The sequence below is a fragment of the [Clostridium] cellulosi genome (assembly GCF_036762875.1).
Classification (GTDB): Bacteria; Bacillota; Clostridia; order Oscillospirales; family Ethanoligenentaceae; genus Ruminiclostridium_D; species Ruminiclostridium_D cellulosi.
In genome coordinates this window covers 1-114227 of the sequence record NZ_JBAIZF010000027.1, presented here as the reverse complement: position 1 = coordinate 114227, position 114227 = coordinate 1, and the positions used below count along the sequence as shown (strand labels likewise).

The following is a 114227-nucleotide window of genomic DNA, read 5'->3' as shown; positions in this document are numbered from 1 at the left end:
GCCCTGATAGATATTCATTTATAATCCTTAACTTCCATTCGGCACTATGCGGTGATTTACCCATAAAAAATCCTCCTAAAGTAGTTTTGGATATTTCCATGGTCTACTTTAGGAGGATCATATCATTGCTTCATGGGCTGTTTTTTTGTTTCTTTGAAAATACTCCAACCGTTATCTACACAACCGCTCTTTGCATATAAGGCTGCCGTTCAGAAAAGTCCATGCTTTTCCGAACGGCAGTTGTCGATTCCGGTCAACCTAACACAATTTAATTATCCAGCTTTTCAACCGCTTCGGTATCATCATTTTCGGATATAATTTTTTCACAGTCGAGCAGAAGCTTAACTGCATTGCCGACCTTTCCGATACCTTTGATGTACTTATTTTGAAAACCTGTCTTATAGCTTGGAGGCGGCACTATATTATCATCGCTTATATTTAACACTTCTGAGACACAGTCAACGATCAACCCAATCTGAGTATCGTTGATATCGATAACTATTATGCATGTGCGGTCATCATAATCTACCGGAGGCTTTCCGAATTTAAGTCTCACGTCGATAACCGGAATTACCTTGCCTCTTAAATTAATAATACCCTTAACATATTTCGGAACTTCCGGCACATATGTAATCTGTTGGATTCCAATAATTTCGGTAACATATCTTATCTCTATACCATATACTTCATTGCCCAACTGAAATGTTAAAAACTTGCCGTGCTGAGTGTCTTCTTCCTGAACAACAAGCTGTTTTGATACTGCCTCAGCCATTTAAGTCCACTCCTTTGGTTTAAATTATGCGGTTGATTATGTTTTTCGCACTCAAAATCAAGCTGATACTGCCGTCACCAAGAATTGTGCAACCCTCAATGCCCAATTCTTTTATGGAATAACGTGCAAGATATTTCGGCAGCGGCTTAACAACAACCTGCTGCTCACCGATTAGTTTATCCGCAAAGATACATGCGGTCTTATTGTCGCCCTCAATCATTATCAAAATGCCATCTTCGAGCTTTTTGATATCAGTATCGACTTTAAAGAGGTCATAGAGCCTGATAATCGGGTATACATTCCCTCTTACCATAATCATCTCGTGGCCGTCGTTATCGTAGATTATATCCTCTTCCTTAGCTCTGAAGGATTCTTTTATCGCGACTGTTGGCAGCGTATAGATATTGTTGCCGACAGAAAGCTCCATTGCGTCCGCTATGGCAAGGGTCAGCGGTATGATAATGGTCATTGTTGTACCTTCGCCCTCAACACTCTTAATGGAGATTGAACCGCCGACTTCCTCTATATTCTGCTTTACAACGTCCATGCCGACGCCGCGGCCGGAATACTCGGTAACCTTGTCTTTTGTTGAGAAGCCAGGGAGAAGGAGCAAATTGAATATTTCCTTCTCAGTATATTCATTTTCTGGCTTAGTCAAAAGCCCTTGTTCTCTGGCTTTCTTCAAAATTTTCTCCTTATTTATTCCCTGACCGTCATCCGATACCGAAATCATTATATCTCCGCCTGTATTATGAGCGGTAAGCGTAATGCGGGCTTTTGGCGCCTTGCCCTTTTTGATTCTTTCCTCTTCTGACTCCACGCCGTGGTCCATAGCATTGCGGATAAGGTGCATGAGCGGATCGGACAGATGGTCGATGATATTTTTATCAACTTCTGTGTCTTCACCGACAGTGACAAACTCGACATCTTTATTGAGCTTTCGACTCATATCGCGGACGATGCGCTGCATCTTCTGGAAAGTACCAGCTATCGGTATCATACGGATTGACATGACGATATCCTGAAGTTCATCCGTTAGTTTCCGCAGCTGCCTTGCCGCCTTATTGAAGTTGTCAAGCTGCAAGCCCTTAAGATCTGGATTTCTCGTTACCATTGACTCAGAAATGACAATTTCACCGACAAGGTTCATAAGGCTGTCCAATTTATTGACATTAACGCTGATAAGGCTCATCTTGTTGTTCTTAGGTGCAGAGCTATCTTTTCCGCCAGCGTTATTTTTCGCAGAATTGTTTTCCGGCACCTTTGCAGGCGTAGTCGTCGTCGTTTTAGCCTTTTGCGAATCGGTATCTTTGATTTTTGTTGAGTCAGCCGATGTCAAATTATATTTTTGCAGCTCGGATTCATAGCTTTCGACCCTTGATATTTCATATGACTTTAAGAAAAGCGCTTCTTCAAAAATCGGGCGAAGCTGTTTTTCTTCAAGATTGGTGGCAAAGAAGATCATGAATCCGTTTTCAAGCACGATTTCAGGCGGAGTGTTCAGCAAATCCTTAGGATATGTATACATTTCGTGAGTGAATTCCATGAGGTTCCGGGAAATTGTATACGCACGTACGTTTTCCATCTGTCCGCCCTCATCAAAATAGATCTTAGCTATATATCTAAAATCATCAGGTGGAACCTCGGAATTTTTTGCCTCTTCTTCTGGCTGAGGCTCAGGCTTTTTCTCCTCGGCCTTTGCAGCGGCTGCTGGGGCGGCATCCCTCTTCACTTCTTCAGAGCCGGAAATCTTAGCGAGGTACTGCTTAATTCTCGCTTCAATCTCCTTTTCATCTCCGTCTGACTCCTTGCCTTCGTCTACCTTTGATACTTCCTGTTTAATAAAATCGGAGGCTGCGAGCACTAAGTCACATATTTCTGAGATATCAATATTATCGGGATGGTTCTCTCTGATATAATAGAAAAGATCTTCAACAGAGTGGGCAAGCTTTGATATGTTGTTATAGGTCATCATCGCTGATGAACCTTTGATTGTATGCATGATCCTGAAAATTTCATTGATGTTTTCGGAGTTCAATTCGCCTTCTTTTTCAGTATCAAGCATAATCTCTTCAAGCTGCTCAATAAGTTGATTTGACTCGAAAATGAACATATCCAGCATTTGATCTCTGCCGTTATTGTCACTCATTTTTATGCCTCCTTGAAACCATCAAATCGCAACAATGAAATAATGTATATTAATGTTATATTAAAGTGCTTTTATCATTTGTTCAATCTCGGTCGTAAGTTCTGCGTCAGTGCAATATTTAAGCGCTTTTTTATACATAGAGGTGGCCCGCTTTTTATTGCCCAGCTTCTCAAATATACATCCTGCGTTATAGAGCAGGTCAACATTTTTATCATCTTTCAAAAGCCCGCACTGGACGGCAACAGCCGCCCTCTTATATTCACATATATAATACATAGCTGATGCCTCAGCGGCATAGATGTCAGCATCCGGTTCGGCAAGCTCTTTGTATTCTTCAATATCCATTACAGCTTTCTCTATGTTACCGGATTCAATCTCCTGAGTGATAAGGGTTTTAAGTGCACTTAAATCATTTGGCTTATCCACAGGAGCACTTTCCTTAATAGCTTTGATGCGGTTATAAATATCATTAATATAGGAAGGCTCCAAATGCAGATGACGTGCCAAAAGCAGCAGGTCAATGGCCTCGTTGTACCTATGCAGATTATATAAGCAATAGCCTTGCATGAATATTGCTTTAGCTGAAAGATCGGCATACCTTGCTGCATAGAGCGCTGCTTCAAAGAAAAATGTATCGGCAAGGAAACGGGACAGCCTCAATAGCTCTTTACCGCTGAGCTGCTCTGCCATTGCTTCAAGCCTTTGCATAGCGAAATCGGCCTGTCCCATATTTCTGCACTCCGCCAGCAATGTTGCAATGTCATACAAATCTTTATTTTTAAGCTGCGGTTTCTTATCTGCCAAGCCGAACATAAAAAGACGTGGTTTGCTGCAATCCTTACGGATCTCTTCAATTGCTTCGCTGTCATTTGACAGCACCGCGCAAATCAAACATCTTGCAAGCGTATTTTTACTCTTTGACACCTTGTAGCTTAGCAAAAACATCTCTGCAGCAGATTTAAAATTGCCTTTGCCCGCCATAACAAAGGCAGTTACCTCTCCATTGATGGGATCGTCCTTTTTATCCATCCGGTACGCTGCGTAACATTCAATAATCTGAGGCACCATATAATGGGTCATCAAAGCAGCGAGCACCGCTAAATGCTTTTTTTGTGAGACTCCGGCATAAAGCGATCTAATGAAGGAATCGACTTCCTCGGCCGGCATATTGCGTACAAGCCTTATTAGGTTGAAAAGTGCCGACTGATAATCATTGCCCTCGTTATATGCCTTATAGTAATAGTCCATCGCTTTGACAGGATTGTGCAGTGCCTCGCAGCACATCCCGCACTCATTGTAAACCGAAGCCTTCTTTGCGTCAACGGTATCAACATATACCCCGCTGTAGTTTTTAGCCATCTCAACTGCCTTATTTAATTCGTCAAGGGCAGCATTGAACATAAACATGCGCCTATAGCTACGCCCGGCTTCAAAATGAGCTTCGGGAGAATCCGGAAATGTTTCAAGGAATTCCGTCGCGTATGGGACAATCTTTTCGGGATCTTCTTTCAATGTCTCCATTCCCTGGATTATATTCATATACGGCCTTAATTCACAGCCCAGTATCCTAATATTCTTCTCTTTAGATCCCTCAAGATACATCTTTGCATATTTTATTGCTTCATTTAATTTGTTTATCCCAAAGTAGGAATCGCTGATATATGAATAATATATAATCCTGCGACGCTCATCTGAAAGTTCATCTAATTCTTTCAGCATTATGTCGAGGTTCCGTTTGCATTTTTTCGCTATGATTTTGCTTGAATATCCGCTGTGTTTTAAGTAAAAATATGATTTACCTACCGTTAGAACATTAACGCCTTTGGGATTGTAAATCTCCTCATGGACAGGGTATCTATAGCGCGTCCCTTTTTCAAAAATCCTGACGCTGAATCCCTCAACAAGATTGACGCCGGTGTCCTGATCGTAGTTTTCCATCCGGCACCCTACGGCGTTTTTATTTTTCCTTATTGCTTCGGCAATTACCGCTCTTACCTTCTTGCATGTGTCATCGGCAAAATACTCATCCGCGTCGAGAAAAATTATCCAATCTCCGGTGGCCGCATCTAACCCTGCATTTTTAGCCGCCGCAAAATCATTACACCATTTGAAATTAATTATCTTTGCTCCAAGCGATTTCGCTATCTTAACCGTATTATCAGTAGAACCAGTATCTACAATGATAATTTCGTCAACATATTTCTTATAGCTATTTATACTTCTCGCTATTGTCTTCTCTTCGTTTTTCGTTATTGTACAGGCGGTTATTTTTATGTTATAAGGATTTTTTATATGTGCCTTCATTTATCTCTCCACAATCCCAATCAGTCAAAATATAAAATGATTCGACTTGGAATATTTTATGCTATTATTATACAACAATACTTTAGCAATATCTACATTAAAGCATGTATAAATCGCACAAAAATAAAAAAATTTTAACAAAAGAAAGGCGGAGCAATTTTGCCCCGCCCAAAGTAGTAATGCGCAATGGATTACTTGAGGAGTGACAGCACACCCTGCGGCAGCTGATTCGCCTGAGCAAGCATTGCCTCCGCAGACTGAATGAGGATGTTGTTCTTGGTGTAGGTTGTCATCTCTTCAGCCATATCGACGTCTGTGATCAGAGCAGAAGCTGATGTCAGGTTCTCGCTCTCTGTGTTCAGGTTGTTGATTGTGTGAGTCAGACGGTTCTGATAAGCACCGAGCTTAGAACGCATAGAAGAAATAGCGTCGATAGCATTCTGGATCTTTTCAAGAGAATCGGCTCCGGTAAGAGCAATAGCTTTTGCAGCTTCGCCAGAACCTGAACCTACGCCGAGGCCAACTGCTGTGACGTTGGAAATACCAGAAGCAGCACCGCTGAGCGAAATGCTCATTGTCTGACCGTCGTCAGCACCGATCTGCAGTGTGATACCGCTTGCTGAGAAGAGGCTTATACCGTTAGTTGTACCGCTGAGGATAGTCTTTGTGTTGAAGTTTGTGTTGTTTGAAATACGATCGAGGTCGCGAGCAAGAGCGTCAGCCTCATCCTGAAGCTTAGCAGCATCTGTCTCGCTGTTTGTGCCGTTCTTCGCCTGGACAGCGAGCTCACGCATACGCTGGAGGATAGCCTGTGATTCGCTGAGCGATCCTTCAGCTGTCTGGATCAGGGAGATACCGTTCTGAGCGTTGTCAGAAGCAGTGTCAAGACCGCTGATCTGTGATTTCATTTTTTCAGAAATAGCAAGACCTGCAGCGTCGTCGGCAGCCTTGTTGATACGAAGACCACTTGACAGTTTCTCAAGTGAGCTTGTAGTCGCCGTAGTATTGGCAGCCAACTTGTTCAAAGTATTAAGGGCGCTGATGTTGTGATTAATACGCATTGCTTTTTTCCTCCTTGATATTTGACGGAGAATCCTTTCCCCGCCCGCCTGAATTTTAGGCAATTTTTTATTTTTTTCAGTATGATTATCGGCTCAATGCCGATATACTTTAGCGTTTTTATATAAAAATAAAAAGAATTTTACGATTTTTCGGGATTTTTTTCTTTCAATACACCTTTTAGAAGCTTCAACTCGACATTCGGGGATGCTGCTTCCTCGTTTGCGGACTGGGCAGCCTCAAGCAGTTCCTTTCTCACTACGGGAATCTCTTTCGGCGCGTTTATACCTAATTTAACCTTGTCACCCTGCACTTCAATGACCGTTATCTTTATGTTGTCTCCTATTATCAATGATTCTCCGCTGTGCCTTGTTAGAACAAGCACTGATTACCCCTCCCTCTTTACCAAATAGTATCTGAAAGGGTAATCATCAATATCCAGTATAACCTGCGCGGCTATATTTTTCCTTGAGTTTATAACTATAGGGCATTTCAGATTAACATAAACTTCTTTAGCCCCAGAGGTTACGGTCGTTATTGCAAGAAAGCGCAAGTCTCTTTCGTCATCAATGGGAATAAGAGGCCGCGCAGCCTCGGGCGGAACATAATAATTTTTGAAAATTTTCATAGGGTCTATTACTACAAATCGCGGTTCTATGTTTCTTACGCTTTGCAGCCACATAAACGGATTATCTTCTTTGTTATCGGAGAGAACAACAAACTCCTTGCTGTCTTCAAAACCATACAATCCGTGCGGGAACTTTACAATATCTTCCTCACATATTTCAACATTGCCGAAATCCTTTGTTTTTATAATCACAAAGGTACACCTGCCTTATAAAAACAATCAGATACAAATTCAGCGGCATCTTAAAAATGCCGCCGATATCTTAAACCAGTTTGTCAAGAATATGATATCCTTCCGGGCTGCCCAAATATTCTATATGAAGCTCCGGCTTCTGAACCTCTGTAATAGTAACGCTTCCGAGCCTTTCCATGTATACTTCAGGCCAAGGTGAAATAGTCCAATTACAGATATATTTTGCCGGCTGCCAGTAGGTTTGAACACTGTTTTCAATCCAACTTATTTTTGGCCTTTGTGATGGAATAAATTTAATTCCAACATTGGGGATTTCACCCGAAACATATTTCTTCGCAAGCTCTTTAAGTACGTCTTCGCCTTTCCCGGCCTGGTTATACATGTACGCTTCAACGGAAAATTCATGCGCGTAGTCTCTTAAAGCCTGCATTCCTTCCTCTGCATTTTCCTTGATGAGCATAGATATCGTTTTATGCCCTTCCTCTGCAAAGCACTCGGTGCTGTCAATCTGAACCTGAATATTTTTTTGATGAATTTCAAGCTTAGAAGGTATTTTTTCTATATCAAGCTTCGAGGGGACAGAATGTGCACCAATTCTCGCTGAAACGGAAGATATATCAATTTTTGCAGGTATGGAATGTATCCTAATCAAATTGACGAGCATGAAATTTTCACCTCGTTAATCGAGGAAATCAATAAGAGACTGCTGCAAAATTGAAGACGCCACAGACATTGATTCCTTGTAAATTACCTGGCTGATATTTAAATTGAGTATCGCCTCAACAGCATCAACTTCCATTGAATTTGCAAGACTGTTAATAATATTTGATTCATTGTCGGTAAGCCTTGATTCTACTGCTTTAAGCATATTTGTCTTTTCGCCAAGCTCAACCTTTACCTTTAAAACAGCATCCTGAGCATTTTGTATATTAGAAAGAGCATTATTTAACTGGTCTGGATTATTGCTGTTGAGAGCATTAATGATTGCCGTCAGGTTGTCGACAATATTTCCGGCGGTTTCGCCTGCTCCTGAATAATCAGATATTATAACGCTAAGGCCTGAGGTAGCCCTCTCAAAATAAGAATTCTTATCGAGGGTGCTACCGGTTTTGGTCAAGCCGATTCCAATGTTAATCGGCGAAGTTACCTTCATATTTTCCACATCAGTCTTGGTCAGCGTATTGATATTGACATAACCCGGCGTTGGTGCATTGTAGTCATAATACATAAGGTTTCCGTCATCGTCGAGTTTAAACGGAGCAGGACCTTTTGTGCTGCCACCGAATATATACTGTCCTCCAAATGAGGTATTAAGCGTTGAAACTATCTCATCACGATAGCTCATCATTGCAACCGCATAGTTTCTATAGTCGTCGGCGCTGTTTGTGCCGTTCAGCATTTCAGTTGCCTTTTCCTTTGCCGCCTTTAAGATATCATTAATCTCAGTAACGGTAGTCTCGGTAGCCTGAATCCATGATTTGGCCTGAGAAACATTGTTTTGATACTGCTGATTCTCGGTATATTCATGGCAGGACTTTATTGTCTGCATAGCGGCAACTGGGTTCTCAGATGCGGTACTGAAGGCTCTGGTGGTGGAAATCTGATTAGCATATTTATTTATATCGCCATACTTATTATTGAGGACTTCCGCATATTTTTTCATCATCATTGAAGTAGATATACGCATTTATACCCCACCCGTTTACAAATTAAATTTGGTGCCAAAATCAACGACCTATTACGCCGGTACTGTTAATCAGCTTATCAAGCATTTCGTCGATTACCGTTATTACACGCGCATTCGCGCTGTATGCCTGCTGGTATTTAATAATGTTTACGCCTTCGTCATTTATCGACACACTTGTGATTGACAATCTTTGATCATTAAGATTATCAGCGTTTACCTTTGCCGACTCAGCTTTAAGATTGTATGAATTGACTGACCCAGCAATTTCGCTGGTAAACGAATCGGCAAAGTCACGGAACGAATTAGAATATGTCTTTGTGGGATCTGTGCTATCCGGTATGGGCACAGTGTTTGTAGTTTTCTTTAATGCAATCTCATAATTTGAATAATATGTTGCGGGAGAGGCACCGGTGTAGTTTTTAAGGAACAGCTCCCCGTCCATTCTCCATTCATCCGAAATGCCAATTGTGGAGGCAACATCGTCATTCAGCATATCTGCAGTTGTCTTGCCTGCCGAATAACCTGAATAAGTCAGGAACTGATACCCCGCTACATCTGTGGAATTAACCACGTTATCCGCGTTATTCATAATATTGAGGAAAGCAACTGCAAATTCATTGAGCTTTTTCATTAAATATGGTATTCCTATATTTCCGCATTTTCCTGTAGCCAGATCGTCGATTCCCGTGCCGTCACCATTAATTACATTTAGATATGCCTTGACTATTCCGCTACTAATTACAGCAGTTACCTCTGGAGACGAAGCTATAACATTGCCATCGCCGTCTACAGTATCGCCCCACTGCAAAACCAGTTGATTAGATGTTGCATCAGTCGCTATATTAAAAGTTGTCGCGTTATTGTCTGCATCAATAATACTATAACCTGAGCTATCGTTCTGAAGCTTGATAGTCACCATACCGTTTTCAAGCTCCACAGTATCTATATTTATATAAGACGACAGCTTATCAAGCAATAAATTGCGCTTGTCGCGCAGGTCGTTCGCCTTCTGGCCGGTGACCTCATAGCTTACTATTTCGTGATTCAGTGTCTGAATATCAAGGATAATCCCGTTTACACCGCCGGAAGTAATATCACCTTTTGATGTGTCACCTATTCCGCCATAGACATAAATCGACAATTCTCTCATTGCACTTTCCAGTGCGTTTTTCAGCGAATTGGCATCATCGCGAATGGTACTTGCAAGGAGATCTACCTGAGTCATTATGTCTTGGCTGATATTAGGATCGGTTGGCGAAGTCTGCCCTTTTTGCAGCGATGTAATGATATTATCAATCATACCGGAAAGTCCGATAAGCTTGTTTGTCGTCGTAGTGGAATCACCAATTTCGTTGAATTTCTGTTCAATCGGCGACATAAGGGATTTCATTGTTTCATACAGGTTGTATACTGAGTTTTCATAACGGTAGCGGACATCAAGAAAATTGTTGCGGATCTGATATACGCTGTCAACAGAGACACCCTGTCCGACTCTGTTGGGGTTAGCATATCTGTAAGAACCGGTATCAGGCGATTTTGCCGATATATTAAGCACCTGCCGGGTATATCCTTCTGTGTCAGCATTCGCTATATTCTGGCTTGTCACATTCAACCCAAGCTGTGCTGTGTTTAATCCTGAACGTGCAGATTCAAGTACTCCAAAAGTTGATGCCATCGTAAATCCTCCAAATACTAATACTTATCCAATTTCAAAAGTTATAATATTTGAGTCAAAGATTTATAGGATAAGCATCAGCTGCATTTTATACAGATCTATCAATTATCCCGGAACCTTCCGGTGAATTTTTCTCTATTTCTTTGGTGTAGCCGTATGCGGACTGTGAATACAAGCTACGCAGTTTCCCATAAAACTCAAGTCTTGATTTTGTTAGTTCATTATTTAAATCATTTGATTTCTTAAGCTGTTCGACAGCCTTTGTAAGCGTTTCAAGCTGTGACTCCAGCACGTCTTTGTATTCGCCGTCGGCCTCGCTGCAGATTTGTCTCAGGGTTTTGCCAGCCGCCCTATTTTCTCTCAACAGTGCAAGCCTTTTTTTCTCGGCAGTCTGCATTAAAAGAGACAATGTCTGTTCTCTGTCTACAATCTTGCTGATTCCTTCAACATCGCCCTTCGCCAACATGCTGGTCTTTTCTCTTGAGCACTCATAAATCTCGTCAAGCAGCGAAATTTCCTTTTCAATTATCTGTGCCAACTGGCCTTCCCATGCTGCCAAAAGCGAGACCTCCTTTATGCTCTGTTATCGAATATCTTTCCGCTTACTATGCTTTTTGCCACGTCCTCAGCCGAAACATTATACTGTCCTGAGTCAATAAGGCTTTTCAGCTCTTCAATTCTTTCTTCTCTGCCTTCTTCATTTACATCGAGAATTCCAGACTCATCAGCAAGCCTGCGTGCTTCGTAAAGGTCAGAGCTCTGCTGAGATATAGTAAGGCTATCGGTATCCGAAATAACTGCCTTTTTTATTTCAGCGCCGCTTTTGTAAATATTGTTCACATATGTTTTATATACTTCCTGCGGCTGCAGTCCGTTTATTTTCATTTTGCCACCGCTTTCATCGCATAAAATTTCAATAATTATATCGTCAGCTATGGAGATTTATTTAGTGCTGAACTAAAAATTGTTCTTTGATTATAAAAAAATGAAAGGCAACGACGCCATCAAATTTAAAGATAAGCACATATTGCCTTTCACTGAAACATTCCTATCAATTCCGGCCGCCGGCAAACAAGCCTGCGGCCTTATAAACTATTATGCGTTAAGGTCATTTATCATCTGTTCAATTTGATCGGCTGTTGTAACAACGTTGGCATTTAACTGGTATCCCCTTTGGGATACTATCAAATTCACCATCTCATTCGCCAAGTTGACATTTGAACGCTCCACAATGCCCTGCCTTGGCAATTCATCAGTTGCCACAGCCGGACCCGATACGTTGTTCGCTATAAACAGGTTTTGCCCTGCGGAAAGAAGTCCCGGAGCATTTGTAAATGCATAGACACCCGGCATCGCTTGAGGCCCTTCTTCAGTGACAGGGATGGTATTCCCGTATCTGTCAAGAACCGCAAGACCATCCTGTGTTCCAAGAATCATTCCGTTGCCGGTATTGACGGCTTGAAAACCGCCGTCCTTAGTATAATAAGTATTGCCGGCATTATCGCGGACAGCGAAAAATCCATCGCCCTCTATGTAAAAATCAGTATTGCCCTCGGTTATATCAATATTGCCATGGGACATATCTGTTTTTACACTGTTTAAACTCGCGCCTGCGCCCGCAATCAGATTATCAGAATTACGCGTTTCTGGCCTTACCTCAGACGCATATAAAAGGCTGCCGAAATCCTGCTTTTTTGTTTTATATCCATTTGTATTTACATTCGCCACATTGTTGGAGATTACATCAAGAGAATTCTGGTGCGCCGAAAGCCCGGCAGTTCCGCTATAAAATGCCTGAATCATCACAGTCACTCCTATTTAAGGTGTTCAATCATTTCAATGAACCTACCTGCGTTACAAGCTTATCAAGAGTCTGGGCATCAATTTGATATGCCTTCTGGCACCCCTGAAACGCCCTTGTTGCAGCCATCATTTCCACAATATTGTTGATTGTATCTGTGTTGGACTTCTCAAGCCAGCCCTGTCTTATCATGCCGTTCGCAACTACTGCGCCGTCAATATTGAAAAATCCGTCTCTTCTCTTGTTTATATTCTGCGCATTGTCTGATGTATATAAAGTAATCCTGCCGACCGGGCCGTTCGGGAGCCTGACTGTGCCGTCGGTATCAACTGTGAAGTTGCTGCCGCCGACATAGATAGCTTGTCCGTTTTGACCCAACAGCCTGTCGCCGGTTGGCAGTGCCAAAAATCCCTGCGCATCAACGCTAAAATTACCGCTGCGTGTGTATTTCACATCTCCGCCGCCCGGTGCCTGAATAGCAAAAAATCCGTCACCGTCTACGGCCAAATCCGTAGGAATTCCTGTATTTTCAAGTGCACCCTGTGCGAGATTCGTTGTTTCCCTGTCAAGGGTCACGCAGAGCGACAATTCACCGACATTCACATTATCAGTTGTACGCCTTGCAAGCTCCTGGCCGAATTCGGAAAGGGTGACATTGCTTTCTTTATAACCGGCAGTATTGACATTTGCCGTATTGTTGCCCAGTATATCAATTTTTTTATACTGCGTAATCATTCCTGCAGCAGCATTATATATTCCCCTGAGCATTGCGCACCTCCAACAATTCCATACTGTTTATATTATATCATCTTATCGACAAAATGTAACCGAATTTTGCTAAAATATCACCGCAAAACCAACTTGTTTAATATTTCGACAGCGCGGCTTTTAACTTTTTGACCGCCCGAGTGTGAAGCTGTGACACCCGCGATTCGCTGACCCCCATAATGGAGCTTATCTCTTTAAGCGTCAGTTCCTCGTAATAATAAAGGGTTATGACAAGCCGTTCCCTTTCTGGCAATTCTTCTATCGCTTCTGCCAAAACCTCGATAAGTTCACTTTTTGCAAGGGACATTTCCGGAGTATCCTCCGAAATAAAATTCCTTTCTTTTATTGAAGCGTCCTGCAATACTTCTTCGAATGAAATAAGATTTATTCTCTCACATTCACTCATAGCTTGGGCTATGTCGCTTTTTTTGACTCCAAGCTTTATTGAAAGCTCTTCTTCTGTTGGCTCACGACCTGTTTCACTTTTGAATTCCTCGGCTGCTTTTTCAATAGCTTGAGCTCTTTTGCGTACCCCGCGGGGAACCCAGTCGTTTCTCCGCATATAGTCGATTATTTCGCCTCTGACACGATATGTGGCATAAGTTTCAAAGGTGACGCCCTTTTCAGGATCAAATTTTTCTACCGCTTTTATAAGGCCTATCATTCCAAAGCTCACAAGGTCGTCGATGTCTACATAGTTTCCGCTGACAGACGCGGCACGCCTTGCTATGGATTTGACGAGCCCAGAGTAGAGAATGACTATTTTGTTCCTTAGCTCAATATCCTGGCTTTCCTTATAGCTTTTCCACAGGTTTACGACCGTCGCTTCGTCAAGTAGGGTCTGCATAGAAACCCCTCCCCACAAGGAAATTTAGCTTTGCTGTTATGCCGCAACAGCTCCCAATGCCATTACTTTGACGTCATTTTCTATCTCATTGTAGGAAACAACGCATAGATCAGGGAGAGCCTGTTCGGTCAGCCGCTTAAAATACATCCTCACAGCCGGTGAAACCAGAACAACCGGTGTTAAACCAGCCTGATTGAATTTGTTCACCTGTTCGCTTAAGTTGTCGATAATTTTTTGCGCTGTATCTGGGTCAATGGCAAGATAGGTGCCATGTTCCGTTGAACGCACACTGGATGTAATTTTATTTTCAAGATTAGGATCTATTGTAAGCACTTTCAGTTCCCCGTCAGGCGCAATCTTGTGTGTAATAGTGCGCTTGAGCCTTTGACGCACAAATTCTGTAAGCACATCTGTATCCTTTATCTTCGGGGCATAATCCGCTATTGTCTCAAGGATAGTCACGATATCCCTAATAGGAATATCCTCATGCAGCAGGTTCTGCAGAATCTTTTGAAGCTCGCCGACTGAAATCTTTGCCGGTATAACCTCGTCAACAAGAGCCTGATTATGCTTCTTGGCAACATCGAGCATATTGTTAATCTCACGCCTGCCGATAAGCTCTTCCGCATGGCGGCGAATCACTTCAGCCAGATGCGTCATCATAACAGACGCCGGTTCAACAACCGTATAACCGTCCATTTCGGCCTCTTCGCGCTTTTCCTTAGGTATCCACCTTGCCTTAAGGCCGAATGCCGGTTCGATAGTATCAATGCCGTCGATGAGGAAATCATCGCCAAGAGGGTTCATAATGAGCAGACTGCCGACAAGGACGGTGCCTTCGGCGACCTTTTCACCCTTGATTTTTATAACATATCTGTTGTTGGGAAGCTGGATATTATCCCTCATACGGACACTTGGGATAACAACACCCGTTTCAAGGGCAAACTGACGTCTGAAAAGAACGACTTTGTCGACAAATGTACCGCCCTGCGATTCCTCAACAAGCGGTATCAGGCTGTAACCGAACTCCATTTCGATTGTTTCGACTTCAAGCATGGAATAAACATTTTCAGGATTTTTAAGCCGTTCCAATTCGCTGTTGGCAGCGTTGAGCTTTTGAACCGCCTGCTGAGAGGGCCTTGTCTTTTTCTTTTGCTTTCTGTCGACGAGAAAACTCAAAACTATAAATAGGACACCCAAAACGATAAGAACCAGTTTTGGAAAACCTTTTATCAGTGTCATTAAAATCAGCACAATGCCTGCTGTACGCAGGACAAGCGGCTGTGAAAACAACTGCTTGGAAACCTCAACGCTCATGTTGTCTTCCGACGCGGCACGGGTAACGATAATACCGGTGGCGGTTGAGATAAGCAGCGCAGGTATCTGAGCCATAAGGCCCTCACCGACAGTTGCTATCGTATATGTGCTCATGATTGTGGACATATCTCCGCCGTTCATAACGCCGGAAATAATACCACCGGCTATATTTATAATCATGATGACAATCGCAAGGATGGCGTCGCCCTTTACAAATTTTGACGCGCCGTCCATGGAACCGTAAAAATCAGCCGCGCGCTGAACATCATTTCTGCGCTTTTTCGCTTCTTCTTCCGTTATAAGACCGCTGTTGAGGTCCGCATCTATGGCCATCTGTTTACCGGGCATAGCGTCGAGCGTAAACCTTGCTGCAACCTCAGCCACGCGTTCTGCGCCCTTAGTGATTACGATAAACTGGGCCACAACGATAATAAGGAATATGATAAGACCGATAACAATGTTACCGTTCGGGATAACGAAAGAACCAAAGGTTTTGATGACTTCGCCTGCGTTTCCGCCGTTGCTTAAAATAAGTCTCGTCGCCTGAATTTCAAGGGAAAGGCGGAACAATGTCGTTATGAGCAAAAGCGCCGGAAATATTGAAAATTGCAGTGCTGTTGTGATGTTTGTAGTAATGAGCAGTATAACCAGTGACAGCGACAGGTTGAGCATAAGCAGGAAATCAAGAAGTGGTGGCTGGAGAGGAGTGATTATAATAAGTATGATAAGAACAATGGCAATTGAAATTATACTGCTCTTTAAGGCGTTAAGCGCCTTCACTGCAATTCACCATCCTTTTTATGTAATTAACCTCTGCCCGCTCTCTTGAGCCTATAGATGTATGCCAGAATCTCAGCTACAGCTTTATAGAATTCTTCTGGTATCTCATCTCCTACCTCGACAGCTTTATATAATGCCTGGGCAAGAGGGCGGTTTTCCAAGACATGAACTCGGCTGGCAACTGCTATTTCAACAATCTTCAGCGCTACGTTGTTCTGCCCTTTTGCCACAACCACCGGTGCTCTCATTTTTTCTCTGTCATATTTCAATGCTACGGCGTAATGGGTCGGGTTTCTTATAACAACGTCCGCTGACGGAACCGCTTGCATTTGCCGCATTTGCGCCATTCTGCGCTGTTCTGCCTTGATTCTTGCCTTTGTCTCAGGATTTCCTTCCAAGTTCTTAAATTCTTCCTTTACCTCTTCCTTACTCATCATTATACGGCGTTCAAAGTCCCACCACTGGAAAAAATAATCGAATACGCCGATAATGAGAAAGGCAATGGAAGCCTTAAAGCAAACTGTAAGGACAAGGTTTGAAGTCCATGAAAGGGATGAAGACACTTTAAGGCCGTAAATGTTCAACATCTGCGGCACGTAAGACTTTATTTCATTAAACATCAAAACGCCTATTACGGCGATCTTAATTATCGACTTCAGGGTTTCCGCTAATGATTTCGGAGAAAACAGATTTTTAAAGCCATTGATTGGATTTATCTTTGAAAAGCTTATTCTGGCGGCCCTTGGGGCAACCAGCAGCTTTGTTTGTGCCATAGTTATTACTACGCCCGCGATAACACTGGCTGCAAAAATCGGAATGAGCACTTCGGCTGCAATTATGCCTGCTATTGCAAATCTTTGTTCAATATCATGATTGCCGCTTAAATTCTGCCCCATTGTTCTGAAAAAGTAGTTTAATCCGCTTTCAATTGAACCAGCGAACTTAGCACCCATGACTTTTAAAATGCCGAATATGCACATAAGTGTTCCTGCTCCGACAATGTCCTGGGACAGAACCACATTGCCTTCTTTTCGCTGTTCACGGCGCCGTTTCGGGGTGGCTTTTTCGGTTTTTTGCCCTGCCAACTAAAGTCCCCCCTAAGTTCCTGCGGCTATAAGTTTTATCACTTCTGCTGCTTTTTCAATTAAGAAAGTGATGAGCTGACCGCATGCCGTAACAATAGCGGTCATTGTAACAAATAATATCAAAAGGCCCACAAGGGCTGTGAGATGCATTCCTATTGTAAAAATGTTGACCGACGGCACTGCTTTCATAATCATGCCTATGGCAAGCTGGGATATTACCTCAACTGCGACTACCGGAATCGCAAGCCTCAGGCCGAATTCAAAGTAGTCCTTGCCCATGGCGAAAATAAACCGCATGGATTGCTGGGTCGGTACTACTGCTCCCGGAGCTACAAGGCGGAAAGAATCGCTGATGAACGAAATAAGCGACAGATGCGCGCCGCCTATAAAAAATCCGCAAATCATTATTATGTTGAAGAATATACCGAAAAGCGGCATATTGGCGCCAGTCCTCGGATCATATATCTGAGCCAGCGTCAATCCCATCTGGGCGTCGATGAGTTCTCCGGCAACCTGAACGGTATAGACGATAAGCGCCACAACTACTCCAATTGCAAGGCCAATAAATATCTCGCCCAAACTCATAACGATAAGCTGGACATAGTTGTTGATCTCGACTTTTATGTCAGTGAGCGTCGGTGTCACGACCAGAGCACATAGGAACCCAAGCCCCAACCGAATCGGCACCGGCACATTTTCACGGCCCATAATCGGATTAAAAAGGAACAGACCGTTCATCCGCATAAAAACCATCAGGAACAAATTTAATTGCAATCCAAACAATACTGGAAATGTTAGTGTCATATCCGCCTACCCGTTCATTAAACCCATATCTATCTTAGGTTTGATATATAACTGAATATCTGCTTTGCAAAATCGGAAAGTACAGTAACCATCCAGTTTCCCGCAACTACTATAAATATCAGAACTATAACAATTTTAGGTACAAACGAAAGTGACTGCTCATGAATTTGTGTGGCCGCCTGAAAGATTGAAATTACAATGCCCACAACAAGGCAGATAATCAATATAGGCGCTGTTATCATTGTAGCTGTATATAAAGCCTGACGCAGTAAGTCAATTACCTGACCTGAATTCATAATTAAGCTCCATTTCTTACGGCACTTCCGAAAGTTAAAGGCACTGATTTCGATTAAATCCTAAACCGGCCGCGCAATACAGAAGGATATTATTCTGACATGCAAAGTTTTCAAACAGAGGGCCAGAGCAAATCGTATACTAAGGTTGCTACTTAAAACTACGTATGAGCGACTCAACTGTCAGACTCCAGCCGTCAACCATTACAAAAAGCGCAAGCTTCAACGGAAGTGACAACATTGTCGGCGGCAACATCATCATACCCATCGACATAAGCGTCGACGATACAATGATATCTATAACCAAAAATGGCAGGTAGATGATAAAGCCCATCATGAATGCTTTCTTGAGTTCGCTCATTATAAATGCAGGGATTAGTACATATGTTGGGATGTCGTCATTTGTTTCGACTTTTTCGATTTTTGCCATCTTTAAGAATGCTTTCATGCTTGTGTTTTCTGTATTTTTAAGCATAAAAGTGCGAAGCGGCTTTATCGCATTTGTTTTCGCCTGCTCAAACGTGATTTCGTTATTTATATAGGGCTGGTAGGCCTCTTTATTGATCTGTTGACCTACAGGCATCATTATGAACAATGTCAGGAAAAGCGCTATACCGACAAGCACCTGGTTCGGCGGTGACTGCTGAAGCCCCAAAGCATTTCGCAGCAACGACAATACGATAATAATTCGGGTGAATGACGTCATCATTATCAGTATCGACGGTGCCAGCGAAAGTATTGTCAGCAGGAAAATAATCTGAAGAGTATTCGCTGTTCCTGAGGGTGTTTCCACGCCATTCAATGTCAGCGAAATACTGGAGTCTGCCGCCATAACTGATAAACCTATGGTAAATATGGTAACAAAAACGGTTATAGAAACAAACAATTTAATAAGGCGGCCATGTTTAAACAGCTTTTTCCTTTTCTTTTGAATACTTTTTTTCTCGGCGGAGGCAGTTTTTTTATTCATTGCCGCCACCGTCCTTCTTTTTTAATGAAAAGCTGTTTATTCTTTCTTTCAGCTTACCGTTAGGAATGGTCGACTCAATGGCAGTCTTAAAAATATCAGAAAAGTTTTGCTTTTCAAGTTTAAAATCCTCGAGATTTACGCTGTCGGCATCATATTCCTTAAGCAATGTCATGCCAGAGGCGGTCGCCCCAACCAAAAGCAACTTGTCGAAGCTTTTTATCAGCATTATGTAACTATCTCTAGTAATCGGAAGTTTCTCGAGCACAGTAAAATACTTTCCGCGCCCGCTAAAACTCCCGCTCATAGCCACCGCCCTCGTCACAAACCATGCGAGGAAAAACACCACGGCTATTGCAAAAAGAATTCCGATCATTTTTAAAAGATCGCCAAATATGCTTGAGTCCATTAATTCTACCTTCCTACGCTTCACCATGCTGCCGCCAAGCCGTGCTTATTCTCTATGATAATTGCCATCGGCCGGATACCGATGGCAGAAATTGCGGCGAAAATCCGACTGAATCTGACCGATATTGTTCAACACAAATTCACGCGTTCAGAACTTGTAGCAAGTTCCGAGCACAACTATCCAACATGGCTGATTTTTTTTCAGTCATTATGTATTTTTATCAGTTAGGCAATACCCTTGCTATTGCTGCAAGCAGCCTGTCACCCTGGAAAGGTTTTACGATAAAGTCCATTGCGCCTGTTTTTATCGCTTCGACAACCATGGCCTCCTGACCCATAGCAGAGCACATGATAACTTTAGCGCCAGCGTTGATTTCTTTAATCCTTCTAAGAGCCTCTATACCATCCATGTTAGGCATCGTTATATCCAGTATGGTCAAGTCAGGATTGGTTTCAATAAATTTTTCAACGGCTTGAACACCATCCTGTGCCTCACTGCATACTTCATAACCGCCTTTTGTAAGAATATTCTTAAGCATCATTCTCATGAATGCGGCATCATCTACTACTAACACTCTTTTAGACACGGCAATAACCCCCTGTTACCTTCCATTGTTTTTAGGATCGATTATTTCTGTAATGCGCACGCCAAAGCTTTCATCTATAACAACAACTTCACCGTGTGCAATTAGCTGACCGTTAACTATAACATCTACAGGATCACCGGCTTGTTTATCAAGCTCAATAATGGAACCTACAGTTAAATCAATTACATCCTTAACAAGCTTATGAGCCTTTCCTACTTCAACCGACAGTTCAAGCGGTACATCTTGGATCAACTCAAAGTTTGATTTGTCTGCCGGTTCAGCTGGAGGCGCTGAATCAAAGCTTGCAAATCGGACAGTTTTCACTTGTGACATCGGCGCTGCTGCGGTCATTGGCATTGCTGCGGATGCCGCTGCCTGCGCTGATACAGGATTATAATATTGAGGTGGATATTGTGAAGCCGCCGGCTGACTTTGTGGTATGTATTGCGGGGCAGCCGCTGGCTGGCCTTGCGGTACATATTGTGCAGCCGCTGGCTGAACTTGCGGCGCATATTGCGCAGCCGCTGGCTGGCTTTGCGGCGTATTCTGTTGCTCAGCCGTCTGGCTTTGCGGCGCGTTTTGCTGAACAGGCGGCTTAACATCGACAGCCGACTGCTGAGGTTCTGAAGTTTCCTGCGCCGGAGCGTTGTTTTCTGCACCGGCATCATTCAATCCGAGATTCTTAATCATAGCATCGACAAGCTCCTCGGCAAATTCTCGTGTCATTAACACATAAAGGTCGCTTTCAAGTATTTCTTCAACCTTAAACAGAAAGCGGACCATTATGACATTGTTGGCATTTTCATAGATAAAGCTGAGCTTTTCCATACGGTTTTCCTCAGTCAGCATAAAGGCTGTCGGAGGAGATATGTTAACCGTTCTGCCAAGAAAGTTTGAAAGTGCAGTGGCAGCTGATCCCATCATCTGGTTCATGACCTCTGCAATGGCGCTGGTCTCGATTTCACCAAATTCATCGCTGACCATTTCTTCGCCCATCAAGGCCTTGATGATTTCAAGAGCGTCGCTTTTCTTGATAATCAATATATCTTTACCTACGACACCCTCGGTATAGGATATTGTTACACCCAGCGACGGAACACGTTCAATTTTATTTATAGATTCTTCTGTTCCGATTTCGACAGTCGGCGAGGTTATTACAACTTTTTTGCCCATAATGTTTGAAAGAGCAGTTGCTGCAGAACCCATGCTGATGTTGCTGACCTCACCGATTATATCCTTGTCCTGTTGGGACAATTCAATTAGGTTCTCATTTTGATTCTCGTCCATTTAAAGCCCCACCCTCCAGCAGTACTTGGTCTATTCTGATTGCTACATGATTTCTGAGAGTTCCCAATGTTCCCCGAAACCATTCATTTTTGTTTGACATTACAACCGCTTTTTCTGTAACAAGTTGCTCCAAAACGATGACGTCCCCTATCCGCAGATCCATAATATCTTTAAGCGTGACATGACTCTTGCCAAGGACTACTTTAAGCTCAAGAGGAATGGAGTTCACTTTCTGAATTAATGTCTTTTTGTTCGAAATCCGTTCTTCCTCAGATGATCTGCGCGCCGTGAACCAATATCTTGTATTTAAGTGTTCAAGTACCGGCTCCAGAATCTCATAAGGCATGCAGAAGCTTATATCGCCTTCTACATCTTTGATATTTACCTTGAGAACAATGATTACTACCGTCTCGTTTGGTGAAACTAACTGGCTTTGCCGTGAATTACTTTCCAGTCGCATAAAATTAGGTGTTATTTCAAAAACATTGGACCACGCGTCTTTTAGCAGGAATGTCATATCGCGAATAACCCGCTGAAGCAGTGTGACCTCAATATCTGTATAATCACGGTCAACTTCATAAGTTTCTCCCTGCCCGCCAAGCAGCCGGTCCACGATTGCAAACGCTATCGACTGGCTCATCGTGATCATTGATGAACCCTGCAGCGGCTGCATCTCGATAACACCCATGAGGATGTTTTCAGGCAGTGCGTTGGAATATTCAAAAAACCTTTGTTCTTCTATGGTCGCAACTTCAACTTGACAATAGCTGCGCAGTGTTCCCGAAAGAAACGATGATAAGACGCGCCCATAGTTTTCATAGATAATGCTCAGAGTTTTCAGCTGTTCCTTGTTGAACTTTTTAGGAATCTTGAAGTCATATGGCCGCACTTTTCTTTCATTGCTGCCAGACTCAAGTTCACTGTAAGCGATATCTCCGCTCCGCAGTGAATTCAGCAGATCATCAATCTGATTTTGTGTTAGAACTTCTGACATTATTATCCTCCGTCCCGCCGAAAGCGGCATAAATCATGCGGGAAAACAATAAGAATCAATTGCCCATTTCCTGGGCCGCATCGCTGCCGCTGTCTTTTACGGCACCGCCGACAAATCTTGACAATCTTTGTTCAACAATACTCGGCGGCTCGCCGGATTGAATTGCTAAAACACCTTGTATCGCAAGCTCTCTATGCTGTTTGCGCCTTTCTGAACCAGATTTAATACGAGAAGCAAGGGGCATCAGCAGGAGATATGCGATAATTCCGGAATAAACAACCGGAATAAGAGCTTTTGCAATCCCCGGGGCCAGGGTTTGAGGTCCTTTATAAGTATAAAGCATTTGGACTATTTCAACAAGAGTACCTATCATTCCTATTCCCGGCGACATCATGGAAATCCGCTCAATAAATTCTTGAACGGACTTCTCTCTTTCGGCGTAATATAAGGCGTCACTTTCAAGAATACTTTCTATCGTTTCCCTGTCAGCCGAACCGGTTATCAGCACAAGCCCTTTTTTCAGTATTGGATCCTTTACCTCGTCTTCACAGCTTTCCAGTGCAAGAACACCTTCACGTCGGGCGGTCTGAACGAGCCATACGATCTGTTCGATAAGCTTGTCCGGACTCTCGCCCTTTTTGAGCGTTTGTTTTAGGCATTCAAGATGTTTGATAAAGGATTTCATGGGGCTCGTGATGGTAATAAGTCCCGTAATACCGATGAGAACGAATGCCAGGGCCTTATAGTCAACCAGTTTTAGCGGATCACCGCCGCCAATAACTATTATCAGAACCGCGGCGGCGCATAATGCGAGCCCCATGATAAAAGACATTAAGTTGGCCTCCTATGCCAAATTGGATTAGTCCTTAAAAACGTCTTCGTCATTCTCATGTTCATGTCTGCGGTCTTTTCTTCTTGAAACCTTAGGCATAGAATTGGTAAGTCTGTAGAACTCTACGATTCTATCGATTACCGTTTCTGCCTTTTCGGCAACAAGAACTTTTTTTCCGCTTTTTAGCGAGATTACTGTGTCGGGGGTTTCTTCAATAAATTCCATTTCAAATGGATTTACATAAAACAGCTCGCCGTTTAATTTGGTGACTTTGATCATAAATTCACCCCCTTAACAGATTATGATCTCTTGAGGTTGATAAGCTCGTCAAGCATGGTATCTGATACTGTGATGATACGTGAATTTGCCTGGAAGCCACGCTGTGTTGTGATCATATCTGTAAACTCTTTAGCCATATCGACATTTGACATCTCAAGCGCATTGCTGCGTAATTTTGTATTGTTGCCCGCAAGCGCAGTGGTGTATGTCGGATTGCCGGAGCTTTCAGTCTCAGCGAAATCGTTGTTTCCTACCTGAGAAAGGCCTTTTTCATTTACGAATGTGGCAAGCACCACCTGAAGATTGTTACCGCCTATCTGTATTGTGCCCGGATGGCTATTATAGCTTGCGGAAATGCTGCCGTCACTGTTGAATGTAATATCCCTTAAATCTCTGTAAACATCCGCGTCAATCGTTACACCATTTATAGTGGCACCAATGAGGCAGAGAGGAGTTACAGTCGCACCGCCGTCAGCGGTACCCATGACAAAGTTTCCGTTGGGATCGACAAGATATCCATTTGTGTCAAAAGTAAAGTTACCGACTCGTGTGTAATATGCGGGAACAGCATCTGCAGCATTGCTTGTTGATACTGCAAAATAGCCGCTGCCGTCAATGTAAAGGTCCCACGGGTTGTCGGTTGTGGTGGAACCGGCGCTTGTCATGTTCTTTGATATGCCTGAAACCTGAGCGCCATAACCGACCTGAGACGGGTTGGTCTCAGCAGTACCGCCGTTCAGAGTCTGATAATACAGATCCTCAAACTGAGTTGAGCTTGATCTGAATCCGGCAGTATTGACGTTCGCCATGTTGTTAGCAATAACATCCATTGCAGTCTGCTGAGCGCGAAGGCCTGTAACAGCAGACATAAGTGATCTCATCATAACGCATTTTCCTCCTTAAATCGACGGACGTGTGCGGACTTCTCAGCCAGTCAAAGCCCGATAACCTCCTCTTTAAGGACCGGTTATACAATCACAGTTCCGTCAATATTTGTAAATATATTTGAAGAAGTATCGCCAAGTGGCATCGCTGTAACAACTGTACGGTCTTTTATGCTTACGATGAATGCAAGACCGTTCATCAGTATAAGTGAATCCTGAACTCCTTTTGACTGCGCCTGGTTTATAGCGTCTGTTAGCTTCCTAAGATCGCCGTCATTTAGCTCAATGTTGCGTGACTCAAGCCGAGTAAGTGCATGTTTTGAAAAGGTTACATCCGAGGTTTCCGATATTGCTTGGTTAAGATAATCGGAAAAGGATGTTTTCGGTGTTTTCGCCTGAACCTTCTCATTTTGCCGTACAGACGATTGAACCGGAGGTGTCAGGATAGAATTAAATCTTATATCTGACACTTTAACACTCCCTTTATCAGGTGTCCGAGCCTGAATTCAAATCGACATCGGGTGAATAAACCATCCGTATGGCTGAATAATCAATCCAGCTTGAAGTTACCTTTCCGTCATCTCCGGTTGTCGATACGTAGAACTTCGGTGTTTCACCTGAAAAATCAACGGCATCGACGGTACCGGCCTTAGTAGTTACAGAATAGGAGCCAGTCGCAGTTGATTGTGTTGATACATAAGAGACTTTCTTCCCTACAATACTGGTCGCCATTGTATAATTTTCGACCTTGAGCAGGGTTTGAATCGCTTGAAGGGTTGAGAATTGAGCCATTTCCGCCATATACTGGTCGTTTGAGGTTGCGCTTAATGGATCCTGATACTGCAACTGAGCTGCAAGCAACTTAAAGAAATCGTTCATATCAAGGCTGCTGCCGCTCGTTGACTTTGAACTGCTGCTTGGATAAGTCGCATTTGACGGCGGTGTAATGCTTGAGATATCCATATTTCCCCTCCTTCATGTGCTTATACGAGAATACTAAGCCCCGAAGTCTTTGTCACATACAAATCTGTCTGTTCCGATACTGCAGGCTGTATTATATCGCTGGAATTCTGCATTGCCGGAACCCATTTAGGAAGATGATAGTTCTGTGAACCAAAGTTCTGATTCTGTTGCTGTGATGCAGTCGAATCAAATCCGCCGAAACCAGTATAAGCAACCTCAGCTTTGTTCATAGTAATGCCGAGATTCTGCAGTGACTGTGTAAGCTCATGCATTCCTGACGCCAAAAGCTGCCCTGTATGCTGATTGTCGGCCGTTATCCGAAGCGTGAGCACCCCGCCCTGAGAAATAATCCTTATATTGATACCACCGAGGTCTTCCGGGCTAAGGTGAAGTCTTAACTCACTTCTTCCGTTATCGTAAGCCTGTTTAACAGCATCTGCAACTTGTTGTGCCGTATCGGCCTTTAATGTTTGATCGACATTGTCAGAACTATCAATTTTGTTGTGTTGTGCCAAAGCTATGCCAAAAGTATCGTTTATTTTCGTATTGTGATTGAGGGTGTCGTCGCCTTTTCTGCTGCTGTCGGTTTCAGCAAGATCCTTTGCTGACAGTGCTGCCTGTCGGGACTTATCCTGGCCAGACTGTGTTGCCTTTACCTCAAGGACCTTCTGTATATCCTGAACTTTGGAATTTGTCTTAATCTCATCGTTTCCATTCCCGAACGCTTTAGCGTCAGCAGTTTTCAGCCCGTCTTGGATATTTGCTGCTTGATCGGAAGAAGCCGCTGCATAAAGCTGGGAATCGAATGAGCCCTGAGGCGTACCCGCTGCCTGCACCGAAGGGGAAGCCGCTTGCGTGTTTCCGGCTTGAGTTACGGCCACAGTTGCGTCATTTTTTGCAGCCGCTGTACCGGAAGCCGTACCAGAGGCCATGGCGGAAACTGTACGGGAAAATTCGCTGGAAACTGCATTGGAAGCCGTATCAGCCGCTGTCACACTGGTCGCTGTTCCTGCAGCCGCTGCCTGTGCAACCGCTGACTCAGCACCGGTTTTGGTACTTAGCGTTAGCGAAATCGGCGATTTCGGCACTGCGGTGTCGCCCTTTTGCAGGCCATCGGAAATAACCTGACTTAAGTCTGACGGCTGCTGAATACCGTATGCCGAAAGGTCCGAATTCTGCAAACCGTCTTGCTGAAGCAGCTCCATTCCCGCCGAAGTATCCTGCATCATATTTGCAAATACGCCATCTGCCCCGCTGGCATTGTTAGGATTTTCGGTAATAAAGATTCCGTTTTGGGACATCTGTGAAAGCTCTTCAATAAGCAACACATTATTGATTTGAGCTGTACCGGTTCCATTCTGCTGGGTATTCTGCTGATTCTGCACCATTGTCTGCTGAGATATCGGCATACCCAGCCCCATGCCTGCGAGAAGCTGTACCGCTCCGCCTTTTTTCTCAAAATCTTGAAGAATATCGACGAAGCCTGAAGCCGGACTCTTTTTGCTGCTTGCACTGCCTTTTCCTGCTGTCTTTGGGATCTCAACCGTACTTACCTTCATACCTTCACCTCCTTTCAATGCTTTTTATTTATGGCTCATCGCCTTGATGTTATCAAATCTTCTATTTCCTTTTCCTCTTTTTTGCTCTCTTCATATAAGAATTGCTGCCGCTGTTTTCCATAAAGGGATTCTATAGTCTTGCGGTCTTTCATCTTCTCTATCAGAAGCAGCCTTTCCCTTTCAACATTCGCCGTTTGGCGTTCAATATTTTTCAACGCAGTTTTAATATTTGATTCAATATCGCTCAAATATGTTCCTATTATCACTGCATCACTTGGCCTCATTCCCTTGCCTGCCAATGCAAGATATTTTTGGGACCAAAGATCAAATTGACGCTCGAGGGATTTCTTTTCTTCAGTCATCCTCTGAAGTATCTGCATTTCGCGGTTGAGCGCGTCCTTTTGTTCGTCTTCAAGATGTTTCCTCAGGTCAAAGACCGACTGAAGTCTAAATTTAAACTTCATTAAGCCTTGTCCTCCTTATTCAGGCAATCGCTTCTTTCATAAGCTCATAGGTTTCCTCTGCGTCGAATTTATCGTCAACCCATTGTTTTAGGAAATTCTCTATTCTGTCATGATACTTTATCGCCATATCGACCTCAGGATTGCTGCCATTCTTATAAGCACCTATACTGATGAGGTCAGCATAGTTTTCATATGTCGCCATGAGGTTGCGCATCTTTCCTGCAAGCTCTAAATGCTCACGCGGCACGACCTCTGACATAAGACGGCTTACACTCCGCAGAACGTCAATCGCGGGATAATGGTTTTTCATAGCAAGCCCACGGGTTAGAACAATATGACCATCAAGGATACCTCTTACCGTATCGGCTACAGGTTCGTTCATATCGTCGCCCTCGACAAGCACTGTATAGATTGCAGTAATCGAACCCTTGTCAAAGTTGCCGGAACGCTCCAGAAGCTGAGGCATCAAAGCAAATATCGACGGTGTGTATCCGCGTGAAACAGGTGCCTCGCCTGTTGCCAACCCAACCTCACGCTGGGCCATTGCGAATCGAGTCAGTGAATCCATCATCAGCATTACTGACATGCCCTTGTCACGGAAAAATTCAGCTATCGTCGTGGCAACCAGTGCGCATTTGATTCTCGCCATAGCCGGCCTGTCTGAAGTAGCGACGACAATCACTGATTTCTTCATGCCTTCTTCTTTGAGGTCACGTTCAATGAAGTCGCGCACTTCACGTCCGCGTTCCCCGACGAGACCGATTACATTTATATCAGCAGAAGCGTTTCGGGCAATCATACCAAGCAATGTTGATTTTCCTACGCCGCTTCCGGCGAATATGCCTATTCTCTGTCCCCTGCCGCAGGTCAACAGCCCGTCTATTGCCTTAACTCCAAGATTTATTCTTTCTTTGATACGCGGCCTTGTCAGCGGATTGGAAGATCTACCGTCTATGTTATAATAATCTTCCGCCTCAATGGGGCCTTTGCCGTCAATCGGTGTGCCAAGTCCGTCGAGAATACGTCCGCGGAGCCCCATTCCTACCGGTATTGAGAAGGGCATACCAGTTGATTCAACCCGGCTCCCCGGCCCGATTCCTGAAAGGGTGTCAAATGGCATTAGCAGCATATGCTTATCGCGGAAACCCACAACCTCCGCTTTAACAGGCTTCTTGCCCTTTGCCGGGTATATCTTGCAAACTTCGCCTATATTAACAGGAGGACCAACAGACTCAACCGCAAGCCCAGTTACTCTGTCGACACTGCCGCTGCATACGGCGAGGTCGGCCTTATCAAGCACTTTGAGCATACTGCTGATCGCCATGTTGATCCTCCTTTCTGAGATTCTCAATTATTAAAATTCTGGATTGATGATACTTTTTGCGCGTTCAAATTGAACTGAAGCTGTTGTTTCAATTGTTCCGAGGGATGTCTCGAGCACGCAATAATCATCGTCGCAATCAAGCTCAACCGTATTAATCTCATTTAATCCATCAATAGCATTTTTGTATTTATCTATATTTTTCTCAATCTCCCTACAATTTCTGCTGGACGCCTTGATTGTCGCCTTGTCAACATTGCTAAAATGCTGCGCGGCTTTATAATAAAGTCCAAAAAACGCCTCGCTATTGGTTTTGAGTTCTATTGATATTATCTTTTTTGTAAGCTCAAAAGCCTTGTCCAGCAACTCATTTTTCGGCATTTCAACATTATAACAGTCTGGAAGCCTTTCCTTTAGCTTTTTGAGCTCGTCCGCTAATGGGCGCTTATTCTCAACTGGAATAGTCTTGCCTTCGCTGAGACCTTTTGAATAGCCCTCGCTATAACCTTTATCAAAGCCGTTTTTTGTTGCATCATTGATTAACGACTTTGCCTCTTCTTCGACCTTGGAGATTATCTCCTGGCTCCGTTTTAGCGAGTTTTTCATTATTTTCTCAGCTTCAAGCATTTTGTTATGAAGGTGCTGAGCTTTGCCTGTTTTAACCCAATAGTAATCCCCGCTTTTATCCTGGCGCAGTATTCTGTGATTTTCGGAAACCTCAGACATTAAGCCCTGCTCCTTTTTTGACTCATTTCATAAGCTATTTCAGCAATCCTCTTACGCGCAGCGTCAATTTCAGGCTGTGGGATCGGTCCTAAATATTTTATAGCATCAAGAACCTTTTCCCTGTTTTTGTTTGACATGGCGTTCATCAAGGAACTGATTATATCTTCATCTGCTCCGTTGAGGGCAGCGGAAAGATCCTTTATATTTACTTTTTTGACAACCGCTTTTAATATCTCTTGACTTAAATACTTAATCTCGCTGAATGCGAATTTCTCATTGTCTGAGTCATTTTTGGGAATTTTGACACTCTTTAATGATGGACGGATGAAAACATATTTTTCACTTTGAACCATTTCTTCAGGATGGTAATAATCTGCTGGTTCATCCTGTTCTTCGTCAACATCTTCATCCGTTATATAGCTATCCTCTGGCATTTCTGGCTCAGATTCTTCAAACCGGATTTCATTTTCATGAGATCCAACGTGTGGTTCTCCATCAGCTTCTTTGTAAGCGTTTTCAGTATCGTTTACCTGTTCAGTAACATCAACACTGGCTTCCGGTCCGCTTTCATCTGGCCCATCTGCCAAGAGGTTATTTTCTGTTAGATTGTCGGCAGATATAGGCGTCTGAGAATTATTTTCTTCCTTATTATATATATCATCAGAATTTGTTTCTGAGATGTTTTTAGTTAACGAAATATGAGCCATATCCCTTGACGACTCGAGAATGTCATCGGACCGGAGAGTTTCAAACGAATAATCCTTTCCGTCGGCGCTCAATGTCATTAGAGTCGTCTGAATATTCATAAAGTCCGACAAAAGCTCTTTATATTCACTTTTGTTGCGGTCAATGTCAACGTTCAGGATTTTTGAAGCAAGGTTAAATGCAAAATCGATACAGTCTTCTCTGTCTGCACTTAACTTCTCATACAACTTTTCATCCAGAGACGTTACAGTATCGAGAAAATCATGCGCCGCTGAAACAACCATTTGTTCAGCAGTTTTTTCACCTTCTTCTCGGCCTTCCTTTAAGCCTGCCTCATATCCGCTGCTGCGGCCTGATTTCAATGCATCATTGTAGGCCAAATTGGCATCTATATTTGCCCTATCTGTTATTTCCTTTGCCTTTCTCAAAGCATTCCGCAAAGCGATTTCTGCGCTTTCTTTAGCGTTCTTTTCCAATATTGCTTCAACATCTTCTATTGGATTTGATTCATCTTCTATTGGATTTGATTCCGGCTTTGGGACTGCTTTAGTCTTCGGCTCAATATCAATCTTTAGAACTTTCGGCTCCTTGTCAAGCAAAACACGGCTGCTCTTGATAACCTCAGACAAGGATCTCATCCTTTCCGCCGCGATTGATGACAATTTCATTGGCTTCTTCAAGCCGCCTTATGGTCTGCACAATCTTCTGCTGTGCCTCTTCGACCTCGCTCAAACGCACAGGTCCGAGGAATTCTATTTCTTCCTTAATGGTATCCTGCATACGTTTTGTCATATTGCTCATGATAAGATCTGTGACTTCCTTGTTTGCACCTTTGAGTGCAACAACAAGATCTTTGATATTGATATCCCGCAGGAAACGCTGAATTGAACGAGAGTCAAGGTAAACAATATCTTCAAATACGAACAATCTGCGCTTGATCTCTTCTTCAAGGTCAGGATTGGTCTTGCTGAGTTCATCAAGGATATATTTTTCTGTTGACCGGTCGACGCGGTTGAGTATTTCTGCAATAGACTTGACACCGCCGATTTCCGTCAGATTGCTTGTAACAACCGACGAAAGTTTCTTTTCGAGTATGTTCTCGACTTCTTTGACTATCTCAGGAGACGTCCTATCCATCGTCGCAATGCGCTGCGCAACATCAATCTGCTTGTCGCGCGGAAGCTCGGAAAGGATAGCAGCCGCCTGCTCTGGTGTCGTATAAAGCAATATCAGAGCTATGGTCTGGGGATGCTCATACTGAATGAAAGAAAGCAAGTGCTTCGGATCGGCCTTTTTCAAAAATTCAAAGGAATGGGCATGCAGTGTATCCGTAATTCGGCTTATGAGCATCATTGCTTTCTTTGTACCGAAAGCGTTTTCAAGAACCTGACGTGCATAATCAATGCCGCCCTCTGAAATATAGTTCTGGGCCATGCACAGCTCATAAAATTCGTTGAGGGCTTCATCTATTTTCTGCGAATCCACCCTTTGTATTGAAGCAACTTCAACGGTAAGCTGCTCAACTTCTTCATCTTTTAAGTAGTGGTACAGCTTTGCCGCCTTTTCTGGGCCAAGTGATATGATGACAAGGGCTGCCTTAGTCTTATTTGATAATTTTTGTTCAGATTTCGGCAAGCTTGTTCACCTCTAAATTAAATGATCTATTAATCTTTCAGCCAATTCTTGAGTATTTGCGCAACAAGTTCAGGCTTTTTATCGGTGAAGTTCTCGATTTCACGCTTGACACTGTTGTTTTGAGACTCTTCAATGGTCTCTTCTATACTCTTAATAGGCTGGGTCTTTTCATCTTGCAAAGCCTCCATAGCTTCAGCCTGTGCCTGCTCCAAGGCTTCTTGCTCTTCTTCCTCACGGCGCTTTCTACGTCTTGAAAGCAGAATGAACAACAAAGTTGTACCGATTAATATGATTAAAACACCAAAAATGATGATATAGAGCAGCAAGTTATTCGCGTTAAGCGGCAAAGGCCAACCGCGCGCCGCGTTTTCCGGTACTGAAGCACTTGAAAAACTCATTTGACCAACACTTACATTTTCTATAGTAGTACCAGCTGCATTGGCAATCTGCTGGCGTAATTCCTCAGTGTCAACACTGGCTGCCGCAGGGTTGCGGCTATTGAGAATAACGGCAACTGTTAATTTTGACAATTGTCCGCCTTTTTTCTGTATCTGTTCTTGCACACTGCCAACAAGCATACTTGAGGTTTCGTTAGCTTTGTTGCTAAACTGAGAAACACCTGACACGCCCGCATTCGGGTATGCCGGCTGAGCACCAGATACTCCGGCAGTTCCTGTCGCGAGACTGCTGCCACTGTATGTAGTTTCACTGCTTCTTGTCGTATATGCGACTACACCGCTCGTATAACTTGTCGTCACTGTGCTCTTTGTGCTGAAGTCAATGTCGGCGTTTACTGTAACATTAAAATTGTCGTCGCCGAAAACCTTTTCGAGCATCTGCGAAAGTTTGTCCTTAACTGCCGATTCATAGCGGCTCTTTAAAAGCATCTGCTCAGAAGTATCATCCAATCCATTGTTGTCTGTATTGAGTTGTGTTCCATCACTGTCAGCAACAGTTATATTTTCCGCTGTAAGCCCGGCGACACTATTCTTTACAAGCTGAACAATGCCGTTTATTTGCTTTTTCGTAAGTGTGGTTCCCTCTTCAAGAGTCAGCTTGACACTGGCAGTCGTCGGCACTTTATCCGTTTCGAGGACATATGTACCTTCGTTGCTTTTTGCAATATTTACTATTGCCTGTTTTACTCCGGGGATTGTTTCAATCGTGTCCTGAAGTCTATTCTGAATCTGCTGCAACTGCTTTATCTCTTTGTCTTTATCTGTTTCAGCAAAATTGGTACCGCTTGAATATATGTCATAAGTAAGGTCGCCTTCAGGCAATCCCTGCTCGGCGAGCATCATACGCATCTTGTCCGCAGTACCCTTTTGTACATATATATTTGTACCTTCTATTTTAACAGGGATTTTCTGTGCTGATATAGCATTATAGACCTGACTTGCTTCTTTTTCAGTGAGGCCACTGGTAAGCAGCTCATACTTAGTTGTATTCAGAGCCGTTACAACCACAATCAAAATGATTACCACAGCAGAGGCAGCGCTGATTATTATTATCTTTTTCTTTTTATCGAGTGCTTTCCAAAAATCGCTTATCTTCTGGGCAATCTGCTTAATTTTTTCATCCATCGATTGTTTGACTCCTTTATGGAACAACACAGCTGAGTATTGTCTGGCTTTTATGCATCATAACGGAATGTTTTTCTACAATTTCCGCCAAATTTCGCCACAAAAAATCAGATTTCAATTACACTGACATTTTCATGATGTCGTTATACGCCTCGAGTGCAGTGTTTCTCACACTCAATAAAAGTTGGAGCGATATATTTGCCTTTGCGCTGTCAATCAGCAGTTGATGAGGGTTATCGAGTTCGCCCTCGGCAGCTTTTACTATATCGCCTTCAAAAGCTGCATTTGTCTTATTAACATTATCTACCAGTTGATCATAAATGGAACTGAACATTGAAACTGCGTCGTTACCTTTATTTGAACTTGTCTGCTGCACTAACTGAGGCGTTACAGAATTAATCCCCGATAATGCCTGAATATCCATACATACGGACTCCTTTTATTTATTTGCCTATTTCAAGTGCCGTTACAGCCATACCCTTTACGGCGTTAAAGGCCATAATATTTGCAGAATATGATTTTGAAGCCTCCATCAAATCGGTCATTTCCGTGACGGTGTCGACATTAGGAAGATGAACATATCCCTGCTCGTCAGCGTCGGGATTTCCGGGGTCATACTTTAATTTGAAATCCGTGGGGTCTTCACCGATTTCGCTTACCTCAACACCGCCTGGCTGTCCCTCAAGCTTGTCCAAATATCCGCTAAAGGTTGTCTGAGTACGCTCGGTGAGCGTAACTGTTTTTCTCCTATAGGGTTCACCGTTGGGACCATTTGTGGTATCCACATTCGCAAGATTCTGTGAAATAACATCCATGCGAAGCCGCTGTGCCGTAAGGCCGGAACCGGATATGTTGAGACTGTTCAAAAACATAATTACTTACCTCCGCGGGCTGCAGATAACAGCATTGATAAGCTTTCATGAACGCTTCTCTCCATATAGCTGTATTGCAGCTGATTTCGTGTGAGCTCAATTAATTGGGTTTCCATGTCGACGCCGTTCATATTCGCGCCGTATGTTCCGTCATATTCCTTAATTACAGGCTTTATTTCATCCAGCTGGGATTCGCTCAGTGTATTGTTACTCAACGCATTGCTCAGCTGGCTTTCAAAATCGACATATTTCTGTTTATAACCGGGTGTATCGTTGTTCGCTATGTTATTGCTGATGACACTTGCCCTTTTCCATAAAGCATCAAGCGATTTGCCGCCAATATCAGTCACTATATTACCAATTATCCCTGACATATTAACAGCATCCTTTCCCATAATTTTGTCAAATTAGATGTTAAGCACCTACAAAAGTGAATTTCGCCCAGTAAAGATTCCATATGCGACAAAATTCTTTTAATTTAGACAACAATAACTAAACATTTCTAACAACACCAATTATATCTTATTGTGGTCCTCTTATCAACCAAAAAAATGAGAAATTATTCATATACTATAAAATTTTGCCCACATTATAATTTTTTCGTTGTAAAGTTCTGCTTATTTTGCCTAAAAAACTACAGAAAAAAAGCAGACGTCTTGACGCTCTGCTTAGAAAATAAATTGCAGCTGGCAACCATAGATATATAATAATATATATCCTTAGGCCCTAAAGCTTTGCGTCCTTGCCTTTTGACAAGTTTGCCAAAATATTAAATTTTAATAATATATTAAGACCATTCTTTGGATTTGTCAATCAAAAAATCTAAATTTGGTGACTTTTTCTATCATTCTTTTTTATTATTTTGACCAATTTAAACAAATTTTTTTAGCAAAATAATATGCAAAATATTTTTCACTTCTTGTGTTGACAAAACAGCCAGCCTTGTTGTATAATAATCGGGCAATCACGAGGCGTAGCTCAGTTTGGTAGAGTGCTTGGTTTGGGACCAAGATGCCGCAGGTTCGAGTCCTGTCGCCTCGACCATTATTCTGATGAGTTTAAATTTATATTGACAAGCCTTTATTTTTATGATATAATAAAAAAGGTGCGCTGGTGTAGCTCAGTTGGTAGAGCAGCTGACTTGTAATCAGCAGGTCGGGGGTTCAAGTCCGTCCACCAGCTCCAATATGGGGGGATTCCCGAGTGGCCAAAGGGGGCAGACTGTAAATCTGTTGTCGTCCGACTTCGATGGTTCGAATCCATCTCCCCCCACCAGAAAAAAGCCATCGGCTTATGCCGATGGCTTTTTTATTTCTTTTTTATACATCTTAAGAAATATATATCTCTGCCGCTACGGAAAAAATTACGTCCGTCAGCGGTGTTTTTGTTTATCACAATATATATGCCTATTTAATAAATTACTGCAGATTAATGGCGGCTACAATGTACTTTTCCCTTAAAACCTATTCCCTACTTATTATTGAAGATTATAATAACCGACATTTTAGGGCAAGCTTATAAGTATAAGATAGTATGATTAATGGGATTTACTTAAACCAAAAAAGGAGGATTGTGAAGTGAAGAAAAGCAGGCGCGCAAACTATGCTGACGCCAAAAAACAACATAGAGCTTTAGCGTTCTTTTTCACGTTTGTTTTCAGCCTTATTATTTTCGGTTCGATTGCCGCTGCTTTTCTTCATTTTACCTTTCCATCCATCTCAGAGCCCGGCAAGGGCGCACTTAATGTTCAGGCGGACGAAAAATCTTATCCTATCTCAAACCGCTTCACGATGATTATTTCGGTACGCCCCGATTTTGACAGTGAACCAGATGAACTTCTACTTTATCGTCTTGATGCAAAAAGCAAACGTACTGTCATTATGCCTATTCCGCTGAATCTTGAAATACCTGTAAACGGTGAGAAAACGTCACTTAGTACCATAGTCAAAAACAACAGCGTGAGTGAAGCTGCGAAGTCTTTGTCTTCTGCCATTTCCGTTAAAATTGATTTTACCTGTGATATAGATGAACAGAATTTCCTTAAAATCTTTGATAAATTAGGCGGTCTCTATTATTCAATTCCCCAGAACATATCACTTAAACTAACTGATAACAGCGAAATAAAGTTATATAAGTCGCCGCGCCAATATCTGAACGGCGCCAAAATATATGCACTGCTGGCCTATCCTTCGTATAATGGCGGCGATTATGAAAGATACCAAATGCAATCAGAGCTTACAAAAGAATTCATCGCTGAAAAGCTTACAGAATTTAACCTTAGATACAACATTTCTGGCTTTGCAGGGATCTTCAATTATGTGACCACCGATTTTTCCATTAACGAGCTTATAAAGCGGACCGACGCACTCATTGACCTTTCCACTGAAAAAAAGATAGAGACATTGGTTCCCGATTTTAAAATCAGCCCTTATAACAGCAGCCTTGTGCAGTTCAGTGATTTGAAAACGATACAAAAGAGCTTCGGGTAGGCGGAAGGAGTTAATACTGGTAATTCACATCTCCTTTTGCCTTCCTTTGATATATTGCCAGTGACAATAAGACAGTAAATTTATAAAAGGCGATTTTATAATATATAACTGTCCTTAGGAATATAATATAACATTGCTTGTATGCGCTGAAATTCTGCAAATTGTTAATGTATTGCCTAAAATCAACAATAAGTATATAATAATATAAAAGCCCCAATATCTTTTATGTGGTGATGAAATGGCTGCATTTTGCGATTTATTCCTTAGCTTCACTATCTATAGTTTTCTTGGCTGGGTATGTGAAACGATTTACTGTTCCATCATATTCAAAAAGTTTGTGAACCGCGGTTTTCTGAACGGCCCGTTCTGCCCCGTCTATGGGTTCGGTGCAATTTTATTGCTATACATATTAAAACCGTTACCTAAAAACGCCCTGCTCATCTTTTTCGCTGGAGTTGTGATTACAACAGCACTCGAATACATCACCGCATGTATTCTGGAAAAGCTGTTCCATGCAAAGTGGTGGGACTATTCCAAAAACAAGTTCAACTATAAGGGGCGGATATGCCTGCTGAATTCAACTCTTTTTGGGTTGCTTTCAGTAGCCCTTATATTCTTTATTGAACCTGTTACCGTGTGGCTGATAAACCTGATGTCCCAACGTGTTAAATACGTGCTATTTGCTCTGCTTGCCATGTATTTTATCGTGGACACCACTATAACGGTCACTTCAATATACAAACTGAATCTACGGCTTGAAGCACTCAGCCGTGCGTTTTCCGCCATAAAGGAAAAACTCGACAATACCGATTTTTACAATGCGCTCAATATAAAGGAACGCTTGGAAAAGCTTCATGAATTGCTTAATACAGACAGGGGGCGTGCAATATACAATTCAATCGAGTCCATACGCTCGTATATAAGGAAGCTTGAAACTGAAAACCATGCCTTTCAGAAACGTATTATCAAGGCATTTCCAAGTATGCGCTCAACAAAATATCCAGAAGTGCTGAACATCATTAAAGAGAAAGTCTTAAGAGGCAAAAACACTGCCTCCGACAAATCTTCAAAGGAGCAAGGAACCAGGAGCAAATAAGAAAATGATAAAACTTTGTGTATTTGATCTTGACGGAACACTTATCAATTCTTTGAACGATTTAGCCGACGCTACGAATTATGCGCTTAAAAAAAGCGGTTTTTCCCCTTATCCCGTCGAAAAGTACCGTTACTTTGTAGGCGACGGGGTGCCGATGCTTATAAAACGCGCTCTCGGCGATAGCTATTCTCCCGAAATGGAATCCGCTTTGCTGAGCGATTTCAACAGGTACTATAACGAACATTACGCGGACCACACCGCACCATATGAGGGTATCAAGGAACTTTTATCCGAGCTTTCAAAGCGCGGCATTTTATCTGCAGTTTTGTCAAACAAGCCTGATAATTTTGTGAAGATTATAATTAGTGAAATCTTTTCTGATTTTAAGTTTTCGTGGATACAGGGCAAGATGGACGGGTTCCCTAAAAAGCCTGACCCCACTGCTTTGAATTTCATCATGAAGAGCCTTAACGTTAATACAGACGAAACACTTTATATCGGCGACTCAAATATTGATATATTTACGGGGAAAAACGCCAACGTAAAAACCTGCGGTGTACTATGGGGCTTCCGCACAAAAGAAGAGCTTGAAGAAGCAGGTGCGGATTACATCGTTGATTCCCCTCTCGCTGTTCTCGATTTGATAGATTGAAAAATACAATAAGCTAAAAGAGACTGCCGCAAATGCGGCAGTTTCTTTTTTTCTTTGTATTTATTAATCTTATTGAGTTAGGATTTAAAAAGCATTAAAAATTTAATAATTTCAGATATATTTGTTTGGAAAAAGATTTTTATATTATTTTGTTCAATGCACTGAACAAATTTTAATTTTTGGCCATATTTTTATATTCGCTTAAATCATATTTGTATTAAATTTTTTGGCAAATCCATTCAAAGCCGGCATAATCGTTGTATCCGCTAGTTTTTTTCTGCTTTATGAATAGGTGTTCTGGGTGCGGCAAATGGTCATCTGTGAATGTTGATTGGATTGGCAATTCAAAAATATTGAGGTTTCAAATTGATTTTGGCTATATTTGAACTCTGCCATACCATTATATTTTCTGACAACCGAACGGATAGTAGATATCCCTATTCCCTCTTCGTGCTCACGTTTTCTGGAGAAAAAGGTATTATCTTTTTTTATAATTTTACCGTCAAAGCTGTTATCCAAAGTTATCGCAAGGAAATTGCCCTTATATAAGGCTGACAGGTGTATATATCTCTGTCCGCTTTTCATCCGTCTGCATGCCTCAACTGCATTTTCAAGGCAGTTTCCGAAAATAACACATAAATCTTCATCACAGATATTCATAACTTCCGGCAATTGCAGGTTCAAAGACACTTCAATACTTTCCTCTTGCGCAATCTTTACATAATGTGAAATAACAGCATTTGCAGTCCGGTTTTTACATAAAGCTGGTCCAATATTTTTAGAAAGCGGGTATTGGATTTTATCCAAATACTCTAATAAATGCTCTTTGTCGTCAGTGTCTATGTATTCCTTGATGAGCAACAGTTGGTGCCTTAAATTGTGTTTGGTTTCTTTGATTTCTTTGATACTATTTTCAAAATCTTTGAATAACTCCTCTTGTTCTGAAATTTTTACATTAAGCATCCTAAGTTGCTGTTTTAGCAGCTCTGTTTCATTATCTTTTATCAAGAGTCTGTCAATTAAATAGCAGACTACCGCCTGAATTAGGGCGATTATTATAATTAAGAGTGCACATTTTATCCTGTCTGCCTGATTTACGAAACCGGTACCTGATACAGACGAAAAAAATAAAAAAAATAATAAAAATAAGGCCATCGAGATATTACATATTTCTGATTTCCAAAACTCTATTTGGAACTTTAATTTTTTTATAATCAAAATATAAATCGCTAAAGATAAAAACAAGCCTATAATTGAAATGACAATTTGATTGCCGATTTGGCCTTCCGGGACCGAGTTAAATACTATTTTTTTCACTGCGTTTATTAGTGCTTTATAATTCAACGTAATTAAAAAAACATATAGCAGCTTTGACCAGACGGTTTCTATCATAAGTAAACCGGCAACAAAATAGATAATGATAAATCCGCAGGCAATTAGGTTTTCAACATAGTATGGCAAATCGCTGAAAAACAGGTTGACAGCAAATTCTGCAGACACAGCAAATACATAAATTAATATGACCTTTTTAAACGAAATTCTAAATTTTTTTATAAACAGTAAACTCGACAGAATAAGGCACAGCACAATATTAATACCATTTTTATCTGGATATATAAATGAACTATTCAAATTTTTTTGTCCTAAGATATTTAAAAATATACTCGTCAAATTTTTCAATCACTCCTTTTCGACCATTTTTTCGAATAGGAATCTTTTCACCGTTTTCAAGTTCAAAATCAGTTTTGAGAATATTCTTTATATAGTTCATATTTACAATATAGCTTTTGTGACATTTCAGAAAGGGCTCACCACCGATCGACTTTTCTATATTTCCCAAAGTCGTATTCGCCTTAAGAATTTTATGGACTGTATGAATAAGCACTACATCATCCAGCGACTCAAAGTATAGAACATCATTAAGACGTATGTATCTGTTACGGCGGTTTATCATTATCTTAAAATACTTCTCATCATGCTCAAATAACCATTTGCAACGGTTTAATGCTTTTTGCACGCCTTCATAGTTAATAGGCTTTATAAGGTAGTGAGCTGCACCAATATCAAAACCTTCAGCCATATAATCAGGGCTTACAGTCGTAAATATGATAATGCAATCTTGACTCAGTTCTCGTATCTTATAGCCGATCTCCACCCCTGAGGAGTTGCCCAGAAAAATATCCAAAAAAACGATTACATAAGCGGACTTTTTAAAGGCAGAAAGCAAATCCTCACCGTTTTCAAATGTATCAATTTTGAAATTTACCATTGCCTCCTTTCCATAAAAGTTAGCCAATTCCGCTATACGTGATCTGTCTAACGCATCATCATCACATACTGCAATATTCATAATGATGCACCACCAATATTTATCGAATTTTAGCATATTATTATATGTTCTTATGTACTATTTCGACAATTTTTCTACAAAATTTATATTTTATTATCATTTTTCGGAGTTTCATCCAAATTTTTTTTGATAAAATTTATACATTTTTTCATCATTATCCCGTTTCTCCGGTTTTTTTCCTTTTTACCGGATGTCTATTTACTACAAAATTCGATTCATTAAAATAGGCAATAGACACTTTTTGTGAAGCGGTGAAATTCAATTGGAAAAGTTAGCACTAATTTTGGTGACGACTGTGGCAGGTGCTGGCATAGGATTTCTTATCCCGTTTATTGTCGATAAGATAATCATATACAAATGCGGAAAAACGGGAAAGCCCTTGCCCAAATATGGTTATTCATATCTGGGAAGGGCGATCATCATCGTTATTTCCGCCGCGCTTGCTGCGTTATGTGCTGACTGTGTCCCGCCAATTCAAATAATCTTTTATGTTTTATTTGCTACAGCCGCCATTATCGGTACTATTATCGATAATAAGTTACAGATTATTCCTAACGAGTTAGTGCTCGCACTTTTAGCTGTAGGATTGATCTACAGATTACTTGTGTCCGACTTCAAGGGATTGCTTGACTCATTAATCGCTTTGCTTATCGTATTTGCAATCTTTGCTGTAGCTGCTGCTGCTACGAAATTTATCAGCAAGAACATTGGTGTTGGAGCCGGAGACATGAAATTAGCCGCTGTTGCTGCTTTTATTGTCAGCCTTTCAGGAATGTTTTATTTCCTGATAGGTCTGGCGGTTTCAATAGGAATTTACTGCATAGGCGGATTGATTCTTAAAACACTGACACCTAAAAGCACATTCCCGATGTGCGGATATATTATGGCTGGTTTTTTAATTGCTTTATATACTCCATATTTTGTCAAATAATTCTTTTAGTTTTGCGATGGAAACACCTTGATGGTTAATATAATTTATCAAATGGAGGGATTATCCAATGGAAAAATTAGCAAATTGGTTTCTCAGTGAAGAAAGTGGACAGGGCATGGTTGAATATGCCCTGATTCTGGCGTTGATCGCCGTTGTTCTAATTGGTATATTAGGTACAGTGTCGGGTACTCTGCAACAAACATTCCAGAACATAGTCGATAAACTCGGCGCAGCAAACGCAGCAGGCTCAAACCCGTAATGATTTGAAAGATAACAATGATAAGAACAGTAAGCTGGATTGCCAGTGAAGAAAGTGGGCAAGGCATGGTTGAATACGGGCTGATTTTAGGTATTATTGCCTTAGTACTAACCATCGTAATTAGTCAGATGACAACGTCAATTACTAATACATACCGCATTATAATAAATACGCTGAGATCAGCAAGCCCTGCTGCGCCTTAATCAGTAATACTTTGCAAATGGGCACTCATGTTACTAAATATCTTTTACAGATTAAAGGCTTAATCAGCAAGGTGTTTCTTTATGAGGCAAAAGGTGATGGCCTTTTGCCTCATAATCACATTAAGGAGTGTTGCATTTGAGCTGTAACAAGCTGAAACGCTTTCATGCTGAAGAAAGCGGTCAATCTTTGGTTGAATTTGTACTTGTGTTCAGCGTGCTTCTGATCCTCGTAAGTATGGCCGTTGATATTTCAAGGATAATAGATGCGAAAATACTGCTGCAGAGTGCGGCCTGCGAAAGTGTAAGACGCATTACCAGTAGGGATTCCATGACTTCGGAAGTGAACAATACGATAAAAAATGAATATGACCGCCTTGACCCTTCAAAATTACATGTAAGCATAACAGCCGGAAACACCAAACAGCGTAATTATATCTACCATGCCAGATCCTATTTCGGTTTTGTAGAAAAAAACTGCTGGTTTAAATATTTCGACGCGACTGTAACCTTAAACTATGATGTACCTATTATAACTCCTGTTGGGCAGCTTATCCTTGGAAAATCAGTGCCGCTTACCTCCAAAAATACGAGGATGATTGTGGTCGAGGGTTATAAATAATACTTGAGAAGTTTGAAGGATGAAATGACATGCTGAGATTTAGAAAAGAATCCGGTCAGTCTATGGTTGAATTTGCGCTCGTACTGCCAATCTTCCTTATGATACTTTTTGCAATTATAGACTTCTCTTGGATTGGCTATCAATACATATGCTTTGATTACAGCTACAGAGAGGCAAGCTGGGAACTTTCAATAGATAATGATCAAGTCGATAAAGAACGTTATATAAATGGGAACGATGCAGCTAAATTAATTATAAAGAATGTAAAAAATTCTGCTTTGGGCATAATTACAGATAATCTTACCGTCTCCAACGCGAAAATTCATCTTTGGAGCAATAAAAAAACAGATCATTATCCGGGGGCGGGTTCTAGATATGAAGATAAAACGAACTATTGGAGGTATATGGAACTAACTGCAAACCTTAAATATAAGATATACCCAATAACCCCTTTGGGTAAGATTTTTATAAAAGACGCTCTTGTATATACAAAAAAGGTTAATAAAACAAGGTTGCTGCAGACGAAGAGCGTATAAAACAGGTTAGTCATAAAAGGGGTGTCAACGAATTGAAAAGGTATTTTAGCGAAGAACGCGGGAATATCGCAGTACTCTTTGCTTTCGTATTCATCGTTTTGGTTGGTATGGCAGCAATGGCAACAGACATAGGACTCCTCGCGATAAAACGGGCCCGCCTAATGGAAATAGGTCAAATCATGCGTGACGCGAGATTTGAACAGTCTCAGTTGATATGGGAAGCAGACGATCCCGCCCAAAAATTCGACGAAATCGTAAGAGAATACGGTATTAAGAATGGCCTTAGAGATGATCAAATTCAAACAGAATATACTACGGTTGAAAATTCAAGGACACGCCGTGAATGTAAGGTTGTTATGAAATTTACGGATACATATAAATGCACAACCTTAAGGTTATTCGGCCTTAATGAGGTGCCGATAAAAGTCACCATCAACGGTTCAGCTTATGAACAAAACAGTAACGGTGTTTGGAGTCCAGGCCGATAAACAAAATCTATTTCTGGGGTTGATTTAATGAAAAAAATTCAGATAATAGCCATTATTGCGGCTGCCCTAACCTTCATTTGTGTGCTCTCTATCATGATTCCTAAGAAATCCACACAGAAAGCCGTTGAAAACAAACAAACTAAAGTCGTAGTTGCTGTACAGAAGATAAATCCTATGACTGTAATCACCAAAGAAATGCTGAAAACAAAAAACATAAACGCCAAAGACATCAAAAGCGATGCATTTTCAGATGTTTCAAAGGTTGTCGGGAAGATTGCAACCGAAGAAATCCGATCTGGCGATCAGATAACAGAAAGCAACACTGATAATGCTGAGGATTCGAAATACGGTCTGGCGGTAAAAATTCCAAAAGGCATGCGTGCAGTAACTTTAAGCTTTGAAAACGACGCACAAGGGGCGCTCGACAATCTTTTGAAAGTCGGAAATACAGTTGATGTGATCGCTATCTATAAACTCTCTTCAGCTGAAAATACAAGTATATCAGTAATGCGAGCGCAGATGATCATGCAGAAAAAACAGGTTGTCGCCGTCAATAACACTTTTAACAATCAGGAGAACAACAAAACCAGCAGTAGCTCGAGCAGTCAAAGCGAAAATGAGAGTAGTGACACCGGAGGCAAAAATATCACGCTGCTTGTAACGCCGCAGGAATCAATTGACCTTCTGTTATACCAGCAAGTCGGCAAGATAAAACTAACCCTCAGATCCCAGACGGACGACGAGACAGTAACAGTCGAGGCAAGAACTGTGGCTGTCAAAGGTTAATTGAATTCCGCGATGAAAGGGTAAGGACCAATGAAACTAAGAGTTTTAATTTTCTCAAGCGATGATACAAGCGGATATATACATTCATTGCTCAGCAGTGATCAGATTGAACTTGTAGGCAATGTTAAGGATGAAAATATAGTTCTCGACGAAATCAGCAGAAAGCATCCGGATATTATCCTGGTGGTCGTCACTGATTATATCAATAAAGCGCTGCGCACCTGCCAACAGATTTACCTTTTAAGGCCGAGGACCATTCCGGTTGTTTTAAGCGACGAAAACGACCCAATTAATCTGCGCAAGATCATGCAGACTGGAGTACATTACATACTTCCACTTTCAATAGACAGTGAAAGCCTGATAGAGCAGCTTCACGGTATTTATTCCAATGAAATGACCCGTATTATTGCTATGGAAAATACCGCCGCTACTACATGGAAGTCGAAGCTAATCGTCGTATTTGGGGCGCAAGGCGGTATAGGCAAAACCGCTTTAGCCGCCAATCTTGCGGTTAAGCTTGCCCAAAGAAAAAGGAAAGTAATGCTCCTCGACTATGACCTTCAGTTTGGGGATCTGAATGTGTTTATGGGCATTGATTCAAAAGATACCATTTCGGATTTGCTTCAGGAACAGAGCAATCCGAATGCAGATACCATCAGGAGATTCTGCTCTCTCCATGCTTCTGGCGTCAACCTCTTATCCAACCCCAGAAGCCCTGAGTTTGCTGAAGGCATTTCAGTAATGCAGACAGAAAGGATTGCAGCCTCATTAAGGTCCTATTATGACTATGTAATTGTTGATACTGCCACCTCTTTCAGCGACATTAACCTGTCGTGTTTCGACGCGGCTTCTGAAATCCTGTTTGTCACAGATATGGATATAGCCGCTCTCAGAAACTCAAAAAAAGCTCTGACGGTACTGAAATCTCTGGTCGATGATAAAAAGATAAAGCTGATTATCGGCAAGCAATACCCCGGAAACATAAGCATTGCGAATGTCGCAAACGCATTGGAAATGCCAATATGGGCCAGTATACCTTATGACCAGAAAACCATGGTCGACGCCCTTAATCAAGGTATACCGGTGGTTTTAGATGCTCCGAACAGCAAAATAAGCAAAGCCTATACAATGATTGCAAATCAGCTTGACCAAAGTACCGAACCTGAGAAAAACAACAGCAACACAAAAAAAGGCTTGTTCAGAAAGTAAGGAAAGGCGGTAATAGTCTTGTCTCTCAAAGAACGGATGGACAGAACTAAATTTGGTCAAAACCCTATTTTTGATTCTCCGTTTGATAATCCACAGACTGCGCTGATTGATAAATACGCGGATTTAAAAGAGGCTGTTCACCGTGAAGTAATAGATATCTATAATTCACGTTTCCTTGAGTCGGCAAACCCAGATGATCAGCCTCTGGATATGATGGATGTCATAAAGGAAAGCATTGCAAAACAAAATGTCACTCTGACCCGGGCTGAGGAAAACAGGATTGCTCAGGAGATATATGACGATGTCGTCGGATTAGGCCCTATTGAGAAGCTGGTGCGCGATCCGGACATCTCTGAAATTATGGTCAACGGACCTAAAAGTGTCTATATAGAGAGAAAAGGCAAATTGGAAGCAGCAGGCGTCTTTTTCAAAGATGATGAACATGTTCTTAATATCATTAACCGCATCATCTCCGCTGTCGGACGCCGGTGTGACGAGGCAAATCCAATGGTTGACGCCCGCCTTTCAGACGGTTCCCGTGTCAACGCGGTCATACCGCCGATATCTGTAAAAGGGCCGTGCATAACTATCCGAAAATTCAAAAAAACACCTATGCAAATCACTGACTTGATTAATTATAATACGTTATCAACCGGTATGTCCTTGTTTTTGGAGGCATGTGTAAAGGGCAGATGCAACATCGTAGTCTCCGGTGGTACTGGCAGCGGTAAAACAACGCTCCTTAATGTTCTCTCAGGTTATATACCGGAGAGCGAGCGCATTATAACGATTGAGGACGCCGCTGAACTTCAGCTCATGCAGCGGCATGTAGTCACACTGGAAAGCCGTCCCGCCAACATTGAGGGCAAAGGAAGAATCACCATAAGGGATCTTGTTAGGAACTCACTCCGTATGAGACCGGACAGGATAATCGTTGGCGAGGTCAGGTCGGGTGAGGCTTTGGACATGCTCCAGGCCATGAATACCGGCCACGACGGTTCATTAACCACAGTACACGCCAATTCTCCGCGGGATGTCATTTCCCGTATCGAAACAATGGTATTGATGGCAGGAATGGATCTTCCGGTTAAGGCAATCCGCGAACAGATAGCCTCCGCGATAGATCTGATTGTTCATCAAGCGCGTATGCGTGACGGGAGCCGCAAGATCGTCAGCATATCTGAAGTAGTCGGTATGGAAGGCGATACGGTCACCCTTCAGGATATATTTGTTTTCCGTCCTGAGGGATACGATTCAAGCGGAAGAATTCACGGTAAATTTGAGGCAACGGGTATCCATCCTCATATACTTGACAAATTAAAGAATAACGGGGTAGTTATCCGTGATGATTGGTTTACCAGGTGAGGAGAATCAAAATGAATATATTATTGGCGATATCCGCTTCTGTTCTGGCTTACTGCTTGGCAGTGATGATTCTCGGCCGTGTATTTAGAAGGAGTATAAATCTAAATTCAAGACTCAATGCCTTGAAAACAGTGGGAACTGAAGAAGAGACGCGTATTCGCCGGAGAAAGGTAAAGAAATCAAAGTTTTCCTTTCTGCACGTTCCGCAAAAGATTAGGGCTGACCTGATCACGGCAGGAATTAAACTGCAGCCGGAAGAGTACCTGATGATGTGGATATGCGCGTCAATACTGCCGGCTCTGCTCGCTTTCGCTATAAGCGGCAACATCTTTGCGTGCCTTATATTCGTAGTGATAGGTGCGGCGTTGCCTCCGATTATCGTTTCTATCGCCCATAAAAAGAGGATTGAAAAGTTTAACGCACAGCTCGGAGACGCTTTGATGATTATTTCCAACAGCCTGCGGGCGGGCTTCTCCTTCGAGCAGGCAATCGCCAATATCGCACGAGACCTGCCTGAGCCGCTGGGCTATGAGTTTATGCAGGCTTCGAGGGAACTTGAACTGGGAGTCAATTTGGAAGAAGTCCTCAACAAGATTGCCGAGCACATGCAAAGCAAGGATATGGAGCTTTTGAATACAGCAGTCATCATCCAAAGACAGGTCGGCGGCAATCTCGCCGAGATTATTGATAATATATCTGCGACAATCCGCAACCGAATTCAAATAAAGAGAAATGTGAAAACCCTTACAGCCCAAGGCAGAACTTCAGGAAAAATTATCGGTTTGCTTCCGTTAATTCTCCTTACCGCAATTTCTATGATTAATCCTTCATATATGCAGCCGCTTTTTACAACTACATATGGCTACATAATGCTCGGGATAAGCGTGCTGCTTGAAATAGTAGGATTCCTTATAATACGCAAAATGGTAGACATTAAGTACTAAGGGTGATGATATGAAATTTATTCTGCCGTTCAGCAGCGCTGTCCTTGTATTTTGCATCGTAGTTATGCTTTTAAGTCATACAGGCAAGCGGACAATCAGGCTAAATAAACGTCTCGAAAGCGTTAAAGAATTAGGACAAAAACCAAAAGACGAATTGGATGCAATGAATCTTCCCTTCAATGAACGCTTTCTTAAGCCTATGCTTAACCGCCTGCTGGGATATATCGGCAGCGTTCTGCCTATGAGCAAAAAGTCGCTGAAAAGGCTGACGGACCAGCTCTCCCAAGCGGGTATACGCATGTCGGCAAGGAACTACGCTGCAATGAACGTGCTTATCATACTCGGGTTAACTATCATTTGCGGATATATTGGAATTTTACTGAAAAAGCCGCCTCTCATTGTAGCTCTGTTTGCACTGGGAGGTTTTTACGCAGGTTATGCATTACGCAGATTCTCGCTGACAAGCTTGATTACAAAACGCAAAAACGCTCTTCAGTCACAGATGCCCGAAGTATTAGACCTTCTAAGCGTCAGTGTTTCTGCGGGTCTTGGATTTGATCAGGCCCTTGCCTATGTTGTTAGTAAAAGCGAAGGCCCTCTTATAGATGAACTATATGTCGCTCAGCAGGAAATTGCGCTCGGACGCCCGAGAAAAGATGCACTGAAGCGTTTCGCCGAACGATGCAATATCGAAGAAATTCGGCTGTTTGTAAGCGCAGTGGTTCAAGCGGACGAGTTAGGAATATCAATGCAGAATGTCCTTACCGCTCAGGCACAAATGATCCGTACAGCGCATAAACAGCGGGTTGAAGAAGCCGCTATGAAAATACCAATAAAGTTGCTCATACCACTCGTATTGTTCATTTTCCCGGTTATCTTCATTATCCTGTTAGGCCCTGCAATACCAACAATCTTACAAACGCTTGGGGGACTTTAATCATGATTATCTACCAAAACGGCGAGTTTCTGTTTTCCGAGGTCAAAGTGGCAAACACGTTTTGGAAACGATTTAAGGGACTGATGTTTAAAAAGAATATGTCGCCGAATGAAGCGCTGTTATTAAAAAACTGCAGTTGTATTCATACATGTTTTATGCGCTTCCCTATCGACGTTGTTTATTTGGACAATGATTTCAAGGTCTTAAAGACTGAATCCGTTAAGCCATGGAGAATCGGAAGTTTTGTAAAAGGCGCAAAACATATAATCGAAATAAAAAAGGGCGAAGCCGAAAAATTTCAACTTGGGTACCCGATACATTTAGGTACCGCGGAGAGGAAGGGTTAGTATGAACGATTTCCCTGATTTCAAATCGAATGAAATACCTTTTGCGAAAATGCCTACTGTCGCAGAGCGAAGCATTGAAGATGAGCTCAAGGAGAAACTAAAGCCGGCTACATTCGGCGGATACTCCAAAAGCAGCGTCGTCCAATATGCAAAAGAGCTCAAAGATTTCTTGGAGCAGATGCGGACAAATCTAGAACAACAGATCAGAGAGTTAGTATCGGAAAAAGGAAACCTTTCGCAGGAGTGTGCCCTTTTGCGTTCTCAATTGTCCGATGCGGAAAAACGCCTTGCAAATCTTCAGAGAGAGTCCCAGGAAAAAGAACAGCATTACACGAAAATCATAGACGAAATGAATCTCAAGATAAAGAATATGGAAAGCGATAATGAGGCTTTGCGCGCAGAAAATGCCCAGATCAGAGAGGCTGAGGCAGAACTACAAAAGCTGCGTCAAATGCTGCAGCAGAAGGAGGACGAAATAGAAAGCTTGTCAGCACAGTTGGAAAACAGTAAGAAAATCAATGATGAACTTAAGAACAAAATAAGAGAACTTGAAAACGTCCAGCAGAAGCAGGATGAATACAACAGAGAATTGGAACAGCTTAAAAAAGAAAACATGGCTTTGCTAAATCAGCTCAAAGAAGCTGAACACAAAAATCAGCTTCTCAAGGAAAGCACTACCAATGAAAAGAATGCTGTCTCAGAAAAGCTGGGAGCAGTATTGCAGCGCAATAGGCAGCTTGAAGAATCGCTCAAGAAAATTAAGAGCGAACAGTCCAATTATCTTATCCAGTCAGAAAAAAGCTATATTAATAAGCTCGAAATGGTCTATAAGGCCTTGAAAAAAGAAGAGGACGACAAAGCCGCTCTTCTCAAGCGGCTCGAGGAGCAGGACAAGGTCAATGCAAGACTGATAGATAAGGTAAAAACTTTAACCGTCCTTGTTCAGAACAGCGAAAACAATCCTTTAGTAAATGAACTGAAGTCGAAATGCTCCCGCAACGAACAGGAAAACCGGCAACTCAAGCTGCAAATTGAACAGCTTTGTGAAAAGGTCAATGTAATGGAAAACGAGATTAGAAACAACCTCTCTCAACTGGAGCAGCAAAAAGCGATGTTCCAATCCCTTATATCGCGGTTTATGGAAACACAGGATAAGCTGCGCAGTGTTATCAAAGAAAAAAATGACCTGGAAGTTCGCAATTTAAATCTTGTACGCGATGTAACAAGGCTCGAAGCCAAGTTATCGGCCGCGGGAAATGCAAATGGTTTCGATAACCATGACAATATGGCATTTACAGTTCTGAAGGCACAAGCAAATAACGGTGATACTACAACGCGCGATTCTATCGATATTCAAACAGACAGTGCAGAGATACCTTCAAGCAGTTTATCCAGTCAGGATTCGGATGAGAATATGGCAAAAAACCTGTCTGACCCAATTGATATCAAAGAGGCAAGAACCTTGAACCTATCCCAGTGGCTCGAGCAGGAACTAAAGAAACAAGGCAACAGATAATGCACAATGGAAGGTGACGAATTGCAGTATTCAGTAATAGGATTAGTGCCGTGCTTAATTGTCACTTTGATTGTTTTTTTGCGGCCTATAGTAAAAAAATATCTGAATATAATACTTATGTTTTCTGCTATTGTCCTTAGTGTATTTATCTTTTGCCTCTATATTTTTTCCAAATAGCCGATACATAAGATGTGTAGTATTAATTGTCATATAACTTTAGCCAGCTTTACTTTCTGCTGCCCCAATCAGCAGATGTTCCCAATATAAAGCTGAACCTTACCCAAATGAACTGGTTTAAAGCCTTCGCTTTTCAGGCAAAATGCGTCTTGCCTGAATCTGCGGAGGCTTTAAACTTTGCACTATTTTTTGCTGAACTGTTGATTTGGCTTTAATAGTATATTTTACTATCTAAACTATTAAAGCCCAATCATAATTTGTTTCTGCTGAGGTACGTATTTGCTGCGAATTGCCCAACTGTGTATAATTATATAGAAGTAAAAACATATACAAAAATTATGCAATTTTCATCAGAAAATCTGATAGTTGCTACAGGGTTTTGGAGTGTTTACAGTGAAATATCATGTAAGCGAAGTAGCGAGAATTCTTGGGATAACGCCGGGCGCACTTCATTTTCTTGAGGGAAAAGAGATTATTGAGGCAAAAAGAGAAAAAAATGGATACCGCTATTATGATGAAAATGATATTTTCAGATTGCTCTCTTATTTTAAATATCACTCAATGGGAATTTCCCTCAAGGATATAGGCAAACACTTCAGCGGCAAGGAAAAAGACCGCAATAAAGTAATCGAACGTGTAAGACAAAGCCGATTGCGGTGCCTACAGATGATTTCTTATTATCAACATCTTTGCGAATTAATCGGTGATTACCTTGAAGAGTGCGAAAGAATTCCCGAATTAATTGAAGATTATGAATTTACACAGAACCCTGAACTGATTTTTGTCAGCTACGGCCAGCAAGGATGGATTTCACATGACAAGTCTCAGCAAAAGGAAATTTATAAATGGGTAGATGCCATGCCTGCAACACGCCTTTCAGTCCTTTGTACCGGATGGGAAAATCAAACCGATCAGTCCTCCGCCGTATTAGGCTATTCCATAACACCTAAAGAAGCAAAAAAGTTAAACCTTCCCTATGACAATAAAAATGTTGTTTTTCTGCCTTCACTGCCCTGTTACCATACAATTGTCATCGCCGATTCTGATTTTGCCTTCTCTCCCGGCAAAGTATTTGTAAAAACTATGGAGCATATCCGCAAACGCAATCTGGATATTTCAGCGGCACCTTTCGGTAACATACTGCTGGTAGATGTCGACGGGGACATCACACATCCTATTGTAGATCTGTGGTTTCCTGTCCGATAACGCCAGCCAATACTGCCTTCTGTCCCGCCCATGTCCCACAGATGACGGGATAATAATTCGTTGTAGCCCTTGACTCAATAGTTACTATTGGCAGTATATTGTTAATTAAATAGCAATGCTAAACATTACAAATATACAGCCAATTAAATCTAACAGCGGGGTGAGCGAATTGGAAAAAAAGTATGAGATTTTATTTGAACCGGTTAAAATCGGCAAGGTCGAACTGAAAAACAGATTCTGCCTTGCTCCGATGGGACCGCTTGGTCTTTCTGATTCAGAGGGTGGTTTCAATCAGCGTGGTATCGACTATTATACCCGGAGAGCAAAAGGCGGAACAGGCCTGATTATTACCGGCGTCACATTTTCCGACTTCAAAGTCGAAAAGCAAAGTATGCCGAACTGTCCTAATTCCACCTACAATCCTGTTCATTTTGTAAGAACCGGAAGAGAAATGACAGAACGTATTCACGCCTACGGTAGCAAGGTTTTTCTGCAGATGTCGGCCGGTTTCGGACGCGTAACAATTCCAACAAACTTGGGAGAATTTCCGCCCGTCGCACCCTCCCCGATTCAGCATCGTTGGCTGAATAAAACATGCCGTCCGTTGGAAGTGGAAGAAATCAAAAGCATAATCAAGTCGTTCGGCGACGGAGCTTTAAACGCCAAGCGCGCCGGATTTGACGGCGTTCAGGTCCATGCAGTACATGAAGGATATCTCCTTGACCAGTTCGCCATAGCGATGTTCAACCAGAGAACGGATGAATACGGCGGCTCACTTGAAAACAGACTGCGTTTTGCAAAGGAAATTGTTGAAGAAATCAAATCGCGCTGCGGAGATGATTACCATGTCTCCCTGCGCTTCAGTCTTAAAAGCATGATTAAAGACTGGCGTGAGGGCGCATTGCCCGGAGAAGAATTCGAAGAAAAAGGCCGTGACATTGAAGAAGGCATTGAAGCTGCTAAGCTCCTGGCCAAATATGGATACGACTCGCTGGACGTCGACGTAGGAACATATGACGCATGGTGGTGGAACCATCCGCCGATGTATCAAGAAAAAGGCCTCTATATACCGTATGCAAAGATGGTCAAAGAGGCCGTCGATGTGCCAGTCTTCTGCGCAGGCAGAATGGATGACCCGGATATTGCGGCCAAAGCAGTTCGTGAAGGCGCATGTGACATCGTTAGCCTCGGCAGGCCGCTGCTGGCCGACCCAGATTATGTTAACAAACTCCGGGCAGGGAAAATAAACGAAATCCGGCCGTGCATTAGCTGTCAGGAAGGCTGCATGGGACGGATTCAGGAGTATTCTATGCTCAACTGTGCCGTAAACCCGCAGGCGGCAAGAGAACGGGCAACCCAATACAATCCTGTTTGCAGGCCAAAAAAGGTTATGATAGTCGGCGGCGGAGTTGCAGGATGTGAAGCCGCTCGTGTTCTTGCTATACGCGGTCACAAACCTGAACTGTTCGAACAATCTTCGCGTCTGGGCGGAAATCTGATTCCCGGCGGAGCGCCTGACTTTAAACATGATGATCTGAGGCTGGCAAGCTGGTATGAAAATCAGCTTAATCTGCTGAAGGTTCCCGTAACGCTGAACACAAAGGTTACAAAAGAATTTGTCAAAGCACATGATTACGACGTTGTAATTGTCGCGACTGGTTCCAATCCCAAGACCATATCACTGGGCGATGACGAACATGTTTATACCGCGGCAGATGTGCTCAACAAGGTCAAAGATCCAGGTGAACGCGTTGTAATAGTCGGCGGAGGCCTGGTTGGATGCGAGACGGCTCTTTGGCTGGCACGGAACGGCAAAAAGGTTACCATTGTCGAGGCCCTTGATAAATTGCTTAAAGTAAATCCGCCGCTCTGCTCGGCAAACAAAGAGATGCTTGAGCGTCTTATCCCGTACAACAAGATTGACGTTTTAACGTCGGCGAAAGTAACCGGATTTAAAAATGGAGTCCTTACTGCAGATGTAAACGGTGAGACGAAAGAGATAAGCTGCGACAGCGTTGTCCTCTGTATCGGATATGAGCCGGAAAATTCGCTCTACAAGCAACTTGAACAGGAGGTTCCGGAGATTTACCTGCTTGGCGACGCCCGCCGCGTGTCCAACATCATGTATGCAATTTGGGACGCTTTTGAAGTCGCAAACCACATATAAACATTCCATATAAAGGGAGACGGTTGATTCCGCCTCCCTTCTTTTTGCTTTTCAAAACTGATTTTCTAATTAAACTTGCAAGCACATTCTACTGTAATATAAAATTGCCTTAGTAAGATCACAGAGTAGTATGGTGTGAGAAACTGTAATATTATGCCTCACTCCAGCCGTTTTTTCATGCTATTTTTTACATTAATTTAACATTGTGCTATTATAGAGTATGTGAAAACACAAATTCTCATTGTTTTAAAATGCAATTTGCCTACAGCACGCACATTGAATTTATTCATTTGGAGGGGGTCAATTTGCCAACTCAAAGTGCAGTAACTATCAGTGACCTGACCGTTAAATTCGGGAACGTTACTATTATTCCCCACCTAAACCTGGAACTGCAGCCGGGCCAGCTCATCGGATTGCTTGGCCCTTCAGGGTCGGGCAAAACGACATTGGTAAAGGCCATCATGGGAATGAATAAGTTTTCCGGCAATATCAAGATTTTTAATCAGGATGTTCCCTCACTCAAACTTTGCAAACAAATCGGCTACATGGCCCAAAACGATGCTTTGTATGAAGACCTTTCTGCAATGGACAATCTGCTCTTCTTTTCGTCTATGTTTGGATTAAAAGGAAGAAGCTTCGCGGCGTGCAAACGAAATGCTCGATTTAGTAGACCTGCAGAAGGATAAGAAAAAGCTGGTCAAGAATTTTTCAGGCGGAATAAGTATTAACAGTTTGGGTTTATGCATTAGGCATATTGCCAATGAAAGCCTGCGTTTCAGTTACGGACAGTTAAAAGCGATGTCGTCCAAAAGTAACGTCTTACTGGCGGCTGGCTCTTTGGCACTTGGAACCTTACTATCTGCATTCGCAAGAAACGAATTTCAACTTTTCCAGTTTATCCCTATTGTCATCGTCCCTCAGGTTCTCTTCTGCGGGCTATTCGATCTGCGCGGTGCCCCAACCTGGGTCATCGTCCTCTCAAAAATATTCCCGTTGACCTACGCTGCGGACGCTTTAACCGATGTTGTCTTGAGGGGATTTGATATTTCATATATTTATTTTGATTTAATTAGCCTTGTGTGTTATACTGTAGCCTTCCTTGCTTTAAACTCTCTGGCTCTCAAAAAATACCGCAGGCTATAGTAATATTGAAAGCAGATTTACCGTAAAAAAGCTTCCTTCCATATAGTTTATGGAAGGAAGCTTTTTTAGCCTTTAAAAGTCCAGCAAATGGCAAGATACGCCCTTTTGATTTTTGATATTTTTGTACATTTATTGACAATTTATAATTAATATTATACAATTTTGTTGATAATATTTTCAAATGTTATACAGTGTTGACTGTATAAGGAATTGCACGGTGTTTGGTTATAAGACATTTTAATGAGTGAGTTGGTGAATAAAAGGTGAAAAGGAATATTATCAAATTTTCAAACAGAGTTTTAAGGAGATTGATTGCTTTATTTCTCACAATTGTGATAGTGTTCTCTGCTTATGGTCAAAAAGCAGCGGCTGCAACATCAAACACTACCAGCAGTGAACATATCAGTGAATATGTTGGGGATGGTTACAAAGTAACTTTTCAAGTAACCAGCAGTTGGTCCGGAGCGTACAACGCGTCTATTACAATTACAAACACAGGGAAAACAACTATAGAAGACTGGTGTATTGAGTTTCCACTTCAACAAAAAATTCAAAACATATGGAATGCAATCATATTAAAGCACGAAAATAATTTGTATACGATTAAAAATGATGGCAACACTCGGGATATACCGGTTGGCAAATCGATTAGCTTTGGGTTTCAATGCAAAGGAGAGTTCACAACATTTCCTGACAAATACACCATGTTGGGTGAAACGGCCATAGTTTCTACCCAAAATTATGACGTATCATTTAAAGTAATGTCTGACTGGGGAACTGGATTTATCGGTCAAATCACGATTACAAACAAAACGGATAAAGCGATTGAAGGCTGGACACTCAGCTTTGATGCTAATTATAATATTGATAACATCTGGAATGCATATATACTTTCGCATGAAGGAACACATTACGTACTACATAATGCGGGGTACAACGCAATAATAGAACCTCACCAAAGTGTCACAATTGGCTTTCAGGTAAATCGAGGCTCCTCATCCGATCAAATTCAGAATTCGTCTCTAACTCAGATCGTTTTCGATAAAAAAGATGTTAGCATAACAATTGACAACAGTAATTTTGAATATTCAGAGAAAAATCATTTTTATGTCGTTTCAAATCAATTAATCAAGATTTCAGGTACCCTGCAGAACGCAGATACAGTAGATACTTTAGAGTATAAAATCACGTCAATCACTGGCCGCGTTATATCACATGGGCAAATTAGTGTGGCTGAAGCGTGGTCTTTTGCCGGCTTTAATCTTATGTACGGCACAAATACCGTAACAATAACTGCAACAGACCGTCAAGGCAATAAAACCGTTAAGTCTGAACAGTTGTATAATACTAACATCAAAAACATGGGCAATTTAATTGATGACACAAATACCACAACGGATCTGCTGGCACAAGACAGTGACAATGACAATCTCTGCGATTTTGTAGAAGGAGTAATCGGAACAGATCCTTTTAAAGAAGATAGCGACGGAAATGGGAAAAATGACGATGTAGATGACGCAGACGGTGATGGCGTTTCTAATAAAGCAGAAATAGAATATTATACCAATCCTATCACTAAAGATACTGACGAAGATGGGCTCCTTGACGGAGAAGAATTATATAAATATCAAACAGACCCATGTAAAAGTGATACCGATGGAGACGGAGCATCTGATAAGTGGGAGATTGAGCATAATTATGACCCACTTGTAAAAAACAATTCTTTTTCTGCATCAACGTCAATAACGGTAAATGATAAGATTGAAAATGTATCCGTACGCATCGAGGGAAGCGATGGAAGTGCAGCGGAATCTCTGAAGATTTCAACTGTTAATAATATACTCTTCAACCAATCTGTGCCTGGATATATCGGAGACTGTACGGAGTTTTATGCAAACGGCACTTTTGAAAGTGCAACAGTATCTTATACGCTTGATGAAAGCTTATTTAATGACAGCAGTTTTGTTCCGACATTATATTACTTTAATGAGTCAACTCAGCTTCTGGAAGAGGTACCGGATCAAGAATTAACCGGAAACGTTGTCAGTGCTACACTCCCCCATTTTTCCAAGTACATTTTGCTTAACAAAACTGAGTTCGATAATTCCTGGAATTATGATCTCCTCTATGATGAGGATGGCGAAGATAATTTTAAGGGAATAGATGTAGTATTTGCCATTGATTCCTCTGGCAGCATGTCCTACAATGACAGTAATAATGTTCGTAAAACTGTTACAAAGAATTTCTTTGACCATTTTACAAATGATGATCGAGCTGCTATCGTGGATTTCGACAATTGGGCATATGTGGTAACTCCGTTTACATCTGATAAGAGTACGCTTGAAAAAGCGGTCGACAAGATTGATAGTTATGGCGGAACTAATCTGTCCAGTGCAATATCTGCTGGGATCGACCTATTTACATCGTCAAGTTATAAAAATGACGGACATGCAAAGTATATCATTTTTCTGACTGATGGTGAAGGCGATTACAGTAATATATACACAGAAGAGGCTCAAAGAGAAGGAATTACTATTTTTACCGTCGGATTAGGCGATGAAGTATCTGTTGATTTACTGAAAGACATCGCGACCGGTACTGGCGGACAATATTATCATGCAGATGAAGCTGATAAATTATATGGCATATTCGATACCATAGCTGATAAGACTGACTTATACAAGGATTCAGATAATGACGGCCTTCGTGATTATTATGAAAAAGAGATGAACAATGGAAACCTCCGCTTGGGTACCGGAGTTAAACTGACAGGCTTGAACTATTTGAATGCTGATTCTGATGATGATAATCTCCTAGACGGGGAAGAGATTCAAGTGCTCAAGGTAGGAGAAAGGGTCTATGTATATATGAAGTCAAATCCTGCATCTGCCGATACAGATGGGGACGGTTTGCTCGACGGTTCTGCAAAAATAATTAATAATAAAAAAGTGGCTCCAAAGGATCCAGATCCGTTGTATCCTAATGGCCCTATAGGCATATGGCAGGCGCAATTCGAGCGCGAAGAAAGCGGTAATATACCAACCAAATACGGAGATTATGCTCCTATAAAGTTAGACTTGTCCATTTTTACTACACTTGGTGCAAGGATACTGTGGTTTAAATATGATGATCACAAGGAGGCATTGCATTCCCAGGTCTCTACATGGCAGTCAATTGGTGGATATAATGATTTCTATGACCGAGCATTTCAAATCGGGACATTGGGTGATATGGATAAAGTCAAATTCCCATACACAGATAGTGCAAGCGGGAAACAATATATAATATGGGCATGGAAAGGCAATTATCTTAATTTGGGAAGTGGAGCGGAAATAGGATTATATCAGAATCCTCACAAGTTGCCAATTGTCAACATAATACAATGGGATGTATCGTCTATTAGATTGCCGATGACATTAAATCTATATAATTACTACGGCAGTGACGATATAGAAAACATCTTCTCTTGGGCGCCAGAAGAGGCTCAGTGGTGGATCACAGGCTTTAATCCCGATTATATGTTTCCAGATCATAGGATTATGGTATCATTGGGATCCATCGACTTCGCTGGTTATCCGGAACTTTATAATGGACTTAAAAAATCATTGGAGGAGCCAAATAGCGAAAACAAAGATTTTATGATTTTTGATGAGGACGGGCATACGGTATGGTTTATATGGTGGAATAATTATATTTATAATTCAGGTTACAAGGAACACATGGATTAATGAAAAAGCATACTTATATATTTTTAGGATTATTAATCATCGCTGCGGCGATATCTTTGAGCGGTTGTGCTCGTTTCGTCAATGGAATAGAACTAACTCTGGCTGAAAAGTCATTTTCTGAAAAAGCTGATCAACACAATAGGGATGTTCTGTTCTAAATTGCCTTCGCAAACACGATGCAAATTCATTAAAAATATGTTCTCTAAAAAAACGCGGTCAACAGAGGATCTTGACGCGCAAATAAACGCCGCATTTGACTTTATTGACGGCAATATTGAAGTAACCGATAAAACTAAATTTAACAGCTATGGCATGCAAAGCAGCACTGAACATGGAAAATTCGTATTATATGTAATTTCCCCAACCGTTACTGGCATACAAACAGACAAAGGGAGAACCTATGATATCGTGACTTGTGAAAACCTTGTCAATAAATATCATCCAAACTATGTAGGGATAATGGAAATTGATATATTAGCTGATGATGGCAGCAAATGTGCAATTGGAAAATTCTTAAAGTGATTAAGCATTTAATATCTTACATCTATATTATTCAAGCTGAGGCAAATGATAACGGTCTAAGTCAAATTCAAGAGTCAGGAGATATGTTGAATGAAGAGGCATACTTATATATTTTTAGGATTATTAATCATCGCTGCGGCGATATCTTTTAGCGGTTGTGCTGGTTTCGTCAATGGAATAAAACTCACTCTGGCTGAAAAATCATTTTCTGAAAAAGCTGAGCAACACAATAGGGATGTGCTAAATTACCTGAGCAAACACGATGCAAAATCATTGAAAAATATGTTCTGTCAAGAAATTCGGTCGACAGAGGATCTTGACGCGCAGATAAAAGCCGCATTTGACTTTATTGACGGCAATATTAAAGTAACCGAGAAAACTGAATTTAACAGCTTTGGCATGAACAGTAGCATCGAAAACGGGAAATTCTTATATTATGCCTCTATGCCAAGCATCATCGGAATACAAACAGACAAAGGGAAAACCTACAATATTGGATTTTGTGAGTATTTTGCCAATAAAGAGCATCCAAGTTATGTAGGGATAGTGGTACTTAACATTACCACAGACGATGGCCGCAAATGTGTAGTTGGAAGATCCTTGAAATGATGCTTTGATATTTTAAACATCTATATTATCCCTCGCTGCAGCAAATAATGACGGCCTTTGTGACTATCATGTTATATAAAGTCAAATTTAAGCGTCAGGAGATATGCGATTAATGAAAAAGCGTATTTATATACTGTTAGGTTTAATCATCATCGCTGTGGCGGTATCTTTGAATGGTTGTGCTCGTCTCGTCAATGGAATAGAACTCACTCTGGCTGAAAAATCATTTTCTGAAAAAGCAGACCAACATAATAGAGATGTGCTAAATTGCCTTCGCAAACACGATGCAAATTCATTAAAAAAATGTTCTCTAAAAAAACGCGGTCAACAGAGGATCTTGACGCGCAAATAAAGGCTGCATTCGACTTTTTCGACGGCAATATTGAAGTAACCGATAAAACTAAATTTAACAGCTATGGCATGCAAAGCAGCACTGAACATGGAAAATTCGTATTATATGTAATTTCCCCAACCATTACTGGCATACAGACAGACAAAGGGCGAACCTATGATATCGTGACTTGTGAATACCTTGTCAATAAATATCATCCAAACTATGTAGGGATAATGGAAATTGATATATTTGCTGATGATGGCAGCAAATGTGCAATTGGAAAATTCTTAAAGTGATTAAGCATTTAATATCTTACATCTATATTATTCAAGCTGAGGCAAATGATGACGATCTAAGTCAAATTCAAGCGTCAGGAGATATGCGATTAATGAAAAAGCGTATTTATATACTGTTAGGTTTAATTATCATCGCTGTGGCGGTATCTTTGAATGGTTGTGCTCGTCTCGTCAATGGAATAGAACTCACTCTGGCTGAAAAATCATTTTCTGAAAAAGCAGACCAACATAATAAAGATGTGCTAAATTGCCTTCGCAAACACGATACAAAATCATTAAAAAAAATGTTCTGTCGAGAAATACGGTTGACAGAGGATCTTGACGCGCAGATAAAGGCCGCATTCGACTTTATTGACGGCAATATTGAAGTAACCGATAAAACCGAATTTAACAGCTATGGCATGCAAAGCAGCACTGAACATGGAAAATTCGTATTATATGAAATTTCCCCAACCATTACTGGCATACAGACAGACAAAGGAAAAACCTACACTATTGGATATTGTGAGTACTTTATCTATAAAGATCACCCAAGTTATTTAGGGATAATGGAAATTGACATAACAGCAGGCGACGGCCGCAAGTGTGTAATTGGAAAATCCTTGAGATGATACCTCATAATTGTTACATGTTTAAAATAGGCATGCCACCCAAAATCTAAAGGAAATCTTTACATTATGCGCACTGCGGTTACATTCTTTTCATAACTGCGGCAAAGGCCCCTTTCGGCTCGGTCTGCGGATCCTGTTTAGAAACGATTTGACCTTGTTTTCTCAACGTTTTAAATAACAGCAAAAATGCCGGAAACCTATGACAAGGTTTCCGGCATCTATTATTTTACCCAAGTATTTATATCTCCAGTTTCACCTTATATTCTTTCAACCAAATATTTATTTGTATCAAGTACGCCATCATCTGCGGGCCGGTCATTAGCTGCCCGAACCACGGGGCTTTATATGCTTCCCCGCGGGTGTCGACTATTTCCCTTACTTTGTCTTTGTCTATAAGGTTGAGCAGCGGGGCATTTTTGTCTTTTAATATCGAGTCCATTTCGGCACAGACAAGGTCGGTATATTCCGGATGATGTGTCTTTGGGTATGGGCTTTTTTTGCGCCATATAATTTCATCGGGCAGTATGCCTATCAAAGCTTTGCGCAGGAGCCCTTTTTCCCGCCCGCCCGCTAATTTTATCTTTGCTGGAATATTAAACGAGTACTGTACCAGCCGCTTGTCGGCAAACGGCACGCGCACCTCAAGGCTGTTTGACATGGACATGCGGTCTTTGCGGTTTAAAAGGTTCACCATAAACCATTTTATGTTCAGATAGAACAGTTCCCTCATGCGGTAATCAAGCGGGTCTTCCTGCTCCGGGTGCGGAACTCGTGACAATGTGTCACGATAATAGGAGCGTGCGACTTCCTCGAGTTTTAAATCGCCCAGATTTTTTGACAGAATCTCCTGCCGTTTTCCGACATACAAAGACCACGGGAATGTGTCCGCATACATCATTGACGGATTGGTATACCATGGATACCCGCCAAAGACCTCGTCGGCGCACTCTCCGGAAAGTGCGACGACAAAACCTTTCCTGATCTGCTCGCAAAACAGAAGCAAGGATGAGTCGATGTCGGCCATGCCCGGAAGGTCTCTTGCTATCGTCGCACCGTACAGAGCGTCAACCTGCTGCTTTTGAGACAGAATAACCGTCTTGTGGTTGCTGCCTATAAACTCCGCCATTTTCAGTGCCCAGGACTGGTCCGACGTCGGCTGGAACAGGGATACCTTAAAGTATTTGTCGTTGTCCTCGAAGTCAATCGAGTATGTGGTGAGTGTTTCTCCCCTCTTTTTAAACTCCGCCGCTGCAACAGCGGAAATTGCCGATGAATCAAGCCCGCCGGACAGAAAACAGCAAAGCGGGACATCGCCGACAAGCTGCCGTCTGACTGCGTCGACAAATAGTTCTCGGAGGTGTTCCACCGCCTCTTCTTCAGTTTCTTTGAACTCCTCGACATAAGGTTTCCAGTATTCGCGCATCTTAAAAGTATCCCGCGTAACCGTCGCACAATAAGCAGGAGGCAATTCTTTAATCTGTTTGAAAATCCCGCTGCCCGGAGGGGTGGCCGGCCCTATTGCAAAAATCTCCGCTATGCCATCCCTGTCGACAACTGGCTCTATATATGGGTGCGCAAGGAGCGTTTTTATCTCTGAGCCAAAAATCAGCGAACTGCCGCGCCGCGAAAAGAACAGCGGCTTTACACCGAGCGGGTCCCGCGCCAGAAATACACTTTCTCTTGACTTATCATATACGGCAAAGGCGAAAATGCCATTGAGGCGCTCGACACAGCTTTCTCCCCAGCAGATATAGGAGGTCAGAAGAACCTCGGTGTCTGAATAGGAGTCAAATTCGTACCCCTCTTTAAGAAGTTCCTGCCGCAGGTCTTCTGTATTATAAAGTTCGCCGTTATAAACGATTATGTATTCATTGCCGCCGATTTCCTTTTTCATCGGCTGTTTTCCGCCCTCCGGATCAACAACAATCAGACGGCGGTGACCTAACAGAACATGCCTCGACATGTATTTTCCTTCACTGTCGGGGCCTCTTAATTTGAGCGTTTCAATCATTGCATCGATGATGTTATCTTTTTCAGATAAATCTTTTTCAAAATCAATCCAGCCAGCAATTCCGCACATAAGCACACCTTCTTCACCGTCAGCTTATGCTTTTGCAGACTAGTATGTTAAAAAGCGGACAAAACCCAAAACTTGCTGTCATAACCACAAAACAATAATAGGAGCGCAGCTAATTTAAGCTGCGCTCCTATTAATCAATATTTTCAAATGGGCCGCTCGGCATTTATTTGACATACGGAAAGGGTACTATTATCAACAACTTGAGGGGATAAAAACAAGCCTATGGAAGATTATGAACAGTAATTTAAAGCGGCCCTTAAAACATATATCAGATTTTAACCCACTGCTGTTTCTGGTTGCTTTCAAAGATCCTGTCGCAGAGAATCATCTCGTGCAGGCCGTCCTCGAAAGTAGCATAATCCTTCTTAGCATTCGGGTTTTCTATGCTGTTATAAACCTGAGTGAAGCACTGCTTAAATGCATCTGCAAAGCCTTCCAGATGTCCGAAGGGATAACCGACTATCGGAATGGTATCCGGATGAACTGTTGCGAATCCCTTTTCGAATACCTGATTGTAGCTGTCGCGGTTTCCGACTAACAGGCAGTTGCACTTCTCGCTGTTCCATTCAGCGGACTTCTTATAGCCGCCGACGACAAGGTCGATGGCAACAGATTTACCGGCAATTACCTGTGAGAAGAAGGCGCTGCCCTTCGCACCGTTGGAGAAGCGGAACATTACGCTTGCGTTATCCTCGGTGTTAATCGGGATATCCTCGTAATCGTCGGGATTGAATTTCTCAGTTGAGAACGCGAGAACATTCTTCTTCGGTTTTTTCCTTGTCTTGTGTATTGTAGAGAAGTCTGCGCAGACCTCAGTAATCTTCAGGCCGGTCACGTATTCAGCCAGGTCCATCCAGTGGGAACCGATATCTGCGATTACGCGGGTTGCACCCGACTCTGATGTGTTCAGTCTCCAGCTGTAATCTGTCTCAAACAGCAGCCAGTCCTGCATGTAGGAACCGCTGATTGAGAAGATGTCTCCGAGTTCTCCGTCAGCAATGATGTTCTTCAGGTGGTGTGTCATGGGATAGAAACGGTTGTGGAAGTTAATTGCGGCAACAAGACCTGTCTCTTTCGCTTTCTTTACCAATGCTTCTGCCTGCTCGATTGTAGTTGTCATCGGCTTCTCGCAGATAACATTTACGCCATGCTCCAGAGCATACATTGCAATTTCAAAGTGTGTATTGTTCGGCGTACAGATATGAACGACATCCAGATTCATGGTATCGATCATTTCTTTGTAGTCGGTAAAGTATTTTGGGATGTTAAGTTTCTTGGCGCTTTCTTCTGCGCTGAATTTGTCTGTAAGGGCTACGACTTCAACATTGCCCAGCCTGCGAACGGTTTCTACGTGTATCTGTCCAACAAAGCCTGTCCCGACAATTCCTGTTCTGAAAACTTTCATACTACACACCTTCCAAGAATAGTTTTATTACTGTTGACCCTTAAATTTACTGAAAAATCAGGCAATGCTCTGCCTGTATTTCGTGACCGCATTGCAAAAACTTATTTCCTTTGTGAAAACACCGGATGAGCCGGATACAAAGATATTTGCGCCTGCAGCTTTCATTTTCTCGGCATTTTCAAAGCTGACGTTTCCGTCAACTTCAATCTCAACCTCGGGGTAGCCCTTTTCATTCAGATAATTCCTGCAGTCCCTTATCTTTTCAATGGCCTGGGGAATCAGCTTTTGACCGGCAAAACCGGGATTGACGGTCATTATCAAAACCATGTCGATATCGGGCAGCACATATTCAAGTGTCTGCACCGGCGTCGCTGGATTGAGCGCAACCGCCGCCTTGGCGCCGTATTTCTTAATCTGACTGAGCACCCGCTGCAGGTGGACTGTCGATTCAGCATGGACCGAGATATACTCTCCCGGGCGCGGATGAAACATATCTATATAGTTTTCTGGTTTATTGACCATAAAGTGAATATCAAGCGGTATCTTTGTCTCTTTTCGCAATGCTTTGCAAAAATCAGGACCAAATGTCAGATTGGGAACAAAACTGCCGTCCATTATGTCCACATGTATCAAATCTATCGACGCGTTCTCCATATCCTTGACTACGCGGGAAAAATGAAGGAGATCGCCGCACATAATGGATGCAGATATCTTATTCTTCATAGATTTCATCCCCTTCAGCAGCAGACAATGAAATTGGCTCTGTGCCGTTCATCAAGAACGGGCACGGCTTGCTTCTCCCGCCATCATCCGCAGCCGTTCTATACAAAGAGGAGGGCAGGTAAATGATCCGAGCGGATACGGTGTCTTTGAGTACAGGCCGTGGAAATCAGTGCCTCCTGTCAGGACAAGCCCATAACGGTCGGCAATCCGCATAATCTCCACCTTATCCCCTTCCGAATTCCTCGGATGGTTATATTCTGCGCCCTGTACACTGCCTTCGCAGGCTAATTCCTCAAGAAGCTCCAGTGAGTGGAACTGTCCGGGATGTGCGATGACAGCAATTCCTCCGGATTCATGAATTGCATTAAGTGCTTCTCTCACGTCCGGATACTTGCTCGGCACATAGCAGGAACCCTTTTTTGAAAGGAGCTCGTCCATCAGCGGCCCTATAGGCGTATTTGTATAACCCAAATCGGCAAGCGCCTGCATTATATGTGATTCGTAAATCGACTTGCTTCTGCTGCTGTAACGCTTAATATGCTCCGTTGCGACCGGGTAGAGCTCCTGAACCTTTTTTATCATCGCCCGCTTTTGTGCTGCGCGGTTCTCCAGCGTCTTATTCAGCAGTTTTTCAAGCGGTTCCGGGTTTACCGGCATGTAGCAGAGCAGATGTACCGGCCTGTCGCGCTTTGTATCCCTTGTGGTCATTTCAACACCCGGGATCACCTCAAGTCCTTTGCCTTCGGCAAGTTTTACAGCCAGTCTTGCCCCTGCCAATGTGTCATGGTCAGTAATCGCGATGGCATCGAGGTTCATCTTTTTCGCGTAGAAAACTATATCCTCAACGCTCATTGAACCGTCTGAAAACGTACTGTGTATATGCAAATCAGCGATCATTATTTTGCCGCCTCCACGAATAAATGCGCTAATTCAAATGGAATAACTTCTTGAACATCTCGTACTTTTCATCCCAAAGACTGCTTTTTTCAGGGAGGTATTCCTGCGCTGTAAATGAAGCCCTAAGCAAATCCAGACCTTCCTCAATAGTCTTTATCTCTCCGGCGGCAATAAGCTGAACCAGAATGTTGCCATATGATGTCGCCTCCGCGGGACCCGCAAGAACAGGCTTTCCGCAGATATTAGCGGTCAGCTGGCACATCAGCTTATCTTTTGAACCTCCGCCGATGATATTGATGCGTGAAAGCGCTTTCCCAGTCAAATGCTCCAATATTTCAATAGACCAGCGGTACTTCATCGCCAGGCTCTCATAGACGCAGCGGACAATCTCGCCGACGGTCTGGGGAGCACTGTCGTAATAACGACAGCAGAAGTTTTGCACTTTCTCCGGCATGTCCCCCGGTTCAAAGAACATCGGGTCGTCCACGTCGATGAGGTATGCAAACGGCCGGCTTTCTCCTGCCAGTTTTTCCATTTCGGCAAAGCTGTAGTCCTGCCCTTTTTCACGGTAATATGCCCGGATTTCCTGAAGAATCCACGTTCCCATTACATTGCGCAGGATACGGTGATGTCCGGGATATCCGCCTTCGTTTGCAACATTATACTTCATGCCGTATTCGTTGATTATCGGCTTGTCAGTCTGAATTCCGACAAGGGCCCATGTTCCGCTGCTGATAATAGCCGACTCTTTTCCGCCGATGGAAGCTAAGAATGCAGACGCGGTATCGTGTTCGCATACGGATACCACATTAAAGCCCTTTGTACCCAAAAGCGCGTTTACCTGTTCCGTCGTTCTTCCCGCAACAGTACCCGGCTGCACAAGGGTGCCGAACATTGTGTCTGAAAGCCCAAACGTGTCCAGAATCTCTTTGTTCCAGTAATTGTCCTTAAAGCTGAACATCTGGCTTACAGAGGATATGGTATATTCCGAAACCGGTTTCTTAGTTAAAAAATAAGTAAGAAGATCAGGAATAAACAACATCTTATAGGCGTTTTTCGTGACATAATCTAGACCCGCCTCATGCATTGCGCCAAGCTGCATCAACGTATTAAAATTCGCGCACTGGTTACCTGTGAGCTGATACAGCTTTTCAGGGGACATCTTTGCATAAATCTGCTTTTTATAGCGCTCAGTACGCTTATCCCGGTAGCTGCGCACAGGAGAAAGCAGATCGCCGTCTTTGCTGATAAAGGAGAAATCATTGGAGAAACTGTCGATGCCAAAAGACGTGATTGAATCACCGGTCTTCTTAATCGCAATTTTGAGCCCTTTTACCATATTATTGTATATATTAACAATGTCCCAATATAACCCGTCGCCGATTGGGCATGGGCTGTGCTCAAAGCGATGGATAGTTTCGAGTTCGATTGACTTTACGTCATACTTTCCCAATACGACTTTAGCGCCGCTGCCGCCCAAATCGAAAGCTACCATATTCATGGGGAAAAACTCCTTGTTCAACGCCGCCCAGCAGTCTGTTAAGGGGCGACGACTAAATTTACATTGGATCTGTCCAAGAAATCAAGTTTTGACATGTCCACGCCACTGTCGGTAATCAAATGCTGGACATCGGACATTTTGCAAAGAAAGATCTGACTGCTCTTCTCAAACTTTGTGTGGTCAACCAGCATAAACACTTCGTGCACGCGGTCAATCATCATGCGCTTTGTATCAATCTCATAGATGCTGGAATCGGCAAGCATATTCTGCCTGCTGATACCCGCGCAAGACAAAAATGCTTTATTGGGATAATAAATCTCCGCGCTCTTCAGACAACTGCTTCCATATAAAGACAGGTTAGCTGAATTAAAAATGCCTCCAAGGCAGATCATCACATGATTGGGATTGGGAGACGCTGAATACTCTACGAGTACTTTGATTGAGTTTGTAATAATAGTAACATGGAGTTCCGGGGCAATGTATTTGGGTAAATACATTGTCGTTGAGCTGTTATCTATAAAAATAGTATCGCCGTCTTCGATAAATGCAGCGGCACGCTTACAGATACTATTCTTTTCACTAAAACGCTGAATACCGCGGATTGCTATAGGGTATTCTTCGGGAGAAGACGCCGTATCACTCATTTTATTGAGCACTGCCCCACCATGGGTACGCTTAATAAGGCCGTCTTTCTCCATTTCCCTAAGATCACGGCGTATTGTTTCCTTTGATGTGCCGAATTTCTGCGCGAGAAAACTCACATCAACACTTCCGGAAGCTTCCAGAATGCTCACAATCTCCGATTTTCTTTCGATGCTATACACTGTAAACCCATCCTATTATTTTAGTCAGTAATTTTAATTACTTTACTAAATATTTATATTACCAATTAATCAAGCGCTAGTCAATATTTTTGTTGGTTTACTTTTGTTTATGAATGTATACATCCCAATACATAGCAATACACACACAAAATTACAGAATCACACAAATATGTCAGATCAAGTTCTTGACAATAGTGCAATACGCATCTGTCTCAATACGCTCGAGCATACTGTAAGCCATGTAAATATCCGGACCAGAAACAACAACGCCGTGGAGCGGAAGTATTACGCCGATCGGTTTCTTCTCGGCAAGCTCACGGTGCTCTTCAAAATAGTTGTAAACATTATGCGCAAGCTCAGGAGAATATGCCTTTGTATATTCGATGCATCCTACATGTCCGCGGCCCATCGTCGCTTCTGTTACGTTCGGGATTTCCTTGCCTTGCGCAACAAAGGGCATGCAGTAGAAGGGATGTGCATGAATGGTGCAGCCGATTTCCTTGAAGTTCTTTAAGATGAGAACATGCATAAGGCCTTCACGTGATAGTTTGCCTTCTCCTTCAAGGATATTCATATCATAGTCGATCAAGAGGATATCCTCTGGGCGAAGTTCACAGTGACGTCTCTCTGACATCAGTGAGGGCGTAATCAGAATGCGATTGTCATCAACCCTAACGGCAAAGTTTCCTCCTGCCGCATTGGTTAATCTGCGCTCCCACATAAGCTTTGCAACAGTACACATTTCTTTTCTTATTTCTATGTAAGATAAGTTACTCATAATAATCTCCATTCACCGCGAAAGAATATTTTTATAGGCAAAACCATTTTCACGGATTTGGCTTCGCCTCACACGATAAAAACGTTTAAATTACCTGAGTTTTTCGACCTTTACGAGGTCAATCAGTTCCTCCGCCCTCTTCTTGTCGAAGCCGACAGAAAGTGAAGATTCGGCTGTCGCTGAAGATACGGCTGATGCAAGTTTCAAACTGTCGACAATGGACATATTCTTGCAGATGCCGTAAATCAATGACGCGAGGAAAGAGTCTCCACAGCCGACGGTGTTGAACACTGCAACATCCGGCGGAACCGCCCTGTAGATTTCGTTGCCGGCCTTAACTACCGAACCATATTTTCCGAGTGAAACAGCGATAATCTCGATGTGATATGGATCGAGGGAATCAATTGCCGAGATTACATCGTCGATATCGCTTGTAACCGTTCTTCCGCACAGGGCTGACAGTTCGTCCCGATTAGGCTTTATAAGGTACGGAGAACAGTTAATGCACTGTTTCAGCGTTTCGCCGTTTGTATCAAGGAAAACTTTCAGGTGCTTATCTTTTAACGCATCTAAAATCCTGTTATACACAGACGGCGGGCAGTTCGACGCATCGCCCGACAGCACCAGGAAATCTCCTTCGTCTATATTGCTTCTCATTACTGAGATGATTTCATTTATGTCTTCATCCGATAATTGAACGCCTTTTTCCGCTACAACCGTGCAGTCGTGGGTTTCAGTTTCTACTAATAAATAGTTAGTTCTGCTGTTCGCCTGATCCCTTTCGACAAAAGCAACGTCCAAATCTTCACTATTTAAGTATTCTATAATCTTCTTGCCGGTTTCTCCGTGTGTAATTCCGAATAGCCGGCTGTTCAGTCCCAACAGTTTCAGGTTGATGGAAACATGCGTCCCTTTCCCCCCGATAGTTTCCGTTGTATCCTTGATCCGGCTGGTTACGTTCTTTTCGAGTTTATCTATATAAAGAACTCTATCTATAGCCGGATTCAATGTCAGCGTATTTATCAAAAATATCTCTCCTTCCTCAAAACAACAAACGTACAGACACAATGTTATTACTATTTGTGTTTTTATTTCCGTTTGTGTGTTTTTGTTTCTGAATAAATGATAACATCTAATCGATCGGAAAGCAAGTTAAATTGTGTTTTTTCGACAAAATTCGTTATTATGCACAACTTTTATTCAAAATTTATGTCTATTTATACAGTTTTGTGCTTTTGCTATTGCGTTCCTGTGTGGACAATGATATAATCGTCTTAAATTCAAACGCAATCAAAAACAAGTGGAAAACATAAACTCACAATTTTTTGGGAGGGTTTTATATGAAGCTTGGATTTTTTACAGCAAATTTCACAGAAAAACCTCTGGAAGAGGTTGCAAAATTGGCAGCTGATTACGGCTACGAGGCACTTGAGATTCCCGCTTATGAGGGAAACGGTCAGCTTGAAACAAAAGAAGTCATAAAGGGAAACAATGCAAAAAAGATCAAAGAGATGGTAAATGGCTATGGCCTTTCCATTGCGGCACTGAGCAACCACTCTGATTCCTTCCTAATTATGGGTCCGACAGGAAAGGATACGGACTTCATATATAAAGGAACTCCAGAAGAGAAAATCAAGCACGGTACCGAAAGCCTTATTCGTACAGCTCAAGCTGCGAATGCTCTCGAAGTTCCGGTTGTTGTTGGTTATCCTGGAGTTGAAAACTGGGGCCGCTTCTTCTTCTTCCCGTACGGAAAGGGCTGGGACGAATACGAACAGCAGTTCGCCGAGCGTTTTACTCCGATACTCGACAAATTCAAAGAATACGGCGTCAAGTTCGCGATTGAGATACATCCCAACAGCTTTGTTTACGATATTCTCACAGCAGAGCGTGCACTGGAACTTGTTGATTATCATCCGTGCCTTGGCTATAACCTTGATCCTGCAAATACGCTTTACCTGTGTATCAGCAATGAAATCCTGATTGACCGCCTGAAAGACCGTATTTTCCACGTTCACGCAAAAGATGCTGAGCTTGTCGCTCACAATCTGCCTGTAGGCGGAACCTTGATGCACGGAGATATGGGCAGACTCGACCGGTCTTATCGCTTTAGAATTCCAGGTTGGGGCGATGTCAACTGGAAACGCATCATAACAGAGCTGGCTATGGTAGGTTACGACGGAGTGCTGAGCTACGAGCATGAAGACGTAACAATGAGCCGTATGGACGGCGTTGAAAAGACCGCCGCATTCCTTAAGCCTCTGCTTATTAAATCTCCGTATGAGGGCCGCAAGGACAAGCTCTTCGGAGAGAAAACAGATAAATAATCTTTTGCTCAACTTTGTTATTTCATATATAAATTAATTAAGATGGGAGTTTGAAAAATGGGATACAAGGAAACATTACTTTCCCCGATAAAAATCGGAACCCGTACTTGCCAGAACAGATTCTTTATCCAGGCCATGGAGTGCAATGACCAGGATGAGAACGGCAATCCTTCTGAGCTCACAACTCAGAGATACGTCAATCTTGCAAAAGGTGAAGCTGGTCTGATTTCTCTCGAAGCTATCTCTATCACAAGAGAGAGCCGCGCCAGAGACAATCAGCTGATGATTAGGCCTGAAAACCTCAAAGCTCTGACTGCTTTTGTTAAAAAAGTAAAAGATGCAAACCCGAAATCACTCTTCATATTCCAGCTGACTCACTCCGGTGAGCTTTCCAATCCTGCATTCTCAAGAAGAGTCTGCGTAAAGCCCCTTCCGGGTTACGGCGGCGAGCTGCTGACTGAAGAAGATGTCGACAAGATCATCGACGATTTCGTTCTCGCAGCAAAAATCGCATATGAAGCCGGCGCTGACGGCATTGACTTGAAGCTTTGCCATGGCTATCTCGGCTCACAGATTCTCCGTCCTTACAACGACCGCAAGTGGAAATACGGCGGTTCATGGGAGAATCGCAGCCGCTTCGCATTCGAGCTTTATGAACGTATCGCTAAAGAAGTCAACGATAAGAATTTCCTCATCGGTTCCAAGATATCTGCATGGGAAGGATTCCCGGGCGGTTTCGGAACAGAGGGTCCGGATTCCCCGATTATCGACATGACCGAACCGATCGCTTTGATTAAAGGTTTGGAAGAGCGCGGTGCTCAGTACTTCATTGAGTCTTTGGGCAGTCCTTCCATCAACCCAAGCCTGCTGCAGGTTGACAGACATATTCCGTATATTGCTTATCTGCATCAGTACTTTGCAAAACTGTTCAAAGAAAACCTGCGTCCCGAAACTGTCGTTATCGGTTCTAACTTCACAGTGTTCCGCAACGGCAAGAACGGCTTGAACGCTGTCACACCTGAACAAAGCTCCATGTTCAATTACGGTGCTCAGTGCATTGATCGCGGTATTGTTGATATGATCGGTCTTGGCCGTCAATCATTTGCTGATCCGTTCCTCCCCAAGAAGCTGCGTGAAGGCAAAGAAGACGAAATTAACTATTGCACAGTATGCGACAACTGCCTTGAACTGCTGATCCAGCAGAGCAAAGTCGGCTGCTGCACATACAATAAGTTCTATACCGAAGAGCTTATCCGCACCCGTAAAGAAAAAGGCAGACTGAAAGTTAACCACACCTGATTTATTTTCAGTGAAACATAAAAGCCAATATTTCTTTGAACCCGCGATGCATAGTTACCTTAGCTCTTTGGAAGTTAAAAAGTTTATGTTTTATTCCAAATATAAAATTAAAAAGGAGTAATTGTGATGAAAAAGGTTCTCGCCATGATTTTGGCAACTGTAATGGCTGCAGCAGTATTCACAGGATGCAGCAGCAAGAACGGCTCTTCATCAACTACCAACAGTTCCACTGCATCAACTTCCTCAACTTCCTCTAAGGGTCCTATCGGTATTGTTGTCCCTTCAGCTGACCACGGCTGGACAGCTGCTATCGCGTATTATGCGGAAAAGAAAGTTCAGGAACTTGGCTTGTCAGAAGGCTCTGGCTATAAGCTGCTTACTGCCTCCAGCGTAAACGAGCAGGCAAACCAAATTGATCAGCTGATTCAGCTGAAATGCTCAGCAATCGTTCTTCTTCCTATGAACGACGAGGTTTCAGTAGCCGCACAGAAAATCGTATCTGCTAAGATCCCTCTGGTCGTATTTGACCGTAAGGTTAATGCCGATTACACAGCTTATGTTGCCGGCGACAACAAGGGTATAGGCGTCAAAGCTGCTGAATATCTCGGCGAAAAGCTCGGCGGCAAAGGTACTATCGCTATTATGAATACACCTAGCGTTGGTTCCGTTAACACTGATCGTGTCGGCGGTTTCAAAGACACAATGAAAGCCAAATATCCGGACATCAAACTCGTTGAAGTCACTGAAGACGGATATACTCAGCAGGCAGGACTTAAGGCTGCAACCGATATGTTAGTTGCTAACAAGCACATCGATGCTATCTTCTCCACAGACGACGAGCCGTCACTCGGTATCCTCCAGGCTGTGAAAGATGCTAAGAGAACTGATGTTAAGTACATATCCGGCGGCGGCGGTGCTCAGGCTTATTTCAATAAGATGACCACCGAAAAAGATATTGAGCTGTTTACTGAGACCTACAGCCCGTCTATGATTAAAGACGCTATCCAGACTGCATATGATATCGTCTCAGGCAAAACTGTTGAGAAAGAAACAATCATCGCTCCGACATTTGTCAACAAAGACAACGCCTCACAGTTTATAGATGCAAGTAGTCCCTACTGATTAAAAAAGCTAGTATGTCTGGAATATGACTGGCAACAGTCATATTCCAGACGATTATTTAACGGGAGTGTTGGCAATGCCAAATCTCATCATTGAAATGAAAGCAATCGAAAAATCCTTTTATACCAATAAAGTTCTTCATGGTGTTGACTTCACCCTAGAAAAAGGAAGCATTCACGCGCTTTTAGGTGAAAACGGGACTGGAAAAAGCACGTTAATGAATATTCTGGGCGGAGTTATTTCCTGTGACAAAGGTGAGATTTTTATTGACGGCAACAAGAAGCAGATTAACAGTCCTTCTGCAGCCAAGCAGGAAGGTATCGCCTTTATTCATCAGGAACTCACACTGATCAACGACTTAACCGTTTTTGAAAATCTATTTTTAGGCAGAGAGCTCAAGAAAAACTCACATCTCGACAAGAAAAGTATGATAAGCCAGGCACAAAGTATCTTGGACAGAATAGAAATTGATTTGGATCCTCGGACAATGGTGCGTGATTTAAACGCTTCATATAAACAAACTATCGAAATAGCACGCGCTCTAATGGAGAATGCAAGAGTCATTATAATGGACGAGCCAACTTCATCATTAACAGATGTTGAAGTAGAACATATATTTAAAATCATGAGGTCTCTGAAAAAGCAGGGCGTAAGCTTTGTTTTTATCTCGCACAAACTTGATGAGGTTATGCGAATCTGTGACACCTATACAGTCATGCGCGACGGCAGGGTTGTTGCTAACGGAAGTGTTGATGAGACAGTAAACGAAGCCATTCTGGCGAAATACATGGTCGGTAAAGATATCTCAACCAATGACTTTTACCGTCCGCGTCAGCTCGGTGATGTTATTCTCGAATTGAAACATTTGTCCAGAGACCGTGAATTCTCTGATATCAACTGCCAGGTAAGAAAAGGCGAGGTCGTAGGATTTACCGGACTTTTAGGCGACGGACGCAGCGAAGTATTTTCAACTGTATTCGGCTGCAATAAGAAATATCAAGGCGAGATCTACGTAAATGGCAAACTGGAAACCATGCATTCAACCTGGAAAGCCAAGTCCAAAGGCATCTCTTATTTGCCGAGAAACCGTAAAGAAAACGGCATCGTCAAGGATCTTTCCGTTGGGGAAAACATGACGCTTTCAATTCTGAAGCAGCTGAGCCGCATGATGGTGATTAACACAAAGCAAGAAAAGTCAGTACATGAGCGCTACATAAAAGACCTTGAGATCAAGGTAAGCGATGTAAACGATCTAATCACGAGCCTTTCAGGCGGAAATCAGCAGAAAGTTGTACTGGCAAAGGCCCTTGCCTCAAATCCTCAAATTGTCATTCTGGATAATCCCACTCAGGGCGTTGACGTCGGGGCTAAACTCGAAATCTACAACATTATCATGAAGCTTGCGGAAACAGGCATCAGCTTTGTTGTATTGTCCAGCGAAATACAGGAGATTTTGAATGTTTGTGACCGCATTTATGTAATGTATCACGGAAAAATCAAGGCTGAATACGACCGCAAGGATGCCAGCGAAGAAAATATTATGGTTGCGGCCACCGGCGGAACCGTTGAAAAGATTGAAAATGGAGAGGATTGACTCGTATGAACCAAACTGCCAAAAAATTTAACTTTAAAAAGTTTGCCAGTGACAATACCGCATTGATTGCTCTCATCATAATTATTATCATTTCAATAATACTTAAAGGCGGAACATTCCTATCCTACGGCAATATCGTAAATATCCTGATGAACAACTCAATCATCGGTATTATCTCAATCGGAATGACGCTCGTCATAATTACCGGCGGTATCGACTTATCAGTCGGTTCACAGCTTGCTCTTACCGGTTTAGTTGCCATCTCAGTTATAAACGCTACGCAAAGCATCGTTCTTGGCATTCTTGCTGCACTTGCCATTGGTATCGTCTCAGGAACACTGGCCGGTACCTTCGTCGCAAAGTTCAAAATCCCGGCATTTATCGTTACCCTCGGTACTATGACTATCTACCGTTCTATTGCTGAGTTCTGCTACAACGGCGGCGGCATTATGGCTTCCGGTTCCAAAGTAGCACCATTTATCCAGATCTCAAACTTTGAGATATTCGGTGTCATCCCGCTGCCAGTAATCTACTGGATTGTTCTTTCCGTTTTAGTCGCTCTGTTCGCATCATACACTGCGACAGGCCGCTATATCTACGCTGTAGGCAGCAACGAAAAAGCTACTCTCCTTTCCGGTATCAACGTAGATAAAGTAAAGATCGTCGCTTACGCCATGTCAGGTCTGTTTGTTGCAATCGCATCTATCGTTGAGGCCTCCCGTCTGGGCAGCATGAACTCTGCGTCATCTGGTTCCTCCTACGAAATGGATGCTATCGCAGCCGTTGTTATCGGTGGTACAAGCATGTCCGGCGGCAGCGGAACAATCTTAGGTACATTCTTCGGTGTCCTTACAATGGGCATTATCAACAACATGATGAACCTCTTAGGTGTTCCTCCCTTCCTGGTTGGCGCGGTAAAAGGTGTTATCATCATCGGTGCCGTTCTCGTTCAGAAACGTCTGGACACAAAGGCGGCTTAATCGAGTCTTTTACCGCGCAGGCATTGCCTGAAACAGGTCAGCAGCGTCCAACCAAAACATTTTTCAAAACTGCTGTGAAGGCAAATGCGCTGCGGAAGCGGAACAGATACTATGGTTTAATGTACTGCAATAATTAGGAGTGATGCGAAGGGGACAGCTGTCATTATCAATGACATGAGGTCCCCTTTCGCGAATATAAAAACCATTCCTAATCCGTTTTAACTTTCGACTGAAAGTGAATGTTTTTATTGAATCATACTCACTGTAACGGGCAACATGCCAATTTAAAAATTGGAGCTGCCAACATGAAAATAAAACTTATTGCTCTCGATTTAGACGGAACTACGCTGCGCAGCGACGGAACTTTATCCAACCGCAGCCGTCTTGCAATTCGGGAAGCAGCGCAAAAAGGCGCAATTATCGTTCCGGCCACCGGAAGAGTGCTGGTGGAATTGCCGGAATGTCTTACGAATCTTCCAGAAATCCGCTATGTAATCACTTCAAACGGTGCCTGTGTATACGACAAAAAGGAAAACCGTGTTCTTCATGCCGAATATATCCCGATTTCAGCAGTCAAAAAAGTATGGACTTTGCTTTCACACTATAACGACGTTTTAATTGAATGCTATCGTGACGGTGGTTCTTTCTTATCTCGTTCAGACCTGGAACAACTCGATACCTTTCATTTAACCCCCTCAGTGCAACGGTTTTTAACCAATTCTTCAAAACCTGTTGAAAACCTTTACGAATATCTCTGCGTGCTGAGGGACCCGAAAATTGAAAAGTTCAACATAAGAGCGGCAGATGCATCAATTCTGCAGGAACTGTGGCAAAAACTCAGTACGCTTAGTGAGATTGATGTCACCTCCGCGGGATACAACTGTGTTGAAATCAACCGCAAGGGCGTAAACAAAGCCTGCGGGCTGATTGCCCTTTGCGAGCATATCGCCGTAGGCAGTCAAAACGTCATGGCAATCGGCGACGGCCTTAACGACAAGGAAATGCTCGCCTTTTCCGGCCTGCCGGTCGCTATGAAAAATGCGGTAAGCGAGATTATTCAAATCGGCGATTTTGTCACCGAATCGAATGACCGAGACGGTGCGGCTCTCGCAATCGAGAAGTTTGTGCTGGGTCTGGAACCTTAATTATTTCAGCTTAATATTTTTATTTATAATAAGGAGGACTCAAGATGGGAAGATTAGTTACACTGGTTACAGGACAATGGGCGGACCTCGACTTTGAAACGCTCTGCAAAAAAGCAAAGGCAATGGGATATGAGGGCTTGGAAATTGCCTGCTGGGGCAATCACCTTGACCTTGAAAAGGCTGCAAAGGACGACAGCTATGTTGACTGGATTTTAGAGACTCTCAACAAATACGATTTGAAATGTGAAGCAATTGAATCCCATATTATAGGTCAATGCGTCGGCGATGCACCGGATGTCCGCTTGAACAACTTTGCACCGAAAAAATATTGGAATAAACCCGACGAAATCAGGGAGTGGGCAATCCGTACGATGAAACTCACCCCTGTTGTTGCTAAAAAGCTGGGCGCACACATTGTTACCGGATTTACCGGATCGCCGATATGGAAATACTTCTACTCCTTCCCCCAGACTCCTCCTGAGATGATAGAGGAAGGATTTGACCAGATTGTCGAATTGTGGACTCCTATCATGGATGTCTTTAAAGAATACGGCATTAAGTTTGCTCTTGAAGTGCATCCATCGGAAATTGCATTTGACTACTACTCAACCCAGAAACTCCTCGACCGTTTCGCCGACCGCAAGGAATTCGGCCTTAACTTTGACCCGAGCCATCTGCTGTGGCAGGGCGTAACACCTCACATCTTCTTGAATGATTTCATCGACCGTGTCTATCACGTTCATATGAAGGACATCGCCGTCAGGATGGACGGAAGAGCCGGCCTGCTGGGATCACATATTGACTTCGGCGACCACAGAAGAGCATGGAACTTCCGCTCACTGGGCCATGGCGACGTCAACTTTGAGGAGATAATCCGAGTCCTCAACCGTTACAACTATCAGGGCCCTCTCTCCGTTGAATGGGAAGACAGCGGCATGGACCGCGAATACGGAGCAGCTGAGGCAGCGGCCTTTGTAAAGAAACTTGATTTTTCTCCGTCCGACGTAAAATTCGACGGCGCTATAAAGAATTAATCCCTTTGAGCGCTTCGCATAACAATAAAAGCTTGTCCAAGTTTTTGGACAAGCTTTTTCTTTTACTATTAATTAGCGGTTTTGCGCTGTGGGCCGTTTAATTGTTGTAATAATTCTCTTTCAGCCAATCGGCGAGAGCGGCGAAATCCTTAAGTGTCAGCCGCTCACCGCGTATCATCGGGGACAGCCCTGCGCCCTCAATCGCCTTAACTGCCGTTTCCTTCGGAATGGACATGCCGGCTGACAGCGCATTGGTGAGCGTCTTTCGCCTTTGGAGGAAAGCGGCGCGGACAATTTTAAACATCAGCGCCTCGTCTTTGGTCTTGACCGGCGGTTCCTTTAGTATCTCAAGCCTTATTACGCTTGAATCCACCTTAGGGGCTGGCATAAAGCTTCCGGCTGACACATTGAAAAGTATCTGGGGTCGCGCATAATAGCTGACCGCACAGCTGACTGCACCGGCCTCGCTGCTGCCTGGCTCGGCACAGAGCCGGCGGGCCGCCTCCTTTTGCACCATTACAGTAATACTTTTGACCGGCAGGCGCGATTCGAGCAGATACATGATGACGGGGGACGTGATGTAATAAGGCAGGTTCGCGCAGACTATTGTGTCACAGCCGCCGAAATCATTCTTTATAATCGCTTCAAGGTCGGTCTTCATTACGTCTGCATTAATAACCTTGACGTTGTCAAAGTCCGACAGCGTCTCATTAAGTATCGGTATAAGACGTGAGTCCAGCTCGATGGAAACAACTTTTTTAGCAAGTTTACATAATTCTGCTGTAAGCACGCCTATGCCCGGGCCTATTTCGATGGCGCACACATCTTTTGACGCTCCGCTGAGCTGTGCCATACGCGGGCAGACTGACGGGTTGATAAGGAAGTTTTGGCCGAGGGCTTTTGAAAGCCCCGCACCGTGTTTTGAGAGCAGTTCTCTTATGACTGTTGGATTTGAAAGGTCGTACATATTAATTTTTCTCCTCAGGGGTGAATTTATCAAAGGCGTGGGGCAGCAGTTCAGACAGGCTGTAGATCTTATAGCCGTCCTTTTTTGCGCAGATAACGCATAACTGCGGGGAAAACTCAGAAAGCGCCTGGCGGCAGATACCACACGGCAGGATTGTTTCATCCCCCGCCGCGATGGCTATTGCCGTAAAAGAGCGGTTGCCTGCGGCTACCGCTGAGAACAGCGCTGTCCTTTCGGCGCAGTTTGTCGCTCCGAATGACACATTTTCTACATTGCAGCCTTTGAATATCTCCCCTTTGTCTGTCAGCAGGGCGGCGCCTACTTTAAAGCCGGAATAAGGCGCATATGCGTTCTCGCGGGCTTCCCTTGCGCAATTTAAAAGCTTCTCTATTGTCTTTTCATCAGGTTTTTCCAAATATATGCCTCCAAACTCAAAAGTCTTGCCCGAATATAACTTCGGTATATGGCCATAAGATGAATATATTGTTGAATTACGTTTCCTTCTATTGTATAATAAATTTGTATTGTTACAAGAAATCTTCAGGGGGATCATTAATCGATGGAAAACGCTATCAGGCGTGACAAGGTCAACTATTATCTTGATATCGCCCAGACCGTACTCGAGCGCGGAACATGCCTGCGCCGCAATTTTGGCGCTATTATAGTCAAGAACGACCAGATCATCTCAACCGGATATTCAGGAGCGCCTCGCGGACGCAAAAACTGCTGCGACACGGGCTTTTGCATGCGCGAAAAACTGAATGTCCCCCGCGGTGAAAGATACGAGCTCTGCCGCTCTGTCCACGCCGAGGCTAACGCCATTATCGCCGCTTCCCGCAACGATATGATTGGCGCTACCCTTTACCTTGTAGGCAGAGACGCGCGGACAAAAGAGCTTGTCCACGACGCCAGCTCATGTTCCATGTGCAAAAGGATGATTATCAACGCTGGAATAAAGACTGTAATTGTCAGGAATACAAGCGACAAGTACACAGTCATTGATGTTCAGAAAGAATGGGTCGAAAACGACGAATCATTAAGCGGTGTCACAGGTTACTGATATTGTCACTATATATTATAACATAATTTTCTTTACTTCAATTATATTATCAAAAAAGAGAGGAGTCCCCGGCTCTTTGCGATTGTTTAATCGGCCTGCTGAGGGATAATTTTATGGCATTTTACACGACACTGAATCAAGTTATAGTTCTGTTTTTGCTTATGGGTGTAGGGTATGTTCTGACTAAATCCGGTATGATTAGCTCCAAAACAACCGACCAACTGACTACCTTGCTTTGTTATATCGTCTCTCCCGCAATTATCCTCTACGTGTTCCTTAGAAAATTTGAACAGGATAAATTCAACAATCTTTTGATTGCGGCCGCTGCCGCGATATTCATACATATTTTCAACATTATTGTCTGTACTCTAATCTTTAACAAGAAAACCGTTAAAGATGACAATAGGCGGATTGTCTCTCAGTTTGCGAGCATATATGCAAATGCCGGATTTATGGGGTTTCCCCTGCTGCAGGCATTAGTCCAAAATAACGGCCTTTTTTACGGGTCCGCCTATAACGGGGTCTTTCAGCTTTTCAACTGGACCCACGGAATACTTCTATATTCCGGAAAGGTTGAGAAAAAGTCCGTTGCAAAGGCTCTTTTAAACCCCAACCTTATCGCAGTCATTGTGGGCACTGTGATGTTCAGGTTCTCTGTATCACTCCCCGGCCCCTTATATTCTACGGTAAAATATATATCTGACCTCAATACACCGCTTTCAATGATAGTCATAGGCGCTGCGATAACCCAGGTACCACTCAAAGAGCTGTTTAATGATGCTTTTGTCTGGATAACAGTATTAATGCGCAACCTTGTGCTGCCGCTCTCGATTTTATTTATACTGCATTCTGCCGGTCTTCACGGGGAGCTTCTTCTCTGTGTTATGATACCTGCCTCATGCCCGACCGCAGGAGTAACTGTCCTGTTAGCAAAACTGACCGGAAGAGATGCCGCCATGCCCGCCAAAGCCATGACCCTTTCTACCATTATGTGCCTTATAACGCTGCCCTTTATTCTTAGTGTTATGAATTGGTTGAAATTTTGATGCAAAATACCTTTTTCTATACTTGACATCTTTGATTGAGTTTACTATAATAATAAAGTCGCTTCGGGGTGTAGCTCAGTTTGGTATGAGTGCTTGGTTCGGGACCAAGAGGCCGTGAGTTCGAATCTCACCACTCCGACCATAAGCCCAGTCTTATCAGGTATGTTCTTCAGAACATACCTGGTTTTTTTATTCCTGATTATGGGCGGCAGCGGTCCGCATATTTGTCATGCCGCTGCTGATGTTTAAAGGGAGTGCCGGTTATTCGGCACTCCCTTTATTATTTATAGGCGGCATATTCTATGACAACTTTAGTGATATGACTTTGCGGTTCTGAACAGCTTCCGGTAATTCACCCTGCCGACCTTTTTCAACATATAAGCGGATTTATTTGAGCCTCTGGCGCGGTTTTGGTTGAGAGCTTCTATTATAGCCTCGGCATTTTTAATGCCGATTCCATGGCCGTAATAACTGCCGCCGCCCAAAATGATAACATTTTCACCCTGCCAATGGGGTGTAAGAGGGTCTACGTCCGGGTTAATAAAATAGCCCCGGTCGCCCGGCAGGAAATCCTTTGTATTTTTCATAAGCCCGATACTGCCGAATACAGGGTCAATATGGTGCCAGTTCATCAAGGTGATATTGGAAAACACCTTGTCGTACAGCGCGTCTGGGTAAAGGGTGAGCACCGCCTTATAAAAAACAATCATAATAGCCGTCGCGCATTCCGTTGCATAGAGTGAGCCGTTTTTATAAATATCCCTTATAGCGTCGCTTGGCCGCACATTGCTTTTGAGTACAAAACCGCCGTCGGGACTGCGCTTCCAATAATCCGTATTACATCTGGATTTTTCAAATATAGCGAAACCCATGCCGCTGCTGTTGAGTTCAACAGCAGCCTCTATTGTCGACTTTCGCAGTTCAACTTCAAATCTCAATTCATCTATTGAGCTGTATTCAAAACTTTCCTCTGCTCCCCATATCTTTTGAATTATCATACTTTCCACGCCGCCACGAGGGAAATCACGGCCAATATCCTGCAGTTCAACAACCTTACCCGCTATCTTAATCATTGTGTTCCCCTCGCCCACCGCTCGCTATCTCAATCTGCTTCTCTATCGGATACTCCATCCACCTATTCCACTGCCTCCGATTGCGCAGATAAAGCCGGCGGGAGTATTCGGCAAGCATGGCTTTGACCTGATTATCCAGACCGGAGAAAGAGGAGAGCCTGACTCGGTCAGCGTCGGCAAACGCCTCAACCGCCTCTTCATCCTTTTGCGGCAGTTTCCTGCAGAGATACTTTGCCTCTAAATTTACTTTGCACAGCAAAGGGTCACTTGTCTGATGAAAGGTTTCGTCAGTAAAATACAGATACGGGCTGTTTTCCTTAAACCACGATATGTAGGCCTCATACTTTGGCCTTCCCTTTTGTTCTAAGCCTTGACAGGACGCATGCTTGAGCAGGTTTTCAGCAAGTTCTGCGTCGCGTTTGTTGCGGGATTTCAGAAAATCTGCAATCAGGCTTAAGACACGGGTATCTTTAAGGCTGAAAAGCGCCCACACTAAATCCTGAATATACATTCCCTTCCGGTTGCGGTAAAAGACCATGCGGACGACAGCCGGCAGGACCTCAGTATCCCGGTATTGTCTTAACAGTACAACAGCGGCAGCCTCCAATATGCGGTCAAACTCGTCGCTTAAACCTGTCTCTTTGCTTCCCGACAGCAATATCCATTCAAGGGTATTCCTATATAAATCGCCATTTTCCGGCGTCTTAAGATTAAGCATGGGCGTATCGTCTGCATGTGACAGGATTCTAAGGCAAAACAAGACGGCCGCCTTGTCCCGTTCGATTAATTCGCTTGCCACATTCAAATCCAGTATCTGCGGCATAAGGATATAAAAAGTCGCGAAACTCAGGTTCTCCGCATTTAACAGGGAAACGGCCTTTTCTTTGTTTGTCTGCATTGTTTTTAAAAAATACGCCTTAAGCTTTTCATTGCCCGACCTTATGCGTATCATATCAAGATTGCCGATTGTACCGGCGCCCGGAAACCTATTTTGCATACAGATTACCTCTTTATGTATAAACTTAAACGGCTGACTTTCCATTATATTAAAATCAGCTGGTTTTGGCTCAATCCGGACGCTATTGCCGCTGTTATAAATGTCCCCCGATTATCATAACGTGATAATCGGGGGGTTATCTTCATTGCATATCTTTTATACGAAAAAAGGGGCATATACTGTACTTGCCATCTTTGCTGCCGCCATGTTTGCCGCCGGTATCGTATATATAGCAGCCGACTGTGCGATAAAATATCTGCTTGCAAATTCACAGGTTCCCGACACCGATACCATTATCATCGACCCCGGGCACGGGGACCCTGACGGCGGGGCTGTCGGCATAGACGGCGTATTGGAAAAAGACATCAACCTCGCCATATCATTCAAGCTCAGAAACTTCTTTTCGGCGGCCGGATACCGCGTCATAATGACCCGGGAGGGCAACAGCGAGATTTACGATAAAGGCAGCGATACAATCCGCAAAAAGAAGGTTTCTGACCTCAAAAACAGGCTCTCAATAGCGAATTCGCACCCGGGCGTCGCCTTTTTGAGTATTCATCAAAACATATTCAGCTCCTCCTCCAGCTCCGGCGCAATTGTTTTTTATTCGCCGAATAACGACGAAAGCAAACGGCTTGCCGAATACATACAAACCGGCATCAGGAAAATGGTACAGCCTAACAATAAATATAAAGTCAGGCAGGTGAATGATGATATCTTCCTGCTTTACAATGCAAAGTCGCCGGCAGTTATGGTCGAATGTGGGTTCCTTTCAAACCCCAACGACTGCCGGATGCTGCAGGATGAGGCATACCAAAACAAGCTGGCATTTGCGATATTCAGCGCCACACTAAAATTTAATGCAGAAAGGCAAAGCAAATCTAATCCAAAAAAGACAAGCGTATAACATTATTTTTTTGCTATAATTTGAAGCTTGCTGTGCCAATTCAAACTGTTTTATATTAAATATATTGCATTTTTCACTAAAACAAGATAAAAAAAGCTCGCAGCCGGAAAAGCTGATTGCCGCTGTTTATTACTTCAGCCGTAATCAACTTTGCCCGCTGCGAGCTGTTTTCTTTATTCTATTAGCCCATAACAAGCAGCAGTTCCCTTAAAACCTTGCACGCGACGGCGGTGGAAACCCCTGACGTGTCATAATGCGGAGAAAGCTCCACTACATCGGCCGCTTTTATATCCAAGCCGCTCAATGCAATGAGCGCGTTTTCAAGTTCCATGAAGCTTACGCCGCCGGCCTCCGGCGTTCCTGTGCCGGGGAAAATTGACGGGTCGAGCACATCCAGATCGATAGTGACATAAACCGGCACTCCCGAAAGCTCTTTTACGGTCTCCTCAATGCCTTTTGTAGTGTAACGGTGCAGTTTTGTATGGCCGCTGTCTGCCCATTCGAACTCCTCGCGCGTTCCGGAGCGGATACCGAACTGGTGTATGCGTCCGTCCCCTACTAAGTCCCACACGCGCCTTATCACATTGGCATGCGAGAGCTTCTCGCCGAGATACTCGTCGCGCAGGTCTGTGTGGGCGTCAAAATGTATTATGTGAAGGTCCGGATATGCTTTAAGCGCCTCCTCTATAGCCGGCAGGGAAACAAGATGTTCGCCCCCGATCATTACCGGGCGCTTTCCTGCCTTTATGATGTATCTTTCTATCCCAGCTATCTTCTGCAGCGCGCGGCTGGTGTCTCCAAATGGCAGGTCAAGGTCGCCCGCGTCATATATCTTCATATCTTCAAGATCTTTGTTCTGATAGGGGCTGTATGTTTCGAGTCCTATAGACTCCGCTCTCATGCTCATAGGTGCAAATCTTGAGCCGGGGCGGAATGTAACCGTTCCGTCAAAGGGGGCGCCGAAAATGACAATGTCACTCTCGTCATAGCCGGCCTCACAGCCGATGAAACATGATTTCAGTATTTCAAACCCGGTGAGCCCTGTTTTATTATCTGACATTATCGAGTTTCTCCTTTACATATGTTGGCAGCGCAAAGGCGGCACAGTGAAGGTCTGTGTTATAATACTTCGTTTTTAGGCCAAGCGCTTCCCATCTTTCGCGCTTAAAATCCGCTATCGGGTCAAGCTTCTTTGAAGCAAAACCGAACAGCCACAGGCCTGACGGGTATGTGGGCATATGAAATTGATACACCTTTGCGATGGGGAAGGTCCTTTTTATCTTCGCATGGGCCCGCAGCATCTCGTGGTTATAGTTGTCGTAAAAAGGGCTTTCATGCTGGTTTATAAGAATACCGCAGTCGGACAGTGCGCGATAGCAGTTTTCATAAAACTCCATAGTAAAAAGCCCCTCGCCCGGGCCTATCGGGTCGGTCGAGTCGACAAGGATGAGGTCATATGCTCCGTCGGGCGCTTCTTTGACGAATTTGAACCCGTCCATAAAGTGCATGCTGATACGCTCATCGCGGTCGAGCGCACAGGCGGTCTGGGGCAGATATTTCTGGCAAAGGCGCACAACACGCTCATCTATATCCACAAGGTCAATGTGCGTGACGCCCTTATAGCGGCAGACTTCCCTCGCTGTACCTCCGTCGCCGCCTCCTATTATCAGCACGCGCTTGATATCCGGATTAACCGCCATAGGCACATGGCAGATCATATCGTGATAGGCAAATTCGTCGCGCTGGGTCACCATCACAAGCCCGTCTATCGTGAAAAAGGTTCCGTAGGTTTCTGACTCAAAAAAATCTATCTTCTGAAACGGCGTTTGTTCGCTGTACAAGTGACGTGTTGTCTTAATTGAAAACTTTACGTCGTCCGTATGATATTCAGAATACCACAGGTCAAGCATATAAACCTCCAAAGCTAACTGCAGGCGGAAACATTGTGATGCGCAGTTGTCCGTTCCACGTCACATCAGTATTGTGTATTCATATTGCGCCCATAAAAGATTTCTTCCATTTCTTTTCTCAACTTTTTAGTTATCTGACGCGCCTCACCTGGATGAATTTCATCTTTTGTAAAGCCAAAAAGATAATTGTCGAGGTCAAAATCTTTAAGCATACATTTTGTATGAAAAATATTTTCCTGATAAACATTGACGTCGATCATCTGGTACCGGTCTTTTATTTCTTTCGGGATAAAGTTCTGTATAGAGGTCATGGGATGGTCCATGAACAGTTTGCGCCCTGTTATATCGCGCGTAAAGCCGCGTACACGGTAATCGATCGTCATTATATCCGCATCGAAACTTTGTATGAGATAGTTGAGCGCTTTAAGCGGGGATATCTTGCCGCAGGTCGATACATCGATGTCGGCTCTGAATGTGCAAACGCCGCCATCGGGGTGATATTCTGGATATGTGTGTACCGTAATATGGCTTTTATCAAGATGAGCAAGAACAGTCTCCGGCAGAGGGCCTGGCTCTTCATTATGCTGCGAATTCGGCCCATGGCTGATCATTGGCTCTTCACAGACAAGAATGGAAACACTCGCCCCCTGAGGGTCATAGTCCTGCTTTGCTATGTTTAAAATATTCGCACCGATAATCTCTGTAACATGACCAAGTATGTTTGTAAGGCGGTCAGCGTTATACTGTTCATCAATATAGGAAATGTAAGCATCTCTGTCGCTGACAGTCTTTGTGTAACAGATGTCATACATATTAAAGCTTAGTGTTTTTGTCAGGTTGTTAAACCCGTAAAGTCTGATCTTATTGCTCATCGATAAAATATCACTCTCCAATCTTTCCGCCGCAGATATGTCCCGGCTGATTTTGCTGAAAATTGTTTTACAAACGTAATTGTATATTTAATTGCGTCTGTTTTCAATAGGAATTCGAAATGTTTAGTGATTTTTTTGTTTGTCTTATCTTGACTTCTATATCTGTACGTGTTAATATAACAATGTTGACTAAGTCTTCGGGGCGGGGTGAAATTCCCCACCGGCGGTAATGCAGCGTTTCGCTGACAAGCCCGCGAGCTGTTTTTCAGCAGATTTCGGTGAGATTCCGAAGCCGACGGTAAAGTCCGGATGGAAGAAGGCGGCATTTTCGATTTTAACAGCCCCGAATGCTTTGCATTCGGGGATTTTTTTGCCGTCCGTCCCGTTTTTGGGAGGAATTGGTGTTATGTCAGAGCAATGCAGAAAAACAAAATTTATTGTCTACACCGGTATCTTATCGGCACTCGCAATTATTCTTTATTTCTTTGATTTTCCGATTATTCCAGGCTCAAATTACCTTATGATCGACGCAAGCGACCTTCCGGCAGTTATCGCTGGCGTCATCTTAGGCCCAAGCACAGCCGTTATTGTCGAACTATTAAAGGTACTTGTCCATGTCCTCATCAAGGGAATGGGCAGCACTATGGGATTCGGCGACCTTGCCAATTTCATCGTAGGCGTTGCGTTTACTGTCCCCTTTGCCGCTGTTTTCAGAGCGGCAGCAAAACGCGGCGTTAAGCTATTTCCTGCCATACTGCTTTCCGGTGTCACCGGACTTGTTTCTATGGTTACAGCAGGTCTCATAGGAAACTATTTTATTGCCCCGCCCTATTTTCAACTTTTTCTTCACATTAAGTTGTCCGGCGCTGCCCTGTGGGCTGCAATCGGCAGCGCGACGATACTTAATCTCATAAAATCCGTACTGCTCACAGTCGTGATGATTCCTATAATCGGACTGCTTAATAAAAAAGCAATAAAATTGTAACATTAGCATTATGCCACACCTTAGGGAGAATATGAAGATTGGCGTTTTATTCCATGTTCTCGTTTTTTGTCAATTTGCGGGTACAGTGGATTTGCAAAGTATATATTATGCTGGTTTTTGTTATAATATTACAGACAAAAGCCGCCGTATATTGACAGGAAGGAATAACATGATATAATAAGATTAAAATTAATAAGGCCTTATCAAGAGTGGCTGAGGGAAAGGCCCTGTGAAGCCCGGCAACCTGCCTGATAAAAAGGCAAGGTGCCAATTCCTGCGGAATAGGTTAACCGTAAAGATGAGGTAGTGATATTTCGCCCTCTGGTTGACTTCCGGAGGGCTTTTGTTTTAAGGCCACACGAGGAGGATAAAGAAATTGGGAAGGTACTTATTCACTTCAGAATCTGTTACGGAAGGACACCCAGACAAAGTCTGCGACCAGATTTCGGATGCTGTCCTTGACGAGATTATAAAAGCTGACCCCCAGGCAAGAGTTGCCTGTGAAACGGTTACAAATACTGGCCTTGTGCTTGTGACCGGTGAAATTACAACAAACTGCTATGTGGATATTCAAAAGATTGCGCGCAATACAATTAAGGAAATCGGCTATACCGACGCTAAATACGGGTTTGACAGTGAAAACTGCGCTGTCCTTACCGCAATTGAAGAACAATCCTCCGATATAGCTATGGGCGTTGATAAGTCATATGAGGCTAAAGATGGACAAGCGGACGACGCCGACGCTATCGGTGCCGGCGACCAGGGCATGATGTTCGGATTTGCTTGCACTGAAACCCCGGAACTTATGCCTCTGCCCATTTCTCTTGCACACAAACTGGCTTATCGCTTGGCCCAGGTCCGCAAGAGCAAGATACTGCCGTATCTGCGTCCGGACGGAAAGACCCAGGTCACTGTGGAATATGAGGATGGACGCCCGATAAGGGTTGACACCATTGTTATCTCCGCTCAGCATGACCCGGAAGCAACATTGGCTCAAATCAAATCTGATTTGATTGAAAATGTAGTAAAGCCTATTATCCCGGCAAATCTGCTTGATAATAAAACAAGATATTTCATTAACCCGACAGGCAGATTCGTGCTCGGCGGCCCCGCGGCTGATTCAGGGCTTACCGGCCGCAAGATCATTGTCGATACCTACGGCGGTTATGCACGCCACGGCGGCGGCGCCTTCTCCGGCAAAGACCCGACCAAAGTTGACCGTTCAGCCGCCTATGCAGCGCGCTATGTTGCAAAGAATACTGTGGCGGCTGGGCTTGCCGACAAGTGCGAGGTCGAGATCGCCTATGCTATCGGTGTAGCGCATCCTGTTTCAATCTCAGTCGATACATTCGGTACCAACAAAATCGATGAATCTAAGATAGTCAAACTCATAAACGAAAACTTCGACTTAAGGCCAGCGGCTATAATCAGGAAGTTTGACCTGCGCCGCCCGATTTACAAACAGCTCGCCGCTTACGGCCATATGGGGCGTGAAGACCTCGGCGTGAACTGGGAAAAGACCGATATGGCGGACATTCTGAAAAAGGCCGCGTTTTAATCCGGTTTAAATTTATCTGCGGAAAATTCCAAATCGGAATTTTCCGCATTTTTATGCCTTTTTGTATACCATTTAACCTTTATCAGCATTTTTATCTCAACCCCGCGCGGCAAATTTCATCTTTTTAGTTTGAATTGTGCCGGCTGTCTACAAGATGAATATTGTTCAAAAATTGTAACCTGAAGATTATGATTTAGTTACAGACTATTTTTTATATAACCATTTTGTTTTTCTTTTTGTGCAATATGACAATATATGGCATTTAGCGTGCTGCTTTTTTGCACAAAACGCCCCTTGCGAACATATCATGTAGCGAGGTGAGAAATATGCCTGAAATAATAGCGGGAGTGCTTTTAAGTTTCTTCGCGATTGTTGGGGTTGCAGAAACAGTACGCTGGATAAAAAAGTTCATGCTTGCACCTTGCGCAAAAAGCCCGGCCTTTGTGGTGACCTGCGCCGGACATGACGAGCAGATCGAATATTGTGTGCGCTCGCTTGCTGATCAGGCAAACGAATTGTGCCCTTGCGGCAGACGGCTCATTGTGGTAGTAGACGACGGTATGGATGAGGAAACACGTTCCATATGTGAAAGGTTGGAACATGATATAGACGGTGTCACTGTCTGCACAAGACCTGAACTGCCGCTCATATTTGGCGGAGAATTGCAAAGCTGAGCGTTTAGTATTATATTATTAATAACAGAATTTACATTGCGATGAATCAGCAAGAAATAAAAAAGCAGGGTAACATAATGGAACACGAATTCACGTCTATAAGCGGTACTGTTGAAAATATAGTTTTCAGAAATGAGGATAACGGATGGACAGTATTTGAAATCGACAGCGGCGATGAACTGGTCACCGCTGTCGGCCTGCTTTTTCAGGTCTCGGCCGGCGATACGATAAAAATTATGGGCGAATGGGTCAACCACCCAAGCTATGGGCGGCAATTCAGAGTGGAATCCTATGAAAAAAGCCTCCCTGCCACCGAGTCCGCTATACTCAAATACCTGTCGTCAGGCGCCATAAAGGGCATTGGGCCGGTAACAGCTCAGCGCATTATCGACATGTTCGGCTCTGAAGCCCTCAATGTAATAGAAAAAACGCCGGAAAAGCTGGCGCAGATTCGGGGTATCTCACTTAAAAAAGCGCAGGCAATCGGCGAAGATTATAAACAGCAGTTCGGCGTCCGAAGCTGCATGCTTTTTCTCCAGCAGTACGGGGTTACGCCTGCTGAAGCGGTTAGAATCTGGCAGAAATTCGGCCCGGGCACTGTGGATATCGTCAAGGCAAACCCTTATGTCCTCTGTGAATCAGGTATCTGGATATCTTTTGAAAGGGCCGATAAGATCGCTGCGGCAATGGGCTTTGGCACTGATACTGAATGCAGAATACGCGCCGGCATATCCTATATTCTCAGACATAACCTGTCAAACACCGGCCATACCTACATTCCAGACAACAAACTTATTACTGCGGCGGCCTCATTGCTCGGCGTCGAAGAATCAGACGCGCAGTCCGCTCTCGAAAAGCTGGTTGAAGAAGAAGAGGTTATTTCAGATGAAATAAGCGGGCGGCGCGCAATCTTTTTGCCGTCGGCTTACCGGGCTGAGACCTATGTTGCGGGGCGCATAAAACTGATGATGCAGATTGAGCGCCCTGTTCTTGGAGATTGCAGCGCCCGGATAAAACAGGCCGAAGAGGCCTTCGGTATCAAATACGCTCAGAAGCAGAAGGAAGCTATTGAAACCGCTTTTAAAAGCGGTGTTATGATACTTACCGGCGGCCCCGGTACAGGAAAAACAACAACCATCAACGCTATCATTTCCGTTTATGAAAGCATGGGGTTAAAGGTGGCTCTCGCTGCCCCGACGGGCCGCGCGGCAAAACGGATGACCGAGGTAACGGGCAGAGAAGCCAAAACAATCCATCGCCTGCTTGAAGTTGAATTCACGCAGGATGACGAAGTGAGATTCGCCCGCAATGAGAAAAACCAGCTCGACTGTGACGCGCTGATTGTGGATGAGCTGTCGATGGTCGATATATTGCTCTTTGAATCGCTTTTGAGAGCATTAAAGCTCACCTGCCGCCTTATTATGGTTGGCGACGCCGACCAGCTCCCTCCCGTCGGCGCTGGCAACGCATTGCGCGATATGATAGAATCCGGCGTCATTCCCGTCGTACAGCTAAACGAGATTTTTAGGCAGGCCGCCCAAAGCCTGATAGTAACAAACGCTCATAAAATAGTCCGAGGGGAGCAGCCAACGCTCACCAGCCGTGACCGCGACTTTTTCTTTATTCAGCGCTTTACCCCTGCTCAAGTAAGGCAGACGGTGACCGAACTTGTCAAGAAGCGTCTGCCGGACGCTTATGGATATTCCCCGCTTTGGGACATACAGGTGCTGACTCCCGGGCGGCGGGGAGAACTCGGCGCAAACGACCTTAACACTGCGCTGCAGCAGGCACTCAATCCCAGTTCACCTGACAAGTCTGAACGGCAGTTTGGAACCCGCCTCTTCAGAGAGGGCGACAAGGTCATGCAGATTAAGAACAACTACGATATCATTTGGGTAAAAGACAACGGAGAGCACGGAACCGGCATTTTTAACGGCGACGTCGGGGTGCTCGAAATGCTTGACCGGCGTACTGGCATGATGAAAATTCGCTTTGACGACCGCGTCGCGGAATATACGCCGGAAGGCGTCCAAGAGCTGGACCTCGCATATGCCGTAACAGTGCATAAAAGCCAAGGCAGCGAATTCAAGGCGGTCATTCTCCCGCTCTTTTCCGGCTCACCGCAGCTTTTTTACCGCAACCTTTTATATACTGCGGTAACTCGGGCAAAAGAAATGGTAATCATAGTCGGACGCCCTGGCGTTGTTGAACAGATGGTATCAAACGACAGAAAAACTAAGCGTTATACCGGCCTTTGCGAATTTTTAAAAAACGGTTAAACTGCCGGCATGACTCATTAATATATTCAGCAGGCATTTTCTAAAGCTAACTTCAGGTGACGCATTATGAACAGACTGGCTGATATAATAATCTCCCTGTTTTTCCCGCACAGGTGCCCTTTCTGCGGCAAAACCGTTCCCAGCAATATGGCCATATGCAAGGATTGCGCCGGCACCCTGCCCTATGTCACCGGAAAAACATGCCCGCGCTGCGGGAGAGGCTTTGAATTCTGCCACTGCAGGGGCAATAAATTTGCATTTGAACGCTGCGTCTCACCTTTATACTATGAAGGCTCTGTCCGCAAAAGCATAATAAACTTTAAATTCCACGCAAAACAATCATCCGCCGCAGCGTATGCGGCTCTGAGCGCTCAAATGATAAAAAGGGAATACGATTGGCAGCAGTTTGATTTTATAACTTGTGTCCCATTAACTAAACGTGAATTTAAAAAACGGGGTTTTAATCAGTCGGAAGTGTTTGCCCGCGCCCTGTCACGTAAACTCGGAATTCCGTATAAAGATGCCCTTTGCAAGCCCCGCGATGTAAAACCGCAGCGAACGCTGAATTCAGAGGAAAGATGGCTGAACACTGCCGGAGCATTTTCGGCAAAAGGCAGTTTCCCCGGCGCCGTTGTCCTGCTTATCGACGATGTTATTACTACCGGTGCCACCCTCAGCGATTGTGCAAGGGCGCTTAAAGAAGCCGGCGCAAAACAGGTTTTCTGCGCGACAATTGCTTGCACAGCCCCGAACAAAATAAATGCCGGCCAATAATATGCTTATTACTTTATATAATGCTCATCTCTTGGTACGACTATAAAAGTCTTTATTTTGCATTCATTATAACCTAAATATTTGATACTTTTATTCCAAATATAGTTTATTAAGCTGATGACATGAAAATTTTTTGATAGTATAATTATTATAAGGATAGTTATGCAAAGGCTGCGTGAGGAGATATTAATGTCGGACAGAGTGGTCAGGCGCAGGTTTTTGTGGAGCCTGTTTATACAAAACACTGAGAATTGGCTTGGCAGGATGTCAATGTCAGGCTTGCATTTATGTGGAATTGACACACACAGCCGTTTCATTTTTGTGCCTGGAGAACCTGTAAAATATAAATATTGTTTTTCATATTCAAAATTTGAAAATAGCAGCGAAATAAAACAAACTAAGGCCTCTGGCTGGGAAAACGTAGCCCGTTTCGACAAATGGAATGTTTATAGGACAACAAATGCCGATAATAAGCAAGCCATGCCTAACAGGCGCGGAATTTATCTCCGCAACAATTCCCTGCTTTGCCTGTACGCTCTGGTCAGTTCCATAGTCCTGCTTCTGCTCTTCGGCATGACATTCGGCTATTTCTTGCTGTACCTGCATCCTACAACCGATGAGATTTTTTTTCGCCGCGCAGTTGTAATAATAGGAATATTTGCTCTGCTGTTGCTGTGCAATTTCATACTTTTCCTTTTTATGACCGCTGCAAACAGCTTGGTACTTGAAGAACCTACCGATGCTATTGTACCTGAAATAGCCTATCGCCAGTTCCTCGCGAGAAAGACATTTGAAAAATGGCTGGAAAAGCTGTTAATCCGCGACGGGGATATCATAAAGCGTATCAGGCCATTGTGGATAATGACTCCCCGTTCTCTGGAGAAATGGCTGGTCAAAATGGAAATGCAGGGCTTAAACTTATATAAAGTCCATAATAACGGCATGATGTTTTATTTTATAAAAAATGCTCCGCGAAAGGTTAAATACTGTGTTATCAGCAACAACAGCGGAAAAATCGCCCGCTGTATCGCGGATGGGTGGCAGGTCGTCTATTCAACATCCGGAAAAGGTGACAATTTCGGACGGCTCGTCATCATATCCCACGATTATACGGACGGCACCGAGCCGTCACCCTTTGATAATGAGAAAGAATATGTGGTAAATGCGGCACATATATCATTTCGCTTCATTGTAATATACTTTTGTTTTCTTTTAGCCGCTGTCACCGGTCTTGTTGCATCAGCATATTTTAAAGCCAATACCGCGGTTGTTTGGATAGTGGGCATATTCACGGCAGGTATGGCTGTGCTTATAATTAAAATGCTGCTGTATCTTACCGGCTCAATGATAGCCGCAAAAAGAATTAAATAATTTTAGTCGGCTTGAAAATATACTAATTATTAAATATAATATATATATATATTATACTGTATTCCCAGTTTTTTTAGTTCAAAATCACAAGCTATTATATTCCAAAACCTGAAAAAGAAATCAAATATCAAGTTTTTATGGGCTTTAAAGTCAGTAGTTGATATTTTAGTGCGGTTATTATTAATTCAGAATGGAAGTGTATGAATTGCCTGGTAATGACATAGGTCTGGATCTTGGGACGGCGACAATATTAATATATGTTAAGGGCAAGGGTATTGTACTGAAGGAACCATCAGTTATCGCATATGATAAGGATAATGATGAAATTGTCGCAATTGGAACAGAAGCACGAAAAATGCTTGGCCGCACACCAGAAAATATCGTTGCGGTAAGACCTCTGCGCGACGGCGTTATCTCAAATTTCGACCTCACTGCGCAAATGCTCAAACATTTTATCAAAAAAATCTGCGGCGGTTATTTCTTTAAACCGCGTATAATGATTTGCGTCCCCGCTATGATTACAGAAGTTGAAGAAAGGGCTGTTTATGACGCGGCGATAGAAGCGGGCGCACGCCGGGCTTACCTGATTGAAGAACCAATAGCCGCTGCCATCGGTGCAGGAATTGATATCTCAGCGCCGCGCGGCAGCATGATTGTAGATATCGGCGGCGGAACTACCGACATTGCTGTTCTTTCATTAAAGGATTCCGTTGTTTCCAAATCACTGAAGGTCGCCGGCGATAAATTTGACGAGGCAATTATAAAATATGTACGCAGAAAATACAGCGTCCTTATCGGAGAACGCACTGCCGAAGAAGTAAAAATCCGAATTGGCTGTGTTTATCCGCGGGAAGAGGAACTTAGCATGGCAGTTAAAGGCCGCTGTCTGGTCACTGGGCTGCCTAAAATGATCGAAATTACATCTGAGGAAACCCGGGAGGCTTTCCATGAGGTTTCAACGAGCGTCCTCGATGCCATCCACTCCGTACTTGAAAGCACACCTCCTGAACTTATCGGCGACATCGCCGAAAGCGGCATCATTCTCACGGGAGGCGGAAGTTGTATCTACGGTATGGATAAATTAGTTTCAAAACACACAGGAATACCGGCGCATTTAGCAGATGACCCTGTAACTTGTGTTGCAAGAGGTACTGGAGCCGCTCTTGAAAACTTAGACAAAATTCCGGATGGGCTTTTATATATAGCTAAAAACAAGCGAGAACAGTCATAAACTCTTACTTTTCATACATATTCAAACGCTGGCCGTCTGCGCCGTCGAAATTGAAAACTGGCGGTGCAGCTTTTTGCTGTAAACCAACGGTTATTTCTGTTATTATATAATGTTGTTTAGTATAAATATTTAGTATTTTTAATTCATTTAGTTGACTTTATAAAATATTGTATTAAAATTAATAATAAAGCACACATTATTTGGTTAACTTTTGTGTAATTTACTAAAATCGCTGTTTGGCTTAAAAGAGGGGGCTGGACAATGAAAAAGGCTGCAGCATTAGCAGTACTTGCTGTTATTGCCTTTTTTGCTGTTGTTTTCAGCACTTTTTATGGCATTAATGATACCAAAGCTACCCAAAACAGCGAGTCAAAATCCAAAATAAAGCTGACGTTTATGAACAGTTGGGGCGGATACGACACTAAGGCCAGCGTTGTAGAGCAGCTTTTTGATGAATTTCAGGAAAAAGAAAAAAATACGGAAATAGTCAATCAGACCCTCTCGGGTGATGATTTTTTACCCACCATTAAAGAAAAATTTGCAACCGGGAGCCAGCCTGATGTTTTCGGCCTTTGGCCCGGCAGCGATATCAGAACACTGATAAAAGCCGGAAAAGTCGCAGATCTGACCAATCTTATTACCTCTGATCCGAAATGGTACAACAGTTTTGACACGAGCATGTGGCCCCAAGTCATGCAAAACGGAAAGATTTATGGATTGCCGGTTGAAATAACCTTTGAGGGGCTTTTTATAAACAAGGACCTTTTTGACAGATACAATGTGAAGGTGCCCGAAAACTATGAGGACCTGAAAAAGGCTATAGTTACCTTCAAAAACAACAATATAATCCCTATTGCATACAACTGCAAGCCCGAGGGAAGTTACCTCTATCAAAATATCGTTATGAGCCTTGACGGCAAAAATGTTGAAAATCCATTCATAAACGGCAAAATACGGGACAGTTACATAAAGGCAATGTATATAATGCGGGAACTGCGCGAATTGGGTGCTTTCCCTAATGACAACGAATGTTTTACAATGGAAAGTAATGCAAGAGATGACCTATTCCTTCAAAAAAAGGCGGCTATGATTGTCCAGGGGTCTTGGTTCGTCGATAAATGTAAAACGGACACCGTTGAGCTTGTGCCCTTCCCCCGCATGACAGAAAACAGTCCGAACGCAGCAGTTTATTGCCTTGGCTGCGGTACATTTTACATAAGCCAAAAGGCCTGGAATGACCCTGTAAAAAAAGAAGCAGCCATTAAGCTATTGAGATTTCTAACCTCGAAGGAAGCATGTGAGAAGCTGGCTGTTCAATCCGACATGATAAGCTGTGTGAAATTAGATGAAAGCAAAATCAAATACAATAAACTCACTAAATCAGGAATCAAAATGGTAAATGATGCTTCCGTCCTTGTAGGTGCACCTGACAGTTACATCACACGGTCGGTATGGGAAAGTGTGATTATCAGAAACTTTCCAGATATGCTGTGCAACAAAATTTCACCAGAAGAACTTTGGAACATGGCAATAGAAGCCGGTGCAGAGGAAAAATAACATTTGTATTTTAACGAGTTGGTGAATCAATGATCGCAGCCGCCAAAACAGCCCTTAAAAAACTGAATGTCATGATGAATTCCGGGCTTAGAAATTTAGTTTCCTTTTATAAAAACATGCCAATCCGAATAAAGCTGATGCTCATATTGAACATCGCAATTCTGGTCCCGCTTGTTACGATTTCCTTCGTATGCTTTAAAAATAGTGAAGATGTTTTAAAAAACAAATCCATTAATTATTCTCAAGATATCCTAAAGATTATAACAATGCGGCTTAATGATTACATATCAAGCCTTGACAGTATAAGCACGGATATGCTTGGCAGTTCATTGATAAACAGCTACATACAGAATGACAAAATCAGCGAAGATAACGTTACAGTTTATCATACCCAGGACAATGTCAGAGATTATCTGAAAAATCAGATCAGAATCAGGGGAGAAGTTCAATCAATCGGCGTTTATCTCTTAAACAGCAATCTGCCGAATTGCTATGCCGATGACAACTCCCAGCGTGAAAGCATTCAAAAAATTTTACCAAAAGAAAGCAAACTATACTATGAATTACTCGAAAAGGTAGAAAAGAGCGAGGGTGAGCCTGTTTGGTATCTTGATTCTTCTAAGGGAAAAGTAAAACACATATTTTATGCACGCGCTATTAATGACCGTGACAATTACAAAATGTGCGGCATGCTTGTGCTCATGGTGAAACAGGATTGGTTCAATACCGTATTCAACGGGCTTATCAACGAGGATATGAAAAAAACCGCCGTGCTTTCCGATAATATGGAGGTTATCTTAAGCAGGTCCGGTGCTGACTCATATGCGCTTTCAAAAGAAATGTTCGGTAAAATGAACGGCAGCCACGGATTTTTTACCGATATGAAGCAGAATACTCTCATCTCCTATATAACAGTTGATAAAACCGGATGGAAGATCGTATCTTATATACCATTATCCACATTATACAGTGATGTAGAATATATAAAGCAAAGAATAATTATTTCGTTGATCTGCGCAGTTCTGCTGATGCTTCTCATCAGTTTCTATATATCTTATGATTTTGTTACCGCCATTAATGCGCTCGTCGGCGGCATGAAGCGGCTTCAAAACGGCGAAGTTAACGTTGAAGTGAAGCTTGACCGCAAAGATGAACTCGGCTTTATGGGAACCTCATTCAACACAATGGTCAAGGAAATCACTACACTTCAGAAATGGATTCTCCGCGAACAGTTGACGAGAAAAGATGCGCAAATTAAAGCACTTCAGTCGCAGATAAACCCCCATTTTCTTTTCAATACTCTGGAGTCTATAAACTGGATGGCGCAGCTGAAAGGTGTACCGGAAATCAGCGAAACCGTTACAGCCTTAGCGTCACTTATGGATGCAAGTATCGCACGCAGCGGCAAATTCATTACGCTTGCTCAGGAATTAAATTATATAGATAACTACATTCTTATTATGAAAAAAAGATTTGAAGGCAGGCTTGAGCTTAACAAGGAAATTGACCCAGAGCTACTTGAAGTTAAGGTTCCGCGTCTGCTTATACAGCCGCTCGTGGAAAATGCCATAAATCACGGTGTTGCAAACTATAGGGGAAAAGGCGTAGTCAAGGTTACCGCCGCAAAATTCAACGAGCTTATAAGAATAACAGTTGAAGACAACGGCGCCGGCATTGATCCCGACGAACTCGAAATAATAAATGAACGGCTGAGCATGAATGATGAGGATTATTTCAAGTATGCAGAGAACAATGGTTTAAGAGGTATCGGCCTTGAAAATGTAAACTGCAGGATTAAATTGTTCTATGGCCCTCAATATGGTATTAAAATTGAAAGTAAGAAGGGCTCATTTACAAAAATATATTTTGATATTCCTCATGAGATAGATGAAAAGATAGAGAAACTACCTGCGGAGTGAAACAGCGGTTTATAATGATTAATGGAGGTTCTTATGTTCAAAGTCTTAATTATTGATGATGAACCGATCATTAGAAAAGGCATACGGAACATTGTAAACTGGGACAATTACGACTGTGAAGTCTGCGGAGAAGCAGGTGACGGACTTGCCGGCAAAAAGATGATAGAAAGCGAACGTCCGGATATTATTATAACCGACATACGAATGCCTGAGGTTGATGGGCTTACTATGATCGGTGAAATCAAAGAAATTATACCTGATAGCAAGATTATCATACTCACCGGCTACCGTGATTTCGATTATGCACAAGAAGCGATAAAACTTGGCGCCTTTGATTACATATTAAAACCCACTAAAATTGAGGAACTAAACGCGGTAATTGCCCGCGCCGTAAAAGAATTGAGGTTCAAATATAACAAAGCTGCCGAAATACAGAAACTGCGCCGTATATATGAAAAGAACCTGCCCTTTATAAAAGAAAAACTGCTTTTCAATATGATTTACGGAACTTTTTCAGATACGGATGGTACTATTCAACAGGCAGAAGCGCTCGGAATGAAAATCAAGCGCTTTATTCTCGGCATAGTTGAAAACGACGACAACGGAGAAATTAAAAACGGCTCGGATGCAGAAGATGAAAAGCAGGTTCAGGAATCGCAGCTCTATCAATTTGGTATAATCAGTACGCTCGAGGAAGTATTTTCAGATAGATTCACCGTTCTTTGCGTATCAATAAGCCGCAGGCGCGTCGCCTTTGTTCTGATTCTAAAGGATGGCGACAACGTTGAGCAAAATTTTATAAATTCAAAGTGCACATATTTGCAAAATATTATACAAAATTGTTTTGGCTTTACTATTTCAGTTGCAATAAGTACACAAGGTGATGGTTACAAACAGCTCCCGGAAAAACTCAAGGAATGTAAAGAAGCTCTTGAGCATAAGTTTTATTTAGGCGCTAACTGCGTGATATTTTATAGCGACCTCGGAACCTTTTTCAAATACACAGACTATTCGGAACTCAACGACAGACAAAAAGAGCTTATCGACAACGTAAAGGCAGGAAATCCTGAAGCTTCATCAAAAAGCCTCGCTTTGCTTTTTGACTGCATCAACCGCCTTGGCAATTCCGACAAGGATTACATAAAGAATTTCTATTTCAATACGATTTCCCTCATAAACTCTATAAGAGTATCTCTTGTATCAGGAGAAAAACCAAAGGACGAAGGAACGCTCGCTTCACTTTACAAGATGATAGAGAAATGTGACAACATATCCGACCTCAATGCAATTCTGGAAAACGCCGTAAATCAGACTGTTACAAAAGTCCATGAATACAACAACAATAATATGAAACTTCTTTTGCGCCGCGCAGTAGATTTCCTCGACAAACATTATATGGAACAGATTACGCTTAATCAGGTTGCAGAAAAGCTTTATGTCAGCAATTTCTACCTCAGCCGCATGTTCAAAAAGGAATTGGGCATAAATTTTATTGATTATCTTAATGAACTTAGGATAAACAAAGCAAAGGATTTGCTCACAGATACGAAATATAAAACCTACGAAGTCGCCGAAGCCGTCGGAGTACCCAACTCACATTATTTTTCAAAACTGTTCCGCAAGTATACAGGCATGACGGCTTCAGAGTACAGAGAGTCAGCGATGCAGAAATCGCAAAAATAATAACATCAAAAATGTATACCATAAACTGAATATAGTGTAAAAAATGCCGCAATCCGAACTTCTTTCCGGATTGCGGCATTTTTGGTGCAATTTTTTGCTGGATATAAAATTCCAGAATGAGAGCAATTTTGATTACTATTTAACAAATTCGTCTATTTAGTTATATTGCTAAAAATAGTACTATATCAGCGTAATGAAATGTCAATTTTAATGGTTCCTCGCTGTTGAGCTGTTGAACCAACCATCATTTCTATCACCGTTCACAGTTAAGATAACTATTACTCCGAGAGAAAAAAAGGAGAGGTGCCAAAATGTCTATGGAGCAAGCTGTCGATTTGAAACCCGATATCAACAGCGCGCCAGAAAACCCGGTTAAACCAGCCGTCCCAACACGCAAAGGGAAAAGATATAACACTTTCGTAAAAAACATTCCTTATTATTTAATGCTGCTACCGGGTGTAGTGGTTCTTATAATTAATAACTACCTTCCAATGATAGGTGTAATTATTCCTTTCGAAGATTATCGATATGAAAAGAGTTTCCTATACTCCTTGTTCCACAGCCAATTTACTGGTTTCAAGAACTTCCGGTTCTTATTTAATACGTCAAACGCATTGGTTGCTACCCGTAATACTGTTTTATACAACTTGTTATTTATTGCACTTGACATTATTGTTCCGGTTGCGCTCGCAATCGCAATGTCTGAAATGTGGAACCAAACAGCCGCTAAGGTTTATCAGAATCTTATGTTCCTTCCATACTTTATTTCATGGATCGTAGTAAGTTACATAGTATACGCATTCTTCTGCAATAAGACCGGATTTATAAACCACAATATAATAAAGGCTCTTGGTATGGAAGAGATATGGTTCTATTCTGAGCCAGACAAATGGCCTCCAATATTGACTTTCTTCCATATGTGGAAATACACGGGCTATAACTTGATAGTATATATCGCTTCTATTGCAGGCATAAGCACAGAGTATTACGAAGCAGCATCCCTTGACGGTGCAAGTAAATGGCAACAGGTAAAATACATCACATTACCGATGCTTAAAACACCAATGGTAATTCTTACGCTGATTGCCGTCGGCCGCATATTCAACGGTGACTTCGACTTGTTCTTCAACGTTCCGCGTAACCAAGGTGCTCTTTACAGTACAACAGATATTCTTGATACATATGTTTACAGACTGCTCTTGAATCTTAATGATGTAAGTAAATCCGCCGCAGCAGGTCTCTATCAGGCGGTTGTTGGCTGCATAGTGGTATTTATTGCCAACTTCTTTGTTAAGAAGGTCGACGAAGATTCGGCTTTGTTCTGATACATCAAATATTAACTGCCTAATGCAGTGGGGAGGATAACGATGGAAAGCGCGCCAGCAAAAAGTAAACATGTAAAACTCAGCCATATCAATCGTATTTCGCCGGCATCTAATGCAATTATAAATATAATTTTTCTGATTATTCTTTTCTTATTCATAATGCCAGTAATTCTTATTATAATGGTGTCTTTTAGCTCTAATGATTCAATATTGCAGAATGGTTATTCTTACTGGCCTTCTGAGTTTTCTTTAGAGGCATATCGATTTGTTTTTAAATATTGGAAGGATATTGGAAGGGCATATGGCGTTTCACTATTTGTTACTGCGTTCGGTTCAGTTGCAGCCACGCTTATTATAGCGCTGTACGCCTACCCGCTATCGAGAAGCAGTTTCGGACCTCGAAACAAATTCGCTTTCTTCGCATTCTTCACAACGATTTTCGGTGGCGGACTCGTTCCGTGGGTTATTGTTTATTCCCGTGTTTTTCAAATAGACTCAACTGTTTGGATCTTGATCGTTCCCTATCTCTTGAACGCATGGTGGGTAATTATCATGCGTACGTTCATGAAATCGTCAGTTCCTGACGATTTGATTGAAGCTGCTAGGATTGACGGAGCAGGGGAATTCAGGATATTCTTCACAATCGTGCTTCCGCTTGCCAGAGCTGGACTTGCAACTATTTTCCTGTTCTGCCTGCTGCGTTTCTGGAATGACTATTATCTCTCACTCATATTCATAAAAGACAGCCATCTCTACACTATTCAGTATTATATGTATCAGTTACTCAATAACATAACTTACTTGACAACCAATACGAACGTTCCTCCCACCGCCAGACAAAATTTGCCTTCTGACAGCATAAGAATGGCTATTGCAGTTATTGCAGTTGGACCGGTTATCTTCTGCTATGGATTCTTCCAGAGATATTTCGTCAAAGGTATCATAGTAGGTGCTGTAAAAGGCTAATACCGAGAAATCGGTTAGTAATATATTTGTGAGGAGGAATTTCTAATGCATAGTGGCAAAAAGTTACTATGTCTCACCCTGGCTTTGACTACTGCGTTACCATTTATGCTTACTGGATGCAAAAAGAATGATAATAGCTCCAGCACTGGTGGTAACAAGTCAAAGCCAACGGTCACATTGAAAATGTTCACTGGTGATGCAAAGAGCCAGGGACAGGAACGCGTTGTCAAAGCAATTAACAAGTACCTGGAGGAAAAGGGTACCGGCATTCAGATTGACTGGCAGCAGCAGGCTTGGGATCCGCTCGGCCAGAAGATCAACACAATGCTGCAGACAGGTCAACAGGCCGATATCGTCTTCGTTTCTAACTGGAACGGAGCCGGTTACAGGTCACATGCAGCCAACGGTTATCTCACAGATTTGACACCGTATCTGGAGAAGAATCCAGACCTTGTAGAGCTCCTTGGTAAGGATTTCCTCGACAGCTCAAAGATCAACGGTAAAAACTACGCTATGCCGACAAACAAGGAAAAAGCTCACGACTGGGGATTCCTTATTAAGAAGGACCTGATTGACAAATACGGCATTGACATCACTAAGATCAAAAAGCTCGAAGATATGGAGCCGTATTTTGAAAAAGCAAAAGCTGACGGCATTATTCCTATCTGCGCAGCTGCTATGGATAATCCGTTCAAATTCCTTGATTGGGATGTCATAGTTGGCGACGGTACGCCTGGAGCGTTTGATCCTGCGGAAGGCTGCAATAAGGTTTTCGATCAGTTCACAGATGATAAGTCTGTTGCCTTCTACAAGAAGATGAAGGAGTACAACAAGAAAGGTTACTTCTCACCAAACGCTTCTACTGCTGAGAGCCAGGAGACAGAAATGAAATCAGGCAAGTACCTCTGCGGTAGCTGGTCACTTGTTCCTGGTAAAGACAAGTCAGAATCCATTTCACTCGGATTTGACGTAGTACAAGTTGACATCACTCCTATCGAGAAGACAAATCGTGAAACAACAGGCGCTATGCTTGCTATTCCGACTTCTTCACAGCATAAGGATGAGGCATTCCAGCTCATCAAGATGCTCTATACAGACAAAACACTTGTCAACCTGTTTGTATGGGGCGAGGAAGGCATAGACTACGAAAAGAAATCTGACAATATCATTGAGCTCAAGAGCTCATCTGATTATAAGTCCGCTGGTGGCTGGATCCTTGGCAACCAGTTCATCAACTACCTCACAACAACTCAGGATCCGAACCTCTGGAAATCGTACGAAGAGTACAACGATAAAGCCACAGCTCTTCCGTCGCTCGGCTTTATCTTTGACCCGACTCCTGTTAAAGATCAGGTCAACAGCTGCTCTAACACAGTTACGGCCTACTACAAACAGCTCTTCTATGGAACTTGCGATGTTGACAAGACTGTTAGTGCATTCAAGAAAGAGCTTAAAGCCAACGGTGTAGATGAGCTGCTCGCTGAGATGCAGAAGCAGTATGACGCATGGAAGTCAAGCAAGTAAGTTTAACCTGATTCATAGATAAACCTCCTTTTTACCGGTGCCAACAGGCACCGGCTTTTTTTTTGACTTATGTGTTCTATTTTTTATGAAGTAATAAATATTCAATAATCACCCTCTAATATTTTTCTGTAAAGAATCGTCAACATGAAAGCCAGTTTATGAGAATATCAGCTTTGCCAATAATGACATCTTCCCTATCCCCCGCTGATTCTTTCGCTTATCAAAATTTAGTTTTTACGATGAATGAGTTTATCAAGCTAATTTGGTTATACTTGCAAAGATAAGATGATATGTTATAATTATACTTATGTATAAATACGGAATTCACTAATGAATGTTGTCAAATACGACTTACATTCATATTTGGAATAGATAAATAAGTTTCCATTGTTGGAGGGATTATTATGTCACAAAAGGCCGACATTGAATATCTGACAAAGCTTGCCCGCATGGAACTGAGTGCGGAAGAAAAAGCCTCGCTTGAGAAGGATCTTGACGCCATAATCGGTTATATGGATACACTTTCAAAAATAGATACCGACGAAATTGAACCTATGGAACATGTTCTCGGCCTTTCAAATGTAATGAGGGACGATAATCCCGTGCCGTCATATGACCGCGATACTCTGCTTGCATGCGCACCAAATTCAGAGGACGGCTTCTATGATGTTCCCCTTGCCGTTGAACAATGACTTTGATTACTGCGCCGCGCTGAAAACATCGGTTTGTTGGAGGATGAAGCATGGATCTTTATAAGTTAAGCGTGAAAGAAGCTTCCGAGCTTCTGAAAAAGCATGAGATAAAGGCGGACGAGCTATTGGATTCGGTATATGCCCGTATTGAAGCCGTTGACGGAAAACTCGGTGCATATATAAGCCTTTGCCGCGAAAAAGCAGAAAGCATGGCAAAATCCGCTCAGTCAAAAATAGATAACGGAGAAGCCGGTGCGCTTACAGGTATTCCTGCCGGCATAAAAGACAATATCTGCACAAAAGGTATTGCGACGACCTGCGCCTCTAAGATGCTTGAAAATTTTATTCCGCCGTATAACGCTACAGTTATTGAAAAACTTGAATCTTCAGGTGCTGTCATAACAGGTAAACTCAATATGGATGAGTTTGCGATGGGCGGCTCAACTGAAACCTCCTATTTTAAGAAATGTGCAAACCCGTGGGATATCACGAGAGTACCCGGAGGGTCGTCCGGCGGTTCTGCATCGGCCGTTGCTTCGGGTGAAGCTCTTTTCGCGCTGGGTTCAGATACCGGCGGATCGATAAGGCAGCCTGCTTCTTTCTGTGGCGTAGTCGGCCTTAAACCGACATATGGCGCGGTTTCCCGTTTTGGCCTTGTTGCCTTTGCTTCTTCCCTTGACCAGATAGGCCCGATAACCCGTACTGTTGAAGACAGCGCCATAGTTCTGAACGCTATTTGCGGCGCCGACAGCCGCGATTCTACTTGCGCCGATTACAAGCACCCGGATTACACAGCAGATATTGACCGTGGCGTCAAAGGCATGAAGATAGGTATACCAACACAGTATATCGGTGACGGGCTTGACCCCGATGTAAAAGAAGCCGTTCTTCGCGCCGCAAAACACTTTGAAGATTTGGGCGCGAAATGCGATGAGGTTTCACTCCCCGCTGCGGATTATGCTGTCCCGGCATATTATCTTATCTCATCAGCTGAGGCTTCATCTAACCTTGCCCGCTACGACGGTATCAAGTTCGGTTACGCCGCAAAGGACTGCAAAAATCTCGCCCAGCTCATGGACCGTTCCCGCGGTGAAGGTTTCGGACGTGAAGTAAAACGCCGTATTATTCTCGGCACTTACGCCTTGAGCGCCGGCTATTACGACGCCTATTATAAAAAGGCGCTGAAAATTCGCAGAATTATTAAGAACGGATTCGACAAGGTTTTTGAAAATTATGACCTGATCATCGGTCCTACCGCTCCAACCACCGCTTATCCGATAGGTTCAAAGAGCGGTGACCCGATCGCCATGTACCTCGGCGACATCTTTACGGTGCCGGTAAATATCGCCGGTATCCCGGCCATGTCGCTCAACTGCGGATTTGACAAACAGGGCATGCCTATTGGGCTGCAGATTATCGCCCCTGCGTTCAACGAGCCGAAAATATTCAGGGCGGCTTATGCTTTTGAAAAGTCTACGCCTTACAATAAGTTTCCTAATATATAAGGGGGTGCGGAGAAATGGAATTCGAAACAGTAGTAGGACTTGAAATACATGCTGAACTGGCAACAAAAACAAAGATTTTCTGCGGCTGTTCAACCGAGTTCGGCGGAGAGCAGAATACACACTGCTGTCCAGTCTGCACCGGAATGCCCGGCACCTTGCCTGTGCTAAACAAAAAGGTCGTCGAATATGCTGTCCGCGCGGGTCTTGCCATGAACTGCGAAATTGCTCATTTTTCAAAGCTCGACCGCAAGAACTACTTCTACCCCGACCTGCCGAAAGCATACCAGATTTCACAGTACGACCTGCCGCTCTGCAAAAACGGTTATGTAAAACTGTCAAGCGGCAAAAAAATCGGCATTACGAGGATTCATATAGAAGAGGATGCGGGTAAGTTGGTACATGATACCGCCGCCCGCCGCACCTATGTAGACTATAACCGCTGCGGCGTCCCTCTGATTGAGATAGTATCCGAACCGGATATCCGCTCCCCTGAAGAGGCAAAGGAGTTTGTGGAGCGCGTCCGCACAATTCTGCTCTATGCAGGCGTTTCAGACTGCCGAATGGAAGAAGGCTCACTCCGCGCCGACGTCAATCTGTCTGTAAGGCCAAAGGGCTCTGACCAGTTCGGAACCAGAACCGAAATGAAAAATATAAACTCATTCCGCGCCATTTACCGCGCGGTTGAAAACGAATCACAACGGCAAATTGACGTTATTTTAGACGGCGGTAAGGTTGAACAGGAGACGCGCCGCTGGGACGACAGCCGGGGAGAAAGCCGGCCAATGAGGGGCAAAGAAGAGGCTAACGACTACCGTTACTTCCCCGAACCTGATATCGTTCCCATTGTCCTTGACGACAAGAGGATTGAAGAAATACGCGCAGGCCTTCCCCGCCTTCCGGAGGTCAGGATTGCTGAATATGTCAAAAACGGCGTATCGGAAGCCGACGCTGTTATTATAACCGAATCAAGGGCCCTTTCAGATTTTTATGAGGCGATTGCCGAAAAAACTGATTATAAGGAAGCCGCAAAATGGATAGTCGGCGAAATGATGCGCAACCTAAAAGAACGCGAATTGGAGCCTGAAAATATCCCCTTCGGGCCGGAGAATCTCGTCAGCATAATTACTATGTGCAAAAACGGCAAAATTACCGCTGCGTCCGGCAAAAAGGTGCTCTCGATGCTCTTTGACGAACAAGGCGAAACCGCCGAAAGCCTTGTGGAGAAACATTCTCTCGCTGTGATAGGCGATGAAAGCGCAATTGATAAGACGGTAAGCGAAGTAATTGCAGCTAATCCGAAGTCAGTTGCAGATTTCAAGGCCGGCAAGGAAAAGGCCATTGGTTTCTTGATGGGCCAGTGCATGAAGGCGCTCCGCGGCAAAGCAGACCCCGTAAAGCTGCGTGAAAAACTCCTAAAGGCACTTAAATAAACCCTATCATGCCTCATAAAATTCTCTGCAAGCAGATTCAAAAAACCTTTTATTCAGCTAAACCTATAATAAGTCCATTACAGCAGTTTTGCGTCACATTTGCTGACTCTTTGGTGTTTTTGCGTTTAATCCCGCATATTTATTTATTGATTTGGACTATCCGGGAGGCACAAATATAATGAAAGTTTGTGAAAAACTCTATTTTGCAAAACTGCTGTTTCTATGTTATACTATTTATATAATATCGCGTGTGAAACAATGGTGTTTCGCGGCAGCCTTGCCGTGATGCACCTTTTTCTTTTTTCTCACAAGGGGGGCATACACAATGGAAGATGAAAAGGATATGTGTCCAGCTTCTATTTTTGGCAGCAACGTATTTAATGATTCAGTTATGAAAACACGGCTTCCTAAGGTTACTTACAAGTCGTTAAAGAAAACCATAGAACAGGGTCTTCCAATAGATCCGTCAATTGCTGACGTCGTTGCCAATGCAATGAAGGATTGGGCTATTGAAAAGGGCGCAACCCACTTTACACATTGGTTTCAGCCGATGACTGGCATCACCGCCGAAAAGCATGACGCTTTTATTTCACCTACAAACGACGGCAAAGTGATCATGGAGTTCTCAGGCAAAGAACTTATAAAGGGAGAGTCAGACGCGTCTTCATTCCCGTCAGGCGGACTCCGCGCCACATTTGAAGCGAGGGGTTATACCGCTTGGGACTGCACCTCCCCCGCTTTTGTAAAGGACGGGACCCTTTACATACCGACTGTATTTATTTCCTACACAGGCGAGGCGCTCGATAAAAAAGCTCCTTTGCTGCGTTCGGCCGAAGCTTTGAGCAACGCAGCGCTGCGCATACTCAAGCTCTTTGGCAATACATCAGCAAATCACGTTACAGCAACAGTGGGTCCGGAGCAGGAGTATTTCCTTGTCGACCGTGGGCTTTACAACAAGCGCCTTGACCTTATGCTCGCGGGACGTACACTGTTCGGTGCAAAGCCCCCGAAGGGCCAGGAACTTGACGACCAATATTACGCCCGCCTGCGCATGAGAGTAAGCGAATTCATGCACGACCTGGACTATGAGCTTTGGAGACTAGGCATATCAGCAAAGACAAAACATAACGAGGTTGCCCCTGCCCAGCACGAGCTTGCACTCATCTTTGACTCAGCGAATGTCGCAACCGACCACAACCAGGTAGTTATGGAGACTATGCGCAGGATCGCAAAGAAGCATGGCCTTGCCTGCCTTCTGCATGAGAAACCGTTTGATGGCGTCAACGGCAGCGGCAAACACATCAACTGGTCACTGTCAACCGACGAGGGACAAAACCTTTTTGATCCCGGAAAAACCCCGCGTCAAAACGCCCAATTCCTTCTCTTCCTTTCTGCCGTCATAGCGGCTGTTGACGATTATGCGGATTTGCTCCGTATGACAGTCGCAAGCGCCGGCAATGACCACCGCCTCGGCGCTAATGAAGCTCCCCCTGCAATTATCTCGATATTCGTCGGCGAAGAACTCAGCGCTATCCTCGAATCAATTGAGACAGGCAAACCCTATGAGGGCATAGAGCGTAAAACAATTGACATCGGTGTCACCTCACTGCCTAACCTGCCGAAGGATTCAACAGACCGCAACCGCACGTCCCCCTTCGCCTTCACAGGCAACAAGTTTGAATTCCGCATGGCAGGTTCATCACAGAGTGTCGCATCGCCCTGCTATATTCTCAACGCCACGGTCGCGGACACACTCTCAAGGTTCGCTGACCGCCTTGAAAAAGCTGACGATTTTATGTCTGAGGTTAGGGCGATTGTAAAAGAAACTATCAAAAAACACAAGCGCATCATATTCAACGGCAACAACTATTCCGAAGAATGGGTTGCCGAGGCTGCAAGGCGCGGACTCCCGAACATCACAAACACTGTCGACGCTATTGAAGTGTTAAAAGAACCGAAGAATATTGATGTCCTTGCCCGCACTGGCGTTATGTCAAAGGCCGAACTTGATTCACGCTATGAAATCCACCTTGAGAATTATTCCAAGATTATCAATATTGAAGCTTTAACCATGATTCAGATGGCCAACCGTGAGTTGATTCCCGCCGCGCTTACATTTTTGAACCAGCTTGCGGCACTTAATGCAAACCTGAAATCCGCCGGCGCGAAAAGCAAGGCAGCAAGCGATTTGCTCACCAAAGTATCTGGTCTTGTTGACGACTTTGAAGCATACACAATCGCTCTTAAGGACGCTGTTGAGGCCGCATCAGCAATCGACAATCCTAAAGAGAGCGCGGTTGCATACCGTGACAAAGTAATCCCGGCTATGGCCAATGTCCGTGCAGTCGCTGATGAACTTGAAATGTTAGTGCCCGAAAATATCTGGCCGATTCCTACATATGCAGATCTGCTTTTCAGAGTGTAATTAAACCGAAATTAGAGGGCTGCACCAAACGTTGAAATTGTCAGCGTCAGGTGCAGCCCTTGCGTTTTATAGAAGCCAACCCGAAAATCGCCGAAAAGCATTGAATTTCGGGCAGAAAACCTTGAGCGCCGGTTTATTCGGTTTCATCTTGTTTAACTTCTTTGTTGCTGAACCGCACACCCAGCACGCCTTATTGCAATACGGGGAAAAATAATATAAAATATATACTAACAATATAAATATTTTTGTACTAAAAGCCAATTGCGGATTATGTACTGCTTATTTGCTGAAACAAGTTTTGGCTTTTCTTTTACATCACTGACCTTGGTTTTCCGCTATTTGACAGAATGGTTAAAAACATATATTATAATAATTAGTATGGTTATAATTACTTATGCGATTACGTTATAAACACAAAACGTAATATTGCGTTTTCAAGTTTTGCACGCGTAAATCTTGTCTATGAGAGGAATTTCTAAATGGATTCTGGTGGCAGTTTAATACTGCAACTTTTATTGCTCCTTGTACTTATTTTAATTAATGCTTTTTTCGCGGCAAGCGAAATTGCCATTGTCTCGGCAAACGATACTAAAATCAAGGTTCTCGCGGAGGAAGGAAACAAGCGGGCCATCGTTCTTGAAAAGCTTTTATCTAGGCCGAGTAATTTTCTTGCTGCAATACAAGTTGGAGTAACGCTGTCTGGCCTGTTTTCAAGTGCCGTTGCTTCAGAAAGTATTGCGGATAGAATTGCTGCGGCATTTGAAAACAGTGGAGTTTCACCTGCTTTGGTAAAATTCCTCTCAGTTTTCATAGTCACTATTTTGCTTTCATATTTCACGCTGGTCTTCGGCGAGCTTGTTCCAAAGCGAATCGCGATGAAGAATTCCGAAGCATTGGCACTCAGAGTGGCCGGCATACTCAACGCCATTTCAATCATATTCTTGCCGTTCGTCGCACTGCTTTCTCATTCGACAAACGCAGTTGCACATCTTTTCGGTGTTGGACCTGTTGACAATCAGAATAATGTAACCGAAGAAGAAATACGCATGTTGGTAGATGTCGGTGAGGAGACCGGAGCCATTGACGAAAATGAAAAGGAAATGATAAACAACATTTTCGAATTCAATGACCGGACCGCCAGCGACATTATGACGCACCGCACAGAAATATATGCAGTTGAGGACACTGCCTCACTGTCAGATGTAATAGACGTCGCGCTCAAGGAAGGATTCTCACGAATCCCGGTTTATAAAGATGACCTTGACGACATTGTGGGTATTGTATTCGCAAAGGACCTGCTGAAATTTGTCGGCAAGCCGATGGATAAAGAATTTAATATCCGTGAAATAATGCGGCCGCCGCTTTTTGTACCGAAAACCAAGCGCTGTCAGGACCTTTTTGTTGAGCTTACCGAACAGAAACAGCATATGGCGGTTGTCATCGACGAATACGGCGGAACTGCCGGCATCGTCACTATGGAAGACCTGCTGGAGTCCATAGTCGGCAACATTCAGGATGAATACGACGATGAAACCGACGAATACTCGGTAATCGACGATTCGACATATACCATCGAGGGTACTGCGGATATCGAAGAAGTCAGCCACCTTTTGGACACAAAACTGCCAGAGGGTGAATATGATACCCTCGCAGGTCTCATAATCGACAGGCTGGGGCGCATACCCAGTGAAAATGAGCATCCGAGCGTTGAAATCGGTGATTTTGTATTCACCGTCGAACACGTTGAGGAAAAGCGTATCGAAAAAGTACGCGCCGAACGCAAAAAGCGCACCGTCCCTCAGAACAATGAGTAAAAAAGGATGTTCCCATTAGGGAACATCCTTTTTATATTCCTTGACCGAGAAGCCATCCGCTTTAACAGACAGCAAAGGGCAATTAATTCAATTATAATGTGGTACCGTCAAGAATTTTTCGCAAATTCATAACCCGCTTGGTAGTCATCACCTAGCCAGCAGTTACCTGTGAATCAGTCATGACATCCAGGGCCTCAAGATGTATCATGCTCATATAGCGCTTGGTA

At 43.2% G+C, this 114227-nt stretch carries 111 protein-coding genes, 4 tRNA genes and 3 riboswitches; of the genes, 60 read left to right on the top strand and 55 right to left on the bottom strand.

The features are described 5' to 3' along the window. Positions 1 to 200 (top strand): hypothetical protein (locus V6C21_RS09785; RefSeq protein ID WP_479268926.1); only part of this gene is annotated, 200 nt, incomplete at its 5' end. 68 nt (positions 201 to 268) lie between these two features. On the opposite strand, the gene V6C21_RS09780 is transcribed toward V6C21_RS09785, so the two are convergent. The 38 genes from V6C21_RS09780 to flgB form a co-directional block, all read right to left on the bottom strand. Further along, positions 269 to 772: a chemotaxis protein CheW gene (locus V6C21_RS09780; RefSeq protein WP_479268925.1), complete on the bottom strand. Its 504-nt coding sequence runs from the start codon at positions 770 to 772 to the stop codon at positions 269 to 271. 19 nt (positions 773 to 791) lie between these two features. Continuing rightward, positions 792 to 2921, bottom strand: a complete 2130-nt coding sequence (locus V6C21_RS09775; protein ID WP_479268924.1) for an ATP-binding protein — start codon at positions 2919 to 2921, stop codon at positions 792 to 794. A gap of 60 nt (positions 2922 to 2981) precedes the next feature. Next, positions 2982 to 5225, bottom strand: a complete 2244-nt coding sequence (locus V6C21_RS09770; protein ID WP_479268923.1) for a glycosyltransferase — start codon at positions 5223 to 5225, stop codon at positions 2982 to 2984. A gap of 191 nt (positions 5226 to 5416) precedes the next feature. Further along, positions 5417 to 6286, bottom strand: coding sequence for a flagellin N-terminal helical domain-containing protein (locus tag V6C21_RS09765; protein ID WP_479268922.1), 870 nt, complete (start codon positions 6284 to 6286; stop codon positions 5417 to 5419). Positions 6287 to 6426: 140 nt separating this feature from the next. Continuing rightward, the gene (gene csrA / locus V6C21_RS09760) at positions 6427 to 6669 is read right to left on the bottom strand and encodes a carbon storage regulator CsrA (RefSeq protein WP_034840435.1); all 243 of its coding nucleotides are present in this window, start codon (positions 6667 to 6669) and stop codon (positions 6427 to 6429) included. A 3-nt stretch (positions 6670 to 6672) separates the two neighbouring features. Then, complete coding sequence (fliW, locus tag V6C21_RS09755) at positions 6673 to 7104, bottom strand: flagellar assembly protein FliW (RefSeq protein ID WP_479268921.1); 432 nt, start codon at positions 7102 to 7104, stop codon at positions 6673 to 6675. Between the two features lie 70 nt (positions 7105 to 7174). Beyond that, positions 7175 to 7768 carry a DUF6470 family protein gene (locus V6C21_RS09750; RefSeq protein WP_045085223.1) on the bottom strand — a complete coding sequence of 198 codons (594 nt, stop codon included), beginning with the start codon at positions 7766 to 7768 and terminating at the stop codon, positions 7175 to 7177. 15 nt (positions 7769 to 7783) lie between these two features. Then, positions 7784 to 8791: a flagellar hook-associated protein FlgL gene (gene flgL / locus V6C21_RS09745; RefSeq protein WP_479268920.1), complete on the bottom strand. Its 1008-nt coding sequence runs from the start codon at positions 8789 to 8791 to the stop codon at positions 7784 to 7786. A gap of 40 nt (positions 8792 to 8831) precedes the next feature. Further along, entirely contained in the window at positions 8832 to 10466 is a 1635-nt protein-coding gene (gene flgK, locus V6C21_RS09740; protein ID WP_034840446.1) for a flagellar hook-associated protein FlgK, read from the bottom strand. 88 nt (positions 10467 to 10554) lie between these two features. Continuing rightward, positions 10555 to 11025: a flagellar protein FlgN gene (locus V6C21_RS09735; protein WP_045085220.1), complete on the bottom strand. Its 471-nt coding sequence runs from the start codon at positions 11023 to 11025 to the stop codon at positions 10555 to 10557. 14 nt (positions 11026 to 11039) lie between these two features. Then, positions 11040 to 11351, bottom strand: coding sequence for a flagellar biosynthesis anti-sigma factor FlgM (locus V6C21_RS09730; RefSeq protein WP_034840451.1), 312 nt, complete (start codon positions 11349 to 11351; stop codon positions 11040 to 11042). Positions 11352 to 11561: 210 nt separating this feature from the next. Next, entirely contained in the window at positions 11562 to 12269 is a 708-nt protein-coding gene (locus V6C21_RS09725; protein WP_479268919.1) for a flagellar hook-basal body protein, read from the bottom strand. A gap of 28 nt (positions 12270 to 12297) precedes the next feature. Then, positions 12298 to 13035 (bottom strand): flagellar hook-basal body protein, encoded by a 738-nt coding sequence (locus V6C21_RS09720; protein WP_034840455.1) that lies wholly within the window; start codon positions 13033 to 13035, stop codon positions 12298 to 12300. A gap of 97 nt (positions 13036 to 13132) precedes the next feature. Beyond that, complete coding sequence (locus V6C21_RS09715; protein ID WP_045085218.1) at positions 13133 to 13882, bottom strand: sigma-70 family RNA polymerase sigma factor; 750 nt, start codon at positions 13880 to 13882, stop codon at positions 13133 to 13135. 36 nt (positions 13883 to 13918) lie between these two features. Further along, complete coding sequence (gene flhA, locus V6C21_RS09710) at positions 13919 to 15979, bottom strand: flagellar biosynthesis protein FlhA (protein WP_045085217.1); 2061 nt, start codon at positions 15977 to 15979, stop codon at positions 13919 to 13921. Positions 15980 to 16005: 26 nt separating this feature from the next. After that, entirely contained in the window at positions 16006 to 17064 is a 1059-nt protein-coding gene (gene flhB / locus V6C21_RS09705) for a flagellar biosynthesis protein FlhB (protein ID WP_034840463.1), read from the bottom strand. Positions 17065 to 17076: 12 nt separating this feature from the next. Next, the gene (gene fliR / locus V6C21_RS09700) at positions 17077 to 17817 is read right to left on the bottom strand and encodes a flagellar biosynthetic protein FliR (RefSeq protein WP_479268918.1); all 741 of its coding nucleotides are present in this window, start codon (positions 17815 to 17817) and stop codon (positions 17077 to 17079) included. Between the two features lie 80 nt (positions 17818 to 17897). Beyond that, the gene (gene fliQ / locus V6C21_RS09695; protein WP_034840469.1) at positions 17898 to 18164 is read right to left on the bottom strand and encodes a flagellar biosynthesis protein FliQ; all 267 of its coding nucleotides are present in this window, start codon (positions 18162 to 18164) and stop codon (positions 17898 to 17900) included. Positions 18165 to 18312: 148 nt separating this feature from the next. Beyond that, complete coding sequence (fliP, locus tag V6C21_RS09690) at positions 18313 to 19131, bottom strand: flagellar type III secretion system pore protein FliP (protein ID WP_479268917.1); 819 nt, start codon at positions 19129 to 19131, stop codon at positions 18313 to 18315. Continuing rightward, entirely contained in the window at positions 19124 to 19537 is a 414-nt protein-coding gene (locus V6C21_RS09685; protein ID WP_034840471.1) for a flagellar biosynthetic protein FliO, read from the bottom strand. The genes fliP and V6C21_RS09685 overlap by 8 nt, the downstream gene beginning before the upstream one ends. Before the next feature lie 220 nt (positions 19538 to 19757). Next, positions 19758 to 20123 carry a response regulator gene (locus V6C21_RS09680; RefSeq protein WP_034840475.1) on the bottom strand — a complete coding sequence of 122 codons (366 nt, stop codon included), beginning with the start codon at positions 20121 to 20123 and terminating at the stop codon, positions 19758 to 19760. A 15-nt stretch (positions 20124 to 20138) separates the two neighbouring features. After that, entirely contained in the window at positions 20139 to 21410 is a 1272-nt protein-coding gene (gene fliN, locus V6C21_RS09675; RefSeq protein WP_479268916.1) for a flagellar motor switch protein FliN, read from the bottom strand. After that, a complete protein-coding gene (gene fliM / locus V6C21_RS09670; RefSeq protein ID WP_034840480.1) occupies positions 21391 to 22404 on the bottom strand; it encodes a flagellar motor switch protein FliM in 1014 nt (337 codons plus the stop codon). Before fliM ends, fliN begins: the two co-directional genes overlap by 20 nt. A gap of 55 nt (positions 22405 to 22459) precedes the next feature. Further along, on the bottom strand, positions 22460 to 23236 hold the full coding sequence (locus V6C21_RS09665) for a motility protein A (RefSeq protein WP_479268915.1): 777 nt from the start codon (positions 23234 to 23236) through the stop codon (positions 22460 to 22462). 27 nt (positions 23237 to 23263) lie between these two features. Continuing rightward, positions 23264 to 23515, bottom strand: coding sequence for a flagellar FlbD family protein (locus tag V6C21_RS09660; RefSeq protein WP_034840485.1), 252 nt, complete (start codon positions 23513 to 23515; stop codon positions 23264 to 23266). Between the two features lie 20 nt (positions 23516 to 23535). Further along, the gene (locus V6C21_RS09655; RefSeq protein ID WP_034840488.1) at positions 23536 to 24399 is read right to left on the bottom strand and encodes a flagellar hook-basal body protein; all 864 of its coding nucleotides are present in this window, start codon (positions 24397 to 24399) and stop codon (positions 23536 to 23538) included. A gap of 83 nt (positions 24400 to 24482) precedes the next feature. Next, complete coding sequence (locus V6C21_RS09650; protein WP_051492477.1) at positions 24483 to 24869, bottom strand: TIGR02530 family flagellar biosynthesis protein; 387 nt, start codon at positions 24867 to 24869, stop codon at positions 24483 to 24485. A gap of 16 nt (positions 24870 to 24885) precedes the next feature. Beyond that, positions 24886 to 25362, bottom strand: a complete 477-nt coding sequence (locus V6C21_RS09645) for a flagellar hook assembly protein FlgD (RefSeq protein ID WP_051492478.1) — start codon at positions 25360 to 25362, stop codon at positions 24886 to 24888. Between the two features lie 20 nt (positions 25363 to 25382). Further along, positions 25383 to 26921, bottom strand: a complete 1539-nt coding sequence (locus V6C21_RS09640; RefSeq protein WP_479268914.1) for a flagellar hook-length control protein FliK — start codon at positions 26919 to 26921, stop codon at positions 25383 to 25385. Between the two features lie 35 nt (positions 26922 to 26956). After that, the gene (gene fliJ, locus V6C21_RS09635; RefSeq protein ID WP_479268913.1) at positions 26957 to 27385 is read right to left on the bottom strand and encodes a flagellar export protein FliJ; all 429 of its coding nucleotides are present in this window, start codon (positions 27383 to 27385) and stop codon (positions 26957 to 26959) included. Between the two features lie 19 nt (positions 27386 to 27404). Next, positions 27405 to 28709, bottom strand: coding sequence for a flagellar protein export ATPase FliI (gene fliI, locus V6C21_RS09630; protein WP_479268912.1), 1305 nt, complete (start codon positions 28707 to 28709; stop codon positions 27405 to 27407). A 30-nt stretch (positions 28710 to 28739) separates the two neighbouring features. Then, the gene (locus V6C21_RS09625) at positions 28740 to 29432 is read right to left on the bottom strand and encodes a FliH/SctL family protein (protein ID WP_045085210.1); all 693 of its coding nucleotides are present in this window, start codon (positions 29430 to 29432) and stop codon (positions 28740 to 28742) included. Beyond that, entirely contained in the window at positions 29432 to 30805 is a 1374-nt protein-coding gene (locus tag V6C21_RS09620) for a FliG C-terminal domain-containing protein (RefSeq protein ID WP_479268911.1), read from the bottom strand. Before V6C21_RS09620 ends, V6C21_RS09625 begins: the two co-directional genes overlap by 1 nt. Further along, the gene (gene fliG, locus V6C21_RS09615) at positions 30759 to 31772 is read right to left on the bottom strand and encodes a flagellar motor switch protein FliG (protein ID WP_034840499.1); all 1014 of its coding nucleotides are present in this window, start codon (positions 31770 to 31772) and stop codon (positions 30759 to 30761) included. Before fliG ends, V6C21_RS09620 begins: the two co-directional genes overlap by 47 nt. A 29-nt stretch (positions 31773 to 31801) precedes the next feature. After that, on the bottom strand, positions 31802 to 33355 hold the full coding sequence (gene fliF, locus V6C21_RS09610; protein ID WP_479268910.1) for a flagellar basal-body MS-ring/collar protein FliF: 1554 nt from the start codon (positions 33353 to 33355) through the stop codon (positions 31802 to 31804). A gap of 118 nt (positions 33356 to 33473) precedes the next feature. Further along, positions 33474 to 33779, bottom strand: coding sequence for a flagellar hook-basal body complex protein FliE (gene fliE / locus V6C21_RS09605; RefSeq protein WP_479268909.1), 306 nt, complete (start codon positions 33777 to 33779; stop codon positions 33474 to 33476). Between the two features lie 19 nt (positions 33780 to 33798). Continuing rightward, positions 33799 to 34227: a flagellar basal body rod protein FlgC gene (gene flgC / locus V6C21_RS09600; RefSeq protein ID WP_034840503.1), complete on the bottom strand. Its 429-nt coding sequence runs from the start codon at positions 34225 to 34227 to the stop codon at positions 33799 to 33801. A gap of 2 nt (positions 34228 to 34229) precedes the next feature. Continuing rightward, on the bottom strand, positions 34230 to 34601 hold the full coding sequence (flgB, locus tag V6C21_RS09595) for a flagellar basal body rod protein FlgB (protein WP_034840506.1): 372 nt from the start codon (positions 34599 to 34601) through the stop codon (positions 34230 to 34232). 304 nt (positions 34602 to 34905) lie between these two features. After that, positions 34906 to 35000: riboswitch (cyclic di-GMP riboswitch) on the bottom strand. A 194-nt stretch (positions 35001 to 35194) separates the two neighbouring features. On the opposite strand from flgB, the gene V6C21_RS09590 reads away from it, so the two are divergent. The 6 genes from V6C21_RS09590 (at position 35195) to V6C21_RS09565 (ending at position 38464) form a co-directional block, all read left to right on the top strand. Beyond that, a tRNA-Pro gene (locus tag V6C21_RS09590) sits at positions 35195 to 35271 on the top strand. Between the two features lie 65 nt (positions 35272 to 35336). Further along, positions 35337 to 35412: transfer RNA gene (locus V6C21_RS09585), tRNA-Thr, on the top strand. Between the two features lie 4 nt (positions 35413 to 35416). Next, positions 35417 to 35502 (top strand) — tRNA-Tyr (locus V6C21_RS09580). A 302-nt stretch (positions 35503 to 35804) separates the two neighbouring features. Then, positions 35805 to 36716, top strand: coding sequence for an LCP family glycopolymer transferase (locus V6C21_RS09575; RefSeq protein WP_479268908.1), 912 nt, complete (start codon positions 35805 to 35807; stop codon positions 36714 to 36716). Positions 36717 to 36954: 238 nt separating this feature from the next. Next, positions 36955 to 37812, top strand: a complete 858-nt coding sequence (locus V6C21_RS09570) for a putative ABC transporter permease (RefSeq protein WP_034840512.1) — start codon at positions 36955 to 36957, stop codon at positions 37810 to 37812. 4 nt (positions 37813 to 37816) lie between these two features. Beyond that, positions 37817 to 38464 carry an HAD family hydrolase gene (locus V6C21_RS09565; protein ID WP_034840515.1) on the top strand — a complete coding sequence of 216 codons (648 nt, stop codon included), beginning with the start codon at positions 37817 to 37819 and terminating at the stop codon, positions 38462 to 38464. 282 nt (positions 38465 to 38746) lie between these two features. On the opposite strand, the gene V6C21_RS09560 is transcribed toward V6C21_RS09565, so the two are convergent. Together V6C21_RS09560 and V6C21_RS09555 are read right to left on the bottom strand one after the other, a co-directional pair. Then, positions 38747 to 40135 (bottom strand): GHKL domain-containing protein, encoded by a 1389-nt coding sequence (locus V6C21_RS09560; RefSeq protein ID WP_479268907.1) that lies wholly within the window; start codon positions 40133 to 40135, stop codon positions 38747 to 38749. Next, a complete protein-coding gene (locus V6C21_RS09555; RefSeq protein WP_479268906.1) occupies positions 40089 to 40814 on the bottom strand; it encodes a LytR/AlgR family response regulator transcription factor in 726 nt (241 codons plus the stop codon). The genes V6C21_RS09560 and V6C21_RS09555 overlap by 47 nt, the downstream gene beginning before the upstream one ends. A gap of 262 nt (positions 40815 to 41076) precedes the next feature. On the opposite strand from V6C21_RS09555, the gene V6C21_RS09550 reads away from it, so the two are divergent. The 23 genes from V6C21_RS09550 (at position 41077) to V6C21_RS09440 (ending at position 61747) form a co-directional block, all read left to right on the top strand. Then, positions 41077 to 41745: a prepilin peptidase gene (locus V6C21_RS09550; RefSeq protein ID WP_479268905.1), complete on the top strand. Its 669-nt coding sequence runs from the start codon at positions 41077 to 41079 to the stop codon at positions 41743 to 41745. Positions 41746 to 41812: 67 nt separating this feature from the next. Continuing rightward, positions 41813 to 42004 carry a Flp family type IVb pilin gene (locus V6C21_RS09545; protein WP_479268904.1) on the top strand — a complete coding sequence of 64 codons (192 nt, stop codon included), beginning with the start codon at positions 41813 to 41815 and terminating at the stop codon, positions 42002 to 42004. Positions 42005 to 42021: 17 nt separating this feature from the next. Then, complete coding sequence (locus tag V6C21_RS09540; protein ID WP_479268903.1) at positions 42022 to 42207, top strand: Flp family type IVb pilin; 186 nt, start codon at positions 42022 to 42024, stop codon at positions 42205 to 42207. A gap of 136 nt (positions 42208 to 42343) precedes the next feature. Continuing rightward, positions 42344 to 42826: a TadE/TadG family type IV pilus assembly protein gene (locus tag V6C21_RS09535; RefSeq protein ID WP_479268902.1), complete on the top strand. Its 483-nt coding sequence runs from the start codon at positions 42344 to 42346 to the stop codon at positions 42824 to 42826. Positions 42827 to 42855: 29 nt separating this feature from the next. Continuing rightward, positions 42856 to 43362, top strand: coding sequence for a TadE/TadG family type IV pilus assembly protein (locus V6C21_RS09530; RefSeq protein WP_034840530.1), 507 nt, complete (start codon positions 42856 to 42858; stop codon positions 43360 to 43362). 32 nt (positions 43363 to 43394) lie between these two features. Continuing rightward, a complete protein-coding gene (locus tag V6C21_RS09525) occupies positions 43395 to 43850 on the top strand; it encodes a Tad domain-containing protein (RefSeq protein WP_034840532.1) in 456 nt (151 codons plus the stop codon). A gap of 27 nt (positions 43851 to 43877) precedes the next feature. After that, on the top strand, positions 43878 to 44636 hold the full coding sequence (cpaB, locus tag V6C21_RS09520; RefSeq protein ID WP_034840535.1) for a Flp pilus assembly protein CpaB: 759 nt from the start codon (positions 43878 to 43880) through the stop codon (positions 44634 to 44636). A gap of 30 nt (positions 44637 to 44666) precedes the next feature. Then, positions 44667 to 45845 carry a CpaE/TadZ family protein gene (locus V6C21_RS09515; RefSeq protein WP_045085202.1) on the top strand — a complete coding sequence of 393 codons (1179 nt, stop codon included), beginning with the start codon at positions 44667 to 44669 and terminating at the stop codon, positions 45843 to 45845. 36 nt (positions 45846 to 45881) lie between these two features. Next, positions 45882 to 47210 carry a CpaF family protein gene (locus V6C21_RS09510; protein ID WP_479268901.1) on the top strand — a complete coding sequence of 443 codons (1329 nt, stop codon included), beginning with the start codon at positions 45882 to 45884 and terminating at the stop codon, positions 47208 to 47210. Positions 47211 to 47221: 11 nt separating this feature from the next. Further along, complete coding sequence (locus V6C21_RS09505) at positions 47222 to 48154, top strand: type II secretion system F family protein (protein WP_045085201.1); 933 nt, start codon at positions 47222 to 47224, stop codon at positions 48152 to 48154. Positions 48155 to 48164: 10 nt separating this feature from the next. Continuing rightward, positions 48165 to 49091, top strand: coding sequence for a type II secretion system F family protein (locus V6C21_RS09500; protein WP_479268900.1), 927 nt, complete (start codon positions 48165 to 48167; stop codon positions 49089 to 49091). A 2-nt stretch (positions 49092 to 49093) separates the two neighbouring features. Beyond that, a complete protein-coding gene (locus V6C21_RS09495) occupies positions 49094 to 49438 on the top strand; it encodes a DUF192 domain-containing protein (protein WP_045085199.1) in 345 nt (114 codons plus the stop codon). Position 49439: 1 nt separating this feature from the next. Next, entirely contained in the window at positions 49440 to 50954 is a 1515-nt protein-coding gene (locus tag V6C21_RS09490) for a coiled-coil domain-containing protein (protein ID WP_045085198.1), read from the top strand. A gap of 570 nt (positions 50955 to 51524) precedes the next feature. Further along, entirely contained in the window at positions 51525 to 52337 is an 813-nt protein-coding gene (locus V6C21_RS09485; protein WP_034840544.1) for a MerR family transcriptional regulator, read from the top strand. A gap of 169 nt (positions 52338 to 52506) precedes the next feature. Then, positions 52507 to 54504 carry an oxidoreductase gene (locus tag V6C21_RS09480; protein ID WP_479268899.1) on the top strand — a complete coding sequence of 666 codons (1998 nt, stop codon included), beginning with the start codon at positions 52507 to 52509 and terminating at the stop codon, positions 54502 to 54504. A 305-nt stretch (positions 54505 to 54809) separates the two neighbouring features. Beyond that, on the top strand, positions 54810 to 55190 hold the full coding sequence (locus tag V6C21_RS09475) for an ATP-binding cassette domain-containing protein (protein WP_479268898.1): 381 nt from the start codon (positions 54810 to 54812) through the stop codon (positions 55188 to 55190). Then, entirely contained in the window at positions 55159 to 55647 is a 489-nt protein-coding gene (locus tag V6C21_RS09470) for an ABC transporter permease (protein WP_479268897.1), read from the top strand. Before V6C21_RS09475 ends, V6C21_RS09470 begins: the two co-directional genes overlap by 32 nt. A 263-nt stretch (positions 55648 to 55910) precedes the next feature. Then, positions 55911 to 59375 carry a cellulose binding domain-containing protein gene (locus tag V6C21_RS09465; protein ID WP_479268896.1) on the top strand — a complete coding sequence of 1155 codons (3465 nt, stop codon included), beginning with the start codon at positions 55911 to 55913 and terminating at the stop codon, positions 59373 to 59375. Positions 59376 to 59570: 195 nt separating this feature from the next. After that, entirely contained in the window at positions 59571 to 59897 is a 327-nt protein-coding gene (locus tag V6C21_RS09460) for a hypothetical protein (protein WP_479268895.1), read from the top strand. A gap of 90 nt (positions 59898 to 59987) precedes the next feature. After that, positions 59988 to 60506, top strand: coding sequence for a DUF5104 domain-containing protein (locus tag V6C21_RS09455; RefSeq protein WP_034844358.1), 519 nt, complete (start codon positions 59988 to 59990; stop codon positions 60504 to 60506). Positions 60507 to 60618: 112 nt separating this feature from the next. Next, entirely contained in the window at positions 60619 to 60858 is a 240-nt protein-coding gene (locus tag V6C21_RS09450; protein WP_479268894.1) for a hypothetical protein, read from the top strand. Beyond that, positions 60810 to 61136, top strand: a complete 327-nt coding sequence (locus V6C21_RS09445; RefSeq protein WP_479268893.1) for a hypothetical protein — start codon at positions 60810 to 60812, stop codon at positions 61134 to 61136. Before V6C21_RS09450 ends, V6C21_RS09445 begins: the two co-directional genes overlap by 49 nt. Further along, complete coding sequence (locus tag V6C21_RS09440) at positions 61133 to 61747, top strand: hypothetical protein (RefSeq protein WP_479268892.1); 615 nt, start codon at positions 61133 to 61135, stop codon at positions 61745 to 61747. Before V6C21_RS09445 ends, V6C21_RS09440 begins: the two co-directional genes overlap by 4 nt. A 238-nt stretch (positions 61748 to 61985) precedes the next feature. Here the strand turns inward: V6C21_RS09440 and asnB are convergent, their stop codons facing one another. The 8 genes from asnB to V6C21_RS09400 form a co-directional block, all read right to left on the bottom strand. Then, a complete protein-coding gene (asnB, locus tag V6C21_RS09435) occupies positions 61986 to 63827 on the bottom strand; it encodes an asparagine synthase (glutamine-hydrolyzing) (RefSeq protein ID WP_479268891.1) in 1842 nt (613 codons plus the stop codon). A 268-nt stretch (positions 63828 to 64095) separates the two neighbouring features. Continuing rightward, the gene (locus V6C21_RS09430) at positions 64096 to 65232 is read right to left on the bottom strand and encodes a Gfo/Idh/MocA family protein (RefSeq protein ID WP_479268890.1); all 1137 of its coding nucleotides are present in this window, start codon (positions 65230 to 65232) and stop codon (positions 64096 to 64098) included. A gap of 57 nt (positions 65233 to 65289) precedes the next feature. Further along, positions 65290 to 65955, bottom strand: coding sequence for a ribulose-phosphate 3-epimerase (gene rpe / locus V6C21_RS09425; RefSeq protein ID WP_479268889.1), 666 nt, complete (start codon positions 65953 to 65955; stop codon positions 65290 to 65292). A 51-nt stretch (positions 65956 to 66006) separates the two neighbouring features. Then, positions 66007 to 66852: a PHP domain-containing protein gene (locus tag V6C21_RS09420; protein ID WP_479268888.1), complete on the bottom strand. Its 846-nt coding sequence runs from the start codon at positions 66850 to 66852 to the stop codon at positions 66007 to 66009. A 28-nt stretch (positions 66853 to 66880) separates the two neighbouring features. Beyond that, the gene (locus V6C21_RS09415) at positions 66881 to 68353 is read right to left on the bottom strand and encodes a rhamnulokinase (RefSeq protein WP_479268887.1); all 1473 of its coding nucleotides are present in this window, start codon (positions 68351 to 68353) and stop codon (positions 66881 to 66883) included. Between the two features lie 38 nt (positions 68354 to 68391). Beyond that, the gene (locus V6C21_RS09410) at positions 68392 to 69177 is read right to left on the bottom strand and encodes a DeoR/GlpR family DNA-binding transcription regulator (RefSeq protein ID WP_479268886.1); all 786 of its coding nucleotides are present in this window, start codon (positions 69175 to 69177) and stop codon (positions 68392 to 68394) included. Positions 69178 to 69349: 172 nt separating this feature from the next. Beyond that, a complete protein-coding gene (locus tag V6C21_RS09405; RefSeq protein ID WP_479268885.1) occupies positions 69350 to 69955 on the bottom strand; it encodes a class II aldolase/adducin family protein in 606 nt (201 codons plus the stop codon). Between the two features lie 90 nt (positions 69956 to 70045). Further along, entirely contained in the window at positions 70046 to 70981 is a 936-nt protein-coding gene (locus V6C21_RS09400) for a 1-phosphofructokinase family hexose kinase (protein ID WP_479268884.1), read from the bottom strand. A gap of 314 nt (positions 70982 to 71295) precedes the next feature. Between V6C21_RS09400 and V6C21_RS09395 the strand changes: the two genes are divergently transcribed. The 7 genes from V6C21_RS09395 (at position 71296) to V6C21_RS09365 (ending at position 79456) form a co-directional block, all read left to right on the top strand. Next, positions 71296 to 72282, top strand: a complete 987-nt coding sequence (locus V6C21_RS09395; RefSeq protein ID WP_479268883.1) for a sugar phosphate isomerase/epimerase family protein — start codon at positions 71296 to 71298, stop codon at positions 72280 to 72282. A gap of 57 nt (positions 72283 to 72339) precedes the next feature. Further along, positions 72340 to 73581 (top strand): oxidoreductase, encoded by a 1242-nt coding sequence (locus V6C21_RS09390; protein ID WP_479268882.1) that lies wholly within the window; start codon positions 72340 to 72342, stop codon positions 73579 to 73581. Between the two features lie 126 nt (positions 73582 to 73707). Further along, positions 73708 to 74703 (top strand): ABC transporter substrate-binding protein, encoded by a 996-nt coding sequence (locus V6C21_RS09385; protein ID WP_479268881.1) that lies wholly within the window; start codon positions 73708 to 73710, stop codon positions 74701 to 74703. Between the two features lie 76 nt (positions 74704 to 74779). Beyond that, positions 74780 to 76297, top strand: a complete 1518-nt coding sequence (locus tag V6C21_RS09380; protein WP_479268880.1) for a sugar ABC transporter ATP-binding protein — start codon at positions 74780 to 74782, stop codon at positions 76295 to 76297. 5 nt (positions 76298 to 76302) lie between these two features. After that, positions 76303 to 77277 (top strand): ABC transporter permease, encoded by a 975-nt coding sequence (locus V6C21_RS09375; RefSeq protein WP_479268879.1) that lies wholly within the window; start codon positions 76303 to 76305, stop codon positions 77275 to 77277. A gap of 305 nt (positions 77278 to 77582) precedes the next feature. After that, positions 77583 to 78422: a Cof-type HAD-IIB family hydrolase gene (locus tag V6C21_RS09370; protein ID WP_479268878.1), complete on the top strand. Its 840-nt coding sequence runs from the start codon at positions 77583 to 77585 to the stop codon at positions 78420 to 78422. Between the two features lie 44 nt (positions 78423 to 78466). After that, complete coding sequence (locus tag V6C21_RS09365; RefSeq protein WP_479268877.1) at positions 78467 to 79456, top strand: sugar phosphate isomerase/epimerase family protein; 990 nt, start codon at positions 78467 to 78469, stop codon at positions 79454 to 79456. A 97-nt stretch (positions 79457 to 79553) separates the two neighbouring features. Here V6C21_RS09365 and rsmA read toward each other — a convergent pair whose 3' ends face one another. Further along, a complete protein-coding gene (gene rsmA / locus V6C21_RS09360) occupies positions 79554 to 80423 on the bottom strand; it encodes a 16S rRNA (adenine(1518)-N(6)/adenine(1519)-N(6))-dimethyltransferase RsmA (protein WP_479268876.1) in 870 nt (289 codons plus the stop codon). Position 80424: 1 nt separating this feature from the next. Next, positions 80425 to 80838: a cytidine deaminase gene (locus V6C21_RS09355; RefSeq protein ID WP_045085187.1), complete on the bottom strand. Its 414-nt coding sequence runs from the start codon at positions 80836 to 80838 to the stop codon at positions 80425 to 80427. 144 nt (positions 80839 to 80982) lie between these two features. Here V6C21_RS09355 and V6C21_RS09350 point away from each other — a divergent pair, with 144 nt between their 5' ends. The 3 genes from V6C21_RS09350 (at position 80983) to V6C21_RS09340 (ending at position 82671) form a co-directional block, all read left to right on the top strand. Further along, positions 80983 to 81483 (top strand): deoxycytidylate deaminase, encoded by a 501-nt coding sequence (locus V6C21_RS09350; RefSeq protein WP_045085186.1) that lies wholly within the window; start codon positions 80983 to 80985, stop codon positions 81481 to 81483. Between the two features lie 113 nt (positions 81484 to 81596). Next, complete coding sequence (locus V6C21_RS09345; RefSeq protein ID WP_479268875.1) at positions 81597 to 82529, top strand: AEC family transporter; 933 nt, start codon at positions 81597 to 81599, stop codon at positions 82527 to 82529. Positions 82530 to 82593: 64 nt separating this feature from the next. Beyond that, a tRNA-Pro gene (locus V6C21_RS09340) sits at positions 82594 to 82671 on the top strand. A 169-nt stretch (positions 82672 to 82840) separates the two neighbouring features. Here the strand turns inward: V6C21_RS09340 and V6C21_RS09335 are convergent. Both V6C21_RS09335 and V6C21_RS09330 read right to left on the bottom strand, forming a co-directional pair. Beyond that, positions 82841 to 83602 carry a protein-glutamine gamma-glutamyltransferase gene (locus V6C21_RS09335; RefSeq protein ID WP_034841491.1) on the bottom strand — a complete coding sequence of 254 codons (762 nt, stop codon included), beginning with the start codon at positions 83600 to 83602 and terminating at the stop codon, positions 82841 to 82843. Beyond that, the gene (locus V6C21_RS09330; protein ID WP_034841488.1) at positions 83595 to 84599 is read right to left on the bottom strand and encodes a hypothetical protein; all 1005 of its coding nucleotides are present in this window, start codon (positions 84597 to 84599) and stop codon (positions 83595 to 83597) included. The genes V6C21_RS09335 and V6C21_RS09330 overlap by 8 nt, the downstream gene beginning before the upstream one ends. A 145-nt stretch (positions 84600 to 84744) precedes the next feature. Between V6C21_RS09330 and V6C21_RS09325 the strand changes: the two genes are divergently transcribed. Continuing rightward, positions 84745 to 85506 carry an N-acetylmuramoyl-L-alanine amidase gene (locus V6C21_RS09325; RefSeq protein ID WP_479268874.1) on the top strand — a complete coding sequence of 254 codons (762 nt, stop codon included), beginning with the start codon at positions 84745 to 84747 and terminating at the stop codon, positions 85504 to 85506. A 181-nt stretch (positions 85507 to 85687) separates the two neighbouring features. On the opposite strand, the gene speB is transcribed toward V6C21_RS09325, so the two are convergent. From speB to speD, 3 genes are all read right to left on the bottom strand, one after another. Continuing rightward, positions 85688 to 86566 (bottom strand): agmatinase, encoded by an 879-nt coding sequence (speB, locus tag V6C21_RS09320; protein WP_479268873.1) that lies wholly within the window; start codon positions 86564 to 86566, stop codon positions 85688 to 85690. After that, positions 86556 to 87416 (bottom strand): polyamine aminopropyltransferase, encoded by an 861-nt coding sequence (speE, locus tag V6C21_RS09315; RefSeq protein WP_034841485.1) that lies wholly within the window; start codon positions 87414 to 87416, stop codon positions 86556 to 86558. Before speE ends, speB begins: the two co-directional genes overlap by 11 nt. Before the next feature lie 65 nt (positions 87417 to 87481). After that, complete coding sequence (speD, locus tag V6C21_RS09310; RefSeq protein WP_034841482.1) at positions 87482 to 88288, bottom strand: adenosylmethionine decarboxylase; 807 nt, start codon at positions 88286 to 88288, stop codon at positions 87482 to 87484. Positions 88289 to 88477: 189 nt separating this feature from the next. After that, a riboswitch (FMN riboswitch) is annotated at positions 88478 to 88613 on the top strand. 81 nt (positions 88614 to 88694) lie between these two features. Between speD and V6C21_RS09305 the strand changes: the two genes are divergently transcribed. From V6C21_RS09305 to V6C21_RS09215, 19 genes are all read left to right on the top strand, one after another. Beyond that, positions 88695 to 89273, top strand: a complete 579-nt coding sequence (locus tag V6C21_RS09305) for an ECF transporter S component (RefSeq protein WP_084228878.1) — start codon at positions 88695 to 88697, stop codon at positions 89271 to 89273. A gap of 197 nt (positions 89274 to 89470) precedes the next feature. Continuing rightward, a riboswitch (SAM riboswitch) is annotated at positions 89471 to 89578 on the top strand. A gap of 71 nt (positions 89579 to 89649) precedes the next feature. Continuing rightward, positions 89650 to 90831, top strand: a complete 1182-nt coding sequence (gene metK / locus V6C21_RS09300) for a methionine adenosyltransferase (protein ID WP_479268872.1) — start codon at positions 89650 to 89652, stop codon at positions 90829 to 90831. Positions 90832 to 91157: 326 nt separating this feature from the next. Then, positions 91158 to 91505: a glycosyltransferase gene (locus V6C21_RS09295; protein ID WP_034841474.1), complete on the top strand. Its 348-nt coding sequence runs from the start codon at positions 91158 to 91160 to the stop codon at positions 91503 to 91505. A 77-nt stretch (positions 91506 to 91582) separates the two neighbouring features. Continuing rightward, a complete protein-coding gene (gene recD2 / locus V6C21_RS09290) occupies positions 91583 to 93784 on the top strand; it encodes an SF1B family DNA helicase RecD2 (RefSeq protein WP_034841472.1) in 2202 nt (733 codons plus the stop codon). Between the two features lie 66 nt (positions 93785 to 93850). Next, on the top strand, positions 93851 to 94558 hold the full coding sequence (locus tag V6C21_RS09285) for a ComF family protein (protein WP_052659814.1): 708 nt from the start codon (positions 93851 to 93853) through the stop codon (positions 94556 to 94558). Positions 94559 to 94747: 189 nt separating this feature from the next. After that, positions 94748 to 95929 carry a DUF2812 domain-containing protein gene (locus V6C21_RS09280; RefSeq protein WP_034841470.1) on the top strand — a complete coding sequence of 394 codons (1182 nt, stop codon included), beginning with the start codon at positions 94748 to 94750 and terminating at the stop codon, positions 95927 to 95929. A gap of 190 nt (positions 95930 to 96119) precedes the next feature. Next, positions 96120 to 97160 (top strand): rod shape-determining protein MreB, encoded by a 1041-nt coding sequence (gene mreB, locus V6C21_RS09275; protein ID WP_034841466.1) that lies wholly within the window; start codon positions 96120 to 96122, stop codon positions 97158 to 97160. Between the two features lie 261 nt (positions 97161 to 97421). Continuing rightward, positions 97422 to 98717, top strand: coding sequence for an extracellular solute-binding protein (locus V6C21_RS09270; protein ID WP_034841463.1), 1296 nt, complete (start codon positions 97422 to 97424; stop codon positions 98715 to 98717). Positions 98718 to 98833: 116 nt separating this feature from the next. Beyond that, a complete protein-coding gene (locus tag V6C21_RS09265) occupies positions 98834 to 100636 on the top strand; it encodes a sensor histidine kinase (protein ID WP_479268871.1) in 1803 nt (600 codons plus the stop codon). A gap of 33 nt (positions 100637 to 100669) precedes the next feature. Then, a complete protein-coding gene (locus V6C21_RS09260; RefSeq protein WP_034841457.1) occupies positions 100670 to 102319 on the top strand; it encodes a response regulator transcription factor in 1650 nt (549 codons plus the stop codon). A 311-nt stretch (positions 102320 to 102630) separates the two neighbouring features. Further along, positions 102631 to 103644 (top strand): ABC transporter permease, encoded by a 1014-nt coding sequence (locus V6C21_RS09255; protein WP_479268870.1) that lies wholly within the window; start codon positions 102631 to 102633, stop codon positions 103642 to 103644. Between the two features lie 180 nt (positions 103645 to 103824). After that, entirely contained in the window at positions 103825 to 104610 is a 786-nt protein-coding gene (locus V6C21_RS09250; protein ID WP_479268869.1) for a carbohydrate ABC transporter permease, read from the top strand. A gap of 105 nt (positions 104611 to 104715) precedes the next feature. Next, complete coding sequence (locus tag V6C21_RS09245; RefSeq protein ID WP_479268868.1) at positions 104716 to 106134, top strand: ABC transporter substrate-binding protein; 1419 nt, start codon at positions 104716 to 104718, stop codon at positions 106132 to 106134. 404 nt (positions 106135 to 106538) lie between these two features. After that, on the top strand, positions 106539 to 106826 hold the full coding sequence (gene gatC / locus V6C21_RS09240) for an Asp-tRNA(Asn)/Glu-tRNA(Gln) amidotransferase subunit GatC (protein WP_051492513.1): 288 nt from the start codon (positions 106539 to 106541) through the stop codon (positions 106824 to 106826). 50 nt (positions 106827 to 106876) lie between these two features. Then, on the top strand, positions 106877 to 108331 hold the full coding sequence (gene gatA, locus V6C21_RS09235; protein WP_034841446.1) for an Asp-tRNA(Asn)/Glu-tRNA(Gln) amidotransferase subunit GatA: 1455 nt from the start codon (positions 106877 to 106879) through the stop codon (positions 108329 to 108331). Between the two features lie 14 nt (positions 108332 to 108345). Further along, positions 108346 to 109761, top strand: a complete 1416-nt coding sequence (gene gatB / locus V6C21_RS09230; RefSeq protein WP_034841443.1) for an Asp-tRNA(Asn)/Glu-tRNA(Gln) amidotransferase subunit GatB — start codon at positions 108346 to 108348, stop codon at positions 109759 to 109761. A gap of 325 nt (positions 109762 to 110086) precedes the next feature. Continuing rightward, entirely contained in the window at positions 110087 to 112186 is a 2100-nt protein-coding gene (locus V6C21_RS09225) for a type III glutamine synthetase (protein WP_034841441.1), read from the top strand. A 37-nt stretch (positions 112187 to 112223) separates the two neighbouring features. Further along, positions 112224 to 112400, top strand: a complete 177-nt coding sequence (locus V6C21_RS09220) for a hypothetical protein (protein ID WP_479268867.1) — start codon at positions 112224 to 112226, stop codon at positions 112398 to 112400. Positions 112401 to 112665: 265 nt separating this feature from the next. Then, positions 112666 to 114000, top strand: coding sequence for a hemolysin family protein (locus V6C21_RS09215; RefSeq protein WP_479268866.1), 1335 nt, complete (start codon positions 112666 to 112668; stop codon positions 113998 to 114000). Positions 114001 to 114227: the final 227 nt, after the last annotated feature.

Excerpts from the sequence above, each read along its gene's own strand:
- asnB (WP_479268891.1), bottom strand. The coding sequence starts at position 63,827 with ATGTGCGGAATTGCTGGCTGGATTGATTTTGAAAAAGATTTATCTGAA.
- V6C21_RS09660 (WP_034840485.1), bottom strand. The coding sequence starts at position 23,515 with ATGATCAAAGTCACCAAATTAAACGGCGAGCTGTTTTATGTAAATCCA.
- V6C21_RS09540 (WP_479268903.1), top strand. The coding sequence starts at position 42,022 with ATGATAAGAACAGTAAGCTGGATTGCCAGTGAAGAAAGTGGGCAAGGC.
- V6C21_RS09250 (WP_479268869.1), top strand. The coding sequence starts at position 103,825 with ATGGTGTCTTTTAGCTCTAATGATTCAATATTGCAGAATGGTTATTCT.
- fliJ (WP_479268913.1), bottom strand. The coding sequence starts at position 27,385 with ATGAAGTTTAAATTTAGACTTCAGTCGGTCTTTGACCTGAGGAAACAT.
- V6C21_RS09545 (WP_479268904.1), top strand. The coding sequence starts at position 41,813 with ATGGAAAAATTAGCAAATTGGTTTCTCAGTGAAGAAAGTGGACAGGGC.
- V6C21_RS09565 (WP_034840515.1), top strand. The coding sequence starts at position 37,817 with ATGATAAAACTTTGTGTATTTGATCTTGACGGAACACTTATCAATTCT.
- fliP (WP_479268917.1), bottom strand. The coding sequence starts at position 19,131 with ATGAATAAAAAAACTGCCTCCGCCGAGAAAAAAAGTATTCAAAAGAAA.
- V6C21_RS09380 (WP_479268880.1), top strand. The coding sequence starts at position 74,780 with ATGCCAAATCTCATCATTGAAATGAAAGCAATCGAAAAATCCTTTTAT.
- V6C21_RS09515 (WP_045085202.1), top strand. The coding sequence starts at position 44,667 with ATGAAACTAAGAGTTTTAATTTTCTCAAGCGATGATACAAGCGGATAT.
- V6C21_RS09245 (WP_479268868.1), top strand. The coding sequence starts at position 104,716 with ATGCTTACTGGATGCAAAAAGAATGATAATAGCTCCAGCACTGGTGGT.
- fliF (WP_479268910.1), bottom strand. The coding sequence starts at position 33,355 with ATGGATGAAAAAATTAAGCAGATTGCCCAGAAGATAAGCGATTTTTGG.
- V6C21_RS09455 (WP_034844358.1), top strand. The coding sequence starts at position 59,988 with ATGAAGAGGCATACTTATATATTTTTAGGATTATTAATCATCGCTGCG.
- V6C21_RS09655 (WP_034840488.1), bottom strand. The coding sequence starts at position 24,399 with ATGATGAGATCACTTATGTCTGCTGTTACAGGCCTTCGCGCTCAGCAG.
- V6C21_RS09270 (WP_034841463.1), top strand. The coding sequence starts at position 97,422 with ATGAAAAAGGCTGCAGCATTAGCAGTACTTGCTGTTATTGCCTTTTTT.
- V6C21_RS09405 (WP_479268885.1), bottom strand. The coding sequence starts at position 69,955 with ATGAGTAACTTATCTTACATAGAAATAAGAAAAGAAATGTGTACTGTT.
- V6C21_RS09730 (WP_034840451.1), bottom strand. The coding sequence starts at position 11,351 with ATGAAAATAAACGGACTGCAGCCGCAGGAAGTATATAAAACATATGTG.
- V6C21_RS09350 (WP_045085186.1), top strand. The coding sequence starts at position 80,983 with ATGGAAAACGCTATCAGGCGTGACAAGGTCAACTATTATCTTGATATC.
- flgC (WP_034840503.1), bottom strand. The coding sequence starts at position 34,227 with ATGTTTTTGAACAGTCTCAACATATCCGGTTCCGGCCTTACGGCACAG.
- cpaB (WP_034840535.1), top strand. The coding sequence starts at position 43,878 with ATGAAAAAAATTCAGATAATAGCCATTATTGCGGCTGCCCTAACCTTC.
- speE (WP_034841485.1), bottom strand. The coding sequence starts at position 87,416 with ATGCTTGACCTGTGGTATTCTGAATATCATACGGACGACGTAAAGTTT.
- V6C21_RS09345 (WP_479268875.1), top strand. The coding sequence starts at position 81,597 with ATGGCATTTTACACGACACTGAATCAAGTTATAGTTCTGTTTTTGCTT.
- V6C21_RS09725 (WP_479268919.1), bottom strand. The coding sequence starts at position 12,269 with ATGATTCAGGCATTTTATAGCGGAACTGCCGGGCTTTCGGCGCACCAG.
- V6C21_RS09450 (WP_479268894.1), top strand. The coding sequence starts at position 60,619 with ATGAAAAAGCGTATTTATATACTGTTAGGTTTAATCATCATCGCTGTG.
- V6C21_RS09385 (WP_479268881.1), top strand. The coding sequence starts at position 73,708 with ATGAAAAAGGTTCTCGCCATGATTTTGGCAACTGTAATGGCTGCAGCA.
- V6C21_RS09215 (WP_479268866.1), top strand. The coding sequence starts at position 112,666 with ATGGATTCTGGTGGCAGTTTAATACTGCAACTTTTATTGCTCCTTGTA.
- V6C21_RS09490 (WP_045085198.1), top strand. The coding sequence starts at position 49,440 with ATGAACGATTTCCCTGATTTCAAATCGAATGAAATACCTTTTGCGAAA.
- fliM (WP_034840480.1), bottom strand. The coding sequence starts at position 22,404 with ATGTCAGAAGTTCTAACACAAAATCAGATTGATGATCTGCTGAATTCA.
- speB (WP_479268873.1), bottom strand. The coding sequence starts at position 86,566 with ATGTCAGATAATAAAACAGGGCTCACCGGGTTTGAAATACTGAAATCA.
- V6C21_RS09640 (WP_479268914.1), bottom strand. The coding sequence starts at position 26,921 with ATGAAGGTAAGTACGGTTGAGATCCCAAAGACAGCAGGAAAAGGCAGT.
- V6C21_RS09420 (WP_479268888.1), bottom strand. The coding sequence starts at position 66,852 with ATGATCGCTGATTTGCATATACACAGTACGTTTTCAGACGGTTCAATG.
- V6C21_RS09555 (WP_479268906.1), bottom strand. The coding sequence starts at position 40,814 with ATGAATATTGCAGTATGTGATGATGATGCGTTAGACAGATCACGTATA.
- flgB (WP_034840506.1), bottom strand. The coding sequence starts at position 34,601 with ATGTCAGGGATAATTGGTAATATAGTGACTGATATTGGCGGCAAATCG.
- gatC (WP_051492513.1), top strand. The coding sequence starts at position 106,539 with ATGTCACAAAAGGCCGACATTGAATATCTGACAAAGCTTGCCCGCATG.
- fliR (WP_479268918.1), bottom strand. The coding sequence starts at position 17,817 with ATGGTTTTTATGCGGATGAACGGTCTGTTCCTTTTTAATCCGATTATG.
- gatA (WP_034841446.1), top strand. The coding sequence starts at position 106,877 with ATGGATCTTTATAAGTTAAGCGTGAAAGAAGCTTCCGAGCTTCTGAAA.
- V6C21_RS09390 (WP_479268882.1), top strand. The coding sequence starts at position 72,340 with ATGGGATACAAGGAAACATTACTTTCCCCGATAAAAATCGGAACCCGT.
- rpe (WP_479268889.1), bottom strand. The coding sequence starts at position 65,955 with ATGAAGAATAAGATATCTGCATCCATTATGTGCGGCGATCTCCTTCAT.
- V6C21_RS09370 (WP_479268878.1), top strand. The coding sequence starts at position 77,583 with ATGAAAATAAAACTTATTGCTCTCGATTTAGACGGAACTACGCTGCGC.
- V6C21_RS09530 (WP_034840530.1), top strand. The coding sequence starts at position 42,856 with ATGCTGAGATTTAGAAAAGAATCCGGTCAGTCTATGGTTGAATTTGCG.
- V6C21_RS09620 (WP_479268911.1), bottom strand. The coding sequence starts at position 30,805 with ATGAAATTGTCATCAATCGCGGCGGAAAGGATGAGATCCTTGTCTGAG.
- V6C21_RS09715 (WP_045085218.1), bottom strand. The coding sequence starts at position 13,882 with ATGCAGACCCTACTTGACGAAGCGACGGTCGTAAACCTGTGGAAAAGC.
- V6C21_RS09505 (WP_045085201.1), top strand. The coding sequence starts at position 47,222 with ATGAATATATTATTGGCGATATCCGCTTCTGTTCTGGCTTACTGCTTG.
- V6C21_RS09225 (WP_034841441.1), top strand. The coding sequence starts at position 110,087 with ATGGAAGATGAAAAGGATATGTGTCCAGCTTCTATTTTTGGCAGCAAC.
- fliN (WP_479268916.1), bottom strand. The coding sequence starts at position 21,410 with ATGGACGAGAATCAAAATGAGAACCTAATTGAATTGTCCCAACAGGAC.
- mreB (WP_034841466.1), top strand. The coding sequence starts at position 96,120 with ATGGAAGTGTATGAATTGCCTGGTAATGACATAGGTCTGGATCTTGGG.
- V6C21_RS09495 (WP_045085199.1), top strand. The coding sequence starts at position 49,094 with ATGATTATCTACCAAAACGGCGAGTTTCTGTTTTCCGAGGTCAAAGTG.
- flgK (WP_034840446.1), bottom strand. The coding sequence starts at position 10,466 with ATGGCATCAACTTTTGGAGTACTTGAATCTGCACGTTCAGGATTAAAC.
- fliI (WP_479268912.1), bottom strand. The coding sequence starts at position 28,709 with ATGGCGATCAGCAGTATGCTCAAAGTGCTTGATAAGGCCGACCTCGCC.
- V6C21_RS09260 (WP_034841457.1), top strand. The coding sequence starts at position 100,670 with ATGTTCAAAGTCTTAATTATTGATGATGAACCGATCATTAGAAAAGGC.
- V6C21_RS09255 (WP_479268870.1), top strand. The coding sequence starts at position 102,631 with ATGTCTATGGAGCAAGCTGTCGATTTGAAACCCGATATCAACAGCGCG.
- V6C21_RS09765 (WP_479268922.1), bottom strand. The coding sequence starts at position 6,286 with ATGCGTATTAATCACAACATCAGCGCCCTTAATACTTTGAACAAGTTG.
- V6C21_RS09500 (WP_479268900.1), top strand. The coding sequence starts at position 48,165 with ATGAAATTTATTCTGCCGTTCAGCAGCGCTGTCCTTGTATTTTGCATC.
- V6C21_RS09265 (WP_479268871.1), top strand. The coding sequence starts at position 98,834 with ATGCCAATCCGAATAAAGCTGATGCTCATATTGAACATCGCAATTCTG.
- V6C21_RS09720 (WP_034840455.1), bottom strand. The coding sequence starts at position 13,035 with ATGCTCAGGGGAATATATAATGCTGCTGCAGGAATGATTACGCAGTAT.
- V6C21_RS09285 (WP_052659814.1), top strand. The coding sequence starts at position 93,851 with ATGAACAGACTGGCTGATATAATAATCTCCCTGTTTTTCCCGCACAGG.
- V6C21_RS09665 (WP_479268915.1), bottom strand. The coding sequence starts at position 23,236 with ATGTCTTTTATCATGGGGCTCGCATTATGCGCCGCCGCGGTTCTGATA.
- V6C21_RS09445 (WP_479268893.1), top strand. The coding sequence starts at position 60,810 with ATGTTCTCTAAAAAAACGCGGTCAACAGAGGATCTTGACGCGCAAATA.
- fliE (WP_479268909.1), bottom strand. The coding sequence starts at position 33,779 with ATGGATATTCAGGCATTATCGGGGATTAATTCTGTAACGCCTCAGTTA.
- speD (WP_034841482.1), bottom strand. The coding sequence starts at position 88,288 with ATGAGCAATAAGATCAGACTTTACGGGTTTAACAACCTGACAAAAACA.
- V6C21_RS09365 (WP_479268877.1), top strand. The coding sequence starts at position 78,467 with ATGGGAAGATTAGTTACACTGGTTACAGGACAATGGGCGGACCTCGAC.
- flgL (WP_479268920.1), bottom strand. The coding sequence starts at position 8,791 with ATGCGTATATCTACTTCAATGATGATGAAAAAATATGCGGAAGTCCTC.
- V6C21_RS09750 (WP_045085223.1), bottom strand. The coding sequence starts at position 7,768 with ATGCTCGTCAATTTGATTAGGATACATTCCATACCTGCAAAAATTGAT.
- gatB (WP_034841443.1), top strand. The coding sequence starts at position 108,346 with ATGGAATTCGAAACAGTAGTAGGACTTGAAATACATGCTGAACTGGCA.
- V6C21_RS09415 (WP_479268887.1), bottom strand. The coding sequence starts at position 68,353 with ATGAATATGGTAGCTTTCGATTTGGGCGGCAGCGGCGCTAAAGTCGTA.
- V6C21_RS09395 (WP_479268883.1), top strand. The coding sequence starts at position 71,296 with ATGAAGCTTGGATTTTTTACAGCAAATTTCACAGAAAAACCTCTGGAA.
- V6C21_RS09645 (WP_051492478.1), bottom strand. The coding sequence starts at position 25,362 with ATGGATATCTCAAGCATTACACCGCCGTCAAATGCGACTTATCCAAGC.
- V6C21_RS09280 (WP_034841470.1), top strand. The coding sequence starts at position 94,748 with ATGTCGGACAGAGTGGTCAGGCGCAGGTTTTTGTGGAGCCTGTTTATA.
- V6C21_RS09780 (WP_479268925.1), bottom strand. The coding sequence starts at position 772 with ATGGCTGAGGCAGTATCAAAACAGCTTGTTGTTCAGGAAGAAGACACT.
- V6C21_RS09770 (WP_479268923.1), bottom strand. The coding sequence starts at position 5,225 with ATGAAGGCACATATAAAAAATCCTTATAACATAAAAATAACCGCCTGT.
- V6C21_RS09375 (WP_479268879.1), top strand. The coding sequence starts at position 76,303 with ATGAACCAAACTGCCAAAAAATTTAACTTTAAAAAGTTTGCCAGTGAC.
- V6C21_RS09625 (WP_045085210.1), bottom strand. The coding sequence starts at position 29,432 with ATGTCTGAGGTTTCCGAAAATCACAGAATACTGCGCCAGGATAAAAGC.
- V6C21_RS09470 (WP_479268897.1), top strand. The coding sequence starts at position 55,159 with ATGCTCGATTTAGTAGACCTGCAGAAGGATAAGAAAAAGCTGGTCAAG.
- V6C21_RS09570 (WP_034840512.1), top strand. The coding sequence starts at position 36,955 with ATGGCTGCATTTTGCGATTTATTCCTTAGCTTCACTATCTATAGTTTT.
- V6C21_RS09295 (WP_034841474.1), top strand. The coding sequence starts at position 91,158 with ATGCCTGAAATAATAGCGGGAGTGCTTTTAAGTTTCTTCGCGATTGTT.
- V6C21_RS09460 (WP_479268895.1), top strand. The coding sequence starts at position 59,571 with ATGTTCTCTAAAAAAACGCGGTCAACAGAGGATCTTGACGCGCAAATA.
- V6C21_RS09510 (WP_479268901.1), top strand. The coding sequence starts at position 45,882 with ATGGACAGAACTAAATTTGGTCAAAACCCTATTTTTGATTCTCCGTTT.
- V6C21_RS09775 (WP_479268924.1), bottom strand. The coding sequence starts at position 2,921 with ATGAGTGACAATAACGGCAGAGATCAAATGCTGGATATGTTCATTTTC.
- V6C21_RS09330 (WP_034841488.1), bottom strand. The coding sequence starts at position 84,599 with ATGCAAAATAGGTTTCCGGGCGCCGGTACAATCGGCAATCTTGATATG.
- V6C21_RS09305 (WP_084228878.1), top strand. The coding sequence starts at position 88,695 with ATGTCAGAGCAATGCAGAAAAACAAAATTTATTGTCTACACCGGTATC.
- recD2 (WP_034841472.1), top strand. The coding sequence starts at position 91,583 with ATGGAACACGAATTCACGTCTATAAGCGGTACTGTTGAAAATATAGTT.
- V6C21_RS09335 (WP_034841491.1), bottom strand. The coding sequence starts at position 83,602 with ATGATTAAGATAGCGGGTAAGGTTGTTGAACTGCAGGATATTGGCCGT.
- rsmA (WP_479268876.1), bottom strand. The coding sequence starts at position 80,423 with ATGTACGACCTTTCAAATCCAACAGTCATAAGAGAACTGCTCTCAAAA.
- fliQ (WP_034840469.1), bottom strand. The coding sequence starts at position 18,164 with ATGAATTCAGGTCAGGTAATTGACTTACTGCGTCAGGCTTTATATACA.
- V6C21_RS09430 (WP_479268890.1), bottom strand. The coding sequence starts at position 65,232 with ATGAAAGTTTTCAGAACAGGAATTGTCGGGACAGGCTTTGTTGGACAG.
- V6C21_RS09685 (WP_034840471.1), bottom strand. The coding sequence starts at position 19,537 with ATGGACTCAAGCATATTTGGCGATCTTTTAAAAATGATCGGAATTCTT.